This window comes from Geobacillus sp. FSL K6-3411 (assembly GCF_037965715.1).
In the GTDB taxonomy this organism is placed as follows: Bacteria; Bacillota; Bacilli; order Bacillales; family Anoxybacillaceae; genus Geobacillus; species Geobacillus thermodenitrificans.
On the sequence record NZ_CP150187.1, the window covers coordinates 3,141,650 to 3,256,992 of the forward strand.

Annotated in this window: 111 protein-coding genes, 1 tRNA gene, 1 other RNA gene and 3 pseudogenes (1 of these 116 cut by a window edge); 19 read left to right on the top strand and 97 right to left on the bottom strand. The window is 49.7% G+C overall.

Annotated elements, in window-relative coordinates; translation table 11 throughout:
• The 9 genes from NSQ22_RS16155 to hpaB all read right to left on the bottom strand — a co-directional run.
• Positions 1-177: the start of an ABC transporter substrate-binding protein gene (locus tag NSQ22_RS16155; RefSeq protein ID WP_008880267.1), read on the bottom strand. It extends 993 nt beyond the left edge of the window; the window shows 177 of its 1,170 coding nt (coding positions 1-177); it begins with the start codon at positions 175-177; its stop codon lies beyond the left edge, outside the window.
• An 86-nt stretch (positions 178-263) separates the two neighbouring features.
• Entirely contained in the window at positions 264-911 is a 648-nt protein-coding gene (locus NSQ22_RS16160; protein WP_035499355.1) for a GntR family transcriptional regulator, read from the bottom strand.
• Between the two features lie 39 nt (positions 912-950).
• Positions 951-2,462 carry a 5-carboxymethyl-2-hydroxymuconate semialdehyde dehydrogenase gene (gene hpaE, locus NSQ22_RS16165; RefSeq protein ID WP_081157323.1) on the bottom strand — a complete coding sequence of 504 codons (1,512 nt, stop codon included), beginning with the start codon at positions 2,460-2,462 and terminating at the stop codon, positions 951-953.
• A gap of 15 nt (positions 2,463-2,477) precedes the next feature.
• On the bottom strand, positions 2,478-2,870 hold the full coding sequence (locus NSQ22_RS16170; RefSeq protein ID WP_060476234.1) for a 5-carboxymethyl-2-hydroxymuconate Delta-isomerase: 393 nt from the start codon (positions 2,868-2,870) through the stop codon (positions 2,478-2,480).
• 74 nt (positions 2,871-2,944) lie between these two features.
• The gene (locus NSQ22_RS16175; RefSeq protein ID WP_339263844.1) at positions 2,945-3,682 is read right to left on the bottom strand and encodes a fumarylacetoacetate hydrolase family protein; all 738 of its coding nucleotides are present in this window, start codon (positions 3,680-3,682) and stop codon (positions 2,945-2,947) included.
• Positions 3,679-4,479 carry a fumarylacetoacetate hydrolase family protein gene (locus NSQ22_RS16180; RefSeq protein ID WP_035498469.1) on the bottom strand — a complete coding sequence of 267 codons (801 nt, stop codon included), beginning with the start codon at positions 4,477-4,479 and terminating at the stop codon, positions 3,679-3,681. The genes NSQ22_RS16175 and NSQ22_RS16180 overlap by 4 nt, the downstream gene beginning before the upstream one ends.
• An 85-nt stretch (positions 4,480-4,564) precedes the next feature.
• On the bottom strand, positions 4,565-5,494 hold the full coding sequence (hpaI, locus tag NSQ22_RS16185; protein ID WP_008880273.1) for a 2,4-dihydroxyhept-2-ene-1,7-dioic acid aldolase: 930 nt from the start codon (positions 5,492-5,494) through the stop codon (positions 4,565-4,567).
• Between the two features lie 97 nt (positions 5,495-5,591).
• Positions 5,592-6,575: a 3,4-dihydroxyphenylacetate 2,3-dioxygenase gene (hpaD, locus tag NSQ22_RS16190; protein WP_008880274.1), complete on the bottom strand. Its 984-nt coding sequence runs from the start codon at positions 6,573-6,575 to the stop codon at positions 5,592-5,594.
• Positions 6,576-6,594: 19 nt separating this feature from the next.
• Positions 6,595-8,073 (bottom strand): 4-hydroxyphenylacetate 3-monooxygenase, oxygenase component, encoded by a 1,479-nt coding sequence (hpaB, locus tag NSQ22_RS16195; RefSeq protein WP_008880275.1) that lies wholly within the window; start codon positions 8,071-8,073, stop codon positions 6,595-6,597.
• 161 nt (positions 8,074-8,234) lie between these two features.
• On the opposite strand from hpaB, the gene NSQ22_RS16200 reads away from it, so the two are divergent.
• Positions 8,235-9,152 carry a LysR family transcriptional regulator gene (locus tag NSQ22_RS16200; protein ID WP_008880276.1) on the top strand — a complete coding sequence of 306 codons (918 nt, stop codon included), beginning with the start codon at positions 8,235-8,237 and terminating at the stop codon, positions 9,150-9,152.
• 187 nt (positions 9,153-9,339) lie between these two features.
• On the opposite strand, the gene NSQ22_RS16205 is transcribed toward NSQ22_RS16200, so the two are convergent.
• A complete protein-coding gene (locus NSQ22_RS16205) occupies positions 9,340-10,236 on the bottom strand; it encodes a manganese catalase family protein (RefSeq protein WP_011888165.1) in 897 nt (298 codons plus the stop codon).
• Entirely contained in the window at positions 10,220-10,483 is a 264-nt protein-coding gene (locus tag NSQ22_RS16210; RefSeq protein ID WP_008880278.1) for a YuzF family protein, read from the bottom strand. The genes NSQ22_RS16205 and NSQ22_RS16210 overlap by 17 nt, the downstream gene beginning before the upstream one ends.
• A gap of 351 nt (positions 10,484-10,834) precedes the next feature.
• Between NSQ22_RS16210 and NSQ22_RS16215 the strand changes: the two genes are divergently transcribed.
• Positions 10,835-11,398 (top strand): glutathione peroxidase, encoded by a 564-nt coding sequence (locus NSQ22_RS16215; protein ID WP_008880279.1) that lies wholly within the window; start codon positions 10,835-10,837, stop codon positions 11,396-11,398.
• Positions 11,399-11,591: 193 nt separating this feature from the next.
• Here the strand turns inward: NSQ22_RS16215 and ssrA are convergent.
• The 5 genes from ssrA to secG form a co-directional block, all read right to left on the bottom strand.
• Positions 11,592-11,943: a transfer-messenger RNA gene (ssrA, locus tag NSQ22_RS16220) on the bottom strand.
• Between the two features lie 95 nt (positions 11,944-12,038).
• Positions 12,039-12,506 (bottom strand): SsrA-binding protein SmpB, encoded by a 468-nt coding sequence (smpB, locus tag NSQ22_RS16225; RefSeq protein ID WP_008880280.1) that lies wholly within the window; start codon positions 12,504-12,506, stop codon positions 12,039-12,041.
• 80 nt (positions 12,507-12,586) lie between these two features.
• Positions 12,587-14,854 carry a ribonuclease R gene (gene rnr, locus NSQ22_RS16230; protein ID WP_060476238.1) on the bottom strand — a complete coding sequence of 756 codons (2,268 nt, stop codon included), beginning with the start codon at positions 14,852-14,854 and terminating at the stop codon, positions 12,587-12,589.
• A gap of 23 nt (positions 14,855-14,877) precedes the next feature.
• Entirely contained in the window at positions 14,878-15,618 is a 741-nt protein-coding gene (estA, locus tag NSQ22_RS16235) for a carboxylesterase (RefSeq protein WP_008880282.1), read from the bottom strand.
• A gap of 74 nt (positions 15,619-15,692) precedes the next feature.
• Complete coding sequence (secG, locus tag NSQ22_RS16240) at positions 15,693-15,929, bottom strand: preprotein translocase subunit SecG (RefSeq protein WP_008880283.1); 237 nt, start codon at positions 15,927-15,929, stop codon at positions 15,693-15,695.
• Between the two features lie 373 nt (positions 15,930-16,302).
• On the opposite strand from secG, the gene NSQ22_RS16245 reads away from it, so the two are divergent.
• Entirely contained in the window at positions 16,303-16,518 is a 216-nt protein-coding gene (locus NSQ22_RS16245) for a hypothetical protein (protein WP_008880284.1), read from the top strand.
• Between the two features lie 211 nt (positions 16,519-16,729).
• Here the strand turns inward: NSQ22_RS16245 and NSQ22_RS16250 are convergent, their stop codons facing one another.
• The 3 genes and pseudogenes from NSQ22_RS16250 to NSQ22_RS16260 form a co-directional block, all read right to left on the bottom strand.
• Entirely contained in the window at positions 16,730-18,229 is a 1,500-nt protein-coding gene (locus NSQ22_RS16250; protein ID WP_327054589.1) for a carboxylesterase/lipase family protein, read from the bottom strand.
• 240 nt (positions 18,230-18,469) lie between these two features.
• Positions 18,470-18,649, bottom strand: a complete 180-nt coding sequence (locus NSQ22_RS16255; protein WP_122983948.1) for an RHS domain-containing protein — start codon at positions 18,647-18,649, stop codon at positions 18,470-18,472.
• A 201-nt stretch (positions 18,650-18,850) separates the two neighbouring features.
• Positions 18,851-19,243 (bottom strand): annotated as a pseudogene (locus NSQ22_RS16260) (transposase); the annotation flags it as partial.
• Here NSQ22_RS16260 and NSQ22_RS16265 point away from each other — a divergent pair.
• Together NSQ22_RS16265 and NSQ22_RS16270 are read left to right on the top strand one after the other, a co-directional pair.
• Positions 19,226-20,215, top strand: a pseudogene (locus tag NSQ22_RS16265) (transposase); the annotation flags it as partial. The pseudogenes NSQ22_RS16260 and NSQ22_RS16265 sit on opposite strands and share 18 nt — an antisense overlap.
• A 153-nt stretch (positions 20,216-20,368) precedes the next feature.
• Positions 20,369-20,641, top strand: a complete 273-nt coding sequence (locus tag NSQ22_RS16270; RefSeq protein ID WP_029761341.1) for a hypothetical protein — start codon at positions 20,369-20,371, stop codon at positions 20,639-20,641.
• 1,061 nt (positions 20,642-21,702) lie between these two features.
• Here NSQ22_RS16270 and eno read toward each other — a convergent pair.
• From eno to NSQ22_RS16315, 9 genes are all read right to left on the bottom strand, one after another.
• Complete coding sequence (gene eno, locus NSQ22_RS16275) at positions 21,703-22,995, bottom strand: phosphopyruvate hydratase (RefSeq protein ID WP_008880286.1); 1,293 nt, start codon at positions 22,993-22,995, stop codon at positions 21,703-21,705.
• Between the two features lie 26 nt (positions 22,996-23,021).
• The gene (gpmI, locus tag NSQ22_RS16280; protein WP_008880287.1) at positions 23,022-24,557 is read right to left on the bottom strand and encodes a 2,3-bisphosphoglycerate-independent phosphoglycerate mutase; all 1,536 of its coding nucleotides are present in this window, start codon (positions 24,555-24,557) and stop codon (positions 23,022-23,024) included.
• Positions 24,550-25,311: a triose-phosphate isomerase gene (gene tpiA / locus NSQ22_RS16285; RefSeq protein ID WP_008880288.1), complete on the bottom strand. Its 762-nt coding sequence runs from the start codon at positions 25,309-25,311 to the stop codon at positions 24,550-24,552. Before tpiA ends, gpmI begins: the two co-directional genes overlap by 8 nt.
• Positions 25,312-25,374: 63 nt before the next feature.
• Positions 25,375-26,559 (bottom strand): phosphoglycerate kinase, encoded by a 1,185-nt coding sequence (locus tag NSQ22_RS16290; RefSeq protein ID WP_339263851.1) that lies wholly within the window; start codon positions 26,557-26,559, stop codon positions 25,375-25,377.
• 121 nt (positions 26,560-26,680) lie between these two features.
• Entirely contained in the window at positions 26,681-27,688 is a 1,008-nt protein-coding gene (gene gap, locus NSQ22_RS16295; protein ID WP_008880290.1) for a type I glyceraldehyde-3-phosphate dehydrogenase, read from the bottom strand.
• 47 nt (positions 27,689-27,735) lie between these two features.
• Positions 27,736-28,755, bottom strand: a complete 1,020-nt coding sequence (locus tag NSQ22_RS16300; protein WP_008880291.1) for a sugar-binding domain-containing protein — start codon at positions 28,753-28,755, stop codon at positions 27,736-27,738.
• A gap of 123 nt (positions 28,756-28,878) precedes the next feature.
• Complete coding sequence (locus NSQ22_RS16305; RefSeq protein ID WP_008880292.1) at positions 28,879-29,124, bottom strand: glutaredoxin family protein; 246 nt, start codon at positions 29,122-29,124, stop codon at positions 28,879-28,881.
• 55 nt (positions 29,125-29,179) lie between these two features.
• Complete coding sequence (gene rpoN / locus NSQ22_RS16310; RefSeq protein WP_060476241.1) at positions 29,180-30,487, bottom strand: RNA polymerase factor sigma-54; 1,308 nt, start codon at positions 30,485-30,487, stop codon at positions 29,180-29,182.
• A gap of 527 nt (positions 30,488-31,014) precedes the next feature.
• Positions 31,015-31,086: transfer RNA gene (locus NSQ22_RS16315), tRNA-Arg, on the bottom strand.
• 37 nt (positions 31,087-31,123) lie between these two features.
• Here NSQ22_RS16315 and NSQ22_RS16320 point away from each other — a divergent pair.
• The gene (locus tag NSQ22_RS16320) at positions 31,124-31,333 is read left to right on the top strand and encodes a hypothetical protein (RefSeq protein WP_339263853.1); all 210 of its coding nucleotides are present in this window, start codon (positions 31,124-31,126) and stop codon (positions 31,331-31,333) included.
• 98 nt (positions 31,334-31,431) lie between these two features.
• Positions 31,432-32,022 carry an ATP-dependent Clp endopeptidase proteolytic subunit ClpP gene (gene clpP / locus NSQ22_RS16325; RefSeq protein ID WP_008880295.1) on the top strand — a complete coding sequence of 197 codons (591 nt, stop codon included), beginning with the start codon at positions 31,432-31,434 and terminating at the stop codon, positions 32,020-32,022.
• A 96-nt stretch (positions 32,023-32,118) separates the two neighbouring features.
• Here the strand turns inward: clpP and NSQ22_RS16330 are convergent, their stop codons facing one another.
• The 26 genes from NSQ22_RS16330 to NSQ22_RS16455 all read right to left on the bottom strand — a co-directional run bounded on the left by NSQ22_RS16330 (position 32,119) and on the right by NSQ22_RS16455 (position 57,979).
• A complete protein-coding gene (locus tag NSQ22_RS16330; RefSeq protein ID WP_008880296.1) occupies positions 32,119-32,376 on the bottom strand; it encodes an HPr family phosphocarrier protein in 258 nt (85 codons plus the stop codon).
• A gap of 14 nt (positions 32,377-32,390) precedes the next feature.
• Positions 32,391-33,353, bottom strand: a complete 963-nt coding sequence (gene whiA / locus NSQ22_RS16335; protein ID WP_008880297.1) for a DNA-binding protein WhiA — start codon at positions 33,351-33,353, stop codon at positions 32,391-32,393.
• A 129-nt stretch (positions 33,354-33,482) separates the two neighbouring features.
• Entirely contained in the window at positions 33,483-34,436 is a 954-nt protein-coding gene (locus NSQ22_RS16340) for a YvcK family protein (RefSeq protein WP_327054590.1), read from the bottom strand.
• Positions 34,433-35,329 carry an RNase adapter RapZ gene (gene rapZ / locus NSQ22_RS16345; protein WP_011888173.1) on the bottom strand — a complete coding sequence of 299 codons (897 nt, stop codon included), beginning with the start codon at positions 35,327-35,329 and terminating at the stop codon, positions 34,433-34,435. The genes NSQ22_RS16340 and rapZ overlap by 4 nt, the downstream gene beginning before the upstream one ends.
• Before the next feature lie 18 nt (positions 35,330-35,347).
• Positions 35,348-35,824: an 8-oxo-dGTP diphosphatase gene (locus NSQ22_RS16350; RefSeq protein ID WP_008880300.1), complete on the bottom strand. Its 477-nt coding sequence runs from the start codon at positions 35,822-35,824 to the stop codon at positions 35,348-35,350.
• A 262-nt stretch (positions 35,825-36,086) separates the two neighbouring features.
• Complete coding sequence (gene trxB, locus NSQ22_RS16355; RefSeq protein WP_008880301.1) at positions 36,087-37,043, bottom strand: thioredoxin-disulfide reductase; 957 nt, start codon at positions 37,041-37,043, stop codon at positions 36,087-36,089.
• 102 nt (positions 37,044-37,145) lie between these two features.
• Positions 37,146-38,618, bottom strand: coding sequence for a tetratricopeptide repeat protein (locus NSQ22_RS16360; RefSeq protein WP_008880302.1), 1,473 nt, complete (start codon positions 38,616-38,618; stop codon positions 37,146-37,148).
• A 333-nt stretch (positions 38,619-38,951) separates the two neighbouring features.
• Positions 38,952-39,599, bottom strand: a complete 648-nt coding sequence (hisIE, locus tag NSQ22_RS16365; protein WP_008880304.1) for a bifunctional phosphoribosyl-AMP cyclohydrolase/phosphoribosyl-ATP diphosphatase HisIE — start codon at positions 39,597-39,599, stop codon at positions 38,952-38,954.
• Positions 39,596-40,354 carry an imidazole glycerol phosphate synthase subunit HisF gene (gene hisF / locus NSQ22_RS16370; protein WP_008880305.1) on the bottom strand — a complete coding sequence of 253 codons (759 nt, stop codon included), beginning with the start codon at positions 40,352-40,354 and terminating at the stop codon, positions 39,596-39,598. The genes hisIE and hisF overlap by 4 nt, the downstream gene beginning before the upstream one ends.
• On the bottom strand, positions 40,351-41,088 hold the full coding sequence (gene hisA / locus NSQ22_RS16375) for a 1-(5-phosphoribosyl)-5-[(5-phosphoribosylamino)methylideneamino]imidazole-4-carboxamide isomerase (RefSeq protein WP_008880306.1): 738 nt from the start codon (positions 41,086-41,088) through the stop codon (positions 40,351-40,353). Before hisA ends, hisF begins: the two co-directional genes overlap by 4 nt.
• Complete coding sequence (gene hisH / locus NSQ22_RS16380; protein WP_008880307.1) at positions 41,088-41,729, bottom strand: imidazole glycerol phosphate synthase subunit HisH; 642 nt, start codon at positions 41,727-41,729, stop codon at positions 41,088-41,090. Before hisH ends, hisA begins: the two co-directional genes overlap by 1 nt.
• 36 nt (positions 41,730-41,765) lie before the next feature.
• The gene (hisB, locus tag NSQ22_RS16385) at positions 41,766-42,353 is read right to left on the bottom strand and encodes an imidazoleglycerol-phosphate dehydratase HisB (RefSeq protein ID WP_008880308.1); all 588 of its coding nucleotides are present in this window, start codon (positions 42,351-42,353) and stop codon (positions 41,766-41,768) included.
• Positions 42,353-43,636 carry a histidinol dehydrogenase gene (hisD, locus tag NSQ22_RS16390; protein WP_339263856.1) on the bottom strand — a complete coding sequence of 428 codons (1,284 nt, stop codon included), beginning with the start codon at positions 43,634-43,636 and terminating at the stop codon, positions 42,353-42,355. The genes hisB and hisD overlap by 1 nt, the downstream gene beginning before the upstream one ends.
• 144 nt (positions 43,637-43,780) lie before the next feature.
• Positions 43,781-44,404, bottom strand: a complete 624-nt coding sequence (gene hisG, locus NSQ22_RS16395) for an ATP phosphoribosyltransferase (RefSeq protein WP_008880310.1) — start codon at positions 44,402-44,404, stop codon at positions 43,781-43,783.
• Between the two features lie 161 nt (positions 44,405-44,565).
• Complete coding sequence (locus tag NSQ22_RS16400) at positions 44,566-45,750, bottom strand: ATP phosphoribosyltransferase regulatory subunit (protein ID WP_011888178.1); 1,185 nt, start codon at positions 45,748-45,750, stop codon at positions 44,566-44,568.
• A gap of 490 nt (positions 45,751-46,240) precedes the next feature.
• Positions 46,241-46,738, bottom strand: a complete 498-nt coding sequence (locus NSQ22_RS16405; RefSeq protein ID WP_339263859.1) for a DapH/DapD/GlmU-related protein — start codon at positions 46,736-46,738, stop codon at positions 46,241-46,243.
• A 20-nt stretch (positions 46,739-46,758) separates the two neighbouring features.
• Positions 46,759-47,403 (bottom strand): pyrophosphatase PpaX, encoded by a 645-nt coding sequence (gene ppaX, locus NSQ22_RS16410; RefSeq protein ID WP_008880313.1) that lies wholly within the window; start codon positions 47,401-47,403, stop codon positions 46,759-46,761.
• The gene (locus NSQ22_RS16415; protein ID WP_008880314.1) at positions 47,400-48,338 is read right to left on the bottom strand and encodes a nucleoside recognition domain-containing protein; all 939 of its coding nucleotides are present in this window, start codon (positions 48,336-48,338) and stop codon (positions 47,400-47,402) included. The genes ppaX and NSQ22_RS16415 overlap by 4 nt, the downstream gene beginning before the upstream one ends.
• A 55-nt stretch (positions 48,339-48,393) precedes the next feature.
• The gene (gene lgt / locus NSQ22_RS16420) at positions 48,394-49,206 is read right to left on the bottom strand and encodes a prolipoprotein diacylglyceryl transferase (protein ID WP_008880315.1); all 813 of its coding nucleotides are present in this window, start codon (positions 49,204-49,206) and stop codon (positions 48,394-48,396) included.
• Between the two features lie 309 nt (positions 49,207-49,515).
• Complete coding sequence (hprK, locus tag NSQ22_RS16425; RefSeq protein ID WP_008880316.1) at positions 49,516-50,445, bottom strand: HPr(Ser) kinase/phosphatase; 930 nt, start codon at positions 50,443-50,445, stop codon at positions 49,516-49,518.
• Positions 50,446-50,555: 110 nt separating this feature from the next.
• A complete protein-coding gene (locus NSQ22_RS16430; protein ID WP_008880317.1) occupies positions 50,556-50,918 on the bottom strand; it encodes a phage holin family protein in 363 nt (120 codons plus the stop codon).
• Between the two features lie 169 nt (positions 50,919-51,087).
• Positions 51,088-51,414, bottom strand: coding sequence for a DUF4870 domain-containing protein (locus NSQ22_RS16435; protein WP_029761346.1), 327 nt, complete (start codon positions 51,412-51,414; stop codon positions 51,088-51,090).
• A 125-nt stretch (positions 51,415-51,539) separates the two neighbouring features.
• Complete coding sequence (gene uvrA, locus NSQ22_RS16440) at positions 51,540-54,407, bottom strand: excinuclease ABC subunit UvrA (protein ID WP_008880319.1); 2,868 nt, start codon at positions 54,405-54,407, stop codon at positions 51,540-51,542.
• Between the two features lie 7 nt (positions 54,408-54,414).
• The gene (gene uvrB / locus NSQ22_RS16445) at positions 54,415-56,394 is read right to left on the bottom strand and encodes an excinuclease ABC subunit UvrB (RefSeq protein ID WP_011888183.1); all 1,980 of its coding nucleotides are present in this window, start codon (positions 56,392-56,394) and stop codon (positions 54,415-54,417) included.
• A gap of 176 nt (positions 56,395-56,570) precedes the next feature.
• The gene (locus NSQ22_RS16450; protein WP_008880321.1) at positions 56,571-56,792 is read right to left on the bottom strand and encodes a CsbA family protein; all 222 of its coding nucleotides are present in this window, start codon (positions 56,790-56,792) and stop codon (positions 56,571-56,573) included.
• Between the two features lie 14 nt (positions 56,793-56,806).
• Positions 56,807-57,979, bottom strand: coding sequence for a PDZ domain-containing protein (locus NSQ22_RS16455; protein ID WP_339263862.1), 1,173 nt, complete (start codon positions 57,977-57,979; stop codon positions 56,807-56,809).
• A gap of 219 nt (positions 57,980-58,198) precedes the next feature.
• Here NSQ22_RS16455 and NSQ22_RS16460 point away from each other — a divergent pair, with 219 nt between their 5' ends.
• Positions 58,199-58,717 carry a MerR family transcriptional regulator gene (locus NSQ22_RS16460; protein WP_008880323.1) on the top strand — a complete coding sequence of 173 codons (519 nt, stop codon included), beginning with the start codon at positions 58,199-58,201 and terminating at the stop codon, positions 58,715-58,717.
• Between the two features lie 138 nt (positions 58,718-58,855).
• Here the strand turns inward: NSQ22_RS16460 and NSQ22_RS16465 are convergent, their stop codons facing one another.
• From NSQ22_RS16465 to raiA, 11 genes are all read right to left on the bottom strand, one after another.
• Positions 58,856-60,301: a S41 family peptidase gene (locus NSQ22_RS16465; RefSeq protein ID WP_008880324.1), complete on the bottom strand. Its 1,446-nt coding sequence runs from the start codon at positions 60,299-60,301 to the stop codon at positions 58,856-58,858.
• Positions 60,302-60,531: 230 nt separating this feature from the next.
• A complete protein-coding gene (locus NSQ22_RS16470) occupies positions 60,532-61,239 on the bottom strand; it encodes a pirin family protein (protein WP_029761347.1) in 708 nt (235 codons plus the stop codon).
• A gap of 359 nt (positions 61,240-61,598) precedes the next feature.
• Positions 61,599-62,930 carry a M23 family metallopeptidase gene (locus tag NSQ22_RS16475; protein WP_029761348.1) on the bottom strand — a complete coding sequence of 444 codons (1,332 nt, stop codon included), beginning with the start codon at positions 62,928-62,930 and terminating at the stop codon, positions 61,599-61,601.
• Positions 62,931-62,961: 31 nt separating this feature from the next.
• Positions 62,962-63,855: a permease-like cell division protein FtsX gene (gene ftsX / locus NSQ22_RS16480; protein WP_339263865.1), complete on the bottom strand. Its 894-nt coding sequence runs from the start codon at positions 63,853-63,855 to the stop codon at positions 62,962-62,964.
• On the bottom strand, positions 63,845-64,531 hold the full coding sequence (gene ftsE / locus NSQ22_RS16485) for a cell division ATP-binding protein FtsE (protein WP_029761350.1): 687 nt from the start codon (positions 64,529-64,531) through the stop codon (positions 63,845-63,847). The genes ftsX and ftsE overlap by 11 nt, the downstream gene beginning before the upstream one ends.
• Positions 64,532-64,884: 353 nt before the next feature.
• Positions 64,885-65,220: a cytochrome c551 gene (cccB, locus tag NSQ22_RS16490; RefSeq protein WP_339263867.1), complete on the bottom strand. Its 336-nt coding sequence runs from the start codon at positions 65,218-65,220 to the stop codon at positions 64,885-64,887.
• A 62-nt stretch (positions 65,221-65,282) separates the two neighbouring features.
• Entirely contained in the window at positions 65,283-66,146 is an 864-nt protein-coding gene (locus NSQ22_RS16495) for a YitT family protein (RefSeq protein WP_029761351.1), read from the bottom strand.
• Between the two features lie 118 nt (positions 66,147-66,264).
• A protein-coding gene (gene prfB, locus NSQ22_RS16500; RefSeq protein WP_144038740.1) for a peptide chain release factor 2 occupies positions 66,265-67,369 on the bottom strand; the annotation gives its coding sequence in 2 pieces (ribosomal slippage) (positions 66,265-67,293 and positions 67,295-67,369; 1,104 coding nt in all).
• A gap of 92 nt (positions 67,370-67,461) precedes the next feature.
• On the bottom strand, positions 67,462-69,975 hold the full coding sequence (gene secA, locus NSQ22_RS16505) for a preprotein translocase subunit SecA (RefSeq protein WP_339263870.1): 2,514 nt from the start codon (positions 69,973-69,975) through the stop codon (positions 67,462-67,464).
• A gap of 40 nt (positions 69,976-70,015) precedes the next feature.
• The gene (locus tag NSQ22_RS16510) at positions 70,016-70,288 is read right to left on the bottom strand and encodes a hypothetical protein (protein WP_081157400.1); all 273 of its coding nucleotides are present in this window, start codon (positions 70,286-70,288) and stop codon (positions 70,016-70,018) included.
• 231 nt (positions 70,289-70,519) lie between these two features.
• Positions 70,520-71,068, bottom strand: coding sequence for a ribosome-associated translation inhibitor RaiA (gene raiA, locus NSQ22_RS16515; protein WP_008880334.1), 549 nt, complete (start codon positions 71,066-71,068; stop codon positions 70,520-70,522).
• 274 nt (positions 71,069-71,342) lie between these two features.
• Here raiA and NSQ22_RS16520 point away from each other — a divergent pair, with 274 nt between their 5' ends.
• Positions 71,343-71,489 (top strand): hypothetical protein, encoded by a 147-nt coding sequence (locus NSQ22_RS16520; RefSeq protein ID WP_328191363.1) that lies wholly within the window; start codon positions 71,343-71,345, stop codon positions 71,487-71,489.
• 332 nt (positions 71,490-71,821) lie between these two features.
• Here the strand turns inward: NSQ22_RS16520 and NSQ22_RS16525 are convergent, their stop codons facing one another.
• The 5 genes from NSQ22_RS16525 to flaG all read right to left on the bottom strand — a co-directional run bounded on the left by NSQ22_RS16525 (position 71,822) and on the right by flaG (position 75,130).
• Positions 71,822-72,208 carry a hypothetical protein gene (locus NSQ22_RS16525; RefSeq protein WP_008880336.1) on the bottom strand — a complete coding sequence of 129 codons (387 nt, stop codon included), beginning with the start codon at positions 72,206-72,208 and terminating at the stop codon, positions 71,822-71,824.
• 12 nt (positions 72,209-72,220) lie between these two features.
• Positions 72,221-72,574 carry a flagellar protein FliT gene (locus NSQ22_RS16530; protein WP_008880337.1) on the bottom strand — a complete coding sequence of 118 codons (354 nt, stop codon included), beginning with the start codon at positions 72,572-72,574 and terminating at the stop codon, positions 72,221-72,223.
• Positions 72,574-72,975 carry a flagellar export chaperone FliS gene (fliS, locus tag NSQ22_RS16535; protein ID WP_008880338.1) on the bottom strand — a complete coding sequence of 134 codons (402 nt, stop codon included), beginning with the start codon at positions 72,973-72,975 and terminating at the stop codon, positions 72,574-72,576. Before fliS (NSQ22_RS16535) ends, NSQ22_RS16530 begins: the two co-directional genes overlap by 1 nt.
• Positions 72,976-73,258: 283 nt before the next feature.
• Positions 73,259-74,758, bottom strand: a complete 1,500-nt coding sequence (locus NSQ22_RS16540) for a flagellar hook-associated protein 2 (protein ID WP_339263873.1) — start codon at positions 74,756-74,758, stop codon at positions 73,259-73,261.
• A gap of 15 nt (positions 74,759-74,773) precedes the next feature.
• Positions 74,774-75,130: a flagellar protein FlaG gene (gene flaG / locus NSQ22_RS16545; protein WP_339263874.1), complete on the bottom strand. Its 357-nt coding sequence runs from the start codon at positions 75,128-75,130 to the stop codon at positions 74,774-74,776.
• A 569-nt stretch (positions 75,131-75,699) separates the two neighbouring features.
• On the opposite strand from flaG, the pseudogene NSQ22_RS16550 reads away from it, so the two are divergent.
• A pseudogene (locus NSQ22_RS16550) lies at positions 75,700-75,825 on the top strand (ISNCY family transposase); the annotation flags it as partial.
• A 231-nt stretch (positions 75,826-76,056) separates the two neighbouring features.
• On the opposite strand, the gene NSQ22_RS16555 reads toward NSQ22_RS16550, so the two are convergent.
• From NSQ22_RS16555 to hag, 5 genes are all read right to left on the bottom strand, one after another.
• The gene (locus tag NSQ22_RS16555) at positions 76,057-77,247 is read right to left on the bottom strand and encodes an ISL3 family transposase (protein WP_008878914.1); all 1,191 of its coding nucleotides are present in this window, start codon (positions 77,245-77,247) and stop codon (positions 76,057-76,059) included.
• A gap of 77 nt (positions 77,248-77,324) precedes the next feature.
• The gene (locus NSQ22_RS16560; RefSeq protein WP_339263876.1) at positions 77,325-79,052 is read right to left on the bottom strand and encodes a tetratricopeptide repeat protein; all 1,728 of its coding nucleotides are present in this window, start codon (positions 79,050-79,052) and stop codon (positions 77,325-77,327) included.
• Positions 79,053-79,107: 55 nt separating this feature from the next.
• On the bottom strand, positions 79,108-81,030 hold the full coding sequence (locus NSQ22_RS16565; RefSeq protein WP_339263877.1) for a glycosyltransferase: 1,923 nt from the start codon (positions 81,028-81,030) through the stop codon (positions 79,108-79,110).
• 1,062 nt (positions 81,031-82,092) lie between these two features.
• On the bottom strand, positions 82,093-82,404 hold the full coding sequence (locus NSQ22_RS16570) for a transposase (protein ID WP_339264650.1): 312 nt from the start codon (positions 82,402-82,404) through the stop codon (positions 82,093-82,095).
• A 124-nt stretch (positions 82,405-82,528) separates the two neighbouring features.
• Positions 82,529-83,374, bottom strand: a complete 846-nt coding sequence (gene hag / locus NSQ22_RS16575) for a flagellin Hag (protein WP_339263878.1) — start codon at positions 83,372-83,374, stop codon at positions 82,529-82,531.
• A gap of 55 nt (positions 83,375-83,429) precedes the next feature.
• Between hag and NSQ22_RS16580 the strand changes: the two genes are divergently transcribed.
• The gene (locus NSQ22_RS16580; protein ID WP_339263879.1) at positions 83,430-83,552 is read left to right on the top strand and encodes a hypothetical protein; all 123 of its coding nucleotides are present in this window, start codon (positions 83,430-83,432) and stop codon (positions 83,550-83,552) included.
• 11 nt (positions 83,553-83,563) lie between these two features.
• On the opposite strand, the gene csrA is transcribed toward NSQ22_RS16580, so the two are convergent.
• From csrA to NSQ22_RS16670, 18 genes are all read right to left on the bottom strand, one after another.
• Positions 83,564-83,803, bottom strand: coding sequence for a carbon storage regulator CsrA (csrA, locus tag NSQ22_RS16585; protein ID WP_339263880.1), 240 nt, complete (start codon positions 83,801-83,803; stop codon positions 83,564-83,566).
• Between the two features lie 12 nt (positions 83,804-83,815).
• On the bottom strand, positions 83,816-84,250 hold the full coding sequence (gene fliW, locus NSQ22_RS16590; RefSeq protein WP_339263881.1) for a flagellar assembly protein FliW: 435 nt from the start codon (positions 84,248-84,250) through the stop codon (positions 83,816-83,818).
• A 20-nt stretch (positions 84,251-84,270) separates the two neighbouring features.
• The gene (locus NSQ22_RS16595; RefSeq protein WP_339263882.1) at positions 84,271-84,825 is read right to left on the bottom strand and encodes a DUF6470 family protein; all 555 of its coding nucleotides are present in this window, start codon (positions 84,823-84,825) and stop codon (positions 84,271-84,273) included.
• Positions 84,826-84,931: 106 nt separating this feature from the next.
• The gene (gene flgL / locus NSQ22_RS16600) at positions 84,932-85,825 is read right to left on the bottom strand and encodes a flagellar hook-associated protein FlgL (protein ID WP_339263883.1); all 894 of its coding nucleotides are present in this window, start codon (positions 85,823-85,825) and stop codon (positions 84,932-84,934) included.
• Positions 85,826-85,834: 9 nt separating this feature from the next.
• On the bottom strand, positions 85,835-87,421 hold the full coding sequence (gene flgK, locus NSQ22_RS16605; protein ID WP_339263885.1) for a flagellar hook-associated protein FlgK: 1,587 nt from the start codon (positions 87,419-87,421) through the stop codon (positions 85,835-85,837).
• Between the two features lie 11 nt (positions 87,422-87,432).
• The gene (locus tag NSQ22_RS16610) at positions 87,433-87,900 is read right to left on the bottom strand and encodes a flagellar protein FlgN (RefSeq protein WP_008880348.1); all 468 of its coding nucleotides are present in this window, start codon (positions 87,898-87,900) and stop codon (positions 87,433-87,435) included.
• A 15-nt stretch (positions 87,901-87,915) separates the two neighbouring features.
• Positions 87,916-88,182 carry a flagellar biosynthesis anti-sigma factor FlgM gene (gene flgM, locus NSQ22_RS16615; RefSeq protein ID WP_099233164.1) on the bottom strand — a complete coding sequence of 89 codons (267 nt, stop codon included), beginning with the start codon at positions 88,180-88,182 and terminating at the stop codon, positions 87,916-87,918.
• Positions 88,183-88,253: 71 nt separating this feature from the next.
• Positions 88,254-88,676 (bottom strand): TIGR03826 family flagellar region protein, encoded by a 423-nt coding sequence (locus tag NSQ22_RS16620; RefSeq protein WP_011888210.1) that lies wholly within the window; start codon positions 88,674-88,676, stop codon positions 88,254-88,256.
• Between the two features lie 32 nt (positions 88,677-88,708).
• Positions 88,709-89,146, bottom strand: a complete 438-nt coding sequence (locus tag NSQ22_RS16625; protein WP_008880351.1) for a YaaR family protein — start codon at positions 89,144-89,146, stop codon at positions 88,709-88,711.
• 84 nt (positions 89,147-89,230) lie between these two features.
• Entirely contained in the window at positions 89,231-91,624 is a 2,394-nt protein-coding gene (locus NSQ22_RS16630; protein WP_339263887.1) for a flagellin, read from the bottom strand.
• Between the two features lie 21 nt (positions 91,625-91,645).
• Positions 91,646-92,068, bottom strand: a complete 423-nt coding sequence (fliS, locus tag NSQ22_RS16635; RefSeq protein WP_035499376.1) for a flagellar export chaperone FliS — start codon at positions 92,066-92,068, stop codon at positions 91,646-91,648.
• Positions 92,069-92,124: 56 nt separating this feature from the next.
• On the bottom strand, positions 92,125-92,421 hold the full coding sequence (locus NSQ22_RS16640) for an EscU/YscU/HrcU family type III secretion system export apparatus switch protein (protein ID WP_008880354.1): 297 nt from the start codon (positions 92,419-92,421) through the stop codon (positions 92,125-92,127).
• Positions 92,418-95,303 carry a hypothetical protein gene (locus tag NSQ22_RS16645; protein ID WP_339263889.1) on the bottom strand — a complete coding sequence of 962 codons (2,886 nt, stop codon included), beginning with the start codon at positions 95,301-95,303 and terminating at the stop codon, positions 92,418-92,420. Before NSQ22_RS16645 ends, NSQ22_RS16640 begins: the two co-directional genes overlap by 4 nt.
• Positions 95,304-95,374: 71 nt before the next feature.
• A complete protein-coding gene (locus NSQ22_RS16650; RefSeq protein WP_008880356.1) occupies positions 95,375-96,067 on the bottom strand; it encodes a ComF family protein in 693 nt (230 codons plus the stop codon).
• Positions 96,064-97,440 (bottom strand): DEAD/DEAH box helicase, encoded by a 1,377-nt coding sequence (locus NSQ22_RS16655; RefSeq protein ID WP_035499366.1) that lies wholly within the window; start codon positions 97,438-97,440, stop codon positions 96,064-96,066. Before NSQ22_RS16655 ends, NSQ22_RS16650 begins: the two co-directional genes overlap by 4 nt.
• Before the next feature lie 771 nt (positions 97,441-98,211).
• Positions 98,212-99,057 carry a DegV family protein gene (locus NSQ22_RS16660; protein WP_008880358.1) on the bottom strand — a complete coding sequence of 282 codons (846 nt, stop codon included), beginning with the start codon at positions 99,055-99,057 and terminating at the stop codon, positions 98,212-98,214.
• A gap of 485 nt (positions 99,058-99,542) precedes the next feature.
• Complete coding sequence (locus NSQ22_RS16665; protein WP_008880359.1) at positions 99,543-100,220, bottom strand: response regulator transcription factor; 678 nt, start codon at positions 100,218-100,220, stop codon at positions 99,543-99,545.
• Positions 100,217-101,401 (bottom strand): sensor histidine kinase, encoded by a 1,185-nt coding sequence (locus NSQ22_RS16670; protein WP_008880360.1) that lies wholly within the window; start codon positions 101,399-101,401, stop codon positions 100,217-100,219. Before NSQ22_RS16670 ends, NSQ22_RS16665 begins: the two co-directional genes overlap by 4 nt.
• Positions 101,402-101,620: 219 nt before the next feature.
• On the opposite strand from NSQ22_RS16670, the gene NSQ22_RS16675 reads away from it, so the two are divergent.
• Both NSQ22_RS16675 and NSQ22_RS16680 read left to right on the top strand, forming a co-directional pair.
• Positions 101,621-102,265 (top strand): YigZ family protein, encoded by a 645-nt coding sequence (locus tag NSQ22_RS16675; protein ID WP_011888220.1) that lies wholly within the window; start codon positions 101,621-101,623, stop codon positions 102,263-102,265.
• Positions 102,266-102,295: 30 nt separating this feature from the next.
• A complete protein-coding gene (locus tag NSQ22_RS16680; protein WP_171355362.1) occupies positions 102,296-103,303 on the top strand; it encodes an LCP family protein in 1,008 nt (335 codons plus the stop codon).
• A gap of 421 nt (positions 103,304-103,724) precedes the next feature.
• Here the strand turns inward: NSQ22_RS16680 and NSQ22_RS16685 are convergent, their stop codons facing one another.
• The 3 genes from NSQ22_RS16685 to secA2 form a co-directional block, all read right to left on the bottom strand.
• The gene (locus tag NSQ22_RS16685) at positions 103,725-104,789 is read right to left on the bottom strand and encodes an MraY family glycosyltransferase (RefSeq protein ID WP_011888222.1); all 1,065 of its coding nucleotides are present in this window, start codon (positions 104,787-104,789) and stop codon (positions 103,725-103,727) included.
• A gap of 547 nt (positions 104,790-105,336) precedes the next feature.
• Entirely contained in the window at positions 105,337-106,212 is an 876-nt protein-coding gene (locus tag NSQ22_RS16690) for an accessory Sec system S-layer assembly protein (RefSeq protein WP_011888223.1), read from the bottom strand.
• A gap of 13 nt (positions 106,213-106,225) precedes the next feature.
• Positions 106,226-108,592, bottom strand: a complete 2,367-nt coding sequence (secA2, locus tag NSQ22_RS16695; RefSeq protein ID WP_011888224.1) for an accessory Sec system translocase SecA2 — start codon at positions 108,590-108,592, stop codon at positions 106,226-106,228.
• A gap of 608 nt (positions 108,593-109,200) precedes the next feature.
• On the opposite strand from secA2, the gene NSQ22_RS16700 reads away from it, so the two are divergent.
• The 4 genes from NSQ22_RS16700 to NSQ22_RS16715 are packed head-to-tail and all read left to right on the top strand — an operon-like array spanning position 109,201 to position 111,907.
• Positions 109,201-109,887 (top strand): glycosyltransferase family 2 protein, encoded by a 687-nt coding sequence (locus NSQ22_RS16700; protein ID WP_011888225.1) that lies wholly within the window; start codon positions 109,201-109,203, stop codon positions 109,885-109,887.
• A gap of 15 nt (positions 109,888-109,902) precedes the next feature.
• Positions 109,903-110,271 carry a DUF2304 domain-containing protein gene (locus NSQ22_RS16705; protein WP_029761369.1) on the top strand — a complete coding sequence of 123 codons (369 nt, stop codon included), beginning with the start codon at positions 109,903-109,905 and terminating at the stop codon, positions 110,269-110,271.
• Positions 110,258-110,626 (top strand): EamA family transporter, encoded by a 369-nt coding sequence (locus tag NSQ22_RS16710; protein ID WP_011888227.1) that lies wholly within the window; start codon positions 110,258-110,260, stop codon positions 110,624-110,626. Before NSQ22_RS16705 ends, NSQ22_RS16710 begins: the two co-directional genes overlap by 14 nt.
• 24 nt (positions 110,627-110,650) lie before the next feature.
• On the top strand, positions 110,651-111,907 hold the full coding sequence (locus tag NSQ22_RS16715; protein WP_011888228.1) for a glycosyltransferase family 39 protein: 1,257 nt from the start codon (positions 110,651-110,653) through the stop codon (positions 111,905-111,907).
• Between the two features lie 22 nt (positions 111,908-111,929).
• Here the strand turns inward: NSQ22_RS16715 and NSQ22_RS16720 are convergent, their stop codons facing one another.
• Positions 111,930-113,117: a polysaccharide deacetylase family protein gene (locus NSQ22_RS16720; RefSeq protein WP_223812915.1), complete on the bottom strand. Its 1,188-nt coding sequence runs from the start codon at positions 113,115-113,117 to the stop codon at positions 111,930-111,932.
• A gap of 178 nt (positions 113,118-113,295) precedes the next feature.
• Here NSQ22_RS16720 and NSQ22_RS16725 point away from each other — a divergent pair, with 178 nt between their 5' ends.
• Both NSQ22_RS16725 and NSQ22_RS16730 read left to right on the top strand, forming a co-directional pair.
• A complete protein-coding gene (locus NSQ22_RS16725; protein ID WP_029761370.1) occupies positions 113,296-113,964 on the top strand; it encodes a hypothetical protein in 669 nt (222 codons plus the stop codon).
• A 14-nt stretch (positions 113,965-113,978) separates the two neighbouring features.
• Positions 113,979-115,181: an efflux RND transporter periplasmic adaptor subunit gene (locus NSQ22_RS16730; protein ID WP_011888231.1), complete on the top strand. Its 1,203-nt coding sequence runs from the start codon at positions 113,979-113,981 to the stop codon at positions 115,179-115,181.
• Positions 115,182-115,343: the final 162 nt, after the last annotated feature.

Below are 115,343 nucleotides of genomic sequence, written 5' to 3' on the forward strand. Positions count from 1 at the left end.
CACCAACATTTTGACAGTCTCCATTTCCGGTTTGCCGAGCGGGGCCGCTCCTCCGGAAGCAGAGAAAATGGCGCCAATTTTGATTTCATCCTCAGTTCCGGATGTCGCCGTCTTTCCGCAGGCGGCAACCAAAAGAACGAGCAATGCCGCCAAACAAGCATACACCCTTTTTCTCATCGTCTTTATCCCCCCTTTTTAATTGAAATCGCTTCCAATCAAATCAACCTTCCTTCCGCCAAGCGCTCCTGCTTGGCGGAAGGAAGTTAACGCCGCCGCAAAAATGCTTCGATGGTGTTCATTTTATGTTGGCGCGCATACTGCTCCACCTCGTGCGGCGGTGCTTGTTCGCGTAACAGGCGAATCATTTCCCGATGTTCTCCAATCGAAGCTTTCGCCCGCTGCGGGACGAGGGTGAACCCGTAAGCGCGAATGCGCTTCATGCGCTGCCAAATTTGCTTGATTTGCTCTTCTAAATACGCATTGCCACAGTGCGAATAAATCAAAGAATGGAACGCATAGTTCAGCTCGCTGAACCGTTCCAGCTCCAGCTCTTCCAGCGCTCGCTCCATCTGCTCGTTCAACTGTTCCAGCTGCTTGATCGCCTCCTTCGTTAGTTTAGCGGAGCCGAGCGCCGTCGCATAGCCCTCTAAAACCGCCAACACAGACAAGGTTTCCACGTATTCTTTCTCGTTAATCGTGCTGACAACGGCGCCAGCATACGGCTTAAACTCGACCAATCCTTCCGCCTCAAGCTGGCGGATCGCCTCGCGCACCGGGATGCTGCTTAACCCCAACTCGCGAGCAATTTGATCGATGACGACACGATATCCTGGCCCGTAGGCGCCGCTTTCGATGTGGGACAAAATATACTCATACGCCAACTGTGTCTTGTTTTTCGCTTTTGCTTCCATACGTTTATCATATACCATGCCATATATGTTCGCTAGCAGTTATTTCTGTTCGACCGATAAGGCGGATGAAGGCTTCGTTTTGCCGAATGAAGGAATCGGCGGGTCGCCGACGGCGACATGGACAACTTGCACTTCCGTGTAAAAGTCAAAGCTGTAATGCCCGCCTTCTCGGCCGATGCCGCTATATTTTGTCCCACCAAATGGAATGCGCAAATCGCGGACGTTTGGCGAGTTGACCCACGCCATCCCGCTTTCGATCGCTTGGGCGACGCGGTGTCCACGCTTCATATCGTTCGTCCAGACGTATGCTGCTAGCCCGTATTTCACATCATTTGCCAACCGGATCGCCTCTTGTTCATCAGCAAACGCCATGACCGCCATCACGGGGCCAAAGATTTCTTCTTGCGCCACCTTCATGCGATTATGACAGCCAAGCAGCAGCGTCGGCGGCACGAAATTGCCTTTTTCCAATCCTTCCGGCACGCGTGCGGCGTAAACGTCCGCTCCTTCTTGCTTGGCGATCTCAATGTAGCGGTTCACCCGCTCCCAGTGGGCGCGATGAATGAGCGGACCCAGCTCGGTCGCCGGATTCATCGGATCGCCGATGACGATTTGATCGACGCGCTGTTTCAGCCGTTCCACAAACTCATCATATATCGATTGTTCCAACAACAATCGCGAATTGGCGGTGCACCGTTCGCCATTGAGCGAAAACACGCCCCACACTGCCGCATCGAGCGCCCGTTCCATGTCCGCGTCGGCAAAGACGATGAGCGGTGACTTGCCGCCAAGTTCCATCGACGTTTTCTTCAACGTCGCGGCACTGTTGCGGATGATTTCCATGCCGGTTGTCGTCTCCCCGGTGAAGGATATGAGGCGCACGTCCGGATGGGCAACAAGCGCAGCACCCGCTGTCTCACCAAATCCATGCACAACGTTGAACACTCCGGCAGGCAATCCGGCTTCATCGATGATTTCTGCCAGTTTATTAGCCGTCAACGGCGACCACTCAGCCGGTTTCAAGACGACCGTATTGCCGGTTGCGAGCGCCGGGGCAACTTTCCACGTCTCAAGCATAAACGGCGTATTCCATGGTGTGATCAGCCCCGCGACTCCGACCGGTTTATAGACCGTATAGTTTAAAAACTGTCCATTGACGTGATACGCCTCACCGACAAGGCGCGTTTTTACCATTTCGGCGTAAAAACGGAAGTTTTCCGCCGCACGGGCAGCCTGTTTTTTCGCTTGGCTGATCGGAATGCCGGTGTCGAGCGCCTCTAAGTAGGCGATCTCTTCTTTATACCGTTCAATCAACTCAGCGATGCGAAGCACGTAACGAAGCCGCTCCTCGACCGGCATCGTCCGCCACGGGCCGCCATCAAACGCGTCCTTCGCAGCCCGGACCGCCGCATCGATATCTTCTTTGTTCCCTTCCGCCACTTGGTTAATCGGTTCATTCGTAAAAGGGTTTATGTTGTCAAAAAACGCGCCGTTCGCACTTTCGACAAACTGCCCATTAATATAATGAAGCACGTTCGGTTGCGTTGCCATTCGTCTCCCCCTCTGCTACGGCGTTGTTCGATAACGCGCATGAATGTTGTTATGCTTGTACGTCCCCGCCTCGCTGAATTCATATAACTCGAGCGACAACGCCAAATACCGCTTGGCAAACAGCGGGGCGAAATGGTCTTTCATAATCGCAAACAGTTCATCGCCGACTGCTTTTTTCACTGCCTCTGGGCGACCGGCACCGATTTTCAGCGTCCCATGCACAAAAGCATCATCATGGGAGCCATCCGCCACACAATACTCATGAAGCCGGATGGCTCGTGAACGGATGCCGCCGATCGGAAACCAATCGCTCCGGCGTATCAATGCTTGATTGATTTTCGTCAGCAAGCCGCGAATGTCGGCCTCTTCGCCAAGATTGTCCGTATATTCCAAAACAAAGTGCGGCATCGCGCTTCCTCCCTTTCGTTCTGAAAAGGCCCCGTGCTCTTTAACTGAATGGTTCGCGCATCGTTGGATGCTGGTTATTCAATGTAATTGATGAGCCGGCCGATACGCTCAATTTCCGCGACGACTTCATCGCCGGGCTGAACGTTCACCGCCCCTTTCGGTGTGCCGGTCAAAATCAGATCGCCTGGCGCGAGCGTCATAAAACTCGTAATATATTCAAGCAAATATGGAATGGAAAAAATCATATCGCCTGTATATCCTTCCTGCACGAGCGCTCCATTGACATACGTCCGCAACGCCAGCGCCATCGGATCGCCAACTTCCTCATGGCTGACAATCCACGGGCCGAGCGGCGTTGTTCGGTCACGGTTTTTAACGCGAAAATTCGGTCGGTAGTAATTTTCCAAGTAATCGCGAACAGCGTAATCGTTGGCAATCGTGTACCCCCAAATGTAATCATACGCCTGTTCTGCCTTCACTCGACGAGCCGGGCGGCCGATGACCACGGCGAGTTCGCATTCGTAATGCATCATGTCAACCCCTGCCGGCCGGACGGTGCGGCCGCGGTGGCCGATTAGCGTGTTTTTCCCTTTGAAAAAGAAAAGCGGCTCTTTCGGAACGGCAAACGACAACTCCCCGGCATGATCCGCGTAATTCAACCCAAGCGCCACGATCGTGCGCGGCTCGACCGGGGGAAGCCACATCACCTCATGCTCATCGACGATCGTTCCATCCGGCAGAAGAAGGCGGCCGCTGTCAAGCGGCTCGGCTTCGGTCACCGTTCCGTTCCACGCGACGCGCGCCTGCTTCATTCCCCTTCTCCCCCTTCTTCGGCAACGATCGGATTTTCCAACGCGCCGATCCCGTCCATTTCGATGCGCACCACATCCCCTGCCGAAACGAGCGGGGCGTCGGCCGGCCAGCTGAAAAACAGCACATCGCCCTGCTCAAGCGTCATAAACTCGGTCACGTCCGCGAGCCATTGTTCAGGCGGGCGCCGAAAACGACGGAGATCGACGCATTGAACAAGACGGCCGTTTACATATACGCGTGCCGCCAACGACGACAGCGGCACGGTTTCCTCTTTTGGCACCACCCATGGACCGATCGGAGTGAACCCGTCGCGCGCCTGCTCCTTCACCGCCGGGCGGTACAGCTGCTCATGCGGGATGGACAAATCGTTTACAATCGTATAGCCGAATACGACATCGAGCGCCCCCTCAGGACGGACGCGCGCGGCCGTCCGCCCGATGACAAGGCCGATCGCTGGAGCGGTGCGAAGCCGGTTGACGCCGGACGGGAGAACGACCGGCCTCCGATGGGCGTTGATCGTATTGGCCGGCTTCATATACAGCACCGGACCTTCCGGTGGCTTCCGATACGGCGGGGCGGTCATCGCCTCGGCCATCGCCTCCCATTCCCGTCGATCATTGAGCGCCACCCCATACACGGCACCGACTTCCGGCGCATCCCACTCCCATTCATCGATGCGCGATGTTCGTCTGTCCAACGTCACCGTCCCGCCGCGCCAGTCCACTTCCGCCTCAATCGAATGCCGCCGTCCGGCCAGGCGCAGCCGCACATTCACGATCGCCTCTCTCCCTTCCATCGCGGTAATCAACGTCACAGCCTCTCCATGTCAAGACCGGTGGGCGCGCCGCCCGCCTTCCTTCAGGCGGAACAGCCGGCAACGCTTATTTCGCCGGCTGCTGTGCCGCCTCAGTCAACAACCCATATTTGACGAGCGTGCGGCGGATTTGTTCCTGGTGCTCTTCACTCGGCAAATCAAGCGGCAGACGAAGCTTCGGGGTGATTTTTCCCAACATGCCAAGCGCTGCCTTTACCGGTCCTGGGTTCGTTTCAATAAACAGCACATCATTGAGCTCCATCAGTTCAAAGTGAAGGTCTTGCGCCCGCTTGACGTCGCCGTCAAACCAAGCATCATGCAGCTCGGCTACCTTCTGCGGCACCACGTTGGCCGTTGCGCTGATCGAACCGGCGCCGCCGATCGCCAACATCGGATAGCACAACAGCTCGATGCCGGAGAACAGTAGAAAATCGCGCCCGCAATGCCATAGCACCCGATTGACATGTTCGAAATCTTTGTTGGACTCCTTCACCCCGATAATGTTCGGGCAGTCCTCGACGAGCCGCGCCAACGTTTTAACTTCCAAATTGACCGCCGTACGCCCTGGGATATTGTAGACGATGATGGGAATGTCAACCGACTCAGCCACCGCCTTAAAATGCTTATACAGCGCCTGCTGGGACGGGCGGTTGTAATACGGGACGATGACCATGGCGGCATCGGCCCCAATCTCTTGCGCAAATTTGGTCAACTCGATCGTTTCTGCATGGTTCGTCGAGCCTGTCCCCGGCACGAACGGCACGCGCCCGGCGACCGCCTTTTTCGCTGTTTCCATCACTTGTTTTCGCTCGTCAAGCGTCAGCGAGCTCGGTTCGCCGGATGTTCCCGTCACCGAAATGCCGTGTGTGCCGCTTTTTATATGCCAATCAATGAGCGACGTCAACGTGGTCAAATCAACGTTTCCTTCTTCATCAAACGGCGTGACGACCGGCGCAATCGAGCCGCGCAGCCGCTCTTTCACCTCGCGGTATGCCATCCCCCTTGCCTCCTAATGGACTGATTTTTCAGAATCTTAATCACATTATACAGAATAATATATATCAAATCAACTATAAAATCATATATGATTTTTGTTAGATCAAAAAGGTCGGTTTCACTTTCTGCAACGTCGGTTCGTTCGGTTCAATCGGTTCGCCGCTATGGACGTCCAACATGTCCGACGCCTCTTCAAACCAACTATCCGGCGCCGCATGCCCCCAAAACGTCTGACGCCGCGGATCGTCCAAATCCCAGCGAATCGGCGGAAAATCCGGATCGCTCGTCAAATAATCACCGTTATACAACTCGATTCGATGGCCGTCCGGGTCACGCAAATAGACAAAGAACGCATTGGATAACCCATGCCGCCCCGGCCCCCGTTCAATGCTGGAGCTATATCCCGATGCCGCCAGCACATCGCACGCATGAATCAGGCTGAGCGGATCCGGCAGCCAAAAACCGATATGATGAAGGCGCGGACCTTTCCCGTTCATGAGCGCCAAATCATGGACATTTTGCTTCCGATGCAGCCAAGCCGCCCACAGCTTGCCATCCTTTGTTTCCGTATATTCTGAGCAGGCAAAACCTAAACCGCGGACGTAAAAATCGTATCCTTTCTGGACATCCGTTATTGCGCAGTTGAAATGGTCAATGCGTTGGACGCGGGCACCGCGATACAAGTCATAGCGCTGCAACAACCGCTCGGTTTTCTCCATATGCGCGAAAAACTCAAGCGGCAGCCCTAATGGGTCTTGGACGCGAAACGCCCGTCCGATGGCACGCTGCGAGCCGTCCTCAAGCCATCTCGGGTTCAGCTGTTGCGCCGCAAACCATTCGTACAGCGCTTCGAGTTCTTGCTCGGAACCGACTTTGTAGCTAAGTGCTTCAACCGCCGGACGCGACGCTTTTTTCAGCACTAAGCTATGGTGGTGATATTCTTCCAACCCGCGCAAATAGATATGCTCACGATCCGCTTCCGTCACGACAAATCCAAGCACCCGTTCGTAAAAGTCACGCGACGCGGCCAAATCAGTCACATGCAGCACCGCGCGAGCACAACGAATGATGGAAAACGTCATTGTTCCTCTCCCCCTCTAATCAATGATCGCTGTTCAACGGAATCGAAACACTTTTTTTCGTACGCAAAAATTCTTGCACAAACTGTTTATACGACTCTTTTTCATAGCCGTCGAAATAGGCCATCCCCATCCGCACGGGGTCACCGAAAAAGTAATATTCATAGTGCGTCTGCCGCGCACCGAACGCGCTCATCGTCAAATCCCAAGCCAGCCGGAACAGTTGGACACGTTCATAACCGTCCACCGTCGCCCCTTGCATTGCCCGGCGGACGATGTCCCCAATTTCTTCATGTTCAAAATCTGCTTCCGTCGGAATCGCCATCAAGCCGGACGCCCCTAAAATGCGGATGATTTCCACCAAACGCGGATACACGCGCGGATACCAGTTGCGCGCAGCATCCAAAGCGGCAAAATCCGGTGTCATCGTTCCCCAACGATCTGGCTTTGCGTTATGCTCAGCCCGGTACAAGTGGCTTTTCATCGTTTCGAGAGCAAGCATGATTTCCGCCCCTTTGTCCTTCACATGTTGAAACTCACCAATGCCGATTGCTTCAATGAGACAAAGGGTAACCCCAAGCAAAAACTCCGTTTTGACGATGTTTTTCGCCACAACTTGATGGGACATATGAACGACCGCATTCGTTTCACGGAACGTCCGGTTACAAATCGACGAATTGCCGCAAACAAAGACGCGCTCCCATGGCACAAACACGTTTTCAAACGAAACGATCGCATCGCCTTCTTCAAATCGAGACGCGAGCGGATGATCCCACGTGCTGCGCCCGTAATCGAACGCCTCGCGGCAAATGAACTTCACCCCCGGCGTATTGTTCGGGATGGCAAAGGCGAGCGCATACGGATCTTCACCGGCTGTCGATTTTTTCACCGTAGACGGGAACACTAAAATTTCATCTGTGATTCCACCTTGCGTCGCCAACAGACGGATACCGCTGACGATGATGCCGTCTTTTCGCCGTTCCACCAAATGGAGCGGCACATCGGCGTCTTTTTGCTCGTGAAGCGCCTTGGCGCGGTTCATTTGCGGATGGATGAGCGTATGGGTCAAGCTGATGTCATTTTCCCGCGCATATTCATAATAGTTTCTCGCATTCTCGGCAAACATCGGGTCGTCTTCGGCAAACAAATCATTGGCGATGCCCATCGCCATCACTTCGGCGTTTAAGTAATCCGGCGAGCGCCCCATCATTCCGGCCGACATCCGCGCCCACTCTTGCGTTGCTTCGCGGCGGGCGATGAGCTCATCGATCGTGGTCGGCTGGATAAACGTCATCCCGACCAACTGTCCGGTTGTCGGCGACCGATACAACATCTTGTCCGGCTTTTCATATTGCCGGTCGTACAGCGCCGCCATGGAGCGAACGACATTGCGAAACGCCGGGTGGACGGTGACATCTTCGACTTTTTCCCCATGAATGTACACGCTGCTTTTCGCCTGCTTCAGCCTCTCCATATACTGATTTCCTGTTTTGGCTGGCATTTTCATTCCTCCCATTTTCAAGTATAATAGATGAAGTAAGCGCTATCATTCAGAATGTTCAAAATTAATATAACATATGATTTCATATATGAAAAATACAAAAAGAATCAACTATTCTATATGAAAAATATATAGAAGCGGTAGAGAAAGGAGACACGGACATGATCGATGTGAAACAGCTAAAATACTTCGTTACCATCGCCGAAGAGGGACAAATCACGAAGGCGGCACAAAAACTTCATATCGCTCAGCCGCCGCTCAGCCAACAGTTGAAGCAACTCGAAGAAAAGCTCGGCGTCCCATTGTTTGACCGGAAAGCGAAAAAAATGGAACTCACCGCACCGGGCAAATTGTTTTACGAAAAGGCGAAACAACTGTTGCACCAGCTAGATGACGCCATCGCGGAAGTGAAAGAAATCGAAACAGGGGCAACGGGAACATTGGCTGTCGGCTGCGTCAAATCGTGCTTTTCCTATTTGGCTCAAACGATCCGCCAATTCCACGAACAGTTTCCGAACGTCACGTTTCATCTTCGCGAAGGAGATACGTTTTCCATTTGCCAGCTTCTTCAAGAGCGGCACATTGACATCGGCATTGTCCGCCTACCGATCGATTCGTCTCATTACGACATCATTCCGCTGCCAAGCGACCGTTATGTCGCCGTCTTGCCTGAGCATTGGGCATTGAGCCGCTCTTCCTTATCGATGCGCGATTTTGCAGAGTGGCCGCTCCTCCTTCTTCACCGTGTACACGGTGCCGGACAGTACGAACGGGTCGTCGAGGAATGCCGCCGTCATGGGTTTGAGCCAAACGTTCTATGCGAATGCCCGGATGCAACCATTTTGCTTTCCCTTGTCGCCCAAGGCATGGGCGCTACCATTGTGCCACAGTCAACCGTTTCCTTGTTTCGTCTTCCTGGCATTCGCGTCCTCCCAATTGTTGACTCATCAATGAAAGCAGAAGCCGCCGTCATCATCGATCGACAGCGCTATGTGCCCAAAAGCGTCCATCATTTTCTCAACCTGTTGCAACAAACCGTCGCCATGCCCATCATGAACGAAAAAAAGCAACATGTGTGAAACGAAATGAGGCAGAGAGGAGCAATCGAGATCCGATGCCAAGTGGGAGAAAGCCAACTGCCGAGGGAATGCGCATGGTCATACCGTGGGATCGATGCGCATAGAAAAAAAGAGGGGCTCGTGTATATAGGGGCCCCTCGATCCGTCCATGCCTAAAGATGGTGATGGATGAGCGCAAACAGCTTTTCTACAACCCAGCCGAACGCATCAGCCGCTTGCCAATGTCCAAAAAGTCTTCCATGGAAATGCCAGGGGCAAATTCTTCCGGCACGGCATCCAAATCTGGAATCGTTCCTCCTTGCGGGGCGCCTTCCACCACTTCTAGCGGCTGTCCGTCACTCGGATGCGTCCCATGCCAAATGCGGGCGATCTCCTTGTAATATCGATCGCTGAACGTATACAAACGGCGATGGAGGCCTTGGTCTTCATATTTGCGCGCTTCATCGAACGCCCGGTTATCTAACTTCGGGATCGGCAACATCTTCTTCACATCAACGCCAGTCGCCACTTCCAATGCTTTCGCATACGCTAAAATATGAACACCGCCCCGCACCAACAAGTAGCCGATCATCTCACGGGCAGTCGGATGGTTCGTCATTTCATACACGCGCATTTTATGCGTGCGCGCGCCGCATTCCAAGAAAAAGTTATGAAGCAAATCCAAAATCAAGTTGCCACTGTTGAACACATACTCTCCCTTCCACGGATTGCCCATGGAATCACCAGGAAAGGCGGTTTGCGCAGTGGCGATGAAATGATACGAATTGCGTTTGTCTTTTGCCTCTCTCATCGGTGTACAATCGGGATCGCCGGGATGGGTGGTCCCAGTCAAACAAAGGTTGATCGTATTGGCGACAAGCTCGACATGGCCGAATTCTTCCGCCGTAATGCTCGCCACCAGCTCGTAAAACGGGCGCAGTTTTGATTTTTGCCGAAAGTTGAATGACTGAAACAAATAATTGTTCAACGTGGACATTTCCCCAAAGCGGCCGCCTAGCAGCTCTTGAACAGCGGCCGCCGCATTCGCGTCTGCGTACTTCGGTGGCGGCAATTCGATGGCCAACCGATCAATCCTCTGAAACACCACGGTATGCTCCTCCTTTCCCCACGTCGCCAAGGTGAACGGAAACGACTTGCGCCAAGCGAATATAATACACCTTTTGATGAGCCGTAAGCACGAGATGATCCGGCTTGACGTCTCTCAACGTGCCAAGCAGCGAATTCCGAGTCGTTTCCACTACCACCTGTTGACCGAGCAGTGATTGAAGAGCATGATATACATAAGGATCAATGAGCGAAACGAGCTGAGGGGACGCATACGGTTGGTTCATGCGCTGTTCCTCCTTATAAACTAAAGTAAAAAATCGTTCCTCTTTATACGTATGAAGCCCCACCGAAAACATGACAACAACCAAGCCCGGTCAAGCAGCGCGTTACGGGGCGTTTCGCATCAATGACACGACAAAACAGTAAATATAAAAAAGCCTCTTCATCCGCAAAGGAAAAAGAGGCTTTCTTTGATGCGTTTTTTCGTGTGTATGCCTTAATGAACCTTTCTCATTTGTAGAAGCGGGAGCGGCTCATCATTCCTATCTTTAAGTCGTTGCATATTAGTTGAAGGAACATAGAGGAAAGATATACTAATCATTAGATAAAAATCATTCTTCAGAAGGGGATGGCTGATGACAACGATTTATGATTATCTAGTAAAAAAGCCTAATGGTGAAATCTTATCCATGGAAACATACCGAAATAAAACGATGTTAATTGTGAACACAGCAAACCACTGCCGTTTTACATATCAATTTGAAGATTTACAAAGATTGTATAAAAAGTTTGCCCATCAAGGATTCGTGATTTTAGGTTTTCCAAGCAATCAGTTTGCAGAGCAAAATCCTGAAAACGGCCAAGAGACGGCAACGATGTGTAAAGTCAAATTCGGTGTAACGTTCCCTATTTTTGAAGTGATTGATGTCAACGGAGAACACGCCCATCCGCTTTTCCAATACTTAAAAGAACAAGCAGATTGTCGCGAGTTCGGTGTTAATTTGGAAGAGAAAATGCTGAAAACGAAAATTCAAGAAATCAACCCATTCTTCCTTGACGGCAAGAACATTCGTTGGAACTTTACCAAATTTTTAGTGGATGCCAACGGACAAGTCCTGAAACGATTTGAACCTACAGATTCCATCATCGATCTCGAACATGCGATTGAAGAGGCTTTAAAAGCAGCTGCGAATGCCTAACGCATCATAAACCGGAATGTCCAAAAAAGAGCGAATGAAGAAAACGACGGATGTTCTCCATTCGCTCTTTCTTTTTTCTACAGTGAGAGATCCGTTTTCTACAGTGAGAGATCCGTCGCTTTCGAGAAATAGCTTCAAAATCAAAAAGTGCCAAAACCCTTAATCAAGGATTTTGGCACTTACGACATCAAATGAATGGAGACGGTGGGAGTCGAACCCACGTCCAGAGGCATCGCCACTTAAGCATCTACGAGCGTAGTCGGTATATTTTGCTTCGCCGTTCGTTCCGCCTACCGACAGGCCTCCCGACGGCTAGCCTGGTTCGTCTCTTCCCTCGTCCTCAGGCGGCGGATTTGGGCGTAGCCCGCTTCATATGAACCCCTCGGACGCCACACGGGCGATGGCGGGAGGAGCTAGCTGCAGCAATTAGGCAGCTAAAGCGTAGTTTTCTTTGCCAGTTATCTTTAGGTGACGTTTTTACGAGGACGTCCCCCTCGGCTCGCCGCTTAAGCTCGACCTACCCCTGTCGAATCCGGATCGTCCCCGCGGTTGCGAAGAAAGATCGGAGCTTAAGCATGAATCACTGGCTTTCGTACTCTTATTATATCATGGCTGAGCGCATTTTCAATGGAAATATGCGCTAAATTTTTTGCCGCTCACGGAACGCCCGCTCGATTTCTCGCTGCGCTTCTTTCCGCTTCATGTCTTCGCGCTTGTCGTATTTTTTCTTCCCTTTGGCGACGCCAAGTTCCACTTTGGCAAAGCCGTTTTTGATATACAATTTCAGCGGTACGAGCGTATACCCTTGCTCTTTCGTGTAGCCGATCAGTTTGTTGATTTCGCGGCGGTGCAGGAGGAGCTTGCGCGTCCGCAGCGGATCATGGTTGTAGCGGTTGCCTTGTTCATACGGACTAATATGCATATTATGGAGAAATACTTCCCCTTTTTCCACTTTGGCGAACGAATCTTTTAAGTTCACCCGTCCGTTGCGGATCGATTTAATTTCCGTCCCTTGCAAAACAAGCCCCGCTTCATACGTTTCTTCAATAAAATAATCATGGCGCGCTTTTTTGTTTTGCGCGATGACTTTTCCTTCCCCTTTTGGCATGAACGTCCTCCTCCTCATTTGTAGCGCTTTTATTGTACCAAAAACGAAAAAGAAGGAAAAGCCGCCTGCTCGGCTTTTCCTCACCGTTTTTTCTTTTTCTTCTTTTTCGCTTTGGCATTGCGGCCAGCGTTGTTCTTTTTCGCTTGTGCCTTTGCTTTCTTTTGCTTTTTCCCTTCAATGACAACCGGTGCCGCTTTCGCTTTCGGCGGGCGGCGCCCTTTCATGCCGACGATTTCAAAATCAACGATTCGTTCGTCTTTGTTGACGTTAATGACGCGGACGGTAATTTCATCACCGATGCGGTACATTTTCCCCGTCCGCTCGCCGACCATGGCATAGTTGCGCTCGTCGTAACGGTAATAATCGTCCGTTAAATAGCTGACGTGCACCAACCCTTCGATCGTATTCGGGAGCTCGACAAACAAACCGAAGTTCGTGACGGAACTAATGATGCCGTCAAATTCCATCCCGATTTTATCTTCCATAAACTCTGTTTTCTTTAAGTCATCGGTTTCACGCTCAGCCTCGACGGCGCGCCGTTCCATGTTGGACGCATGTTCGGCGATGTCAGGCAGCTTTTCCGCCCATTTTTGCTGGGTGTCAGGATCCATCTGTCCGTTAATGAGATACGTCCGAATCAACCGGTGGACGATTAAGTCCGGATAGCGGCGGATCGGGGACGTAAAATGGGTGTAAAACTCGGTGGACAAGCCATAATGGCCAAGGCTTTCCGCGTCATAACGGGCTTGCTTCATCGACCGGAGCATGACGGTGGAAATGACCATTTCTTCCGGTTCGCCGCGCACCGCTTCGAGAATTTGCTGCAAGGCGCGCGGATGGATTTGGTTGCCCGTCCCTTTGACGACATAGCCGAAGTTCGTAATGAATTCCAAAAAGCGCTGCAGTTTCTCCGGCTTCGGATCCTCATGGACGCGGTACATAAACGGCACGTTGAGCCAATGGAAATGCTCGGCGACCGTTTCGTTCGCCACCAACATAAACTCTTCAATGAGCCGCTCGGCAACGGATCGCTCGCGCAAAACGACGTCATATGGCTTGCCGTTTTCATCAACGAGCACTTTCGCTTCTTTAAAATCGAAATCGATCGCCCCGCGCTTCATCCGCTTCGTTCGCAAAATGTCGGCGAGCTCAGCCATGAGTTCAAACATCGGCACAAGCGGCGCGTATTTTTCACGCAACGCCTCATCTTTATCGACCAAAATTTTATTGACGTCAGAATATGTCATCCGTTCCGTCGTGCGGATGACGCTCTGGAAAATGTCATGACTGACGACTTCGCCTTGCGGGGTGATTTCCATTTCACACGATAGCGTCAACCGGTCGACTTTCGGGTTGAGCGAGCAAATGCCGTTCGACAACCGGTGCGGAATCATCGGAATGACACGATCGACCAAATAGACGCTCGTTCCGCGTTCGTACGCTTCGCGGTCAATCGGCGAGCCTTCTTCGACATAATGGCTCACATCGGCAATATGGACGCCCAGTTTATAGTTTCCGTTCTCAAGTTTTGTCACGGTCACCGCATCGTCCAAGTCTTTCGCATCTTCGCCGTCGATGGTGACGATCATCTCACCGCGCAAGTCGCGGCGCCCCTCGAGATCCTTTTCCGTAATCACATCAGGAACACGATTGGCATGATCGATGACATCATCCGGAAACTGAAGCGGTAAGCCGTGCTTATAGATGACCGATAAAATATCGACGCCCGGGTCGTTTTTATGGCCAAGAATTTGGACGACTTCCCCTTCGGCGCTCATTCGTCCTTCCGGGTATGATGTGAGCCGGACGACGACTTTATGCCCTTCGACCGCCCCGTTCGCCGCATTTTTCGGGATGAAAATATCGTTGACGATCCGCTTATCATCGGGGATGACAAAGCCGAAATATTTGCTTTCCGTATATGTACCGACGACTTCTTTCACCCCGCGCTCCAAAATGCGGACGATCGTCCCTTCGCGGCGCGCTCCGCCGGACTCGGATTGGACGCGTACGAGCACCGTGTCGCCGTGCATGGCATTTTTCAGCTCCGACGGCGGGATGAAAATGTCGTCCATTCCCGGTTCTTCCGGCGTGACGAAGGCAAATCCTTTCGCATGGCCAGTCACTTTACCGCGCACGAGATTCATCCGTTCAGGCACACCGTAGCGGTTGCTGCGTGTCCGAACGACAAGCCCTTCCTCTTCCATGGCGACAAGCGTTTTAACGAACGTTTTAAATTCGTCCGCCTCCGTGATCCCAAACGCTTCTTCGAGCTCTTGAACTGTCAGCGGCTTGTACGCCTCGTCGCGCATAAACGTTAAAATTCGTTCGGCCAATGCGTGATCCATCGGCCCTCTCCTCCTTTCCGTCGTTACCAATCTAACGACTCAAGAAACGCATAAATATCTTCATGCAACTGCTCTTTTTCTTGATCAAGCGTAATAACATGACCGGATTGTTCGTACCATTTGATTTGCTTGACCGGCGATTCAATTTCGTTATAAATGATGTTGGCGCTGTCCGGGTTGATCATGTGGTCATGGCGCGCTTGAACGACAAACGTCGGCGCGTAAATCAAATCCAGTTGCTCGCGCACATCGGCGATCAACGCTTGCAGCGCTTTTAATGTTTTCATCGGCGTTTGTTTGAACCGTTCCATTTCCTGTTCGATTTGTTCTGCCGATTTTCCTTCCCGTTTTTTATATTCGCGCGCATACTCAAGCACACCTTCATACATCGTTTCTTCGCTTTTGATGTACATCGGTGCGCACATGGTCACAATTCCTTCTATAGGTACAGTGTAACCTAATTTTAAGGAAAATACGCCTCCAAGCGACAACCCAGCAACCGCGATTTTTTCATATCCTTTGTTTTTCAAAAACTGATAACCGTTCATCACATCTTGCCACCAATCGTCCGGACCGGTATGGACGAGCTCTTCCGGCGGCACGCCATGCCCTTTGTAAATCGGCGCATGGCACGTGTAGCCTTTTGATTCGAGAAAGCGTCCGAGCATCCGAACATCAGCGGAGTTTCCGGTAAATCCATGCAAAAGCAAAACGGCACGCTCACCGGCTTCAAAGAAAAACGGTTTTGGCGGAACAATTTTCATCATCGTTCTCCTTCCTCTCTAGATGAAATAGAAAAGGCAGCCCGTTTTTGTAAGGACCGCCCCCCGCTTTTCGCTTATGATGGTTGGACATATGCGACGAGAATCGTCAGCACAAAAAACAAAATGGCCAACACGACCGTCACGCGCTGAAACACTGCATCAAGCCCGCGCGCTTTCTGTTTGCCAAACAGCTGCTCGGCACCGCCGGTAATCGCCCCCGACAGCCCAGCACTTCGGCCTGACTGCAACAACACAATCGCAATCAGCGCAATCGATACAATGACAAGCAACGTCACAAGCAAGGCATGCATGCCTGACACCTCCAACGACCTACGTTGCAATATTTTTACTATACCATACATTATCGTTTGCAGCAACTGCCTCACCTGTCTCCGCCTTGAATGGCACCAATTCATTTGTTGTGAAACAAAGAGACCATTTCGTTGCTCTTCACTTTCATCTGCTAGTGGATCATGATCCCCGCCTAACAATCGCCTTTTCCGATCATTCCAAACATCAAGGCGTCTATAATGAAAAAATGTCGTTTTGTGCCACGTTCTTGATGAAATTCACCGCCCTCTAACGCTCTCCCATCCGTTATCCTTAAGAGCATGGCATGAACGTTGGTGTTCATCCTCAAAATCAAGTACAATGAAAGAAAAAACAGCGATGGAGGGATTCCTAATGGCAAGGCCAGACGAACGAGTCGTCATTGCGATTGACGGCTATCAATTTAAACGAGCACGCGAGGCGAAAGAAGGGAAAATTTTCGTCACCTCGCCAATCGGTTCGAATTTTACGTTTGATGTGAACGTCATGCGGAAACTGATTGAGGCGATCGATCGTGATCCGGCACTCGCCGAGCGATTCGGGCTTCCTGCCACAGAAGCAAATGATTGAGCGATACATAGAAGAAGGTGTCCCAAAAAACGGGACACCTTTTCCTATTCTGAAAACCAACCGTTTCGTCCTCTTTCCTGTGAAGTGCAGACACGTTGAGTCATTCCTTTTAGAGGTAAAGGCGAACGTTTGCCCACGGTCTTTTCCGCGAAAATGCGCGTACCTTGATCGTGTTCAGACGAAGGACACATGTTGCTTATGGATTTTTTCGTCAAAGGCGTCCTTGCCACGCTTCCCGTTCGCGACCGAACGGATCGTCTTCCACATGGCTCGCAGCCGAAAAGACAAACACCGGTTTGTGCTCTTTTGTGTATACGGGCCACTTCTCTGGTAAATGAGCGCCGTTCGGGTTGCCGGTGCGGGCGAACGAAAGCCAGGCACCATGCATTTCGCTGGCAATCGCCTCACGCTCTGGTCGGTTGCCGACGAAATTCTCGACACCGGGCTGATGGAGGTTATGAAACACAAACGGCAACTCGAGCGTATGGCACGCTTTCAGTTGTCCACCGAACGCCGGCGTTTCATAATCAAACCGATACATGTACACATTCGCCCCTTGCGCTGCTTGGGCATCCGCCGTTCGCAACATTCCGTCGACAAAAACAAGGTACGTCATGATGCGCAGCCATGTTTGCCACGCGGGTGCCGACCGATCCGCTGTTTCCGCGTAATAGCGTACCGCCTCCTCCGGAATAGGCCCGACCTCACGGTTCATCCGGTCAAGCAGTTCTTTTTCTTCGAGTCTTGTCAATGACGGATCAGTCAATGAAAACAAATTGTATTCGTCTTTCGTCACGCCAATTAGGATTGGAATATCACTTGCTGCCCCGTCGTGGAGCGCTTCGATCGGATGGCGTCGCAACACATGTCCGTCAACCACCGGACCGTACGTGATTCCTGGGCCGAGCGACATCGCCGCCTGCAATAGCTCTGCTGCTGGAATCGACAGCAGCCGATCGCGGTCACCCGGACGGATGCCGGCACGTTCTAAAATGCGTTCAGTCAGAGCCATCGCCGTCTCCGGAGAACGAAGAAGAAGCGAACCCGATCCGCTTTGCAATATAGCGCGTCGAAACAGCCCGCTTGCTTCCGGAAGCGACAACAGCACGCCAACGCTTGCCGCTCCGGCTGATTCGCCAAAAATCGTAATGTTGTCCGGATCACCGCCGAACGCCTCAATGTTCTCTTTCACCCAGCGCAGCGCCGCCACTTGATCCAATATGCCAAGATTTCCCGCCTGGGCATACGTTTCGCCAAACGCATCTCCCAAATACAAAAAGCCAAACACGCTCATCCGGTAGTTGATCGTCACGACAACGACATCGCCGTGTTTGGCAAACGCCGTTCCATCATACCATGGAAATGAACCGGAGCCGAATAAAAAAGCGCCGCCATGAATCCAAAACAATACCGGGCGCTTCTTCCCATCCGCCGCCGGTGACCAAATGTTCAGATACAACCCATCCTCGCTCATTGGTTCATTCATCCGTCCGAGCAGCTGGCTGAACATCGAATCGGACGGCTGCATGACGACCGGTCCAAACGATGTCGCCTCACGCACTCCGTCCCATGCATCGGGCGGTTCCGGCGGCAAAAAACGGCGTTCACCGACCGGCGCTTTCGCGTACGGAATCCCTTTCCAATAGAAAACCCCTTCATTTGTTCCCCCGCGCAACCGACCGTACTTTGTTTCAACAACGGTTTGTTCCATCCTTATCACTCCTGAATATTCAAATGATTCAAAAATAGTATAAACCACCACCTCACCCACGTCTATCGTTTTGCGCCCGCATGAGAGGTGTTCATGCCGCTTCGAAAAGAGAGATGCCTCGCCCATGTACAAAAGTAAAGATAGCCGCAGCCGAAGCAGTGAACACCATGAAGGAGATGATTCGAGACGCGATCACGCCAAAGACATTTTGTTTAAGTCACTCCATGCATGGTATCAAACTCAAGCCCCCAATGTATACGGATTTCCCGGACTGCCGCCAACGCCAGCGCGCCGGTTCACAATGTTGCCCCATGCGTCATACTCGTATTGGACAACGACATTTCCGCTTGCGTCCGTCAATGCCACGACATCTCCATGACCGTTCAAATGATAGTAGTAAGTGGCTCCGCCTTTCGTCATCGTGACCGGGTGGCCCAATGCGTCCCATGTATATTCCGCTGTGATGATGTTGTTGGCGTCTGTTTCAGCCGATAAACTAAGAAATACGTATCATTCCCTAAAAACAGATCCATGATGCCAATCCTAGCATCATGGATACTCATTAGTTAAAGAAATGGACGAGCCATTCCATATCTTCCAACTATAACACATAATAATCACATCGCTTTCGTTACACCATTCTCCTATGATTTGACGTTCTTCCTCCGTCAACTTCTCTAGGCATTGGCTCAATAACCGGCAAACGTAACGAACATTTCCGTGTTTCTTGCCCCCCTTTGTCCACATATTTGCGACAACGTTCTAACACATCGGTAAACAGCTGAATGACATGAAAATAATCCACCACATGTGTCGTCTCTGGGCAAACCCCTTGAATCGCTTTTTTCATCGCTTGGGACCCAATCGCTCACGACACACATGAGTCCATGCACGTCCAATGGCTTCCTGTTCTTTCCTGCTTCACTGGCATACACTTCTCCCGGCATCCATGATCGCCACTCCGTAGTCATGCCCTTTTCGAAAAGCAAACTCATTTTCACGAAAAGCCCTTGGAACGAGGAAAGGCTGTTTGAGAAGCTTCAAGAACGGGTTCTTCCCCAGATCGAACGCCTGGCCAAACGGACCCCAATCAGCCCCTTTTCCTTTCGATGGATGATACGATTTGCCAAAAAACGAAGCCTTCGTCACGGGCAACGCACGTCATTCAAGGATGTGATTGTCATGACTCCCATAAAGATCATCAAATGGTCTGGGGGCATTCGCTCGTTTGGCTGATGGTGCACACCTTCACGCAAGCGTTTCCGTTCGCGTTCCACTTGTATGACAAAAAGGTGGAAACCAGCAAAATGGACCTGGCAATCGAGATGCTTTCCTTGCTCAAAGGGAAACGGGCTCGTCCGATGTATGTGCTTATGGATTCATGGTATCCGTCCAAGGAACTCATCGAAGCCTGCCTGAAACAGGGATTCCATGTCATCGCCATGCTCAAGACGAACCGGATTCTTGATCCGAAAGGCATCGCCATCCAAGCCAAGTCGTTGGCCCGCTATATCAAGCCTCAAGCCCCCGCCTCGTCACGGTGGGTCAGGAGCGTTACCGCGTGTATCGCTATGAGGGGTCGATCCATGGCCTCGATGACGCGGTGGTGCTGCTGGCTTAGAAGGCGGATCAGCCGATGACTCCGGACCATCTCCGTGTCTTCTTGAGCACCGATCGGGAGCTTAGCGACGAAGACATCTCGCGTTACGATGCCCAGCGTTGAACGAGCGAATGCGCTTTCCGGCAGGCGAAAGAGCAACTGAAGCTAGATGGATACCGCGTTCGCCATGTTCGGGCGGTGAAACGGTATGGGGCAGTGGTGCTTTAGCCTGCGTGTACAGCATTGCCGAATCCCAACAAACCCTTTCCGCTGGGCTGGAGTTGCTTCGATCGCGGAAAGGCCACAGCATCGTCGAGTTCATTGATAACGCTGCGAAGCAAGATATTCCCATTGATGCGATCAAAAAACAGCTCCATGTCGCCTAAGGAGTACCCTGTTTACCTCTTATGACATGGAAATTATTATAATGAAAAATACTCATCTACAGATAAAAAAACTATTTAAAACCTTTCTATTTTTGTTAAAATTATATAAAAGATTTTGTTCAATCCATTTTCCAGTAAAAGGTGAAAGTGTAAATGAAGAAAATAATTCTTCCTGTAATTTTATTTATCAATCTTGTTTTTATAGTGGGTTACCTCATAGATACCGGGTTCCCCTTCGGTTCTTTATGGCTGGTATGGCTACCCTTTTTCGTTGCTGGTATCATCCTGTCCATTATGTTTCTAGTTCGTTATAGAAAGGAATCCAATGCCAACCTATTTTTATCGCTTGCTGTCTTGTTAAGTAGCCTTAGTTCTTTAGGTCTTTGGAGTTTTTATTATTATTTAGCCCGTGTTATGGGAGGATAAGAGCACGAAAAGAGAAGGTTGGAATAGACCTTCTCTTTTCATAAAAACATTTAGAAAATGCTACCTAATTTTCCTTGCGAGCACAATAATCCAAACTCGGCAACCATCCACCAGCCCGGATCATAAGTAGCGTATGCACAGAGATATCATTCGTAATCGCAACCATCGTCTCCTTTCCCAAAATTAGCCCAACAACGATCGTAAGCTTGGCAGCATCGGTCTAATGCGTTAATTGGTGTTCCACTTCTACACTTGGCTCCAAAGTAATTTTGGTAACAATATTTCCCATTACCAGAACCATAGGAAACTAAGCATCCCTCATACCAGGCTTCGGGTGCGATTTCACCTTCCATTATTTTATCAGTCCCCATTGGTTTTTTAAGCTCTTCTACAAACAAGAAGTAAGAAGCTTCAAAAGGAATTTCAACTTATCTCTAGGAGCCCGGTGATTTACTTAGCAACGAGGTAAAACCTATATTTTCTCAAATTCAGAAACCTTGATAAAACGTGCTTTTGTTTCTCATTCAGCTTCGTCGATTTCTCAAGTATCCTCGTTTTTCACCGGCCTTCTAGAGACAAAGATGTGATTGTTTAAGTATGAGAGTGAAATCATGGGAAATATTTGCAAGAAAATTAAAAAATATAATCAAATCAAAATTGATCTTCTCAAAATAGTTAAGTGTATTAATTGTTGTACGGAAGATGAAAAAGAACTTTACCAGAACAAAGAAGTGACAAGCTTGTTGCCCAAATGATTCGCCGATTTGTTTGAAATCCCCAAGACCCAATATTCAATCACTGTGTATGTAATGGGTGTAATATGGGAAAACGATTGCCTTCTTTTTGTCTCCACCGCCCTTGACGATTCTTTCCCACCTTTGTCGGGTGTTGGTCAAGGGCGACTCCATCCTTGAACATCCCTCCGATACTCAAGGGGATGGTCTATGTGGAGTCTTCATAACGCGCTTTTGATGCGACCCTTTGCTATCCTCGCCCGCCGCAAAAAAAGGCACCTTTCTTGGCAAACAGCCGAAAGGTGCCTGTAATGATTCTGTTATCGGTTATTTTTTCAAATTGTAAAACGAACGAATGCCTTGGTAAATAGCCGTGTGGCCAAGTTCGTCTTCAATGCGGAGCAGCTGGTTGTATTTTGCGACGCGGTCCGTACGCGACGGTGCTCCCGTTTTGATTTGGCCAGCGTTTGTTGCGACAGCGATATCGGCAATCGTGCTGTCTTCCGTTTCACCGGAACGGTGCGACACAACCGCCGTGTAGCCGGCGCGTTTGGCCATCTCAATGGCATCGAACGTTTCCGTCAGTGTACCGATTTGGTTCACTTTAATTAAAATCGAGTTGCCGACGCCTTTTTCAATGCCTTCGGCCAGTTTTTTCGTGTTCGTTACAAACAAGTCGTCACCGACGAGCTGCACTTTGTGGCCAAGGCGCTCAGTAAGCAGTTTATGGCCTTCCCAGTCATTTTCGTCAAGTCCGTCTTCGATCGAGATGATCGGATATTTCGACACAAGCTCTTCATACCAAGCAACCATTTCTTCTGATGTTTTGACGACGCCTTCGCCTTCCAAATGATATTTGCCATCTTCTTTGTTGTACAGCTCCGACGAAGCAACGTCCATAGCGAGCATCACTTGTTCGCCTGGTTTGTAGCCGGCTTTTTCGATCGCTTCAATGATCGTTTGCAGCGCTTCTTCGTTCGATTTTAAGTTCGGAGCAAATCCGCCTTCGTCACCGACAGCCGTGTTGTAGCCTTTCGCTTTTAACACAGCTTTTAAGCTATGGAAAATTTCTGCACCCATGCGCAGCGCTTCACGGAAGCTTTCCGCACCGACCGGCATGATCATGAATTCTTGAATGTCAACGTTGTTGTCCGCATGCGCGCCGCCGTTTAAAATGTTCATCATCGGTACAGGCAGCGTTTTAGCGTTAAAGCCGCCCAAGTATTGGTACAACGGCAAGCCAAGCTCATCAGCCGCAGCGCGAGCGACCGCGAGCGACACGCCTAAAATAGCATTCGCCCCAAGCTTTCCTTTGTTTTCCGTGCCGTCAAGTTCAATCAACGCGCGGTCGATCGCCACTTGATCAGTCACTTCTAAGCCGATGATTTCCGGAGCAATCACTTCGTTGACGTTCTCAACCGCTTTGAGCACCCCTTTGCCGAGGTAGCGGTTTTTGTCGCCGTCACGCAATTCAACCGCTTCATATTCGCCCGTCGAAGCGCCGCTTGGCACTAACGCACGGCCGAAGCCGCCTTCTTCCGTGTATACTTCCACTTCTACGGTTGGATTGCCGCGCGAATCGAGCACTTCACGCGCATACACATCAATAATCGCAGACATATCGACACTCTCCTTTTCCGTGTTTGTTATTTAACGATTAACGTTTTTCCGGTCATTTCTTTCGGTTGCGGCAAGCCGAGCAAATCAAGCATCGTCGGCGCCAAATCGCCTAAAATGCCGTCTTTGCGCAACTCGATGCCGTGTTTGGTGACAATGACCGGCACCGGATTCGTCGTATGAGCCGTTTGCGGCTTGCCCTCTGGCGTCAGCACTTCATCAGCATTACCGTGGTCGGCAGTGATGATGGCAATTCCACCTTTTTCTAAAATGGCATCGACGACTTTGCCAAGGCACTCATCGACCGCTTCGACCGCCTTAATCGTCGGTTCGAGCATGCCGGAGTGGCCGACCATATCCGGATTGGCGTAGTTCAAAATGATCGCGTCGTACTTGTCCGCTGCAATCTCTTTTAACAACGCCTCCGTCACTTCATAGGCGCTCATTTCCGGTTTTAAGTCATACGTCGCCACTTTCGGCGAGTTGATCAAAATCCGGTCTTCGCCTGGAAATTTCTCCTCACGGCCGCCGCTCATGAAAAACGTCACATGCGGATATTTTTCGGTTTCCGCGATGCGCAATTGGCGCAAGCCGTGCTGCGACAACACTTCGCCGATCGTGTTGTCGAGGTTCGTCGGCTTGAACGCGACATAGCCTTTCACCGTTTCGCTGAAATGCGTCAAGCAGACGAAAAACAAGTTTTTCGGATGTTTCGGGCCGCGATCAAACTCGCGGAAATCTTCATTCGTAAATGTGTTCGAAATTTGGATCGCCCGGTCTGGACGGAAGTTATAGAAAATAATCGCGTCATTGTCTTGAATCGTCGCCACCGGTGAACCGTCTTCGCGGACGATGACCGATGGAAGCACGAACTCATCGTAAATGCCGTTTTTGTATGAGTCTTCGATACACTCGAGCGGATCGCGGTAGGTCGGGCCTTCGCCGTACACCATCGCCCGATATGCCTTTTCAACACGCTCCCACCGTTTATCGCGGTCCATCGAGTAGTAGCGTCCTGATAAGGTGGCGATTTCGCCGACGCCGTATTCCTTGATTTTTTCCTGTAGTTCTTTAATGTATTGCGGCGCTGTCTGCGGGCCAACGTCACGGCCGTCCAAAAAGCCATGGATGTACACGCGTTTTACGCCTTCTTTCGCCGCTAGGCGCAAAAGAGCGTACAAGTGATGGATGTGGCTATGGACTCCGCCGTCGGAAAGCAAGCCGAACAAATGCAAGCTTGTCCCATGTTGTTTCACATGGTTCATCGCCGCTAAAAACGTTTCGTTCCGGTCAAATTCGCCTTCGCGAATAGCGATATTCACTCGCGTCAAGCTTTGGTACACAATGCGGCCGGCGCCGATGTTCAAGTGTCCGACTTCCGAGTTGCCCATTTGCCCTTCCGGCAACCCGACCGCCTCGCCGCACGCTTTCAATGTCGCATGCGGATACTCGTTCCAATAACGGTCAAAATTCGGCTTGTTCGCTTGGGCAACCGCATTGCCATACGTTTCCTCGCGCAGCGCAAATCCGTCTAAAATGATGAGAGCAACCGGACGTTTACTCATGGCGCCCCGCCTCCACAAGCTTCAAGAACGAAGCCGGTTCAAGGCTCGCGCCACCAACTAACGCTCCATCGATGTGTTCTTGTGCTAAAAAGTCGCTGATATTTTCCGGTTTGACGCTGCCACCGTATTGGATGCGGATGGCCTCCGCCGCTTCCGCGCCAAACAGACGTGCGACGACAGAACGGATATGGCCGCAGACGTTGTTGGCATCTTCAGCGGTCGACGATTTGCCAGTGCCGATCGCCCAAATCGGCTCGTAAGCGATAACCGCTTGCTTCACTTGATCTGGCGTCAATCCAGCGAGCGCTTTTTCCACTTGTGAAGCGACAACCGCATTCGTCTGCCCTGCTTCCCGTTCTTCGAGCGTCTCGCCGCAACAAATGATCGGCACGAGACCACGGGTGAAGGCGGCCAACACTTTCTTATTGACCGTTTCATCCGTTTCGGCAAACATTTGTCGACGCTCGGAATGGCCGAGAATGACATACGTCACACCAAGGTCTTTGAGCATCACCGGGCTCACTTCACCGGTATATGCTCCTTGGTCGGCAAAATGCATCGTTTGCGCCCCGATTTGTAAATCGGTGCCGTTTGTATTTTGCACCAACCGATCTAAAAACAAAAATGGTGCACAAATGACAGAATCAACTTCCGCTTTCGGAGGTACAAGCCCTTTGACTTCCTCGACAAACTGAACAGCTTCCGTCAATGTTTTATGCATTTTCCAGTTGCCTGCAATGATCGGCTTTCTCATCGTTCACCTTTCCTTTCGCTAGGCGGCGACTGCCGCCAGGGGCGTCCCATCGGACGCGCTAGATCATTTGTCGTTTAACGCTACGACCCCTGGCAGCTGCTTGCCTTCCATAAACTCAAGGGAAGCGCCGCCACCCGTAGAAATGTGGTCCATTTTGTCCGCCAAGTCAAATTTTTCAACCGCCGCAGCCGAGTCTCCGCCGCCGATGACCGAGTATGTATCCGCAGCTTCAGCGAGCGCTTCGGCGACTGCTCTCGTCCCATGAGAGAACGTCTCCATTTCAAAGACGCCCATCGGGCCGTTCCAGACGACAAGTTTGGATTGGCGAATGACATCGCGGTACAATTCACGCGTTTGCGGACCGATGTCAAGCGCCTCCCAATCGCTTGGAATGGCGTCAATCGGCACCACTTTTGTATTGGCGTCATTGGCAAACCGGTCTGCCACAATCACATCGACCGGCATGTAAAAACGGACGCCTTTTTCTTTCGCTTTTTCCATAAACGATTTCGCCAGCTCGATTTTATCTTCCTCAAGCAACGACTTGCCGACGTCATGGCCGAGCGCTTTTACGAACGTATACGCCAGCCCGCCGCCGATAATCAAGTTGTCGACTTTATCGAGCAAGTTTTCGATGACTCCGATTTTATCTTTCACTTTTGCGCCGCCGATAATCGCCGTAAACGGGCGATCAGGGTTCGAAAGCGCCTTGCCAAGCACTTCGATTTCTTTTTCCATCAAAAACCCAGCAACGGCTGGTAAGTAATGAGCGATCCCTTCGGTTGACGCATGGGCACGGTGCGCCGCTCCGAATGCATCGTTCACGTACAGATCAGCCAGTTCGGCAAACGCCCGAGCGAGTTCGGGATCGTTTTTCTCTTCACCAGGATAAAAACGGACGTTCTCAAGCAAGAGGACGTCGCCTTCATTTAAGTTGGCGACCGCCGCTTTTACTTCATCGCCGATTGCTTCGTTCGTTTTCACGACCGGCCGCTCAAGCAATTCACCGAGACGCTTGGCGACGGCATCTAAGCGCAGTTCTTCGACGACTTTTCCTTTCGGACGGCCGAGGTGGCTGGCCAAAATGACTTTCGCTCCGTGTTCGATCAAATACTGGATCGTCGGCAGTGCCGCACGAATGCGTGTATCATCGGTGATGGCGCCATCTTCCATCGGCACGTTAAAATCGACACGGCAAAAGACGCGCTTTCCCCTCACCTCAACGTCGCGGATCGTCTTCTTGTTCATCGTTCTGGCCCCCTTTGGTCACAGTTTTGGCAAAGGAAAAGGAGTGGGGATCATTTCCCCGCTCCCCTCCATTTCCCTATTATAGACTTGAATCAATGGAAAACTCAATGCCAAGCTGGTCTTACAGTCCTTTTGACGCAATGTAGGCGGCCAAATCAACAACACGGTTCGAATAACCCGTTTCGTTGTCATACCACGAAACCACTTTGACCATTTTGCCTTCGATGACCATCGTCGAAAGCGCATCGATCGTGGACGACGCCGGGTTGCCGTTGTAATCGCGCGAAACGAGCGGCTCTTCGCTATAGGCCAAAATACCTTTTAACTCGCCTTCCGCAGCAGCTTTCAACGCAGCGTTCACTTCTTCAACTGTTACTTCTTTTTCGAGTTCAGCAACCAAGTCAACAACCGATACGTTCGGCGTCGGCACGCGCATTGCCATTCCGTTTAATTTTCCTTTCAATTCCGGTAAAACAAGGGCAACAGCTTTTGCTGCACCAGTCGTCGTCGGAATGATCGATTCCGCAGCAGCGCGAGCCCGGCGCAAGTCTTTATGCGGCAAGTCCAAAATTTGTTGGTCGTTCGTATACGAGTGAACGGTCGTCATCATACCACGAACGATACCGAATTTTTCATGCAGCACTTTCGCAAACGGCGCCAAGCAGTTTGTCGTGCACGAAGCGTTCGAGATGACATGATGGTTTTGCGGATCGTATTTGTCTTGGTTGACACCCATCACGATCGTAATATCTTCGTTTTTCGCCGGAGCGGAAATGATGACTTTTTTCGCGCCTGCTTCTAAATGTTTGGCTGCATCTTCACGTTTCGTGAAGCGGCCCGTCGATTCGACAACGATCTCAACGCCAATATCGCCCCATGCGAGTTGTGCTGGATCGCGTTCTGCTTTTACGATAATTTCTTTGCCGTTGACGACTAAGTTATTGCCGTTCACCGACACTTCGGCATCAAGCGGACCATGAACCGAGTCATATTTCAACAAATGAGCCAGCGTGTTCGCATCTGTTAAATCGTTGACTGCCACTACTTCAATGTCCGGGTTTTTCAATGCCGCACGGAACACGTTACGCCCGATACGGCCAAATCCGTTAATCCCAATTTTTACTGCCATCGTATTTTCCTCCTTACATTATGGATGATTTGTATCGGCAAGGGACGTTAATCCCCTACTAACGCTTTGGCGGCGCCTTCGTCCGTCACCAAGAGGGAATGCGGTGCCCGCTTTATGTACGCCTGAATGGCCTTCGCCTTCGAGGCGCCTCCAGCGACGGCGATGACATGTTCAACATGCGGGAGGTTTTCGAGCTGAATGCCGACGGTTTTTACTTTGTGGACGACATCACCGTGTTCATTGAAATAATAACCAAACGCCTCGGCGACCGCATGGCGGGCGATGATTTTTTCCATCTCCACAGGCGGCGTCTTCCGCCGTTTCGCCATCGTCACTGCTTCGCCGATGCCATGGACGACCATACGGCACGATTGAATCAGCTCAAGTACTTCTTTCACTGCCGGTTCTTCAATGAGCGATGCATACGCCTCACCGCTCAGCTGGTCAGGTACATGCAACAGCCGGTAACGGCCGGTCGCTTTTTCCGCCATTTTGGCGCAAATCGTATTCGCTTGGTTTTCAACATCTTCACCAAGCCCTCCGCGCGCCGGGACGAACAACACATCAGCAAGCTTCGGATCCGGCGTCATCATTTCAGCCACCGCTGCCATGGTCGTTCCGCCAGCCACAGCGACAATATCGCCGGGCCGGAGCTGTTCTTTCATGCAGGCGACACACGCTCTTCCCAATTCTTTTTTTACCCAAGGAGAACGGTCACTATCCCCAGCGACCACAACAACGCGCGCAACGTTCAACCGCTGTTTCAGCGCTGTTTCCAATTCCTTGAGCCCAAGCGCTTCCCTCATCAAGTCATTAAGCGTGTGAAGCAACGCCTGGCCTTCTTCCGTTAACCGCATGCCTGACACATCGGTAGAAAGCAAGTTTTGCCCTTTTAAAAATTCGGTTTCCGATCGAAGCACTCGCTCGCTCATGCCAAGGCTGGCGGCTAGCGCCCGTCTCCCGATCGGTGCCATGAGCGAAATAGAGTGCAAAATTTGATACCGTTTTTGCATAACCTCAAGCAAGTCAGGCAATAATTTTTTTTGTGCCTCTAATAACGATTGCATCAGACCTTTCTCCCTAACCAATCATAGGGACATTATACGTCCCGGTATGACATATTATGTCCCACTAGTCCATAAAAAATTCCTCCCGCTTCATCTTCATTATAGCAGGAGGAATAAAGGTGTTCAACCTTTTTGCGCCTGCCGCAACCGCTTTCTCACCATTTCTTTTTCAATCATCCCGTATCCGATTTCTTCACCGTCGAGTTCGATGACTGGGATCATTAACTGGTATTTCTCAAGTAACGCGTCATCTTGATAAATATCGATCTCTTCGATCGTGAATGAATAGTCCGCTTGCAGCTCGGTTAAAACGGCTTTGGCCTTTTCACAAAGCGGACAGTTCGTTTTTGTATACAGACGGATGTGCATGCGTTTCTTCCTTTCTTTCTTATAGCGTTTGCCACTTGTTTTCTGTTCATTGCCTTTACGGCAGGCTCGTATATTGTTTTCGTTTGGCTGATGACGGAATGCGCAGCTGTTCGCGATATTTGGCGACCGTGCGTCGTGAGATGGCAATGCCATGCTGATCGCGAAGCAAATCGGCAAGCTGTTGGTCGGAAAGTGGCGCCCGCCGGTCTTCGGCGGAAATGAGCGTTTGAATGATCGCTTTCACTTGAACAGAGGAAGCCGTCTCCCCCGCTCCAGCCGTGGCAGCACTGGAAAAAAAGCGACGCAGCTCGATCGTGCCAAACGGCGTTTGCACATATTTATGCCGGACCGCACGGCTCACAGTTGATTCATGGACGCCGAGTTCTTCGGCCACTTCGCGCATCGTCATCGGCTTCAGCGCCGACAGGCCGCTTTCAAAACAAGAGCGCTGGCGGTCAATAATGATGCCCATGAGGTGAACTAGCGTCTGCTTCCGTTGTTCTAAACTTTTGGCGAGCCATGTAAACTGCCGATACTTTTCTTTCATAAATCGCTCAGCGTGCCGATCGCCAACGGCAACAATATGCCGCTCGTATTCCTTATTCCACCCGAGCTCCGGATGGATGTCATCGTTATAGGTAACAATCCAACCGCCGTCCGCTTGGCGGGTGACGATCAAATCGGGCACGATAAAATGCGGCGTTTCGTTCGCATAATGGATACCGGGCCGCGGCTCAAGCGTGCGGATGAGCTCGAAGACACGCTGCAGCTCACCGAGGCTGACGCCGAGTTGTTTCGCAAGCGTCTTCCACGCTTTTTCGGCAAAGGCGACAAAATGATGGCGAACGATCGTCTCCGCCAACTCATCACGCTCCGGCCGGCGCTCAAGCTGCAGAAGGAGACACTCGGCCAAATCACGCGCACCGACTCCCGGTGGGTCAAGCGATTGCACAAAACGCAGCGCACGTTCGACCTCTTGCTCCGATACGGAGAATCGCGCTGCCAACTCGGCAAGCGGTACGCGCAAATAGCCATCTTCATCTAGCGCAGCGATCAGATGACGAACCATGCGCTCTTCCTTCGCCGGCAGCATCAATCCCGGAAGTTGGGCAAGCAAGTGGCCAGCAAGCGTCTCCGTCCGACCGCTGATATTTTCGAGCCATTGCTTCCGATCTTTGTCCGTTCGGCTTGTTCTCCGCCGCATCCGACCGCGGCGAATTTCTAAAAATGGGTTTTCAAGCGACTGCTCGTATAAAAACGCTTCCAAATCAAGTGCCGAATATTGCAGCAGTTCAATCGCCTGCACAAGCTCCTTCGTCAGCGACAACTGCAGCCGCTGCTCTTGCCATAACTCCGCCCTCATCGTCACGCCCCCTTTCTTTATATTGTACACGACAGTGACGATGGGGGGTAGGAGAAATTTTTGACGGCCGCCCGCAGGCAAAACAAAAGCTCCCGATGACTCGGATGCTTTCATTCCTCTTTTCGTTGAACACGGATATGCCTAAAAGGCCACCTTTCATACTTGAGCAGAGAGCAAAACGCGCTCTCCTTAGGTCTCATGCCTAGGTGAAACGCTCATGGGTCTTTTCTATGAACATGTACGTACGTTGGATGCCACGTTCATGCTCGGGCCGAAGACAACATCTTTTCTGTGCCCCCACCACTTAATCCACCTTATGGTTTGATTGAAGTGGGAGCTTCTCAGATAATCCCGTCTATGAAAAATGTATGACACAGGGATTTGGGGGCAGATCTTTTGTTACAATATCATTCAAACGTGCAAAACCGAAAAAGACACTTCGTTTACCGCTCCACAACCATTCCGCGGCATCACGGCAACAGCTTGGCAAATGAAAAACGGTTGCTGACGCAACCGTTTTGTTGAGACGCCCTCGGCAGGATTCGAACCCACGCTAAGAGAACCGGAATCTCTCGTGCTATCCACTACACTACGAGGGCATGTTATGTTGTTGTTTTTTCTGCTTCGTTCCGTCGCATGTTCTATTATAGCAGGATCAAAAAAAAATGCAAGAGGAAAAATACAATAAAAAAAGAGGAAAAATTGGATGGCTATTCCCTGCTGTTGGCGTTCCTATCTTTTATCGCGATCGCCAACAAAGGAAGCGAGGGAAACCTTGGTTTAAAAACTGAAAAAGCGGTTATGATGAAAAGAGGGATGTTCGCTGTTGTTCGCGAATATATATAGGTGAATGGGAGAAGGCGTTTTGTTTGACCTTCATTGACCATTCATGTATGATTAAGGCGTACATAGGGACCCTTATAGTGGAAAAGGAGGCGTTTTGCATGTATTTAATCCCGACTGTCATTGAACAGACCAACCGCGGGGAGCGGGCGTATGACATTTATTCACGGTTGTTGAAAGACCGGATTATTTTCCTCGGCAGCCCAATCGATGATCAAGTGGCGAACTCGATCGTGTCACAGCTGTTGTTCTTGGCCGCTGAAGATCCGGAAAAAGACATTTCTCTCTACATTAACAGCCCGGGCGGCTCGATCACAGCGGGCTTAGCGATTTACGACACGATGCAATTCATTAAACCGGACGTGTCGACGATTTGCATCGGCATGGCCGCGTCGATGGGAGCGTTTTTGTTAGCAGCGGGAGCGAAAGGAAAACGGTTTGCGCTTCCGAACAGCGAAGTGATGATTCACCAACCGCTCGGCGGTGCCCAAGGGCAAGCGACAGAAATCGAAATCGCAGCGAAACGCATCTTGTTCTTGCGTGACAAATTAAACCGCATTTTGGCGGAAAATACTGGTCAGCCGATCGAAGTAATCGAGCGCGATACGGATCGCGACAACTTTATGACGGCGCAAAAAGCGCAAGAATACGGCATTATTGACCGCGTGCTGACACGCTTGGAAGATAAGTAAACGCAAAAGGCTGCTTCCGTTACGAACGGAGCAGCCTTTTTTCTTGTTTGCCTTCCTCCGGTGAAACTTTCCACATCACCCGTACAAGCGCGCCTCTCATTTTTCTTTTTGTACATAGGCGGCAAGCTTTTCGACCGCTTCCTGTGCATCCGGACCGTCGGCGATCAACGTGATGACAGCCCCATGGCCGATCGCTAGGCTCATCAAGCCCATAATGCTTTTCGCGTTCACCCGCTTGCCGTCTTTCTCTAAAAAGACGTCCGCCGAAAAACGGTTCGCCTCTTGGACGAACAACGCCGCCGGGCGCGCTTGCAGTCCGGTTTTTAGTTTCACTTCAACTTGTTTTTCGACCATTCTCCATCTCCCCCTTACAGCGATTTATGGAAATCGACCGGCTTTCCGGCTCTCAGCCGTTCAGCAATTTCGTCAATTTTGCGCAGGCGGTGGTTGATGCCGGATTTGCTGATTTTTCCACCCGCGACCATCTCACCAAGTTCCTTTAAGGTGACATCTTGATGCTCGATGCGGAGTTTGGCAATTTCCCGCAGTTTCGCCGGCAGTGAATCAAGGCCGATCGTTTCATCGATGTAGCGGATGTTTTCCACTTGGCGGAGCGCGGCGCCGATCGTTTTGTTCAAATTGGCCGTTTCACAGTTGACGAGCCGATTGACCGAGTTGCGCATATCGCGGACGATGCGAATATCTTCAAAGCGAAGCAGCGCTTGGTGGGCGCCGATAATGTTTAAAAACTCCGCGATTTTTTCCGCCTCTTTTAAATACGTAATAAACCCCTTTTTCCGTTCCAACGTTTTGGCATTTAAAAAAAAGTGACTGTTCATTAATTCACATAACGACCGATTATGTTCCTCATACAAAGAAAAAATCTCTAAATGGTACGAGGACGTCTCCGGGTTGTTGACCGAACCGCCCGCCAAAAATGCGCCTCGCAAATACGAACGCTTACAGCACTTTTTCTTGATGAGCTCCGGAGAAATATCGTGAACGAACGAAAAATCACCGTTCCAAATATAAAGCTCCCGAAGCAATGAGGCCGCACCGTCAGTAATGCGGACGATATAAACGTTATTTTTCTTTAAACGCATCTTTTTGCGGACAAACAGCTCAACGGCGACATCATATCCTTTTCGGAGCAACATATAAATACGCCGGGCAATCGCCGCGTTTTCTGTCTGAACATCGACTGTCATCCGCCCGCCGGAAAACGACAGCGAACCGTTCATGCGCAACAGCGCCGACAGTTCCGCCCGCAGACAACAGTGCTTCACTTCTAGATTGGTGAGTTCTTTTTTCGTTTCTGACGCAAAAGACACGATCGCTTCACCTCCATTCGTTCCCCGCATCGGCCGGTTGGAGGTGTCTGAACCTCGGCGCGGCCATCTGTCGCCTCCTCACTCCGGTGCTTCATCACAATATCTTGCCCCGAGCCGCCCGGCGTCTGCCTAGCGGCGGAGAAGCAGCCTAAGAAGAAGGGAGGCGACTTTCGTTGTATTATGACGAATGACCCCATCATCATACGTAACGATGTTGTCATGAATCACTTGGACGCCAAGTCCGCTGCTATCGTCACGCACCGGCTCGGCCCGCTCCTCCTCGTAGCGGCGGCGGATCGCTTCCGGAATCGCCCCGTTGTTGACGATCACTGCATCTAAAAACGGGCAGCCAAGGTGGCTGTGAAGCGCCTTCACATGATCACTCACCGTATAGTGGGGCGTCTCGCCAGCCTGGGTCATAATGTTGCATATATATACTTTTTTCGCTTTCGCCTTGCATACTTCCTGCCCGATTTTTGGCACGAGCAAATTTGGCAAAATGCTCGTATATAGACTTCCTGGTGCGATGACGATCAAATCGGCGCAGCGGATGGCGTCAATCGTTTCCGGCAGCGGTTCAATATCTTCCGGAGTTAAAAATACCCTCTGAATCTTTTTTCCCGTATTCGGAATTTTGGACTCGCCGGAAACAATCGAACCATCTTCCATTTCAGCATGAAGCACGACACTTTTGTTCGCCGCTGGCAGCACTTGACCGTGCACGTTCAGCACTTTGCTCATTTCGCGAATCGCCGTCATAAAATCACCGGTGATCGATGTGAGCGCCGCTAAAATTAAATTGCCGAGCGAATGGCCGGATAAGCCATTGCCATTTTGAAAGCGATGTTGAAACAACTCGACAATGAGCGGTTCGACGTCAGACAGCGCTGCCAACACGTTGCGAACATCCCCAGGCGGGGGGACGCGCAACTCATCGCGCAGCCGCCCGGAGCTTCCCCCGTCATCGGCGACGGTGACAATGGCAGTTAAGTCAAGATCATATTGCTTCAGCCCCCGCAACAAGACAGGAAGCCCGGTGCCACCGCCGATGACAACAACTTTTGCTGTTTGTTCATCTCTCATCGATGCGCTTCCTTTCTCCTCTCCATGTCCCGGTGCGAGACAACCGTTTTATAATCGGCAGAAAAATGGCGAGCGATATATTCCGCCAACGCCACCGAGCGGTGTTGCCCTCCCGTGCAACCGATGGCAATGACCAACTGGCTTTTCCCCTCGCGCTGGTAATAAGGCAACATAAACGCCAATAAGTCAAGCAACTTTTCTAAAAATTTTTGTGTTTCTCCCCATTTTAGCACATACGATGACACTTCGTCATCGAGCCCGGTTTTCGGGCGCATATGCTCAATATAATATGGATTCGGCAAAAAGCGGACATCAAACACTAAATCGGCGTCAATCGGGATGCCGTATTTAAATCCGAACGACATGACGTTGACCGTAAACCCCGACTGGGCGTGCACGGAAAACTGACGGACAATTTTTTCGCGCAGCTCGCGCGGCTTGAGCCCGGTTGTATCGTAAATGATTTGCGCCCGCCCTTTAATTTCCTCAAGTAGCTGCCGCTCCAGGCGGATCCCTTCAAGCGGCGGCTCGTTCGGCGCAAGCGGGTGCGTCCGCCGCGTTTCCTTGTAGCGCGCGACAAGGGTTGAGTCTTGGGCGTCTAAAAACAAAATTTGCGGCACAATCCACTCCTGTTCGGCCAATTCATCCAACGCAACGAACAAATGGTCAAAAAAGTCGCGGCTGCGCAAGTCCATGACGAGCGCGACTTTATTCATTTTATTCCCGGACTCTTTCACAAGCTCCAAAAACTTCGGCAACAACGTTGGCGGCAAATTGTCGACACAAAAAAAGCCAAGGTCTTCAAAACTTTGAATCGCCACCGTTTTCCCCGCTCCGGACATGCCGGTAATAATCACGAGCTGGGTCGGTTGCACCGTCCCGTTTTGCCCCATTTCCTTCTCTCCTCTCCGTCAACTCGGATCAAGGCGATACGAAAGCAGCTCAAACTCCTCCGTATACACAAAGGCGCCGTACATGACCCCTTCGCCTTTTAAGGCGTAGTCTAAAATATGGTAGTCGCCTGGAGCCATTGGCAGTTCCGAAAGCGTCTCAACATCGTGCCAAGCAAGCGTGCCTTCTTCCGAAGACGCTACATTTTCACCAACGAAGTCCTCAGCGAAAAAGGTAAACATCATCCATTCGGACACCGTTTGCTCACCGTCTTTGATCATGACGGTAAACACGCCTTTGAGCCGCGGGTTTTTTAAATAAATCCCCGTCTCTTCCCGGTATTCGCGAATGCATGCTTCGCGCACCGTCTCACCAGGCTCCATTTTGCCGCCCGGGGCGACCCACCAGCCCCGCTTCGGCTTTTGCAAAAGCAGCACTCGGCCGTCTTTATATAATACGCAATTCGTTACCCGTTGCAATTCATTCACCCCAAACATGGAACAAACACATCCATCATCATTTCCATTTTACCATAAATACATAAATAGTTAAGCCAATCCCATCGACAAACCGTTGGAAATGAAAATAGCCGGCAAACAGCCCCAAAAAAAGAGGCGCGGACAAACGTCCACGCCGATCCATAAAGATCTATATAAAAGGGGGTCAATTACTTACTTATAGCATACGACATATGTGTTGCATTCGTGTTACATCTGGATTAAATAACCATTACGGTTTCGTTGCGGTTTCGTTACCGGCTCAGTTGGCCCCTTGCGCATTCAATTTTTCTTTCAGTTCCTCGACGTAATGTTGGGCGCTTTGCGCGGCAATGCTGCCATCACCGGTTGCCGTGACGATTTGCCGGAGCATTTTTTCCCGCACATCACCGGCAGCGAAAATGCCAGGTACTTTTGTTTCCATTTTCTCGTTCGTCACAATATAGCCGTTTTCGTTCGTGATGCCGAGGTTCGCAAATGGCTTGGAGAGCGGCACCATCCCGATGTAAATAAAGACACCATCACACGGGAATTCACGCTCTTCCCCAGTCTGCGTATGAACGAGCGTCACGCTGCCGACTTTTCCATCTTTTTCATTGATTTGTTTCACTGTATGATTCCAAATAAAATCCACTTTTTCATTCGCAAACGCCCGGTCTTGCAAAATTTTTTGCGCCCGCAGTTGGTCGCGGCGGTGGACAATCGTCACTTTATTGGCAAAGCGGGTTAAATACACCCCTTCTTCAACCGCTGAGTCGCCGCCGCCGACGACAACCAAGTCTTTTCCTTTAAAAAATGCCCCATCACAAACGGCACAGTACGAGACGCCGCGGCCGCCAAGCTCTGCTTCACCTGGCACGCCGAGCTTTTTATATTCGGCCCCGGTGGCGATAATGACCGCGCGCGCTTTATATTCTTTGTCGCCGACAACGACTGTTTTGTACGCCTCACCGTCAATGATTTCTTTCACATCACCGTAGGCGTATTCCGCACCAAATTTTTTCGCATGTTCAAACATTTTTGTGGCCAATTCCGGTCCTAAAATCGTCTCAAATCCAGGATAGTTCTCGACTTCTTCCGTATTGACCATTTGCCCGCCCGGGACGCCGCGTTCGATCATCAGCGTTGACAAATTGGCACGTGATGTATACACAGCCGCCGTTAGCCCTGCCGGCCCGGCTCCAGCAATAATGACGTCATAAATTTTTTCGTCTGCCACAACGTCCACTCCTTCGCTCAAAAATCACTCCATCTTCATCGTATAAAAGTCACAGCATGACGTCTATTGATTTGCTCACACATTCGCCGTCCCCATGGTGGCTCATGAATCCAACTGGCGCGCTTTTTGTACATACTTTTTTACAGTCGTCGTAGAAACGCCGTATTTCGCCGCCATCGTTTTTTGCGTCACACGTTCCCCTTGTTGCTGGCGCCAAACATATTCGATCGCTGCCGCCCATGCAGCTCCGTTCACAAACGGTTCGCCCTGGGCTGACGGGTGGGCAGCCATTGTGAAGGCGAAGCGGCAGAGCGCCTCCTTTTCCTCATTATTTGCCAAAAGCACATCGACCATGCGGCCGATATTCGCTGCCCAAGCGGACCGCCCATCATCCAATCCGAACAAAAAAGAATCAATAAACGGGCGCAGGCGCGGGTCGGCCGGCAAAAGACGGCAGACAGCCAGCGACAATGCGGTCTCTTCCGCTTGCGGCGAACGGCTGAACAAATACAACCCGCACAGCCGGTCAGCGAGCTCTTCTCCCTCAAACAAGTGAACAATGCGGAGGAGTGTTTCATCGAACAGCGCCGGAACAGCCCAAGGCTCCTCGCCGCGCTTTTCCGGGTGAAGGGTAGTGAGCGTTTCCCACACTTGTCGGGCTAGCGATTCGTGTCCAATATGATACGCGGAATAAGCAAGCCAGTAGTAAAACGGCCCGTCGCCGTCAAAACCGTTCTTATAGAGGCGGTACAACCAGCGAAACGCCGAGTCGAACCGCCCGACAAGGGCAAAGGTGGCGCCAAGCTTATATTGGTGTTCGCGGAAAAACGGGTAGACCGAAGCGAGCGTCTCGCAAAGAGCAGCCACCTCTTCTTGATCATGCAAATAATAGGCGAAAACGAGCGCATTGCAAAGTGCATGCAAATTACCGGGATCACGCTTCAACACCTCAAGCAGCTTTTGTTTCGCCCTTTCCACGTCACCGTTGTAAAAATAAGCAAGCGCCAAATTGTTGTGCGCCGACCAAAATTCCGGATACCGGGAAACAATCGCTTCTAACGCCTCAATCGCTTCCGCAAACCGCTCTTGCTCAAGCAAATGCCGGGCCCGCTCCTGCATGGTGATCAGCTGCTCTTGCTCTTCGCTTACATCGTGGCGGTCGAGTTTAAGCAGCTCCAACAAATCGGCGGCATCATCAGCGAACTCCCCGTCTGATTCGCATGTCAAATACTGTTCCGCATATTGCGTCGCTTCACGAAACAAGCCAAGACAAGCGTAATTGTTCGCCAAAAAATATAGACAATCGTACATCGTTTCGTCTAAATCGTGAATAATTTTGAGTAACCATTGATTGGACACTTGGTATTCGCCAAGCTCGGACAATACAAGGGCAAGCTGCAAGGCGAACGATGCATCGCGCTCATCAAGCCGGACAGCGCGCTCAAAATATTTCCTTGCTTTATATAAATCGCCCCGCTCGTACGCTCTCATCCCTTTTTTAAAAAAATAGTCCGCGCTTTGGATAAATGGCACAATCGTTGCTTTTCGTGGTGGTCGCTTCAGTTGTTTCCCCATTCTGTCCTCCGTCGTCCGTAAAATTCGTCGAACAACAGTATATCATACTGCCGCCGGAAACAAACAAAAAACTTTGTCACCGCTGACTGGCGCACCAACTGCCATCCCTCCCCACCTAAAAAGGAAGAGGGCAAAAACTCAGTCTATCTCCTCCTGCTAAACACCATCGGCAAACACTTGGTAACGGAGCATGCGCTCGCATAAAAAAGATGCCCTTGCCTGTTCACCTGCTTCCCATCGTTCGTCAAGATGAACAATGGACCGTGCAGGCGGGCATCAACGGGCATCCTGTTTTCCCCTCGGAAACAAGCGTCGTTCCCGATTAGTTCTTAATTATTTATTTTCGACTGCTCCTGTTTTTTGCGCATGCCGCTCGACAAGCGTTGCCAGCACCGCGTCAAGCGGCAGTTTTTGTTCACGCAACAGCACAAGCAAATGATACAGCAAGTCGGCCGCTTCCCATTTTAACTCATCATGGCTCCGATTTTTCGCGGCGATAATCACCTCTGCCGCCTCTTCACCGACCTTTTTCAAAATTTTATCGACGCCTTTTTCAAACAAATACGTCGTATACGCGCCTTCCGGCCGTTCAGCGTCGCGCTGGGCAATAATTTGTTCAAGCTCATTCAAAATCGCGAACCGATCGGCGGTTGGCGTGCGCGCCTCGCCATTTAGCGAGCGGGAAAAGCAGGAATACGACCCGGTATGGCAAGCCGGGCCGGCCGGCTCAACAAGCACAAGGAGCGTATCGGCGTCACAGTCGTAACGAATGTCCACGACACGCTGCACGTTTCCTGACGTCGCTCCTTTATGCCAAAGTTCTTGACGAGAGCGGCTGTAAAACCACGTTTCCCCTGTCTCGAGCGTTTTTTCGAGCGATTCTTTGTTCATATACGCAAGCATGAGCACTTCTTTGCTTTGCGCATCTTGAACGATGGCAGGCACAAGCCCCTTCTCGTCAAACCGAATGTCCGCTATCATCGCACGTTGACCCCCCTCTCTCTTAAGTACGCCTTCACTTGCCCGACGGACGTTTCTTTATAATGGAAAATAGACGCTGCCAACGCCGCATCGGCTTTCCCCCGCTCAAAGACGTCCAAAAAATGCTCCGCCTTACCGGCGCCGCCAGACGCGATAACCGGAACGGAGACCGCTTCGCTCACTCGCCGTGTCAACTCAACGTCAAAGCCGTTTTTCCCGCCGTCGGCATCCATGCTCGTTAACAAAATTTCTCCAGCACCAAGGCGCACCGCTTCTTTCGCCCAGGCGACGACTTCCCATTCTGTCGCATTGCGGCCGCCGTGCGTATAGACGCGCCATGACCCGATCGTGTCATCATATTTCGCATCAATCGCAACGACGATGCATTGCGAGCCGAAAAAGTCCGCTCCTTCGGTTACTAACGATGGATGAAGCACCGCCGCCGTATTGAGCGACACTTTGTCCGCGCCCGCGCGTAAAATGCGTTTCATATCGTCAAGTGAATGAATGCCGCCGCCAACTGTAAACGGAATAGCCAGCTGGGCAGCGACGCGCTCGACGACATCAACCATCGTTTTCCGTCCTTCGTGCGAGGCGGAAATATCTAAAAAGACGAGCTCGTCCGCCCCTTGTTCATCGTATGCTTTCGCGAGTTCGACTGGATCACCAGCATCGCGCAACTGAACGAACTGCACCCCTTTGACAACGCGGCCGTCTTTCACATCCAAGCACGGAATGATGCGCTTCGTGATCACCGCTCGTTCACCGCCTTTAACGCTTCCGCGAGCGTAAATTGGTTTGTGTACAGCGCCTTGCCAACGATCGCCCCACCGATGCCTTGTTCGGCGTATTCGCGGAGCGCGCGCAAATCATCCAGAGAACGGACGCCACCGGAGGCGATGACTTCTTTTCCAGTCGCCTCCGCCAACCGGACCGCAGCGGTGATGTTCGGCCCCGACAGCGTGCCATCAGTGGCAATATCGGTGAAAATAAACGTCTCCGCCCCCGCTTCAGCAAGCATTTGGCCGAGCTCTTCCGCTTTCACGTTCGACGTCTCAAGCCAGCCTTCTGTCGCCACGAAGCCGTCGCGAGCGTCGATGCCGATGACGATGCGGCGGCCGTACGTTTGCAACATCTTTTTCACAAACGTCGGATTGGAAATGGCGGCACTCCCTAAGATGACACGGGCGACGCCGCGTTCCAAATAGTAAGCGACATCTTCCTCCGTACGAATGCCGCCGCCGACTTGGACATTCACCGAAAGCCGATTGGCCGCTTCAATCACAAACCGATCGTTCACCCGGCGTCCTTCTTTGGCCCCATCCAAATCCACCATATGAATCCACTCTGCCCCTTGGGCGGCGAATTGCTCAGCCATCGCGACTGGTGAATCACCGTACACCGTTTCTTTGTTGTAATCACCTTGCAGCAGGCGAACACATTTGCCGCCGCGCATATCGATGGCCGGGTAAATCGTAAACGATGCCATCAGCCATTCTCCCTTCCTGTGACGATGCCGACATAACGGTTCAAAATGCTCATGCCGACCGCGCCGCTTTTTTCCGGATGAAACTGTGTGCCAAACACATTGTCGCGCCCAACGACCGCTGGAACATCAACGTCGTATTCACTGCTTGCGAGCACGACTTCTTCTTCGCCTGGGACGACGTAATACGAATGGACAAAATACACATGCCCTTCCTCGACGCCGTCAAGAAGCGGCGACGAGCGATGGAAACGAAGCCGATTCCACCCCATATGCGGCACTTTGTACGGCTCGCCGTCATTCGTCACACCTGGAAAACGGACAACGCGACCGCGAAGCAAACCGAGCCCTTCGGTCGGTCCGTTTTCCTCACTTTCGTCAAACAGCAACTGCATCCCTAAACAAATGCCTAACAACGGCGTGCCATCCTGGACCGCCGAACGAATAAAATCAGCCAACCCGGTTTCACGTAAAATGTGCATCGCATCGCGGAACGAACCAACCCCAGGCAAAATGAGCCCGCGCACCCGCGCCAACTCCTCTTTGTCGCCGCTCACGATATACGGGCAGCCGAGCCGCTCGAGCGCTTTGCTGACGCTATATAAGTTGCCCATGCCATAATCGATTACCCCGATCATCGTCATTCCATTCCTTTCATCAATGGTACGTCAAGCGCAGCGTCAAAGCATGCCTTTTGTCGACGGGACGCCTTTGACGCGCGGGTCGACCATCGTCGCTTCATCGAGCGCCCGCCCAAGCGCTTTAAACACGGCTTCGATCATATGGTGCGTATTGCGTCCATAATGGACGATGACATGCAAGTTCATCCGCGCCTCAAGCGCCAGCTTCCATAAAAACTCATAAACCAGCTCGACGTCGAACGTGCCGACTTTGGCCGCCGGAAATTCGCCGCGAAACTCAAAATGCGGGCGGTTGCTTAAGTCGATGACGACTTGCGCCAACGCGTCATCCATCGGCACAAACGCGTTGCCGTATCGCTTGATTCCTTTTTTGTCGCCAAGCGCTTCTTTAATCGCTTGTCCGAGGCAAATGCCGATATCTTCAGTCGTATGGTGATCGTCAATATGCGTATCACCTTTCGCATCGACTCGCAAATCAAACTGTCCATGTTTGGCAAACAAATCGAGCATATGAGTCAAAAACGGCACCCCCGTCTCGAGCTCGGCCTTCCCTTCACCATCCAACGAAAACGACAACTGAATGCTTGTCTCGTTCGTCGTTCTTGCGATCGTCGCTTCTCTCGCCATTATCGTTCCCCTCTTTCTTTTTTCAACCGCACCTCGATGGCGCGCGCATGCGCCTCCAGTCCCTCTAAGCGGGCAAACGCAGCGATGCCCTCACCGTGCTCACGAAGCGCGGCCTCACTGTAAACGATCACACTCGATTTTTTCACAAACTCATCGACGCTCAAGCCGCTTGAGAATCTCGCCGTCCCGTTCGTCGGCAGCACATGGTTTGGCCCGGCAAAATAGTCACCAACCGGCTCGGAGCTGAAACGGCCAAAAAACATTGCCCCGGCATGACGAAGCTTCCCTAATAGCGCCATCGGCTCTGCCGTCATCACTTCCAAATGCTCGGGCGCCAGCTCATTGACCACATCAACCGCCTCATCAAGCGTCTCGGTCACATAAATGGTGCCGTAGGTTTCTAACGCCGCTTGGGCAATCTCACGACGCGGCAGCGTCTCCAACTGCCGTTCCACCTCACTTGCCACCGCCAAGGCGAGTTTCATCGAGGGCGTCACTAAAATGGCCGACGCCCGTACATCATGCTCGGCCTGTGACAACAAGTCAGCAGCAATTTCATCCGCATAGGCTGTCTCATCAGCCAATACGACAATTTCGCTCGGCCCGGCGATCATGTCGATCGCCACATGTCCAAACACTTCCCGTTTCGCCAACGCCACATAAATGTTGCCCGGCCCGAAAATTTTATCGACCGGCCGAATCGTTTCCGTTCCATAAGCAAGAGCGGCGATCGCCTGCGCACCGCCCACTTTGTAAACTTCCGTCACTCCCAGCTCATACGCCGCGGCCAGCACCCCGTCAGGAAGCGAGCCATCCGCATTCGGAGGAGAGGCAATGACAATCCGCTTCACGCCCGCCACTTGCGCAGGGATGACGTTCATGAGCACGGACGACGGATAGGCGGCTGTCCCTCCTGGAACATACAGCCCGACCGCGTCAAGCGGCGTCACCTTTTGCCCGAGAATCGTGCCATCTTCTTTCGTCATCCACCATGATTGGCGCTTTTGCCGCTCATGATAGTCGCGAATGTTCGTCGCCGCTTCACGGATGACTGCCAGCATCTCCGGGCTCAGCGCCGCATGAGCCCGCTTCATTTCTTCCTCCGTCACCTGAAGCGTCTCCAACTTGACGCCGTCAAACTGTTCTGTATACTCCTTCAACGCCGCGTCACCGCGGGCGCGCACTGCGGCGATAATGTCGAGCACTGCTCGTCGCTGCTCGTCCGTCCCGCTTTCAATCGTGCGCCTTAGCGAGACGCCTCCTTGCACCCGTTCGATTTTCATCGTTCGCTCCCCTTTCTGTGACGTCCATCGGTTTTCGTCCATTGGCAACCTTTTCAGCGCTGTCAACGCCGCTCCACCATTCGGCAACACCAGTCCCGAATCTCTACCAATCCATTCATGGGAAACCGTCCGGTTCCCCTTTTCCTACGGTTGTGGGATGACCGCCGCTAATCGGTCGACCAACCGCTCAATCACCTCGCCATTCAACCGGTAGCTTGCCGGATTGACAATAAGACGCGACGTCACGTCAGCGATCCGTTCGAGTTCAACAAGCCCGTTTTCTTTCAACGTCCTTCCTGTCGAAACAATATCCACAATCCGGTCGGCCAAACCGATAAGCGGAGCGAGTTCAATCGATCCGTTCAAGCGGATGATTTCAACTTGCTCGCCTTGTTCGCGGAAATACGTTGACGCGACATTCGGATATTTTGTCGCCACCCGGGGCGCGATCCCATTCATTTTGACGCCGGGCAGCCCCGCCACCGCCAAATGGCAGCGGCTGATTTGCAAATCCAGCAGCTCATAGACGTTCCGTTCTTCCTCCATCAAGACATCTTTGCCCGCTATGCCTAAATCCGCCACCCCATGCTCCACATACGTCACGACATCCATCGGTTTCGCCAAAATAAAGCGCATATTTTCCTCTGCGACGTCAATGACGAGTTTTCGCGATTCTTCAAATTCCGGCGGCAGCATATAGTCCGCCCGGCGCAGCAGCTCGACCGCCTCTTCAAAAATGCGCCCTTTCGGCATCGCAATCGTCAGCATCGCTCTTCCTCCCTGCTCCTTGTCATGTCAGCTCCATAAACCGCGCAGCCATCCCTGCGGCAATGGGTTGGATTCCATTCACGCTGCGTGCACGTTTTCTTTGTCAGCGCGCCCCGCTCTCGCCGTTTCGGCCACTCGGCCGGCTTCCTTCGACGCCCTGTTTACTGCCCGTCGTGCCCGCTCCGGCCAAGCAAATAGACAATCGACCGATAGCGCTGACTGTAGGCGTCAATGTCGCGAATACCAGTGATATGCTGTAAAACGACGCGCTGACCTTCCGCTCGCTTCGCCTCCGCCAGCTCAACCGCTTCCGCAAGCCGCTCTTGGCTGAAGACGATGCACTCAATTTCTCCCCGGACGTCCGTCTCGCCAATCGCCTCGATCAGCCGATCAACACGCAACCCAAACCCCGTCGCCGGCGCCGGACGGGAGAATTTGGCCAATAAATCATCATACCGACCGCCGTTGCCAATCGGAAAACCGACTTGCTCGGCGTATACTTCAAACAAAATGCCAGTATAATAGCTCATATGGCTCACGAGTGCCATATCGAGTTTCACCGCCTCGGACACCCCATACGTCTTAAGCGCTGCCAACAGCGCCGCCAGCTCATCCGCTGCTCGCTGTCCTTCCTCGCTTGTCACCAGCGCTTTTGCCGCCTCGATCGCTTCACTGCCGCCGCGCAAGGAAAGAAGATCGAGAAGACGTTTTTGATCAATGGACGAAAGCGGCAACGACTTCACATGTTCGCGGTAGCCAACGTAATTTTTTTCATATAAGAAACGGCGCAGCACGCTCGCCCGCTCTTCATTCCCTAAAATCTCCAAAAACAACGCGTTCACATAGCCGATATGGCCGACCGCCACCGAAAAGTGACTAAGCCCCACGCGCTTCAACAACGCGGCCATTAAGCTAATCACCTCGGCATCAGCCATCACCGTGCCATCGCCGATCAACTCGACACCGATTTGTTCAAACTCCGCCGGCCGGCCGCCTTCACGCTGCTGAGCGCGGAACACGTTGGCATTGTACGCCAATCGAAGCGGGTTGCTGTCCTCATACAGCCGCGATGCCGCCACCCGAGCGATCGGCGCCGTCATATCCGGCCGCAACACGAGCGTATGCCCTTGCTGATCCAACAGCTTAAACAACCGATGATCAGCAATTGCCGACGCCGTCCCAACCGTTTCATAATATTCCAACGTCGGCGTCTCGATAAACTCATAGCCCCACCGTTCGATTTCCTCCGCCATCGTGCGACGCACTTGCTTTTTCATTTCATATAAAAACGGCAGCGTATCGCGCATGCCTAACGGTTTTTCAAACATGAACAGCCTTTTTGCCATGTCCCCACGCCCTTTATCTAAATACTTTAGTTTGCTAATATGGTAGAGAAGTGAAGTTATTAGTAGTTTACTCCTTGCTGTCTCCTACGTCAAGAGAAAACGCGCCATCGACAACAAAATGGACAAAGACTCTTCCAAACGAAGAAACGCCTGTCCATTTCGCTCCACCTTGTGCATGTGGCTACTTAACCAAATGATCCAAGGCGCGAAAGAACTTCGAATCATCGGATATGTAGGTGACGCTCAGCGAGACAAACGGTCACTTTCGTCGTAGAACCGACAAGCTCCTGCTTCAAGCAAGACGAAATGGAAGTAGTTCACCACTTTAAGCTACTTGTCGTTCGTTATCGCCATGACCGAATTACGAATGAACGTTCTTCTTTTCAAAACCTTTTTCGTCAATCTCCTCCAACACAATAAAAATAGTTTTTTCATTCATTTTACCATTTTTTCAGAATCTTTTCTTTATATAAATCAAAAACCGCCCCCGTTACTCGGAAGGCGGTTCATTCATCCGAACGATGCGCATCGGGCAGCCGGCAACCATCGCCTCGGGTGGGACGTCTTTATGGACGACAGTGCCCGCGGCGACGACGGCGCGGTCGCCGATGACGACACCAGGCAAAATGGTGGAGTTGGCGCCAATCATCACCTCATCGCCGATCACGACATCGCCAAGGCGGTATTCGTCCACCAAATATTCGTGGGCGAGAATCGTCGTGTTGTAGCCGATGACACAATTGCGGCCGATACGGATGTTTTCCGGAAACAAAATATCTGGCATAACCATAAAGGCAAGCGCCGTTTGTTCGCCAATCTTCATGCCAAGAAACGTGCGGTACAGCCAGTTTTTCAGCGGCAAAAACGGCGTGTAGCGCCCAATTTGGATAATGATGACGTTTTTCAGCACTTTCCAAAACGATACGGTGCGGTACAATTGCCAGAGTGAGTTCGCCCCTTGCACGGGGTATTTCGTCGTTCGTCTCACTGGGAGGACGGTTCCTCCTTTCATTCGTTCATGCCGACAATGGCCAACAAATCGCTCATTTTTTCCAGCATAAAGTCCGGTTCATATTGTTCCAAATACTCGCGCCCTTTAATCGACCACGCCACGCCGGCCGTTTTTACACCGGCGTTTTTGCCGGCTAAGATGTCGTGGTAGTTGTCGCCGACCATGAGCGCTTCGTCCGGTGTCGACCGAAGCACATCAAGCGCTTTATAAATTGGTTCCGGATCCGGTTTTGGACGACTAACGTCATCGAGACCGATGACGCACGAGAAAAACGGCTCTAAACGCGTTTTCCGCAAGCCCATGAGCGCTGTGTCATGAATTTTCGTCGTCACCACGCCAAGGCGGAAGCCATGGCGGTGAAGCGTTTCGATCGTCTCATACACCGTGTCAAACTCGCGAATCAGCTCATCATGACGGGCATGGTTAAACGTGCGGTAAGTCTTGACCATTTCTTCCATCCGTTCTGGATCGAGTGATCCGAACGTCTCATACAGCGACGGGCCGATGAAAGGCAGGACGTCCTCACGCCCATAGCGGCCCGGATAGTACTTCTCGAGCGTATGCAAAAACGACTGGATGATCAGCTCATTTGTATCAATCAACGTTCCGTCAAGGTCAAATAAAATGGTACGAATCGTCATGAAGCGGCTTCCTTTCTTTTCGGTTGTTCCAGGCGGCGCCAAATGAACGCCACCGCCATCGTCAGCAATACGGCCGTCACTAGGCGGATCACAAGCAGCGGCCATACCGGAATGCCAAGCGGAACGAAAATGAGTGTGTCCTCCACAACCGCATGGCACGAGACGAGAAAAATGAACGCCAACGTTAAGTCACGCTTGGAGACGCCGTCTTCTTTCGCCGCTTGAATCATGACGCCGGCGCCATAAGCAAGGCCGAACACAAACCCGGCCGCCAGCGTCAGCGACGTGTTCGGGCTCATGCCGAGCGCCTTCGTCGCCGGTGACATCCATCGCGAAAATGTCTCAATCCAATGGCGTTCTTTCAACACTTGAATGACCGTCATCAGCGGAATGACGATCACGACCAACTGCACGATGCCAGTGGCCGCTTTCTTCAACGCCACCAAAGCGATCGCTCCCCAGCCGACAGGCGGCGCGTCTTCCTGCGGCATAAAGCCGTATTGGGCGATTTCCTGGCCTCCATCCCATAAATGGGCGATCAGCAATGCGGACACAATGGCGAGTCCGACGCGCACGATGACCATGAGCGTCACGCTCATTCCCGTACGCGAGGCAACCGATGATTCGACGATCAAGTTATGGCAAAAAGAAAGCATGATCGCCAAAATCAACACTTCCTTCACCGTAAACTCGATCGTCAACATCGCCCCGATCGCCGCGTATAGCCCAAGCAAATTGCCGAGCACAAGCGGCACGGCCGCATCGCCGGATAAACCGAGCCATTTCATGAACGGAGCAACAAAGTCAATGAGCCATGAAAAAAGCGGCGTCGGCTGCAATAATGCCAAAAGAAGCGTCACCGGAAAAATGATTTTCCCGAGCGCCCACGACGTCTTCAGCCCGGCGAGCACACCACGCTGCAACGTTCCGATCATGTTCTCCTCTCTCCTTTGCTTGTCTTCCATATGTAAGAGGCGACCTATGGCGCCACTAGTCCATATACCGTTCTCTTGCCCATCCTTTTGCCCGACGCACCATCCACAAGACGAGCGCAATAATAATAAGGGTAATCGACATCACTTGCGCCATGCGCAAATGTTCAGCGAGCATTAAGCTATCGGTGCGCATCCCTTCAATCCAAAAGCGCCCGAGCGAATACCAAATCACATACGACAAAAACAGCTCGCCGCGCCGCAAATTGACGCGCCGCAGCCAAAGAAGCAAGCAAAAGCCGACAAGATTCCAAAGCGATTCGTACAAAAAGGTCGGGTGCCAATATTGGCCATTAATATACATTTGGTTGATGATCCAATCCGGCAAATACAAATTTTCCAGAAATTCGCGTGACACCGGCCCGCCGTGCGCCTCTTGGTTCATAAAATTGCCCCAGCGTCCAATCGCCTGTCCTAAAATGATGCTTGGGGCAGCAATATCAGCCAACTTCCAAAACGGCAGCCCACGCACCCGGGCAAACACCGCTCCTGTCGCCACCGCGCCGATTAATCCCCCGTGAATCGCAAGGCCACCTTGCCAAATTTTCGGGATCTCGGCCAAATGCTTGGAATAATAGTCCCATTCAAACAGTACGTAGTACGCCCGGGCACAGACAATGGCAATCGGCACAGCAAACAGCACCAAATCGACAAATGTTTCTTTCGGCAAGCCGCGCCGCACCGATTCACGCGTCGCCAGCCATAAACCAATCAACACGCCCGTGCCGATAATGACGCCATACCAGTAAATTGTAATCGGACCGAGCTGCAAAAACACGCGGTCCAGCGGCTCGATTGCCGGTTCCATCATGAACACCTCCTTTGCGATGACAGATGGCCGCTCCCCCCTGTCCATTTGCTCATCATCGTCATATCTCCGTGGCCATCCTTATCCGAATTTCCTTGTTCATCCTAGAGAGGAATAAGGCATAAAGAAGCATAGTTTTCATTGAGAAACTTTGATTTTTTGAATTCTCAAAAATCACTGGTGACAGAAAGCAGTGATTTTCTCCAGCTTCCTAGATGATGATTTCATGCAGAATCCCCCTGCATGAACCCCCTATTTCTTTCTTCCCTAAAAACGAGCGATAGAAGAAACATCACTGTTTTTTACCGGTTTTCAGTCACGTTCCCCTTCTTCAATGGCATCGCTCAGTCGCGCCGAAAATTCCTCAGCCGCGTTAACGCCCATCCGCTTCAACCGGAAGTTCATCGCTGCCACTTCAACAATGACGGCCAAGTTGCGCCCTGGGCGTACCGGAATCGTTAATCTCGGCAATTCGATATCTAAAATTTTCATCTTTTCTTCTTCCAAACCAAGACGATCGTATTGCTTCTCCGGATCCCATAGCTCTAAATCGATGACTAAGGAAATGCGCTTATGCGGCAGCACCGCCCCAGCACCGAACAAGGTCATCATATTAATAATGCCAAGTCCGCGAATCTCGAGCAAATGCTCAATCAGCTCCGGTGCGCTGCCGATCAATGTATCTTCATCCTCCTGGCGGATTTCGACACAGTCATCGGCGACCAACCGATGGCCGCGCTTCACAAGCTCAAGCGCCGTTTCACTTTTACCGACCCCGCTTTTGCCTGTAATCAATACGCCAACGCCGTACACATCGACGAGTACGCCGTGCACCGCTGTTGTTGGGGCCAGCTTGCTTTCCAAATAGTTGGTCAATCGGCTAGAAAGCCGGGTCGTTTTCATAGTCGAACGCATCACCGGCACCGACTGGCGCTCGGACGCTTCGATCAGCTCCGGCGGCACGTCTAAGCCACGCGAGACGATAATTCCGGGCGTAATATCGGTACAAAGCCGCTGCATCCGCGCCCGCTTTTCTTCCGGGGTCAACGTTTCGTAAAACGACAGCTCCGTTCGGCCAAGCAGCTGCAGACGCTCTGCCGGATAGTAGGCAAAATAACCCGCCATCTCGATCCCTGGCCGCGACAGGTCGCTTGTCGTAATCGGGCGGTAAATGCCTTCGGCGCCGCTGACAAGCTCAAGCTGGAACTGTTCAATGATGTCTTTTGTCCGCACTTTTGGCATAATCAGCCTTTCTCCCCTTTCTTCATCTTTTTCCATTGTAGCACGTTTTGTTTCGCCGTTGAATGGAAAACATCGGGGAAACAAAATGGAGACGGTTCATCCCGTCTCCGTTACGACCGTTTGCGAAGCGGCTCAACAATCGCTTTTTGCACAAGCAGATGGAAAAACGACAAGACGATCGAGGCGAGCAGCGCCGTGCCGAACCCTCCAATTTGAAACGCATCGCCCATCAGCGCTGCCGTCATCATCAGCGTGATAGCGTTGATGACAAACAAAAACAACCCGAGCGTCAACACCGTCACGGGCAGCGTCAATAAAATGAGCACCGGGCGGACAACGACATTTAACACCGCTAAAATCAAACTCGCCAAAAACGCGGCGCCAATGCCGCTGAAATGAATGTCGGCAAAATAGCCATCAATCGCCATGAGCAAAACGGTATTAATAAAAACTCCAATCAACCAATTCAGCATCACATCACCATCTTTGCTCTAAAATCGGTTGCCGAACGTTCTCCCTGCATGAGCAGATGCCTTTTTCTATTATAGTGCCATAAAACAAGGCAAACATTGCACATGCCGGCCGAAACAATGCACTCCGTCGACCCGCTTACGCAAAATGTAGGTCAGTTCTATCTCACTTTTATTTTAACACCTGAATCCCTTTAATGATATTCCAAATCAACACAACAAGGTTCAAAGCTCCAGCGACGAGGAAACCGAGCCAAATAAGGCCGCCGCCAAACAAGAACGCTTCCTCTCCCTGTTGACCGAACAAAAAAGGAACAAAGGCGAACGCAATAAACACAACAATGGTAATCGCCGGAATTAAGTGAGAAAAAAGCGACCGTTTCGCATGGTGTTTCACACCTGGATCTTCCACAACAAAATACACAACGATCGGCAAAATGAATGGCGCAAAAAAGATGCTGAAATAACAAAGGGAAGATATAACTTTATTGGTGGACAATTCGATAACTCCTTTCTCCATTTCTTCACCTTTTATATACGACGATCATCGTCAAAAGTTTCCCTCTGACCGTAAAAAGATAGCGCCCATCACTTTCCCCAAACGATAGAAAAAGCGGCAAAGCACTACGCCTTTGCCGCTTCATATCGCGCTTGCATGCGCGCCCGGTCACGTTCCAAAATGGGTTTTAAGTAGCGGCCAGTGTGCGATGCCTCGACCTCCGCCACTTGTTCCGGCGTGCCGGCGGCAACAATTTGCCCACCGCGGCTGCCGCCTTCTGGACCTAAGTCAATAATATAGTCAGCCGTTTTTATGACGTCTAAGTTATGCTCGATGACAAGCACCGTATCGCCGTTCTCCACCAACCGATGAAGTACATTCAGCAATCGGGCGATGTCATCGACGTGCAGACCGGTCGTCGGCTCATCTAAAATGTAGAGCGTCCGGCCGTTCGAGCGACGATGCAACTCCGCAGCGAGCTTGACGCGCTGCGCCTCGCCGCCCGAAAGCGTTGTTGCTGGCTGGCCGAGCTTCATATAGCCAAGGCCGACATCGTACAGCGTCTCAAGCTTGCGTTTAATTTTCGGGATCGGAGCAAAAAAGTCAAGCGCATCTTCGACTGTCATGTCAAGCACTTCTGCGATGTTTTTCCCTTTATACGTCACCTCAAGCGTCTCACGGCTGTACCGTTTACCGTGGCACACTTCACACGGGACATACACGTCCGGCAAAAAGTGCATTTCGATTTTAATGATCCCATCACCATGGCACGCCTCGCAGCGCCCGCCTTTGACGTTAAAGCTGAAACGTCCTTTTTTATAGCCGCGCACCTTCGCCTCGTTCGTCGAAGCAAACACCTCGCGAATGTCATCAAACACACCGGTGTATGTCGCCGGGTTGGATCGCGGCGTGCGGCCGATCGGCGACTGGTCGATGTCAATCACTTTATCGAGGTGCTCGAGCCCACGAATGTCGCGGTGTTCCCCCGGTTTTGCTTTCGCTCGGTGCAGTTTTTGCGCTAGCGCCTTATAGAGCACCTCGTTTACGAGCGTGCTTTTTCCTGAACCCGATACCCCGGTGACGGCAATAAACGTGCCGAGCGGGATTTTTACAGTGACGTTTTTCAAGTTATGCTCGCGTGCGCCGACCACCTCCAGCCAGCGGCCGTCCGGCTGGCGCCGCTGGGCTGGAATCGGGATGAATTTTTTCCCGGATAAATATTGGCCAGTGAGCGAGTTCGGATCGTTCATCACTTCCTCTGGCGTGCCGGCAGCGACGACTTCACCGCCATGAATGCCCGCTCCGGGGCCGATGTCAATCAAATAATCAGCCGCGAGCATCGTATCTTCATCATGTTCCACGACAATGAGGGTGTTGCCAAGATCGCGCATGCTTTTTAACGTCGCGATTAGCCGATCGTTGTCGCGTTGGTGAAGCCCGATGGACGGCTCATCAAGCACATACAAAACGCCCGTCAACCGCGAGCCGATTTGTGTCGCCAATCGAATGCGCTGCGCTTCACCGCCCGAGAGCGTTCCGGCTGAGCGGCTGAGCGTTAAATAGTCGAGACCGACGTTTTTCAAGAAGCCGAGCCGTTCGCGAATTTCACGCAAAATGAGACGGGCGATTTGCGCTTCTTTTTCCGTCAGCTCAAGCCCTTCAAAAAAGGCAAGCGCCTCCGTCACCGACATGGCGGTCACTTCACCGATATGTTTACCACCGACCAGAACGGCCAAGCTCTCTTTTTTCAGCCGGTAGCCTTTACATGTCGGGCACGGCTGTTCGGTCATGTATTTTTCCATTTGTTCGCGAACATAATCGGAGCTCGTCTCCCGATAGCGACGTTCAATATTCGAAATGACGCCTTCAAACTGGATGTACTGTTCTCGCACCTTGCCAAAATCAGTTGTATAGCGGAAATAAATCGGCTCCTCGCCGCTGCCGTATAAAATTTTGTCAAGCTGCTCTTTCGGCAAATCTTTCACTGGCACATCCATCGGAATGCCGTAATGGCGGCACACCGCCTCGAGCAGCTGCGGGTAATATTGCGAGCTTTGCGGCTCCCATGGCGCAATAGCATGCTCTTTTAGCGTCAATTTGTCGTTCGGAATGACGAGATCGAGATCCACTTCGAGCTTTGCCCCGAGCCCGTCGCAGTCCGGACAAGCGCCGTACGGGCTGTTGAACGAAAAGAGGCGCGGCTCAAGCTCCCCAATGGAAAAGCCGCAATACGGGCAGGCGTGCTTTTCGCTAAACAACAGCTCCTCCTCGCCGATCACATCAACGACTACTTTGCCATCCGCCAGTTTTAATGCCGTCTCAAGCGAATCGGCGAGCCTTGCGGCAACACCGTCTTTGATCACGATCCGGTCGACGATGACATCAATCGAATGTTTTTTATTTTTTTCAAGCTCAATGTCTTCCGTCAACTCGCGCATCTCACCGTCAATGCGGACGCGTACATACCCTTGCTTGCGGATGTCATCAAGCACTTTCGCATGCGTCCCTTTTCTTCCCGAGACGATCGGGGCAAAAATTTGCATTTTCGTCCGTTCCGGGTAAGAGAGCAGGCGGTCGACCATTTGCTCGATCGTCTGTGAGGCAATTTCAATGCCGTGCGTCGGGCAGACCGGACGGCCGATGCGGGCAAACAGCAGCCGCAAATAATCGTAAATTTCCGTCACCGTACCGACCGTTGAGCGCGGGTTGCGGCTCGTCGTCTTTTGGTCGATCGAAATGGCCGGCGACAACCCTTCAATCGCATCGACATCCGGCTTGTCCATCTGCCCTAAAAATTGGCGGGCATACGCCGATAGCGACTCGACGTAGCGCCGCTGCCCTTCAGCATAAATCGTATCAAACGCCAACGACGACTTTCCCGACCCGGACAGCCCGGTCAACACAACAAGCTGTCCGCGCGGAATTTCAACGTCAATGTTTTTTAAATTATGGGCGCGAGCCCCTTTCACGATAATTTTATCGGTTCCGTTCACCGAGTCATCATCCTTCCGCTTTCAACTCGAAAATGACATCACGCAGCTGGGCGGCTCGCTCGAAGTCGAGCGCTTTTGCCGCTTCTTTCATCTCCGCTTCCAGCTGGCGGATGAGCTCTTCCCGTTCTTGTTTTGTCATGTTGGCAGCCGTCGGCTTGGCCTCGTACGTTTCCGTCTCCTCCGCCGCATAGGTCGCGCGGATGACGTCGCGAATATCCTTTTGGATCGTGCGCGGCACGATGCCGTGTTTCTTGTTGTATTCTTCCTGAATCGTCCGACGCCGCTTCGTCTCTTGAATGGCGATTTCCATTGATTTGGTGATCGTATCGGCGTACATGATCACGTGGCCGTTCGCGTTGCGCGCCGCCCGGCCGATCGTCTGAATGAGCGAGCGCTCCGAGCGCAAAAATCCTTCTTTGTCGGCGTCCAAAATGGCAACGAGCGACACTTCCGGAATATCGAGCCCTTCCCGAAGCAAGTTGATGCCGACTAGCACATCATATTTGCCAAGCCGCAAATCGCGAATAATTTCAATGCGCTCAAGCGTTTTAATTTCCGAATGCAAATAGGCGACTTTAAAGCCCGCTTCTTTCAAGTAATCCGTTAAATCTTCCGCCATTTTTTTCGTCAGCGTCGTCACCAATGTCCGTTCGTTCCGTTCAACGCGCTCGTGAATTTCGCTGATCAAATCATCAATTTGCCCGGCGATCGGGCGAACGTCAATCGTCGGATCAAGAAGACCCGTCGGGCGAATGATTTGTTCGACGACCCCCGGGCTATGTTCGAGCTCATACGGTCCTGGCGTCGCCGAGACGTAAATAATTTGGTTAATTTTTTGTTCGAACTCGTCAAACGTGAGCGGACGGTTGTCTAGCGCCGACGGCAAGCGAAAGCCGTGATCAACCAGCACTTGCTTGCGCGCCCGGTCGCCGTTGTACATGCCGCGCAGCTGCGGCAACGTGACGTGCGACTCATCGATGATAATCAAAAAATCATCCGGAAAATAATCGAGCAGCGTGTACGGCGTTGAGCCCGGCGGCCGAAGCGCCAAATGGCGCGAGTAGTTTTCGATTCCAGAACAAAATCCCATTTCGCGCATCATCTCAAGGTCATAGCGCGTCCGCTGCTCCAGCCGCTGCGCTTCTAACAGCTTCCCTTGTTCGCGCAGCTCAGCAAGCCGCTCCTCGAGTTCTTTTTCAATGTTGGCAATCGCGAGCTTCATTTTCTCCTCACGCGTGACAAAGTGCGACGCCGGGAAAATAGCCACATGCTCGCGCTCACCGAGCACTTCGCCAGTCAAGGCGTCGACTTCACGAATGCGGTCGATTTCGTCGCCAAAAAACTCGACACGGATGCAATGTTCATCGCGCGATGCCGGGAAAATCTCAACGACATCCCCGCGGACGCGAAACGTGCCGCGCTGAAAGTCAATATCATTGCGGTCATACTGGATATCAACCAACCGCCGCAACAACGTGTTGCGTTCAATCTCCATGCCGACGCGCAGCGAAACCACAAGCTCGCGGTATTCTTCCGGCGACCCTAAGCCATAAATGCACGACACGCTGGCGACGATGATGACATCCCGCCGCTCAAACAAAGCCGATGTCGCCGAGTGCCGCAATTTATCGATTTCATCATTAATTTTCGCGTCTTTTTCAATATACGTATCCGTCTGCGGCACGTACGCTTCTGGTTGGTAATAGTCGTAATAGCTGACAAAATATTCGACAGCGTTGTTCGGGAAAAACTCTTTCAACTCGCTGTACAACTGCCCGGCGAGCGTTTTGTTATGGGCGATGACAAGCGTTGGCTTGTTCACTTTGGCAATGACGTTGGAAATCGTGAACGTTTTGCCTGTTCCCGTCGCCCCGAGCAGCGTTTGATGCTTCACTCCACGCTTTAAACCGTCAACCAACTTTTCAATCGCCTGCGGCTGATCGCCTTGTGGTTGATATGATGACACTAATTGAAAACGGTTGTCCACCGTTTCTCCTCCTTCTCCGATCCGTCTCTCCTCATTGTATCACATCCTCTTAAAGGATGCACAAAAAATGCGAACTGATATTCGTACCAAACGACGTAACGATTTCCATTGCCCGCTCCTCATTTGTCTGCTTATAGAATAGGAAAAAGCGGGCCTCTTTAAGGCCCGCCTGTCTGTCACTTTTTCAAATTGTTCAACATACGGCCGGCCAATAAGAAACCGGCGATCGTCGACGCAATATCGGCGACGATTTCATGCAGTTCATCCGTATACCCTTTGGCATACGAAGCGACAAGCAACGCGATCGTCAACAACACCGCGATGTATCGATTGTAAGTCACCCGTGTAAACAACAAGACAAGAAAGCACGGAATGATGAGTGCGGCGAGAAACCACATATGCTCAGTCTCCTTTACGAAACAGCTTCGGACGCCGACGCGCCCCGATTGTGGACAAATAACAAGCCAAGCTCATGATGTTCATCTTCATACAACGCCCCTTGGACAAAGCGGACTTCACCGTTATGCCCGATGACGTCAAGCTTACAAAACGCCCGATTGCGCTGCAGCTCTTCATAAAACTCCGCCTCCGTCCGCACGTGGACACCGTTCGCTTTCATAATGATTTCCCCGATTTGTAGCCCCATTTTCTCCGCTTTCGAGCCAGGGAGCACGCCGACAATCACTACCCCTTGCGAATAACGGGCGAAGCGGGGCGGTCGGGCTCGGTCAGCGCGGTGCCCAGAAAAAGCGATCCACTCGCGGCCGATAATCGCCACAGCCCCCGCAACAAACGCCAACGGCAAGTACCATATACCAACAACGGCTAGCAGAGCGACAAGGAGCGCAAGCCGAAGCACACGCCGCCCTTCCTCATGAGCCGCTTCCGGCGGCATGACGTGTTGCCGGCGTTGCGAAAATCCAAGAAGAAACGGCACCAACCAAAACGAATAACCGTCCCCAGCCGGAAGAAGCGGCCACCATGAGACCGGTGACAACGCACCGCCAGATACCGGGAGCACGATCGGCACAAACCAAAAACGTTGCGTCCATTGCATGCCAATCGTCATCCCCCGCTTGCTTTTCACGAGCTGCGGCGACGCCGTCCCGTTTTGGGAACGGAGGATGAGCCACCCTTCAGCCGCCAACAACAACGTAAGAAACAAAGCCAAGGCCGCCCCTGCCGTTGGGCCATCAGGGAATAAGTCGCTCACCATCCCGCTTTGCCCGATCAAACCGAGCAGCACGATCGCACCGCCAACGGTGTACGCTGGCGATAAGAGGCGCGCTTCCATCGTGAAGCCAATGACAACGGTCAGCGCTGTCACCATCCACACCGCCTCGCGCGGCAACGCGACTCCAGCGCTGATCGCCACCACAGACAACACCGTACCGGCTGCCCATCCCCATGTCCAGAGCCCGCGCCATTCTTGCCATGGATGATGGACGCGCACATGAAAGTCACGGCGTTCCCGCTTTACCCGCCGCCAGCCGGCGACAATAGCTAAAAGGACGCCATAATAAAGGAGCGGCTGCCGCCATACGGCCGCGATCCCTTCAAGCAATTCCAGCCCCCATGTTGCCATCCGCTTCCCCCCTTGCTTCGTTCACCAGTCTTTATCTTCTATTCTACCAAATGGCCACGGCAAATCCCATGCCTGCGGCCATCTTTTTTGCCGCTCATGACGAATTTGTGCCGTTTTCCACTTTCTTTGCCGAATAGGCACTAGTTTTGTCGGCTAGGCAGGATTTTCAATGAAGATAGAAAAAGGATATAACAGAAGATGAAAAGGAGGAGTGGAACGATGGAGTTAAAAACGACCGATGTCGCCGCCCGTCTTGGCGTTTCGCCGAAAACCGTTCAACGTTGGGTACGGAAATATGACATTCCGCTGCGGAGAAACGAAGCCGGCCACTTCTTGTTTGACGAAAAAACAGTTGCCTTGCTCGAACGGGTCAAATTTGAACAAGGTGCGGCACTCGAAGCGCCTCCGGCTCCTGACCGTCCCTCGACACCGCCGCGGAACAGCTCCATTCATGCCTTATTCCAAGAGTATGTTGAACCGGAAATCGAACGCGTCACCTCACGCCTTAATCAACTCGAACAACAACTGGAGCAAAAAGCCGATGATGTTGTTTCGGTCCAACTGCTTCATCATCGAAAGGAAATGGAAGAAATCGCTGCCCGCCTCACTGCCCTCGAGCAGCTTGTCGCCCGTCTTGAACAGCAGCTGAACAATCGGCCGCCTTCCTCCCACGAAACACCGAAGGAACCAAAGCGGAAACGGCGCGGCCTCGGGCGGGTGATGGGATTGTTTGCTTAAGGCCCATGCGCTCTGTCCCATGCAGGGCGTTTTTTTTTTTGCACAAAAACGTTCATGAATGGATTTGACACTTCATCCCGAGACGAAACGCTCATGTTGATAGAAAAGAGCTCCCTTGCTCGGGAGCCCCATCGCTATTTATGGGAACAATACGTGTAACGCCGCTTTCAGCTGTACATCGTGCTTCGGATCGCGGATCGCTTCCATAATTTTTGTTTGCAGTACGTTAGCCGTCGTTTCATCGATACGACCGGTGGCGGGAAGCTTATTCGCTTTTTGGAATGCTTTCACCGCTGTTTCCGTTTCTTTGCTGAAATAGCCGTCCGTACGGCCCGGGTCAAAACCGAGTCCTTTTAACATTTTTTGTGCATTCGCAATTTGTTCATCATTCATATCATACGTGAACGGTTTTTCTACATGAAGCGGAGCGACGTGGAAAAACTCAGGCTGCTCAACGGCCACATCTGGCTTGATTCCTTTTCCATGGATCCAATGCCCATCCGGCGTCAGCCATTTGTAAAGCGTCAGCTTAATGTTGCTGCCATCGCCCATTGGAATCGCCTGCTGCACCGTTCCTTTACCGAACGTCGTCTCACCGACGAGCTTGTAACCGCCGGCTTCCTTCATCGCTCCCGCTAAAATTTCCGATGCCGACGCACTGCCTTTGTCAATGAGCACAACGATCGGGTATGGCTTTTTCTCTGTTATATCAGAATAAAATTTTTGCTTGTCGCCATTGCGCTCTTCAATTTGCACGTACGGTTTATGTTTCGGGACAAGGTCTTTTAAAATTTCCTCGATGCTTTGCAAATAGCCCCCCGGATTGCCGCGCACGTCGATAATGAGCCCGTCGATTTTCTCAGCCTCAAGCTTCGCTAGTTTCTTTTTAAAATCGGCGGCTGTATTTTCCGAAAACGATGTGATTTGCAAATAGCCGGCCTTTTTGCCATCATACGTTTTCACCGCCTCATACACCGTTTCGATCGGGATTTCGTCACGGACGACTTTGACTTTCATCGCATTTTTGGCGCCCGGGCGGAGAATCTCAAGCTCCACCGTCGTCCCTTTTTTGCCGCGGATTTTCAGCACTGCCTCATACAAATCGAGCCCCTCAAGGCTTTCCCCGTTGACGCGCAAAATTTGATCGTTCGGTTTCAGCCCCGCTTTTTCCGCCGGCGAGTTTTTAATCGGTGCAACGATCGTCACTTTCCCGTCAATCATGCTCACTTCAGCACCGATCCCCTCAAATGATGAATCAAGCGATTCGTTAAACTGTTCGGTCGTTTCCGCATCCATATAGACAGAATACGGATCGTCAAGCGTACCAATCATCCCTTGAATGGCGCCTTCCGCCAATTTTTCCTCATCTACTTTTTCCACGTACCGGCTTTTGATCAGCTCATATGCCTGGCGGATTTTTTTTATCTCTTCTTCGTCGTTTGCCCCCTTGGACGATTCATTCGGAATGACTGCTGACATCGGACTGTCCTCTGCTCCGCCGGCCAGCTGCAAGCCGACATACGTCCCACCGGCCCCGATGAGCATCGATAGGGCCATCAATACGGCCGTCGTTGTTTTTTTCACGTTGTTTCCTCCTCACCCTATACATAAAGGAAAAGCACCGCATCATGCCGTGCCATGCCCTTATCTCCATCATATGTCAGGCTTGTACTGAGTATGCTTCCCCATTGTCGCCATAGGGGAAGCGTCGTCTGCTATTAGTTTACACGCTCCCTTTTGATTTCTCAACTCATACGGGCTCAAAAAAAGAGACACCCCGCCTCATTGGCGAAAGATGTCTCTTCCTTTTGGTGTTAGTTTGGTAAGTCAATGAGCATGAACCGCGCCCCTTCGTTCGTCAACAGGCGAAGCGTCGGCGTCTCCGTTATGCGAGCCGCATCGCGCCGTTGCAAGTCCGCCTCACCGTTCAATGACAAGTCTCCCTCGATGACAAAGACAAAGATGTTTCGCTCCTCTGGCTGGGTAAATGTCAGTTCATGTCCGGCTTCCAAGTCAGAAAGGTAAATGGTCAAATCTTGATGAATGTGAGCAATTCCCGGAGAAGAAGGCTGTTTCGCCACGACAGGCAGCAGCGCGTTTCTCATCTTTTCGACTGGAAATTCAACCCGCTCGTACGAAGGCGTTAATCCATACTCTTCCGGCAAAAACCAAAGTTGCAGAAAGTTGACCTCTTCTGTCGCCGACGGATTTACTTCCGAATGAACGATGCCGGTACCCGCGGACATCCGCTGCACGCCGCCAAACGTCGTCACTGCCTTATGCCCGGTGCTGTCTTCATGTTGCAAATACCCTTTTAACACGATCGACACAATTTCCATCTCCCGGTGCGGGTGAGCACCAAAACCAGCCAGCGGTGCGATGACATCATCATTTAACACCCGCAGCGGCCCGAACTGAATGTTGTTCGGATCGTAATATTCACCAAACGAAAAACTATGGTACGTCTTCAACCAACCGTAATCAGCATGATAACGGGACGAAGCCCGGTCAATACGGATCATCCGTTTTCACTCCTTCATTCCTTTGAAGATGATACGAATCGTAAACTGTCAGCGATATTCACTAAACCTCATTAATTCATAAATCTCGAATTCGAGATTATTATATAAGAGCATACTTCTTTTGTCAACCGCCTGTTTGTGTCTGCTTCTCCTTGCTCCTATGCATTTTATTGCCTTTCTTCGAGCAACAAGTCAACCATTGGGCAGGTTAGAGGCGGTCTTCATGCGGGCAGCGGGCACGCCGGTCGTTTCCCGGATGACGATGGCGTCCCCTCTCCAGAAGCGATGGCCACAAAAAAATACGCAACTCGCCTTCCTCAACGAGGCAGGCAAGTTGCGTATACGAGGTGGTGTAAGCGTTAGAACGCGATATAACTACGCGGGTCGACCGCATTCGTTTTCCCAGGGTTCCAACTGCCGCGATGCAACTCAAAGTGAAGGTGTGGGCCGGTTGAATGTCCAGTGTTGCCCATATAGCCGATGATTTGTCCTTTGCTGACACGTTGTCCTTCTCCGACCAAGCGCGCCTCGAGATGGGCGTAAACGGTCGTATACACTTGACCGTTAATGACGTGGCTGACGAAAATGGCGTTGCCGTAGCTGCTAGAATAGTAGGAACGGAACACGACCCCATCAGCAGCCGCAACGACCGGAACGACCGGGGCACGCTTGCCGATGTCAACCGCCGGGTGAAAATCGGAGCCGCCAAACCGGTAGCCAAAACCGGATGTGATCGGTCCGTTGGCCGGGCGAGTAAACGCTCCGCTTGATACAGGCGGTGTGCTGCCGCCGGATGGCGTTTCTCCGCCGCTTTTCGATGTTGACGATGAAGACGAAGATGTCGACGGCGAAGATTTCGGCGCTGTATATGTACGTGCACGCTGTTTCGCTGCCTCTTCCTCGACCCGTTTCTGCCGCTCAAGTTCGGCGAGCTGCTGCTTCACAGCGGCTTCTTGTTTCGCGATCAGTTCTTTTTCCTCTTCAAGTTCCATTTTATGATGATGCTCTTCTTCCTCTTTCTCTTTCAAATCCGACATTAAGCGGTTTTTCTGTTCAAGCTGGGCATCAAGTTTGGCTTGCAGCTGTTTCAGCTCCTGCAAGTCCGCTTGCAGTTTGTTCCGCTTTTGCGTCAGCTCAGTTTCTTTTTTCTCTTTGAGCGCTTTATCCGCTTCCTGCTCGCGGAGGATTTGTTGGTCAGCTTCCATGATGGCTGTCACCGCGCTCATTCGGTCGATGAAGTCACTAAAGCTTTGAGCGCCAAGCAACACTTCCAAGTAGCTGACCGCTCCACCGCTTTCTTGGAGCGAACGGATGCGCGCTTTTAAGATTTCATTCCGTTTTTCAATCCGCTCCTGAATCTCGGCAATTTCTTGTTGCAGCTTGTCAATCGCCCGTTCGGTTTCATCAATGTCCGTGCTGACTTTGCGAATTTTGCCGCTCGTTTCCTCAATGGCGCTATTGAGTTTTTCAATGTCATTAGCGACTTGTTTTTGCTGCGATTGCAGGGCTTTAATGTTTTTTTGCGACTCGCTAATTTTCTCTTCAACGCCCGACCGTTTCGAGCGCAGCGCATTGATTTCGCTTCGTTTTTGCTCGATATCGCGGTTGCTAACAGCGTTCGCCGCCGGCGGGAGAACGCCCAATCCGAGTGTTGCCACGACAGCGAGCACCATCATCTTTTTCTTTTTCATGGCTTTTCCCCTCTCCCTATCAAACTGATTTTTATACTTTCAAAAACTTACGCACTGACATGACGCTTCCCCAGACACCGATCAAAGCGCCAATGCCCAACAACAAGGCGCTCAGTTGCCAAATGAATGGAGAAAACGGCAAAAGCTCGAACAGCTGCAGGGAAAACTGCTGTTTGTATAGACGGTGCACATTGTAATAAACGAGCGCCAGTACGACGATCGGAACGATCGAACCGAGCATCCCAAGCCATAGCCCTTCAAGGAAAAACGGCCAGCGGATGAACCCATTCGTCGCCCCGACGAGCCGCATAATTTCAATCTCACGGCGACGGGCAAAAATCGTAATTTTAATGGTATTAGAAATTAAAAACATCGCTGTAAACAACAGACCAAAAATCAGCACCAATCCGACGTTGCGCATGACCTTAAGCGCATCAAATAGCTTTTCAACCGTCCCTTGTCCATAATTGACTTTATGAACGGACTGGAACGTTTCAATTTGCTTTGCAATTTTAACGGTATCTTGCGGATTAGCAGCTTTCACAACATACACATCGCTTAATGGGTTGTCTTGCTCAAACAGCTGGAACGATGAGCCTTCCTCACCCATGCTTTCAATCAACCGCTTCAGCTCTTCATCTTTTGATGAGTAGTGAACTTCTTTCACACTTGGAAGGGCTTCGATTCGCTGGCGCAGCACATCCTTCTCTTTATTGTCAGCGGCCAAATCGATATGGACGCGAATTTCGACTTCATTTTCCACTTTTTTCGCAAAATAGTTAATGTTGAACATGACGGTAAAAAAGACACCGACCAGCAGTAGCGTCACCGTGACGGCGCTCGCGGATGCAAACGTCATCCAACCGTTGCGGCCAAGACTTTTCACGCTCTCCCGAACGTGGCGTTTGAACGTGTTAAGCGTCATAGCCGTATTCCCCCTTCGCCTCGTCACGGACGATTGTCCCATTTTCGATCGCAATAACGCGTCGACGGGTAGCATTGACGATCTCTTTATTATGAGTCGCCATTACAATCGTCGTGCCCCGTTCATTAATTTTCTCAAACAGTTCCATAATGCCCCACGATGTTTCAGGATCCAAATTTCCTGTCGGTTCATCAGCAATCACGATTTTCGGGGAATTGACGATCGAGCGGGCGATCGAGACACGTTGCTGTTCGCCGCCAGACAGTTCGTTTGGGTAAGAGCGGATTTTATGTTTGAGGCCGACTAGATCGAGTACTTCCATCACTTTTTTGCGAATCACTTTCGGCGATTCTTCAATCACTTCCAAAGCAAAGGCCACATTTTCATACACGGTGAGCGTCGGAAGCAGCTTAAAATCTTGGAACACAACACCGATGTTGCGGCGCAGCAACGGAACTTTACTGTCTTTGATGTTGGCAAGATTGACACCGTTGACCATAATGGTGCCGCTCGTCGGCTTTTCTTCACGGTACATCATTTTAATAAATGTCGATTTGCCTGCTCCGCTAGGCCCAACGACATAGACGAATTCTCCCTGCTTAATGCGAACGCTAACGCCGTTTAGCGCTACGACTCCGTTTGGGTATGTCTTATATACATCTTGCATTTCAATCATCATAATCACCTATTTTTCGACTCGCTTACTGTCATTTCTCGAGTTGTTTCGAACCAATTGTACAAAATTCCACAAGGCTTATTATAGCACGATTTCTTGCTGTCGAATTTTACATTTATATTTCAAATAGGAAACAATAGCAAAACTAGCATAAAAGACCTATATATGCAATATAAAGAGTGAATCTTCTCTTCACTCTGTACACTGTAAGTACTACCATCCTTCTCTCTAAGATCTTGTGAACGCCCTCTACAACTGATCTATCGTGTGGAACATTCGTGAGAGGCGAAAAAAACAAAAGACCGCCCAGTCCCTGACAGGAAACTGGACGGTGCTTATTTCGTTTTCGTGACTTATTTTTTTGTGGCGAGCCATTCCGCCACTTTGTCAGCGTCTTCGCCTTGGATGATTCCTCCTGGCATAGAGCCGCGGCCTTTGGCGATGACCTCTTTAATTTCGTCTGCCGAGTATTTGCTTCCTACTTTTTGTAAGTTCGGGCCGACCCCTCCCGAAAGGTCTTGGCCGTGACATGATGCACAGCTTTGTTGATAGACTTGCTCAGCAGCAGCAGTGGTATCCCCTCCACCGTTGTTGCCGCCGTTTTGCTCCCCAGCGTTATCATCGCCGCCGCCACATGCTGCAAGCGCCAATGAAGCGCCGAGGAACACGGTTGCTAATTTCCACTTCATGACGAACTCCCCCTAAAAACAAAAATTCGCTTCCTTCGTTATTATAACCGATTTCTTCAATTTTACGTACGTTGAAATCCTTCCCCAAGCACTTCAGAGGCGTTGGCAACGATGACAAACGCCGTCGGATCAATGGTTCGCACGATTTGTTTCAATTTTGTGAACTCCGATTGAGCGACGACACACATGAGCACTGGCCGTTCATGCTCCGTATACCCGCCATACGCCGGCAACCGCGTCACCCCGCGGTCGATTTCATGCAAAATGGCGCGCCGCACTTTTTCCTCTTCATTTGTAATGATGAGGGCGATTTTTGAATAGCCAAGCCCGACTTGGACGAGGTCGATCGTTTTGCTTGTCACATACAACGCGATCAAAGCATAAAGCGCCCGTTCAATATCGAACACGAACGCCGCCGTCAAGACGATCAAGCCGTCAATCAAAATGACGCACACCCCAAGCGACAGTCCGGTATATTTATGAATGATTTGCGCTGCCAAATCCGTACCGCCCGTCGAGGCACGGCCGCGAAACACAATACCGAGACCAAGCCCGACGCCAATGCCGCCAAACAATGCTCCAAGAAGCGGATTGACCGTCGCCGGCTCCATCCCTTTGGTGATGTAGACGACAAGCGGCAAAAACACCGTCCCGACAAACGTCTTGATGCCAAACTGTCGGCCTAAGAGCACGACGCCGGCGATAAACAGCGGGATGTTGAGCGCCCATTGAACATAGGCGGGCTGGATGCCAAACAGCGCATGCACAATCGTGCTAATGCCGCTCACCCCGCCGGAAGCAATCCGGTTCGGCAACAAAAACACGTTAAACGCGACGGCGACAATCGCCGCGCCAACAAGAACGTACACATACTCCAAGGCCGTCTCCACCGTTGGAGACATCGCTTTATCTCTTTTTCTCCGCATGCTTCCCCACCTTCCTCTGTGAGTATAGCATGCCCGTTTTTTTAAGTAAATGACAGTCAGTTAACGCGATAATGGTCTACTATGATAAAGAAAAAAAGAGCGATCAGATGATCGCTCTTTACTTCAATTTCGCGCGCAAATACGCGTCAATGAACACATCGATTTCCCCATCCATCACCGCTTGCACGTTGCCGACCTCCACATTCGTCCGATGGTCTTTGACAAGCGAATACGGATGGAAGACGTAGGAGCGGATTTGGCTGCCCCAGCCGATTTCTTTTTGCTCGCCGCGCAGCTCGGCGAGTTCAGCTTGCTGTTCCTCCATTTTCTTTTGATACAGCTTCGCTTTTAACATATTCATCGCTTTTTCGCGGTTTTTAATTTGTGACCGCTCCGATTGGCACGTAACGACAATGCCGGTCGGCAAGTGGGTGATGCGCACCGCCGAGTCGGTCGTGTTGACGTGCTGCCCGCCCGCACCGCTTGAGCGGTATGTGTCGATTTTCAGCTCTTCCGGACGGATCTCAATCTCAATGTTATCGTCCATCTCCGGCACGACTTCGCATGACACGAACGACGTATGGCGGCGGCCTGAGGCGTCAAACGGGGAGATGCGCACAAGCCGGTGTACCCCTTTTTCCGCCTTTAAGTAGCCGTACGCATTATGTCCCTTGATAAGCAAGGTGACGCTTTTCACCCCGGCTTCCTCGCCTGGGAGATAATCCAGTGTTTCGACTTTAAATCCTTTTTTCTCCGCCCAGCGCGTGTACATGCGCAACAGCATCGACGCCCAGTCTTGCGATTCCGTGCCGCCCGCGCCCGGATGAAGCTCCAAAATCGCGTTATTTTGGTCGTACGGCTCGTTGAGCAACAGCTGCAGCTCAAACTGGCTGAAGTCTTTCGTCAATTTTTTCGCTTCTTCCACAAGTTCAGCCTGCAGCTCGTCATCCGGCTCCTCTTTCAACAACTCATACGTCACTTCCAAGTTGTCGAACCGTTCCGCGAGCGATTCAAACTCGCCAACTAATTCCTTGAGCGCATTCGCTTCGGAAATGATCGCCTGCGCCGCTTTCTGGTCATCCCAAAAGCCGGGCGCGGCCATTTGCTCCTCTAATTCTTGAATGCGCGTCTGCTTTGTTTCGAGGTCAAAGAGACCCCCTGATTTCCGCTAATCGCTTAGCCATTTTTTCTAACTCTTGCTTGATTTCCACTAAATCGATCATGTTGTCCTCACCTCATCATGAATATCGTATGCGCATCATTTGCGTTTGCCATTCAAAAGAGAGGCGATGCCTCTCTTATTATTTATAAACGGTTATACCGCTCTTCCGCAACAATGTTTATATTTTTTGCCGCTTCCGCACGGGCACGGATCGTTACGCCCGACGCGCACCGCTTTGCGGATCGGTTTTTTCTTCGGTTCTTCACCGTCTTCTTTCGGGTGAACCGCTTCGCCTTTCGCCACTTCCTGGCGTTCGAGGTTATGATGGATTTCCGCCTTCATGATGTACGTCGCGACTTCCTCTTCAATCGCCGCAATCATGTTTTCAAACATCGCATAGCCTTCCATCTGGTATTCACGGAGCGGGTCAACCTGCCCGTAAGCGCGCAAATGGATGCCTTGGCGGAGCTGCTCCATCGCATCGATATGGTTCATCCATTTCATATCGACGGCGCGCAGCACAACAACCCGTTCAAATTCACGCATTTGTTCCGGCGGAATTTGCGTTTCTTTCTCGTCATAGCGCGCTTTCACTTTCGCCCAAATGAGCTCGATCATTTCTTCCGGCTCTTTGCCGCGCAAGTCGCCTTCCGTCACGTCGCCTTCCGGAAGCAAATGGGCGTTGACGTAATCGACGAGCCCTTTCAAATTCCATTCTTCCGGCAAGTCTTCTTTCGGCGTATGGGCGTTGACGACGCGCTCGATAACTGACTGGATCATTTTTTCAATAATGCCGCGCAAATTGTCGGCGTCAAGCACTTCAAAGCGCTGGCGGTAAATGATTTCCCGCTGTTCGCGCAAGACGTCGTCGTATTGGAGCAGCTGCTTGCGGGCGTCAAAGTTGTTGCCTTCCACCCGTTTTTGCGCCGACTCGACCGCTTTGGTCACCATTTTGCTTTGAATCGGCTGCGAGTCATCCATCCCGAGACGGTCCATCATCGCCATTAAGCTTTCCGAGCCGAAGCGACGCATCAGCTCATCTTCAAGCGACAAGTAAAACTGCGACACCCCTGGGTCGCCTTGGCGCCCTGAGCGGCCGCGCAGCTGGTTGTCAATCCGCCGGCTTTCATGCCGCTCCGTGCCGATGACGGCGAGCCCGCCGAGCTCTTTTACCCCTTCGCCAAGCTTAATATCCGTCCCGCGCCCGGCCATGTTCGTCGCGATCGTCACTGCGCCTTTTTGCCCGGCCTGGGCGATAATTTCCGCCTCTTTCGCATGGTTTTTCGCGTTTAAGACGTTATGCGGAATGCCGCGTTTTTTCAACATCTCCGACAGCAGCTCGGACGTCTCGATCGCCACCGTGCCGACAAGCACCGGCTGCCCTTTCGCATGGCGGGCGGCAATATCCTCAACAACCGCGCGGAACTTCCCTTCCATCGTCCGGTAAATCAAGTCCGGGCGGTCTTCGCGGATGACCGGGCGGTTCGTCGGAATGACGACGACGCGCATGTTGTAAATGTTGCGGAACTCTTCTTCTTCCGTTTTCGCCGTCCCAGTCATCCCTGCCAACTTTTCATACATGCGGAAATAGTTTTGGAACGTAATCGTGGCGAGCGTCATCGACTCGTTTTGAATCTCCAAGCCTTCCTTCGCCTCGATCGCCTGATGGAGCCCGTCGCTGTAGCGGCGGCCGTGCATGAGGCGCCCGGTGAACGGGTCGACGATGACCACTTTGCCATCCTGCACGACATAGTCAACATCGCGCTGCATCGTCACATGCGCCCGCAACGCCAGCTGAATATGGTGGTTGAGCGTGACGTGTTTCAAATCGAACAAGTTGTCGATGCCAAACGCCCGCTCGGCTTTATTCATCCCTTCCTCGGTCAGCTGAACGCTTTTCGCTTTTTCATCATACGTATAGTCGACATCTTTGCGGAGCGTACGCACGAACGCGTTCGCCTGCACATACAGCTTCGTCGACTTTTGCGCCGTCCCGGAAATGATGAGCGGTGTCCGCGCCTCATCGATCAAAATCGAGTCGACCTCGTCGACAACGGCAAAATAAAGCGGGCGCTGCACGATATGTTCTTTATACAGCACCATGTTGTCGCGCAAATAGTCAAAGCCGAACTCGTTGTTCGTCCCGTACGTAATGTCGGCGTTGTACGCCGCCTGCTTCTCTTCGCGCGACATGCCGCTTAAGTTCAACCCGACAGTCAACCCTAAAAACTCGTACAGCTGGCCCATTTCTTTCGCGTCGCGCGATGCCAAATATTCGTTGACGGTCACCACATGCACCCCGCGCCCGGTCAACGCGTTTAAGTAGACCGGCATCGTCGCCGTCAACGTTTTCCCTTCCCCGGTTTTCATTTCGGCGATGTCGCCTTCGTGCAGGACAACACCGCCCATAATTTGCACTTTATATGGGTACAAGCCGAGAACACGCTTCGCCCCTTCACGCACAACAGCGAACGCTTCCACAAGCAGATCATCCAGCGATTCACCTTGCTGGTAGCGGGCTTTAAACTCCTCGGTCTTTTGCCGCAACTGTTCATCCGACAACCGCGCCATCTCCGGCCCGAGCGCATCGACTTGATCAGCGATTTTCTCAAGCCGTGCCAACTGGCGCTTGTTCGGGTCAAATACCTTTTTTAAGACTCCAAGCATAGGAAACGCTCCTTATTTTTTCAATGGACTTACTTATTAATCATATCACTTGAGAGGGTACAGTGACAACCATCGCGCAGGCGTAAAAGGATGCGGCTTGTCCACGGAGCAGCCATACCTTGGTCTGCAGTTGTTCGATCGCTGTTGGTATAGTGCCTTTCATGGATTGTATGAAGCCGCATTTGCCCATCTCCCCTAGCTGTATCCCACTCGCTGAAACGACTCCTTCACTTCTGTTTATTTCAGCTTCCCCACGATCCAACCGTTCCTTTACTTCCCCCATTTCCCGCTCAAGGCGGGCCACTCCTTTCATCCGTGCAGCCTGCAAACACCTTGACGCGAGCAGTCAACGAGGCCATGGCCCGTTCCTTTTTGCCAAACGGTCGTCAACCTGCACAAAGCGCTAACGAACGTCGTCTGGAAAAGCGAAATCCATTTTTTCATCTGCCGAACGTTAACCAATATTTCCCTAAACATTCTCCCCGTATCATGAGAAACATCCCCTGCCCAACAAGCAGGGGATGCGTCTTATCAACAACCGATGTCAGTTTGCCTCAATCAATCCGTATCGTCCGTCTTTGCGGCGGTAGACGATGTTTGTCCGATTCGTTTCGGCGTTCGTAAAGATAAAGAAGTTGTGCCCTAACAAATTCATCTGCAAAATCGCTTCTTCGCTGTCCATCGGCTTTAAGCTGAAATGTTTCGTGCGCACGATTTCAAATTCCTCGTCGTTCTCCGCCGCAGCAGCGCCGTTTGGCACAGGAGCCGCCAACTTCACTCCTTTCTCACGGTCGCGCAGCTTCCGATTGACTTTCGTTTTATGCTTGCGGATTTGCCGCTCCAATTTATCGGTTACTAAGTCAATGGCCGCATACATATCGTCGTGGCGCTCCTCCGCGCGCAACAATAGATGCGGAATCGGAATGGTCACCTCGATTTTTCCTTGTCCATCGTTGTAGACTTTCAAGTTAACGTTTACATGAACGTGATCGGTGTCATCAAAGTACCGCTCCAGTTTCCCGATTTTTTTCTCCACATACTCGCGCAAAGCTGGCGTTACTTCGATGTTTTCCCCACGAATGTTATACATCATTGCTGACCACTCCTTATTTTCAAACTATAGATCCCTACACTTTTTAATTACCCACTAACCCCCGACTTCAATCAAAAATATTTGCGAAGATTTTGTGAAAATCATAGAAAAATATAGTCATAGAGATACATTTTCCCTTATGACGTTGGACATATGTAGTTTGTAAACAAATGGGAAAGGTCCATATTTCCCAAAAGCAGCAACGTGCAGCTCTCGCGCGGCGTACGGCTGACCAACGACGACATTCGTTCTCTTTGGCAAAGGGGTTCAATACATGTATATCGATGGCAAGCAAATATATGACATCCGTCCGCTGATTAGCCTGATTTTACGCCAGCAGTTGGTGTGTATACGACATGATGACCACCCTCGTCAGGCAAAAATGCTGCTTCGTCTCGTTTCTTCGCTCGGTGAAGAGTAATGAAAATTGGATAAGGAAAAAGGACAGTCCGTGCTGTCCTTTTCCATACTCCCAACCTGAACACCGGTACACCAAAAGAAACAGCCACGGCAAGTTACCCACCGTTGCCAAACAATCCACATCAGCCCTCTGCCAATCATTCGCTCCCTATCGCGTTGCGCCGTAAGTTCCACCGTTCGTTTGTGATTTCGACATCCAACAAACGACTGACATATGACAGGACTCCTCTCCTGCGTTCGAAGAGGCTGATGGTTGGCTGCATCTTCACCCCAACTTCCAGCCCCATCCTCACCAATGGGATCGCACGCCTCTCCTGTCACACGCTCCGTTTCTCATTGAACAACATACCGACGCAAGCCGCTCTCCACCGCGATCTTCCACGCCTGAAACGCCGGCGACAACCGTCCGCATATAATCCGTTTTTTCGCCGCCGCATCGGCAAACTGCCCATCAAGCGCCGCTGCCGCTTCGAGCACATCTGCAAACCGTTCGATATGACCGACGAAATCACTCTCATCAGCGAACAGCTGGCATAAGTAAACGTTCGTCTCGCCGATTTTCCCAAGCGCCAACAAAATATCCGCCAGCACCATATCCGCATGCATCCGCCGCGGGTCGGAAAAACTCGCCTCCACATAATCAAGTCCTTCTTCGACCGTCTCGAGCAGCGCCGCGTATTGGCGGATGATATTTAGCGCCGTGCTTGTCAATTCCACCATCCTGAATCCCACCTATCGTCGCTTATCATAAAACATCCCGTCAAAGGAAAGCGGCTGCTCGTATGGGTGAACGTAGTGAGCATTCGCCTGCCGCTTCGCCCCTGCCATCCGCAAATCACTACGAATCTCATCGCGCACTTGACGAAGCCGCGCCTCAATCTCCTGATTCCAAGCGACGATCTCGCGGCCAAGCTGTTGCTCTTCCTCACTGTATGGCGGCCGTAGCTTGTGAAGCAGCCCCTCGCGTCGCCGAAGCAGCTCATCGACCTGCGACAGCCGCGTCTCGCGCTCCTCAGCTGGCCACGGCAGCGCCGTCGCTTCAAGCAGCTGTTTCGTCACCACCCAAACATCGTGCACTACGCCCATTACGCCTGTCCGCCTTCCGCGTATTGCCGTTGCCGATTCAACTGAATCACTTGCTTCCACGTATCGCGAAACTCCGTGACATACCCTTCCACTTCGTCCAAAATCGCCGCATCATGTTTCACATTCGCCTCGATCAGGCGGCGGTAGATGTAGTCATACATGGTCATCATCGATTTCGCGACCTCATACTCCATCTTCAATGTCTTCATCAGTTCCAAAATGATGTTTTGCGCTTTAATCAAGTTCTCATTGCGCGCCGCCACATCGCCCGTCTCGATCGCCTGGCGCGCGAGTTTGATAAACTTCAAGCAGCCGTTATACAACATGAGCGTCAACTCACCGGGCGATGCCGTCTGCACGGCATTCGTTTGATATTGTTGATACGGGTTGTTCATTGCCATCACCTTCACTCCTTCTCGATCATCACAAAATGCGAGATTCCCTATAAAATTAAACAAGCAACGATTGTTAACGCGTTCTGTCCCGAAAAAACGGCCTTCACCATATATACTAGACAAGCAATATAGTGTTCTAGAAAAACGATTGTAGGCATTGCAAGGGTCTTCATCACCGTAAGTCATGCACGTTATGAAAAAATCAAAAAACGCTGAAGCCAGCCCCTGCTCATCATTCACCACTCAACTGGGCGCGCCTGATCTAATCAAACGGCCGTCCAATCCACTATCACCCTTGCATGCCGCCGAAGAAGGCGTTCATTAAATACATGCTTTGCTGATTGGCGCGCTGAATCGCCTCTTCCATCGCCATAAATTGTCGGTAGTAGCGGTCTTCGATCAGTTTCAGACGGTCTTCAAACCGGTCCATTTGATTATTGATTTGAATCAACTCACGCCCGATCGCAAACTGCTGGTTCGTCCAAAGCGCCTTCCCGGCCTTTTGCTCAATCTTCCCGATCGTTTCTTTAATCGTATCACGCAAACGGCGGGCAATGCCTTTTTCCGCGTCCGTCGTGCCGTTTTGGTTAAAGAGCTGATACACCGCTTCCGGGTTTTCTTTAATCTTCTCCCGCAGCTTCGTCTCGTCAATGATCAATTTCCCGCCATCGAGATAGTTCGACGACGTTGTAATGCCGAGCTGGGCCAGCTGCGAAAGCCCGCTCGGGATGTTCGCTCCTTCCACTTTCGTATACAAATCCATCCGCATTTGGCTAAGGGCGCTTGATAAAATCGAATCGCCGCGAAGCATCCCGCTTCGCGCTTTTTCTTCCCACAGCTCAATTTGCTTTTCCGTCATCGCTTCTTTTTGCTCGTCAGTGAGCGGTGGATAGCTCCGGTAGCGCTCCTCTTTCAGCTCGGCGTTGATTTTGGCGATCACTTCATTGTATTTATCGACAAACCCTTTAATCACGTTCACCATCGCATCGACATCGGTCTCCACCGACACCGTCGCCGTCCCCGTCCCTTTGACCGTATACGTCACACCATTAATCGTGAACGTGTTCGATGAACGGCTAGACTTTAAGCCGTTAATCGTCACTTGCGCATCCTGTCCTTCGGTTTTTCCAGTGAGCTCCTGCTCTGCCGCTGCTCCTGTAAACCCCAGCTTTTCTGCGAAAAAGTTAGCCGTCTCTTCGTCATCCAGCACCAAACTGGCCTGCGCTCCTGTCTCTTTCTTCATAATCGAAATCCGTCCGGTTTGTTCATCGTAAAACGCGCTGACGCCAAGGTTGGCATTGCTGTTCAGTTGGGCGATCAATCCGTCCAACGTTGTTCCTTGTTTCACCGTCAATTCCACTGTGTTCGTGCTGCCATCGCCGTTCGTCACTTTGATCGTCAGCGTCGTATCAGCATCAACGGAAAAATCGTCCTTGCGCACACTCACATTGGATAACCAAACGGCTGACGTTGCCACCTGATCAACTTGAATCGTCGTCGCCACATTCGCCGCGCTGGCGCTTGCTGTCGCTGTCACGACCGCTTCATTCGAGCTCGAGATGGTTTTTTTGAGCATGCTGCTTTGGAGGGTGATGTTGCTGAACAAGTAGTCATCCAACCCTTGCAACAGCGTGTTCATCGCCCGGTAATCATCGCGCTGCCACTCAAGCAGCTGCTTTTTTTGATACAGCTTATCCAGCGGCATCCGCTCCGCTCTCATCAAATCTTTGACGATTTGGTCAATATCCATTCCGCTCGCCAAACCGCTAATGCGCAAATTCCCTGCCACGTTTCTTCACCACCATTAAATTTTTCGATCCACCAGCAACCCGACAAACTCCATCATCGCTGCATACGTATCCAGCAGCTTCTTCGGCGGAATTTCGCGGATCACCTCATGCGTCTTTTCATCGATCACTTGCACGTAGTACTCATTCAACTCCTTATGCAGCTCGAACCGGATCGATGTATGGCTTGGCTGCAACAACTCATTCAAGCCATTGACGACGTTCTCCAACTCATCGTTCGAAAACAGATGCGAAGGAGAAGAAGCCTCTCCTTCTTGCGGCCGTGCTGCCGAAACCTCAACGTTTGCGTTCACCTGTTCGCCTCGCATCAATGCATACGGAAGAAAAGAAGAAGACACCCGTTCAATCGTCATACGGTTCCGCTCCTTTGCTTTGGACGCTTTCTATCGTTTATATCGGATGAAACATAGGGAGTGTGAAGGGGGAACGTAAATGACAAAAGAAAAAAGATTATGAAGCGAGACAAGTCACTAAAAGCGAAAACTCTTTTCCCTGTGCATGATCGGTGAGAGAACAAATATAGGAAATACGATTATCCAACTGTTTATACCTTTGGTCACTTGATCGACTGCCTAAAAGAAGGGGGGATTTAGTGGGTCATGCAGTTCCGTCGTACATTTTCTCTATTTGAGAAACCTCATGCCCCCAAGATCGGTAGTCACTAGACAAACAAAATGCCTCTCATCCCTTGATACAAAAGGGATCGGAGGCATTTAGACAAAATTCGGGCATGTATCTAGGCGCGAGGAGGGATGCCTAGAATCTCCGAATAAGTCTCCAGACCTAGAACTACGAACAATTGCGTTTGTTTGGCTGTCAGTTCAGCCCATTGATACAGGTCTTTTGAAAAAATACCCAAGCAAAGGATGCTCGCATTCGTCTTTTACCTTTTGGGAAGTGGCTGTTTGGTCTCCACAGCACCATCGAACGAGTATTTAACCAATGAAAGATGAATGGGTTGGAACAACCTCGGTGGTACGGGCTTCATCGCTATCTATTACATGTGCAATTATGCATACTCATCCATAATTTTGAGTTTTTACTCTAGTTTTGCAACACCATCTTTTTTAATGAACAACAAAATTCTTTTGGGTCTTCACCATTTTCTGTGATTTCTACTCAATCCTAGAGACATGTTAGCTGGATGAAATAGGTTCATCAGTCAGGATCCTTCTTCCGCATACAGACCACGAAGTTGGTAGAATGGAAACAGTCAAGTGCTTTCCTTGACGAGTTCCATTCTACCAACTATCATACCGATAGCGGAAGAAGGGAGTGCTTAGGCAGCCTGACTACCTGTAGTGTTCCCTGTACACTCCAGAAATACACGCAAACGAAACCGTTCTAGATTTCGATAGCCATATGCCCGGCGTTTGATGTTTTTGATCTTGTGATTCGTCCCCTCGATTCGGGCGTTCGTATATGGGCACAAAAAGTAGGAAAGAATAGGCTCTTTCCACCTTTCAAGCGTGTTGGCTGCTTCCTGAAAAGAAGCAAAAGGGCTCTGTTTGGCTAACTTAATCCATTCTTCCAAGCGTTCCTTTGCTTCGTTATATCCATCGGTTCGGTAAAAATCCCGAAACAACTCTTTCAGATAATAAGCAATGGAAAGTACCGGATACTCCTCCAAGATATCGTCTAATCGAAGCCGTTGGTCCTTACGAAGCTTTTCACAGCCTTTTAAGAGAAGATATCGAGCCTTTTTCAATGGAGAAAATTCCTTTCTTGCTTGATCCAAGGCTTGTGTCACTTTTTGAACCACATGGTACTTATCGATGACAATCGAAGCAGATGGAAACAGGGCGCGAACCGCCTTATGATAAGGTTCCCACATGTCAAGAATCACCGTTTGGACCATTTCTTTCGACAGGCCATTTTGGCTCAACAAGTTGATGGCGGAGTCACATTGGCGATCGGCATGCATTCCCATGACCGATCCGGCTCTGGCATCCATCAATACGGTTTCATACTGATGTCCCTTTTTTACAGCGATTTCATCTAAACTAAGCACCATTCCTTCTGGAGAAGAGACCTCCGTCGCTGTTTGACGCTCTTTTGCTTTTTTCGATGCGATGGAGTAATAAATGCGTTCCAATGTTGTATATGGAATACGGTGCTTTCGGCTAACCTCTTGAATGGTGGAGCCTTCGCAAAGTTCATACAAGTACTCACAAAATCGATTGGTGTAGTGTTGATTGGGTGGAATCGATTCCAAAGAGGCGGAAAACACTTGGGAACAATTCCAGCACCGATAGCGCTTTACCTTTACGAACAAGTACACCGGTTGATGGAAAATCGCCAAATCCCGTACTTTTCTTGTCCGTCTGTCGTGGACAGAGGAAGTAGCAAACCCACAATGAGGGCAACGTTCCTGTGTCTCTGTTTTCTCTACATGAATCGCATAACCATAGGAAAGAAGTTCGTGTTTAATAACTTTAAATTCTGGCAATCCTAGTGATATAGAAAGCACTTACGAGACCTCCCTAATGTTTATTTCACCGCTAACATTATTGCCAGGATCTCGTCAGTGCTTTCTCTTTTTTGTCACTAAATCACAAAATTTGGTGATGAACCATTCTTTTTTATCTTTTCAATTATCACATTTAACTCTGTAGCAAATTTTTGATCAGTCGTATATTTCAACGCTTCTTCATAATAATATAACGCTTCATTGAATAAACCTTTCCGTTCGTAAATATATCCTAGATTATACAAAACATCTACATTAGTCTTATCTATTCTTCTAGCTCTTTTAAGAGTAATTTCAGCATCTTCTAGTTTATTCTCTGCAATCTCAATAATAGACTTCATGGTGCACATTTCCGCATCAACATTTAATAAATCAGAATTAGAATTGATTATTTGTTTTGCCTGTTCAATGTTACCGAGATCAAGGAGACGGCTTAAAGTATCTTTTACGTCCTTTAAAATTAAATCTTTTTTTATTTTCATTTGATGCATAGATAATACTTTATCAAATATTGAGGCTAGTTGACGTGTTAACTCTCTTCTTTCAAATCGTCGTATATCGCTGGTTATGGGTAAATTGAGTGGTTCATTATTAGCCCATTTTCTATATAACTTGAAAATTGCATTTTCTATTGCTAAGATATCATGAAACTCTACGTTGTACCCTCTATTATTTTTTTTAATGAGTTTATCTACCAATCCATCAGGTGGAGAAAGCGAAATAATAGGTTTTCCCAATCTTAAATATTCAAATACCTTACCAGTATACACTGACTTGCATTTATTGCCCGGCCCAACTATTAATAAGAGTACATCAGCAGTAGCAGCCTTTGTTAAGCTCTCACTATGATTTAAATACTCTTCAAATTTTACTATGTCATCTATTCCTAAATCTTTTACATATTCTTCCCATTGTTTTTTATCTTCTACCGCTCCTATAAATTGTACCTGAATTTTTCCTCTAGGTATTAGATTGGTTTTGATCAAGTTGTATAAGGCTCTCAAAAATGTATCAGGAGTCCTTATAGAATACAGTAAACCATTGTGAATGATAGTAAACCTCTCATTCTTCCTTGCCAATTTGTCTATTTTAATCTCTTGAAAATCTTCCTCGTCATAACCATTGGTCACTGTAAACACTTTTTCTTTTGGTAGATCAAATAATGATACATAATTATCGCTAGCCAAAGGCGTTGTTGTAATAATACTATCCGCAAAGTTAACAATCGATTCTTCCATTTCACGATGAACTTTATAAATCAAAGAATTTTTATCGATATCATTCAAATACGCATTATTAGTCCATTCATCCCTAAAGTCCGCTACCCATGGCTTGTTAAATCTTCTTTTTAAATAATAACCAACAACATGATCCGAATAAGGACCAGATGTTGTATAAACGAGATCAACCTTATTTATATCGATTAAGCTATCTATTTGTTCGATTACATTATTTGCCCAAGCAATACAAGAATCCGGAATTAGTGATGCCTTTTCATTACTCATTAGGTTAAGATAATCATCCAAAATAGTTTTATCTTTAACTAAATCATCATAGAGCTTCGTAATATTTTGAAGCTGATTCAATGTTAGAGAATGCTGTTCATTGATCCTAATAACCCTCACATCTTCAGGAATTTCCTCTATCATCGTATAGTCAATTTGAGGAAAATTAAGTTGTCCCGTTGTTACAACTATTGGTTTCCAATCAAAATTTCTTAAGTATTTTATAAATTTCAGTGTACGTTGAACCCCTGATCCACCAAGAGGTGGAAAAATATAAGAAATAAACAACGCACTTTTCATTTGTTTGCACCCTCACCGCATTTTTTACCATGATATAAAAAATCATTTAAACCATTTATACTATTAAAGATTTTAAGGTATTACTGTCGGGAAATGCTTGAAGTGCGATACGTTCGACGTAATCTTTCAACGAATCGTTGGAGTGTAAGGTAAGTATTTCTAAGCCTTCTTGAAAAATTCTATAATCATTTATTTTCTGCTGGATGGCTAGCAATACAAATTGCAAAGCTTCATCCAGAGCATTCCTATCCCGAAATGCCCTTATCATATTTACAAAACATTCTGCATCGCAGTCCTTAATATTGACTTCCTGATAAAACGCTGTTCCTATTTCTACGAAACCATATTGATAAAATAAATGTCCCAATTTCAGATAGATATCTGAATCAAAACAGAATTTATACTGGTTTAACAAACTTATTAATTTGTCAATTAAATCTAGTTGATTAAATGTTATGCACTTTTCAACTAAATATAAAAACAAAGAAGTATCAACTCTTTCCTCTACATCTTTATTATTCATCATTTCAATCAAATAAGTTAGGTTGAAATGAGAAATAATCATTTCGATAATTCTCTTGCTCAAACAGTTTTCTAACCGATAATATAAAATAATAAAATCGGCAATATCAAAAATTTGCAAATTTAATCCATTAAGCAAGATTACCGAGTCAACTCTACTTTCCTGATAAAATTGTTCATATCCCCCCTTGATTATATCTAATTTTAAACTTACTAGATGTTGAATCAAATCATCGTCTTGAAAATAGCTCCCAACAAATAAGCTAGACAACGTTACAAATCCTTTATTTAATAACATAACTAAAAGGTGTCTCAACAAATTAGTTCCATTTTCCGAAATAATATGATTAGAAAGAAAAGAGAATATTTCTTCTTCAGAGTGAAATTTTTTCAAGATATCAATTATTCCAATAGTCGCCTCAAGACAATACTTATTGTAACTCAGAGCAGTAATATAGTACTTAACCGCCTTTTCATAATCTCCTTTTAAATTGTAGATATATCCTAATCTCTTGAATGGAAAATAATCTGCAAAATCTGGACTCTTTATTACATCACTAAATCTTTCACCGTTTTCAATAATAAATTCGAATACTTCTCTTGCATCATCATAACGATGTTGGTTTAAAAATATATGTCCCTTATAGTATGTAAAATCAACTGCATGATTATATATATTCTCTGCATCATAAATAATAGACAATGCATCGTTGTACCTTTCCATGGAGATCAAACATTCCACCATATTGCAAAGACAAACAGGCACCCAAGCTTGCCAAAAGTCTTTTTTCTTTTTATAAGCATTCACATAAGCATTTAACGCTTCTTCTAGTTTTCCAAGTGATTTATATTGATTTCCCATGTTAAATAAATCAAAAGCCTCGCTTATTTTTTGTTCCAACTCTTGTTGAAGCAGTTTTTGATTTCGACTATGTTTATTTTTATCTTTGATAACCTTAGTCAAATAACCTGAATGATATACAATCAGCGAAGAAAGACCAATTTTAACTTCTTTATTTTCTCTATCCTCTAATTGTTCATGAATGGATCGAAAAAAGTGTATATTCCCATTATTCCTATATAATCTCGCATGTCGGTGCTGAACAATATTCTCACCATATTGCCCAATAAAGTTTATTATATTTACACTATATATATCATACTGACCGTTATTGCTCCTTAACTCTCGGATTGTTTGCTTTAAGTTCTCTTTATCGACATACTCATCAGCATCCAACACAAGAATCCATTCTCCACTCGCAAACGATGCTGCATAATTCCTCGCTTCTGCAAAATTATGATTCCATTTATAATCGTACACTTTATTAGTATATTCTTTTACAATTTGTTTCGTATTATCAGTCGAACCTGTATCTACAACAATAATCTCATCTACAATCCCTGATACAGAATCTAAGCACCTTCTAATTGTTTTCTCTTCGTCTTTTACAATCATACATAACGATATAAAAGGCTTCATTGGTTATCTCACCCCATTTTATACATCCATTGTCATCTTCCTATAAGCAATATCTATAAAATAATCCATGAACAAGTTTTGCTTTTCGTTTGGATATGAAAACAGCAACTCATGGTACTCGTAACATTTTCATAGAAGACTAAATCAATCCTGATCTTGTCTTGTTATACCCTCGATACAGCACATATCTGATCTTATTACATCTTGCAGATTCATATGAATAAAAGAATACTTTCTAAAAAACACCAATATTCATCACACCTAGTGTTACTTCTCCGATGCTTTCCCAACAACCATTGTCAGGGATGCAAAAAATTATTTATTTCTTAAAAGCACCAAAGAACAACTTGTATCAGTTAGCTTATCATTCCAATATTGCTAGACAATACCTGCTATATTTATAAATTTTCTCCCTCTAGCTGTTGATGACAATTAATATTTGTAGTGTTTGGCAATTAAGGTTATGCATAAATTTTTGCATAATTAACGCTTTACATAGAGTGGCGGGCATGATAGGCTACTTTGCCTTGCAAAGTCCTAATAATAAGTGTGGCTTGCCCTCTTTGCAAGAAATCATGCCTGCAGAGAGGCCATGTCAAGCGATCATAGATACGAATAATTATTCAAAACATCAAATGCATTTAATTTCAATTTAATACATTTTTTAGTTTACAAAAACAGCTCATCATACCACAATGACATGCGGCCTTTTTAACAAGTTTCGACGACACCTTAGCGAATATCGTGAATCCACTAGTAAGTAAATAAGCAGTATACATCAAAGAAAACATCTTGATCTCAAATTTTTTATGTTTTTCTCTATTAAAATCAAATACTTTTATATGTAAATACAAAAATTTATTAGCATTCTCGAAAAAGTCTCTGATAAGCGCTTATTTACAGTTATAAATTACTAAAAATGATAATATTGCAAAACTAGAGTAAAAACGCAAAATGATGGATGAGTATGCATAATTGCACATGTAATAGATAGCGATGAAGCCCGTACCACCGAGGTTGTTCCAACCCATTCATCTTTCATTGGTTAAATACTCGTTCGATGGTGCTACGGAGACCAAACAGCCACTTCCCAAATCGAGTGTTCAAGAAGACGGGGATCCCCCAGCCATAGGCATCGTTTCGTTCCTCGCTATTGCGTCGGTTAATCGGGAACACGAAAAAGATGTCCCATTGCTCGGCCGTTTTACGGATCTGTTCACTGTCATAGGCGGCATCCCCAAGTGCAAACTCGATGCCCCATCCTTGCAAAGACGAAAGCAGTTCCGGTGCCACTGCTGCGTCATTTCGATTGGCCCGTCGGAAATAGCCAAACTGGTGGAGGATGTTCACCAACTGCCGTAAAGAATCCATTGCGAAGTAGGTTTTCAAAAAGAAACATGTGAGCTAAGTAAGATTGAAGCAGTAAACATTTTTATAGGGCAAACCCATAACATAGGTTTGCCCGTCAAATAGATTATCGTAATAATTGAAGTATTGCCTGAGGTTGTTGATTTGCTTGAGCCAGCATCGCTTGAGAAGCCTGCATGAGAATATTGTTTTTCGTAAACTCCATCATTTCTTTTGCCATGTCTACATCGCGTATGCGAGATTCCGCAGCGGTTAGGTTTTCAGCAGATGTTCCTAAGTTATTGATTGTATGTTCTAAACGATTTTGATACGCCCCTAATTTTGCCCGTTCATCAGATACTTTTTGAATTGCATTATCAATACTTACAATAACTGCCGAAAAGTCAGCACTTGGAGTGCTAATATCTAAACCCGTTGCTGTTTCATCACCATCAGCAGAAACCCCTAAAGCTTTGGCAGTCATTGCATTGATTTTCAATTCAATGACTTGTCCCTGATTCGCTCCCACTTGGAAACTTAAAGCAGTTGTCGAAAAATCACCTTTTAACAAGTCTTTTGTGTTAAACTGTGTGTTGTTAGCAATACGATTAATTTCTTTTGCCAACTGATCCATTTCATCTTGCAATGCTTTACGGTCCTTATCATTATTCGTATCGTTCGCAGCTTGTACCGCCAACTCTCGCATACGTTGAAGGATCGAGTGTGTTTCGTTTAAAGCTCCTTCCGCTGTTTGGATCAACGAAATCGCATCTTGAGAGTTTTTCGAAGCCATTTCCAGCCCGCGAATTTGCCCCCGCATTTTTTCAGAGATCGCCAAACCCGCCGCATCGTCGCCCGCACGGTTAATGCGCAGACCAGAAGACAGTTTTTCCATGTTTTTCGCTGCCTGCGTATTGTTGAACGTTAGTTGACGATACGTGTTCAACGCTGAAATGTTGTGATTGATTCGCATGACTTCTTCCTCCTTGAACTGATTTTTTCCACGTCCTTGTGGAACGCGCTGGCACATGGCGAAAGTCGGCCGCCTTTCGCTATATGCCACGCTCATTGTTTATATCGGCTCGTTTTTTGAAAGTTTAATAGGAAACGAGAAAAAATTTTTCGGTTGGACGAAAAAAAGCGCCATTTAGGCGCTTGGGGATTATGATCGTTTCCATTGATTCAGCTTGGCGGTCAGTGCGGCGAGCGACGCGTCAGACGCTTCGGAGGCGGCGCTGTTTTCCGCTTGAATGGCGAGGTACACTTCTTTGCGGTGGATGTCGATGTGCTTCGGTGCATTGATGCCGAGCTTCACTTGGTCGCCTTGGATGGCGAGGACGGTGATTTCGATGTCATCGCCGATTTGAATCGCTTCTTTCAGTTTGCGCGTTAGGACAAGCATCGGGCCGCCTCCTTATTTCGCCACTTTTTCTGGGAAGAGGCGATGTTTCGTTCGGTACGTGGTGTTCGTTAAAATGACTTGCTTGCCGAGTCGTTTGCAGACATGGATAACCACAGGCGCCTGCAAGTTGGCGGTCGTATGGTCAAACGGATCGGCGACGGTAAGGATGACATACACCGCGATGTCGCGTTCGCTTTCGATCTCAAGCTGTTCGACGGTTGTCTCGTCGAGTTCAAATTCGTACGACGGAAAGTACGAGAACGGCTCGATCAACACAAACCCGAGCGCGGGCGTGTCGACCGACTGCAAGATGACAAACGGCGCGTCGGCAAGCGGGAGAAGGACGAACCGCTTCTCGTTTGCGAATCCGGGCAGGCCGTGGGGGAAGCAGATGATGTCTTCTTCCTTCACCGCCACGGTTCCATGGTATTTGGTGTCGATGTTCATGAATCGTTCCTCCTGCTTTGTCAAATGACGACGTCAATGTGAAGCGACGGGCGTTGGGCGAGATCGATTCGAACCGCTCCCCGCTGGTAGCGGATGATCGGCTCATGTCGTTTCACATCGATACGCGGCGGTTGGATGCGCCAATCGATGTCAAGCCGCCCAGGTTCGTAGCCAATCTTGACGCTGAACGGCGGCGGAACGAAGGCGATATTGAACTCAAGTGGCGGGGCTTCACTGTTTACGACGGCTTGGTCGACGATCGGGTTACCGCCATTTTCAATGCGCATCAGCTCATCACCTTGGCTGGCGGTGCGGGCGATATAGTTGAGCACGGCTTGCCGACCATCTTCGGCGCCATCCCGAATGAACTCAAACACATGCTTATTGTTCATCGCCGCCCATGCCCGTGACTGGTCGATCGTCAAGCGCGCAGGAACAGAAGCGATGTTCATCTCTGCAGGCGGCTGTTCAATCGTCAGCTCGGCGGGCGGTTGGGTGATGTCAAGCCGCGCGGGTGTCGTCGAAATCGCCAACCTCGCATACGTCGCTTCCATCCTCAGTTGTGGGACACGCATGTCTTTCCTCCTTTCGAAGGTTGGATGGACACCACCGCGCGAAAAGAAACAGTGACCGCTAGGCTTGGGCGTGAAAAACTAGACGACCCATCAACGAAACGCTAGCTTAGCGCAAAAAGTCAACCAGCGTCGGCTGAATGATGCGCGCGCCGACCGCCAACGCGGCGCGGTGGACGCTTTCTTGCGTTTTCAAGTCAATGATGACTTTCTCAAGATCAACGTCTTCGTTGTCCGACAATATTTTTTCCGCGATTACTTGTTGTCCATCGACGCGGTCTTCCATCAGCTCGATCCGGTTCATGCGCGCGCCAAGTTCAGCGCGGACGCCAAGCAAATGGGTCAAATGGTTGTCGAGCTTGTCCAAATAGCCCGTCAATTCATCCCCTGTCGTACTCGCATTTTCCAAAGAAGCAGCCAGCTCCTGCAAGTCGGAAAACAATCCGTTGCCCGCCCCAAACGCCGTGCTAGGCGGAATGTTGACGGGAATGTAAACGCCTTTGGCCAACTCGATGTTCAACTGTTGGTCATTCGTTGACACGGTGATCGTCCCGTCCGCGTTCACCGTGACGGGCGGTTCGGTCGTTTGGGCGCCGTTAAAAATATATTTGTCGCCGACTTTCGTATTGGCGATCGTCACTAAATGTTCAGTCAACTGCTTAATTTCTTGCGAGATCGCTTGGCGCTGTGTTTCTTCATACGTGTCGTTGCTTGCCTGAACGATGAGTTCGCGAATGCGCTGCAACGCCTGCGTCGCTTTATCGAGCGCCGCATCGGAGTTTTCGACCCAGTTATACGCTTCCGAGAAATTACGTTTAAACTGCTCGACTTCGGCCAAATTCGAGCGATAGGCGATCCCTTTCATCGCTACGACTGGATCGTCGGACGGGCGGGTGATTTTTTTGCCCGTCGACAATTGGGTTTGATATTGATCTAACTTTTCGTAGCTGCGGGTGATTTGTTTCAACATATTATTCGCTAACATGCTTTGTGTAATGCGCATCCTCTTCACCTACCTTCCGACCACACCCATACCGTTGATAATTTTATCAAGCATCTCGTCAATCGCGGTAATTTGGCGCGCCGCAGCGTTATAGGCGTGCTGGAATTTGATCATGTTCATCATCTCTTCATCAAGCGACACCGCGCTTACCGATTGTCGCCTTTCTTCCACCGACTGGCGCAACGTTTCGCTATTACTTTTCATCCGATTCGCCTGCTCGCCAGCGACGCCAAGCTGCCCAATCCAGCCTTGGTAGTTCGTTTCAATCGTGCCTGAGGTAAGCGGCAATCCGAGCGAGGCAAGATCCACCGAGATCCCATCTTGCAGCGAAACGGTTGTGTTGGATAAAAGCAAGCTGCGGACGTTGGCGAGATTGATGGCGTTGTTGCCGTTTCCTGACTCCTTGTCTCTCGTCGCCGCGGCGATGTTGTCCAAATCATCGATATCCGAGGCAAGCGCAATTGTTTTCGCCGCACCGTTCACTTGGTCAAGTCCGGAAAAAAACGCAAGCCCCTTGTTTCCGTTCAATCCATAGCCTTGTTCGTGGACAGCGTTAAACAACGTGCCAAACGTATAAGCGAGTTTGTCCAAATTGGCGAGCATCTCCGGATACAGTCCTTTCACGTTCCCGTTGGCCCCGTTTTCGTAGTATCCATATCCTTCGATCAGCCCGCGCAACTTACCGTTCGGAAGAGTGGAAAACGACACGGCCGTTCCGCCAATGTCAAGTGCTCCAACACCTGTATCAGGCGGCATTTCCTTTACACCATCACCATCCACGTCACTGCCATCCGGGAAGGAAATAGACGAAGCTGTACGTCCTTGGACGAGATACACTTTTTCATTGCCGTTGAGGATATATACATCATACATCCCTTCCGCCGCTGGCAAGGCGTTGCCACCAACGGGGTGTTTCTCGACTTGAATATCGATGAACTTCGAGAGCTCGTCAACCAACCGATCGCGCTCGTCATATAAGTCGTTCGGCAAATAGCCGTTCGGCTCGATTTCGGCGATTTGTGCGTTTAATTTGCTGATTTGGTCCAGAATAGAATTGATCTTCGTCACCGTCACCCCGATTTGCGTGCCGATGTCCGTACGGATTTGCGTCAGTGAATTCGATAAATAATGGAACGTCTCGACGACGGCAAGACCGCGCTGGCGGACGACAGAGCGCGCCCCTTCGTTTTCCGGGTGGGTGCTCAAGTCTTGGAGGGCTTGCCAAAACTGGTCCATCGTTTTCGCGAGTCCGCTGTCGGACGGTTCGTTCATAATGTCTTCCATTTTCGCCACCGCGTCGGCGCGTGCTTCCCAGTAGCCGAGCTTACTGTTTTCGCCGCGGTATTGGATGTCCAAAAAGTATTCACGCACCCGTTCGACCGATGCCGCCTCCACCCCTGTCCCCATTTGCCCCGGGATGTTCGGGCGATTGAGCCCAGGCGTTGGGAACGGCGTTGTCGCCTCGAGTTGAACACGCTGGCGTGTGTATCCTTCCGTATTGGCATTGGCAATATTATGTCCTGTCGTATACAACGCCGCTTGCTGGGCCATCATGGCGCGCCGAGCGGCTTCTAGTCCGTGGAATGTCGAGAGCATCGTTCTCCCCCTCACGCTTTCGATTCAAACAGCGGGCGGTCTGGCGATGGCGCGTACTCTTGTGTGCGGCTGTAAGTGGACGGGGTTGGGGCGAATGTCTCGCTCATGGCCGTAACGAACTGGAGCGACTGCTCAATGAGCTGGCGGTTTAACTCATTGGCCTCGGACAACGCGTTGACCGCCGCCCTCAGCCGATCTCCGCACTCGCGCAACTGTTGGCGCTCTTCCCCGTTCGCCATCGCTTGGCATGCGGCGATCGTCACCGTCTCGTCACCAAGCCTCTCCTTCAGCCAGCGCCGCCGCCGTTCTTCGAGTTGACGAATGGCAAAAAGATGCTTTTGTTCATCGGCAAGAAGTGCCGATAGTGCCTCAATGTCGTTTTTCTTCAACACTTCCGTTTTCCGCCGCGCTAGCACTAACAAGCTTTCATGCAGCTCGGCATGTGTCCGCAATAGATGAATGAGTTCGGCAAATGTCATCACGAACCGCTTCCTTTATCGGTGATTTCGGTAATAGTCGATCATCCGTTTCGCGACCACCTTCGGGTCGACCGTATACGTACCGTTTTCGATTTGTTGACGTAGCTCATCAAGTTTCGCCTGCCGCGCCTGTTCCCAGCTTGCCGCTTCTTGCAGCTCCTTCGCTTCTTTCGAAATTTCCACTTGGTCTCCAGACGCCTTCCTTGCCGCTAACCGCTCGGTTTTGGTCAGTTGGCGTTGATACGGATTGACGTTCATCGGACCAATATGGTGGATTTTCATCGCGTTCACCTCGCTTGACCGGCGCTGTTCATATCGTGCTATCGTTTATATCGGAACGTTGGTGAAAATGTTTAGTTCTTTTTATTTTTATCTTCTTGTTCTTGAATGTAATAAGTGATGTAGCGCGAACGGGCATTCTGGTCTTTTCTCTCCTCCATTTGGCGTAAATCTTTCTGCAGCTTGCCTAAACAGTTGGCGCACAGCCGTCCCTCACGAATCATCGTCCCGCACGATTCGCAAGGATAGGTCAGATTCGGGAAGCGAACGAGCTGCAGCCGTCCTTCGCGAATCCATTTCGTAATGAGCTTTTCTGCCACTCCTGTCGCCTCGACGATTTGCGCCATCGTTGCCGTTCGGTTTTCCCGTTTGCGCAAAAACGTGTAGACACGTTCGAACTGTCGTTCTTCCTCTTGATAACATGATTCACAAACGTCACGAGTCGACATTCTAACAAACAACCGCCCGCACTTGGTGCAGTTCGCTAATTCCGCCACCGTTTTCCCCTCCCGATTGCCCAATCAAACGGTTACGTATAAATATTAATAATGAGCCCTTGAATCTCGCCGACAAGCCGTAGAATGTCCAACCCTTTTTGTTCTTTTTTCAACACTTCGTTCGTTAATTCAATCAGCTTTTGGTCAACCTCTTTAACAAGTTTATAGATGCGTGCCCGTCCGCCACGGCTGAATCCGCGCTGTTCTTCCAGCTGGAGGCCGTTTTTCACGGCGTCATCCAAAAAGGATCGAACGAGCTGCTTATATTTGCGCAAATCTTCAACGGTCCGCGATTCAGCAAGCTTTTTCCCTTGTTCTTCGATTTGTCGGACTTGCTCGTTGATCCGCTCCCATAGGCCATCCCGGCGCGTCTTCGCCATCACCTCAGTAAATGACACCGATTCCATCGCCGTGTTGTCCTTGCGGCTGACGTTCGCGATACTGGCGCGCGTTACTTTTTGCACTTCCATTGCCTTTCACCTCTTGTTATGACCATTATCGCACAATCATAGCAAAAGGGCGAGGCGTTATTGCCCCGCCCACTGCGGACTCAATTAGCTTTTTAGCAGCTGCAAAATCCCTTGCGGCAGCTGGTTCGATTGCGCGAGCATCGCCTGCGCCGCTTGCGTCAAAATGTTGTTTTTCGTAAACTCCGCCATCTCCATCGCCATATCCGTATCACGGATGCGGGATTCAGATGAGGTCAAGTTTTCTTCCGCTGTTTTCAAGTTATTGATCGTGTGCTCAAGGCGATTTTGGACGGCACCTAAGCTCGAACGTTGCTCTGATACCCGAGAGATTGCGTAATCGTAGACTTTTACGGCCGATGTCGCTTTTTCATGCGTCGTGACGTCGAGGGCATATTCGGTCACGCCGTCATTGTTGACGCCAGCCGTGTTCGTATAGTAGGCGGTGACGGTCTCCCCTAAATGGTTTGTAAATGAAACCGTTCCACCGGCGCTGTTGCCGGAAAGTTTTAACGCGAGCGCACGCATATCGTCAATACCAACACTGAGCATTTGTCCTTCATTCGCGCCGATTTGAATTTTCAGCGACTGGTCGTTCGTCCCTCCTGTGATCGTAAAGGAAGCTTCACCATTCGTTAGCGCACCGATATTCATCGTCAGATCGCCGTTTTGGAAACGCAATGTCGTATTCGGGGCGATATTGTTCAACGTCTCAACCTCAACGCCGTTCGTGCTTAACGTTGCTTTTGTCGCAATGGTTGCCCCTACTGTAAACGTCCGTGTTCCTGCTGACAATGTGTCAGTCGTAAACGAAACGCCTGTGCCGCTGCCAAACGAATACACGCCGTTATTGTCAACGACGAGCATCGGTACGCCGGACAGTGCGTTTCCCACGTCATCAACCAGCGTGGCTGTATACGATGACGTCGTGCCAACGTCAATCTGCACGGTCGTATCCCCTGTCGTATAATCAGTGATATTGTCGGCTGTATCAACGAAAATGCCGCCATTTAAGGTCAGATTGTCACCTGCATTAAACGTCGTGAACGTCGCTCCATCGGTCGAGTATGAAAGCATACTCTGTATGCCGAACGTTGCTGTTCGATTGATGTTCGTGCTGGCATATCCGTTATGATTGATTGTGTAGCTAATCCCATCCGAACCGTTAATGGTCACATTGCCAGCCGTCCCATCTGTCGGAGTGATGACAGCCGTTCCGATTTGCGTGCCATTTTTCTTTAAAGACAGCGCAATATCAATATCAAATTCATTGTATTTTCCGTTTTCACTTGCTGCCGCTAGTGTTCCGTTGATACCGGAAATCGTCGTAAAGGAAACACCAAGTTTGTTGCCAGATAAATCATAAAACTCGTAGTTTTGTTGGTTATTATCTAAGATGACCGCTTGGGATAAATCATTCCCGTTTTTATCTTGCAAAGTTACCGTGAACTGGCCGGATCCTGGTGACGTTTCTGTATAGACGAGCCGGAAATCTTCACCTTTTAGTGAAAATTTGCTAGAGTCAATATTGACATTCGTAATATATAGACCATTGGCCGTCCCGTTTTGCACACCAGAAGCTTGGGACTTTGTTTCTATCACAAACGTATCATTTGGATCTAGATCTGCAGAGGCCGAAACTTGCACTCCTGTCAGACCCGTGCCACCTGATTGGAAGTTGTTCACAGTATTCGTGCGACGGATCACGAGATTCACTGTTCCATCGCTTAACGGGGAGTTCGGCGCGATCGATACCGTATCAATGGCCGGCGACGATCCCGGATTGTTTGTAATAACTTTCACATCTTGCTGTTCGATTTTCACCCCGTATGTATTACCGACCGTCAAGTTTGATGTTGCATCCAGTGTGATTTGTTGCACCCCGCCGGCAGCTGGTCCTGTGCTTTGTATTGACTTCGTAGCAACATCTTCGATTTTCACTTTATAATTTCCAGCCACCATCGTGCTTTCCGGGTCCAGCTTCAGGCTCGCTCCATCGATTGTTGTGCCGCCTGCTGAAAAGCTACCTTGAGCAATTTGCACACTTCTCGCTTGGCTGGAAACGGACTCATTGAGCAATTTTTTCGTATTGTATTCGGTGGAGTTGGCAATCCGGTTAATTTCAGATGTCAACTGATTGATTTCCTTTTGAATCGCTTCTCGGTCTTCAGACGTATTCGTATCATTCGCCGCCTGCACAGCCAGCTCGCGCATCCGCTGCAGGATGCTGTGGACTTCGTTTAACGCCCCTTCCGCCGTTTGGATGAGCGAAATCGCATCGAGCGCGTTCCGTTCCGCCATTTGCAGGCCGCGAATTTGCGAGCGCATTTTTTCCGAAATGGCAAGCCCCGCTGCGTCGTCAGCCGCACGGTTGATGCGCAAACCAGAGGAGAGGCGCTCCAAGTTTTTCGAAATGCTCGATTGATTGGCCGCCAAGTTGCGGTAGGCGTTGAGTGCTTGAATGTTATGATTGATTCTCATAGACATTCGCTCCTTTGTTTTTTATTTCTCATAGGTGATGAATTGTTCGTAAGCCGCGGCTTTTTGCTTATGCACTGGCTGCACCGATGAAATGCCGCTTTTTAGCGCTTCATTCCACGCTGTAGCAATCGTCGTCGTCAGCTGCAACACTTCTTGGACAGCTGTGACGTCTTTTTTCATATTGGCCTCAATGAGGCGCTCCGCCATATAGTTATAGAGTGCATCCAACTGATGGGCGATGATGCCAGCGTCATAGCGCAATCCCGCACCAAGCCGGCGAAGGATGTCGTTTCCTTTTTGGAGCTGTTTGTTCGCTTTCCAATGGTCTTTTTGTTTCATGGCCGTGATGGCCTCTTCCAAACATTCCATCAATCCTTCATATAACAACGCTGTCAGTTGTTGCGAATTTTTCTGATAAATCCATTCTTCGGTTAAAAAGTCCAACGCCATACACCCCCATTGGCCCTCTGTCATTTATATCGGTTGTCTATCACCAATGTTTAATGGTTTTTTTCAATTTCTTCAATCAAAATCAATATTTCGGCAATGACCGCGTACAGCTGCGGAGGGATGCGATCCCCGAGATCAAGCTGTAACAAATGTTGCACGAGCAGTGGGTCTTCTTGAATATGGACGTGATGTTGCTTAGCGAGCTCAATAATCTTTTGCGCTACATGTCCGCTTCCTTGAGCGACGACGGTCGGCGCCTGGCCGCTCGTTTCGTCATAGCGAATAACCGCCGCCGTCGGACCGTTCATTTGTTTTCGCTTTTTTTGGTTAAAATAGGCCGTCATCATATGGTCCAATCATACCCTCTTTCGGCAAATCGTCTATACGGACGAGCTGTTGGAACTGGTGAAGGTTGTTCGTCTTTCCGCTGAACCTCATTCGTCAGTTTCGTCACGTTTACCGCTGTAACCCGGTAGCCGATCTCTTCCAATCTCTCTTTCGCCATGTCGATGAATGGCTTCGCTTTTTCAGCAAAATCGTCACGATCGTTGCGAAGCGTAATCGATAAATTCCGTTCATTCGCATGAAGCAAAATGCCGAGATCCCCTAGCTTTCTCGTTTCTAGCAGAAAATACAACTGGCAGTTTTCCCAATCGATTTGTTCGCCATGTTGGCGGCCATTGACATAGACGTTGACGTTCTGAACTTCGTTTCGCCATAACAGTGGCAATGTGAAGAAAAAGCTTTGCCACCCCGCCGTGCCATCCCACTTGTTTAACAGCTGCTGTCCGGTCAAATTCGTTAACGCTTGCTCCGCTTGCCGCGCAACGGATTCATTTCCACTTTGCGCCAGCCACAAAAGCACTTCCTTCATATTTTGCGATGCCGATTCTTCTTGGTTCCCCTTAAATACGAGCCATTCAGCGGCTTCATACTCATGCGTCAAGCCTAGACGACGAATCGTATCAAACACGTGCCGCGCCGATGGACCATCCGCTGGCGGTTGCATGACTTGGTTCATTTGTTCCAGAAACACTTTGGATGAATCGGCTGTTGTGTCACCTTGCATCATCACAAAATGTTTCACCTTCGCCTCGGACGGTTTGAACACAAGATTCGCTAACATGTTCTTCACTTCATTCACGATGTTCCGTGCTCCAACTGAATCACCTTGGCGAAGCCGTTTTTTCGCCTCAGCGAGCGCGGAGCTGGCTTTCATCAACTGTTTTTCCGTCGCCATATCGGTAAACAGCATGATGTCGCTTTTTAAAATGGCGTTATCCAATTGTTTGATCGCCATTTCCAACATCGATGTAGCTTGTAAGCGGGTGGCGGGGCTTTTGTTTTCCGTCAACTGCGCTACCGTCTCTAACTGGCGCATTACATCGCGCTTCACGTTTTTGAAATCAAGCGCGGCTTGCGCCATTTTTTTCGTGACCGTTTGCACGAGAAACTGTTTCGATTCAAGCGACAAGGACGCTTGCCATGCCCCGTCAAATAGTCTGTCGACATCCAACGAGCGCTCAGTTGACGTGGATGGGATCGACGTTTCAATCTCATTTAACGTTTTCAATACTGTCTGCCGCGCGGCGAGCTCCCGTCCTTTTTCCATCAGCTTTCGCGCACTGGCAAGCGAATCAGCCCATGCTTGTTCCCAGTGAGGATGAGTGCGGAATGCTTCCGCGATATCCGTTCCAACGGCATCCAACGCTTTTTCCAAATGCGGCTCTTGTTGTAGCGATTTGATCGCTCGACGAATGGCTTCATGCAGTTGTTCGATCGGTTGCTCGATATTCGCCGCATCATCTACCGCTTCATTTGGGCTGTTCGCCAGAGAGGCGGCATGCCGCAATCCGCCTCCGATAGCGTCGATATCACCCGATTGCTCCAACAATGGAGCGGGGAAACGCCGTGAAGTTCCTTCCTGTCCTGCCCCCTCTGTCATCTCCAATGAAACCGATATATGGTCAACCGCTGTCATCTTGAATGGCGCTTTCGTCTCATTAACAGGAGACGGCGGTTGGAAAACCGACGATCGTCCATTAGCTGCTATCGACTCGATTTGATCCAGTTGACGGACAAGATGAGCCCTCGCCGCTGCATGTTGGCCAGATCGTTGCAACCACATTGTTTCTTTTAACACCGTTTCTATTTTTTGACGGATATCCCCTGGCAACTCGCTGTGTTCAGCGAGCAGCTTTTGAACCTGGGACAGCGTATTCGACAAATTTGGTGTACGAACAGCTTCCGTTCGGATGGCCTGAATTTGCTTCATTAACCCTGGCGACGGTCGGAAGACATCATTCACGGCTCGGACGGTCGTTTCCAAAGCGCGAACGGCTTGTTCCGCCTTCACCAATGCCTCATTTAACCGCATCCAAGCTTCGCTTTCCCGCTCTTGCCTCTGCAGTTGAACAACTTCATGCAACGCGCGATCCACTTGTTCCGCCACATTCCGATCTACATTCGGTGCGTGATCGACTTGTTGGCGGACATACTCCACTGCTTTCGATAAGTTCGGCTCACGGGTGACTTGTTCGCGTACTTGTCGGAGGAGGTCGGCTGCTCCGTTGATTGGTGCCTTTTCCGTCCGGCCTCCTTGACGCTCTAATCCAACGGTCAGGTTTTGCGTCGTCTCTTTCGCCGCTCCTTGTTCTTCTCGTTTGGTTAACGTAAAGGAAGGATCGAGGTTGTTAGCAATCTCGGCTAATTGTTCTCCTAACGGTTTTCCATGCAGTGCCTCATGAACAGCGACAAGGTGAGTACTCGTCAGTTCCAGTTTTTTATTGATGACAGCGCGAACAGTTTCTAACTTCTGCTCTACGGTGCCTGGAGCTTCGGTGAAAAACGTTTGTAAGATAGAAACTGTCTCTTTCGTGAGCGATTGTCCGTGTTTTTGCAGCCAAGCTCCGACTTGCCTCAGTTCCGTAGTTAATGGTTCATAGGCAGAAGAACGAGTCACTTGTTCATTTGCCTCTGGTTGCGGGCGGGAAACGATTCGCGCCACAGGCACCCTATCTTGTTCACCGACGATCTGGATCATCACACGCCCTTCGTGCGGCCACTTCCCTTCTGCCCGAACCCGCACATCCGTTCCTTTGAGATGGACGACCGCTTCGCTGCCTTTTTTCTCCTTGATCACCGCATCATACGTTTCACCTTTTTGCAGCACAACTGGCTGGTCAGATGCTATCATCGCTTGTTTCATAACAATGCTACGAATTTCCATATCCGTTCACTCTCCGCTCGATCGGTTGCTACTGTTTATATCGGCATCCAACAAGCGAATGTTTAGCCTGCTCACGCCCTCACTAGCGTCAGTGATCCCACTTCAGTCGCCCCAGCTTCACGTAAAACGCGGGCCGCGTGGCGAACGGTGATGCCGGTTGTGTAAATATCATCGATGAGGACGATTCGTTTCCCTGTGAGCGGTGGGCAGTCGGTGAGGAAAAATGGATTGTCCGTCTCCAGTCGCTCGCGGCGCGATTTTTTCGATTGTTTTTCGGAATGTTTGCGGGCAAGCCAAGGAAAGGACGGAAATGGAAGCAGGCGGGCGAGCGCTTCTGCTTGGTTGAAACCTCGTTCGTACAGACGCTCGGGGCTTAGCGGAATCGGCACGATGTGCCACTCGCGCCCGAACGATTGACGAAACGCGTGGACAAACGGGCGGCGAAACGCATCGACAATGGCGTAATCGCCACGAAATTTCCATAAGGTAACGACTTCTTTCATCCAGTCGTTGTATACGTACACAGAGCGATTTTTGACAAGCACCCCACCCCACTGCTCATCTTCTTGCCAGTGGAGACAGTCAGCACATGGAGAAGGCGACGCCTCGTCGAGCGGACGGCCGCACATCTCGCAAAGACGGCCGTCAATGAGCGCAAACGAACCGCGGCAACGCGGGCAAAGGACATCAACGTCTTCGAGAAAAAGAAGTTGGCGCCAGCTGGCGATCGGGTTGTACGAGGAATGGCAAAGAAGACAATTCATCGATGCAATAGCCCCCTTTTCTGCGCTGTATCGTTCATGCGGACAATGTGGCGGTGCGCCCGTACCATCTCGGTTGTTTTCCCATGGTGGAAAAAGCGGACGTCCCCATCGGGAAATGCGGCGCTTCTCCCGACGCGGCCCGCAATTTGGACGAGGGCGCTTTCCGTAAAAATTCGGTCTTCCGCGCCAAGGACGGCGACATCGATGTTGGGCACGGTCACACCTCGTTCAAGGATCGTCGTTGTGACCAACAGCGGTACGCTCCCATCGCGAAATGCCTGCACATATTCAGCGCGGGCGGGGGCTTCAGCGTGAACACCAACGATGCGAGCGTCCACCCGCTGCAACAGGCGAGTGACCGCTTCCAATTCATCGATGTGTGGGACGAACAAAAACGCTTGCTTTCTTTGTTCCAAACGACGAAGAACCCAAGCGAGGACGTTTTCGGGCAAACGGCCGCGCTCGAGCCGTTTGCGCCAGTTTCCGCACCATTCGAACGATGGGACAGGAAGTGGATGGCCGTGGTAGCGGGCGGGGATGACAGCGGCTTGCCGCTTGCCACGCTGAACGTCAAGTTGCCAAGCTCGGGATGGGGTGGCGGTTAAATAAATGAGGCTCGATTGTTCTTTCCGTGTCTGACTGACAGCATATTCCAGCATCGGTTCAACCGAATACGGAAATGCATCGACTTCATCGATGATCATGACATCAAACACACGATACGCACGCAACAGTTGGTGGGTAGTGGAAAGAACGAGCGGGGCGATCTGCCCGCGCTCCTCGCTTCCTCCGTACCAAACGGCGAGCGGAACGCGAGGAAACGCTTGGCGAAAGCGGGGAGCGAGCTCGCGGACGACATCAATTCTTGGCGTGGCGAGGCAGACACGCCAACCTTCCTTCAATGCGGCGGCGATGGCGGGAAACAAAATCTCCGTTTTTCCCGCCCCGCATACAGCCCAAACAAGCAGCTCCCTCCTGTTGAGAACTGCCTGTTTGACCTCCATAGCCGCCTCCTCCTGAGCGGCGGATAGCGTTCCGTTCCAAGCGAGCGGCGCTGCATATCGTTCTGACGGAAGCGACATCGTCACATGTACCAAGCGGGTGCAAGAACTGATGCGACCCATCATCAAACATTTGCGACAATAACAACAATTCGTCCCACAGCGAGCGCACGGAAATGAAGCGAACCATGACCGTTCATCATTTCCACAGCGCACACAGCGCCAACCACGGGGTGTTTTGATCAAACCTGACTGTTCATGAAGCGAACCAACACGCAAGGCGGTCTCAATATCGGCATGGGAAAATGGGAGTTGTTCTCGCGGAATCCGCTGACCGTATAGCGATGCTATAAGCGGTGAAGAAACAGACAATCATGATCCCCCCTTTTTCATTCGACATATGGGTAGTATTCTTGCAGCAATTAGCTTTTTTCGACAAAATTCCCGGGGAAATATTGACAATGTTTTTAAGGAATGAAAACGGCTCGACAAATTGTGTCATCCAAAGTGAAGAAACATGCGGATCACGATGGAGAGCTTGCTACACACTCCTAGAAAGTCAGTGGCTTCATAAGTCACGGTGTTTGTATAGGAGATGTTTGAAATGAAAAAAACATAACACACGGCTTTCTTCGAGTTTGCGTTCTTGAAACAAACAGGCGGTTTTCGTCAGTATTCTAGAGGAACAGTGATTGATTAGAATCAAGAAATTTCTTGAATGGAAAACGGCCACAAACTTTAACCTTTGCTTCCGTCCAAACCGCTGCTCGATGGGAACATGAAGGTTTTTCACTAGCCCTCGAAAAAGGATTTCATCCGACATGCGGCACAAAAAACATTTTCCAATAAGAACATCTTGATCGCTGGAACGTTCAGCCATCGTCGATGATAGACAGAGCGATTTTCGTCGCTCTTCTAAATGGGGAAACTTCGATCATTAGAAGAAAAGAGAAGCTGGGGTGGTGGGTTTTCAATTTGAGAAGCACTGCTATAACCATTCATCCCTCTCTAAAGTCCGTAAAAACAGCAATGCTTCACTAAAGCACAAGGCGGTGCGAGGTGGAACCATCACTGAACAGCACCGCCTTGCCTTTGACATTGACTAACAAATGCTTGCAGCCGAATTCCGCTAGCCTGTGACCTTTACGGTTGGTACCACGTCAGCCCGAGTGCCCCTTCGCCAACATGGGTGGCGATGACGGGGCCGAAATAGCTGATGAAAAACTCGACGTGCGGATAACGAGCGGACAGTTCATCGCGCCAGCGACCCGCTTCATCCAGCTGATTGGCGTGGATGACGGCGGCTTTCAGCGGTACGCCTTTTTCCGCGTCTTCGGCGAACAGTTCTTCGATGCGTTTCACCGCTTTTTTGCGTGTGCGGATTTTTTCAAACGGCACGATCACTTTGTTTTCAAAGCGAAGGAGTGGCTTGATTTGCAACAGGCCGCCGATGAACGCCTGCGCTCCAGTCAGCCGCCCACCCCGCTGTAAGTGAGCTAAGTCATCGACCATAAAATAGGCGCGCAACGTTTGCTTGATTTCGTCTAAGCGGGCGATGATCTCCTCTGGGGTGCGACCTGCTTGCGCCATTTCCGCTGCTTCCATGGCATAAAACCCTTGCGCCATGCAGCTGATTTCCGAATCGTACGCCAAAACGCGCAAGCCGTCGACCATCGTCCCCGCCGTAACCGCCCCTTGATACGTGCCGCTAATGCCGCTTGATAAGTGAATGCTGATGACAGCATCATATCCTTCCTCGCGAAGGGCAGTGAACAAGTCGACAAACTCGCCGACTGCTGGTTGGGACGTCGTCGGCAAGGTCGGGTGTTGCTTCATTTTCGCGAAAAATTCATCTGCAGTCATGTCAATTTCTTCGCGATACGTTTCCTCCCCAAAGATGACGCTGAGCGGAATTAAGCGAATACCGAGCCTCTCGCGCACCTCTTTTGGGAGATAAGCCGTACTATCCGTGACAATTGCCGTTTTCACTGACGCCATCCTTCCTGATTCAATGTTTGCCTCCATTATACCAAAAACGGTGGGCCGCCCACCACTAACAAGCGAAATGTATAACATCACGACAGAATGGGCATCATAAGGCTGACGTCCGCGAATCACTCAAAGTGTGGTGATTGAAGCAAACACAAAGCGCCAAAAGGCGCTTCTCTAATAGATAAACGTTTCAGCTCTCCAAAACCATTAGAAGAAACCACAATTTTCACGGCGTTCTAGAAGGTTAGCGACAAACAGCGATGTTTTCCGAATTAGGCGCTCTCGTGCAAAGAGAAACTTATAAAATTTCTCCAATGGAGAATTCTCATGATGAATCAGCATTGTCCGCTACATCGTCACCCTTCTAGATGCTTGTCGAGCCCGTGAGCGGATGAAAGATGAACCATCGCCGCAGCGGATGCTAGCCACTATTGACGTCAAAGCAGTTTCGCCTGTCATCCAGTAAGGGGGAAGACCTACGATCAGCGCACTTCGACCCAACCGTTTTTGATCGCCACGACGACCGCTTGTGTTCGGTCATTGACGTTCAATTTTTGTAAGATGCTGCTGACATGGTTTTTCACCGTTTTCTCGCTAATGTAAAGCGTTTCACCAATCGCGCGGTTGCTTTTACCGTCCGCCAACAGCTGAAGTACTTCACATTCACGCCGTGTCAATAAATGAAGCGGACGGCGCACTTCTTGTTGGACCATTACATTGCTATTTGTTTCCGTTGTCAGACGGCGGTATTCACGGATCAAATTGTGCGTCACTTTCGGATGCAAGTATGAGCCGCCTTCAGCGACAATTCTCACTGCTTCAATGAGCGTGTCGGCATCCATTTCTTTAAGCAAATACCCGGTTGCCCCCGTTTGCAAGGCGCGCATGACATAGTTTTCATCATCATGGATCGATAAGACGACAACTTTCGTATCAGGATACGTCTCAATCAGCTGTTTTGTCGCCTCGACCCCGTTCGTGTCTGGCATGTTAATATCCATCAACACCAAATCTGGGCGATGCTCTTCAACGATCGAAAGAGCTTCGCGTCCATCGCTTCCTTCGGCCACGACTTCAAAATCACCATCAAACTCTAAAATACGTTTGATACCTTCACGGAACAGTTGGTGGTCATCAATAATGGCAATGCGTGTTGTCATGATTTCCTCTCCTCCTTGTTTGCTGTTTCTAGGACTGAACGGTCAATCGGGACACGGATGAACACAATGGTACCGCCGCCGATTGTTGAGCGGATCGTCAACGTGCCACCAAGCAGCTCGACCCGCTCCCGCATCCCGATCAAACCGAATGCATTTTCTTTTTTGACAGATGGGTCGAACCCTTTGCCATTGTCTTTCACACTGACAAGCAACTCACGGCATGTCACTTCCATTTTGACATCAATTTGACTCGCTTCAGCGTGTTTTAGGGCGTTTTGCACTGACTCTTGGACAAGCCGAAATACCGCCACCTCCATCCGAGACGGCAATCGAGTCTCCTCACCCATATGTACAAAGGAAATATGGACTCCCTTATTATATTCTTCGGTCGTTTGTAGGTATTTTTTAAGTGTTGGAACTAATCCTAAATCATCAAGCGCCATCGGCCGTAAGTCATAAATAATGCGTCGCACCTCGGATAAGGCGGAGCGTACCATTTTGCGAAAATCGCGAATTTCGGCAATCGCTGCTTCAGTCCCTCGGTCTTTCATCACTTTTTCAACGAGATCCGACCGAAGGAGCACATGGGCAAGGAGCTGCGCTGGACCGTCATGGATTTCCCGCGACAACCGACGCCGTTCTTCTTCTTGTGCTTCAATGATTTTGAGACCGAATTCTTGTTTTTGTTTCGCCCCTTCAATGATCTCGCTTACTTGGCGGAAATCGCTGTTTAAATAGTTGAGCACAACCGTAATTTGACCGACCAAATGATCGGAGCGCTCGATGATTTGTATCAGGCTGGCCAGCCGCCGCTCAAGCTCATCGCGGCGCAGGCGCAGCTGCTTCTCCTGCTCGCGCACCATCGCCAGCTTCATGTGCATCTCATGTGCAACTTCATACGCCTCGCGAATATCTTGTTCCGAGTGGGACGAAAAGTGTTGGCTCACTTCCGACAAGCGGCGGCGCGCCTGACGCGCTTTGACTTCAAGCTGATCGACCTCTTCGATCACCCTTACAGTCAACCACTTCACTTCCTCCAACTCGCGCAACAAACAGTCTTGCTCTTGGCGTGACTGCTCGCCGATACGGAAAATTTCGTCTTTGCTATGTTGAACAGTGTCGATCATTTTTTCGACAATTTTATCTAAATACTTCTCATCCCAACGTTTTTCCCCTGCCATCTGCCAACCTCCAGCAGCGCTGCCAAGCAGTATGCATGGGCGCCAACAAAATTTATTTGAAGGAAAAAAGTTGTCGATTTATAATAGTAAAAGCATGTCCTATCCATCATTTTTTATTTTTAGTTTATCATAGTTAGGGCAAAGTGTTAGCTATTTATGCAAAAAAAATTAAACAAAAGTAAACGATTTCCATGTTTTTTATAATCGAGGTGTGTTGTTTTGTTACAAAAATATTACACCGTCAAAGGATATGGTGAGCAGGAAATTGTGATCGAAAAATCACGGTTTATTTGCTACATCAACCGCGCTGAGACGGAAGAGGAAGCTGTCGCTTTCATTCAACAAATCAAAAAGAAACATTGGGATGCGACGCACAACTGCTCAGCCTATTTGATCGGCGAGCATGATCAAATCCAAAAGGCAAACGATGACGGCGAACCGAGCGGCACCGCGGGCGTGCCGATGCTTGAAGTGCTGAAAAAAAAGGGGTTGAAAGACACCGTCGCGGTCGTCACCCGCTACTTCGGCGGCATTAAACTCGGTGCGGGCGGATTGGTGCGCGCTTATGGACGTGCTGTCACCGAAGGGCTGAATGCTGCAGGCATCGTCGAGCGCCGTCTCATGCGCATCATGCACGTGACAATTGACTACACATGGATTGGAAAAGTCGAAAATGAATTACGCTCTTCCGTATATACTATAAAAGACATCCATTATGCCGACCGGGTCACATTTGACGTTCTCGTCCCTGAGGACGGTCAGCTTCCATTCGCTGAATGGATGACCGAATTGACAAACGGAAGAGCAGAGATTCGAGTTGGGGAAATGGAGTACGTTGAAATGGATCTTCCTTCTGACAAGTAAGAACGAAAACGAGTGAAAAGGAGCTTTTCCATGATGACCGACAAACGAAAACTTCATCGAAAGAAAATGAAGAGAAAAAAGCGGAGACGGCGCCTCATGTTCGGGTGTTTATTGCTGTTTCTAGTATTGGCCGCCAGCGGCCTCGGCTATGCTTCCTTTTTAATGCATAAAATGAAAACAGCCATGAATGAAGCATACGAGGAGATTGGCGCAAAGAAAAATACAGGCGACCATCTTGACCCGAAAAAGGATAGCTTCACCGTTTTGTTTATTGGCATTGATGATAGCAAAACGCGCAACTTCAAGAGCGATACGCGTTCTGACGCTTTAATTTTAGCCGCTTTTAATGCTGACACGCAATTAGTGAAAATGGTGAGCATTCCGCGCGATTCGTACGTATATATTCCTTGTGAAGATAAGTACGATAAAATTACTCACGCTCATGCTTACGGAGGGACAAAATGCACAATTGAATCCATCGAGCGTTTATTTGACATCCCGATTGATTATTACGTCAAGATGAACTTTTACGCCTTTATCGATGTTGTCGATGCGCTAGGCGGCATTGAAGTGGAAGTACCATATAACATTCGGGAAAAAGATGCCGAAGACAATCGGAACGCCATTGTCCTCAAAAAAGGATACCAACATTTAAACGGCGAGGAAGCGTTAGCATTGGCGAGAACCCGCAAAAAAGATAACGATATTGAACGAGGCAAGCGGCAGCAGCAAATTTTGCAGGCCATCTTGAAAAAAGCGAGCCATGCCGGTTCCATTTCGAAATATGATGATGTTATTGAAGCGATCGGAAGCAATATGAAAACAAACTTTACCTTCGATGACATCAAAGCATTAATTTACTATGTATCAACCGGCAACCCACTCCAAACCGAATCACTTGTCTTACAGGGAACCGATGACAATGAAGGGGTTTACTACTATCGACTGGACGAGGAATCAGTACAACAAATATCCGATGCCCTTCGCTCCCAGTTGCATGCATCAGCCGGAACACAACTAGAGAAAGAGAGGAATTAAAAAACACAGAAGGTGTCCCGAAAGTAGCGGGACACCTATTCCATTACCGTCCACCCTTTAGAGGGAACCATCGAACAACATCAGCTTCTCCCCACTTAACGGCTCTCGAATGCGACGAAGGGTAAGATTCATCCCCCTTCAATTTAGCAAATATACCCATATAGTTGGATTTACCATTAAATCACCATTTTTTTGAGAAGCGGTGAAAACACCGAAGACCTTCTCCATCCATCATGGTTAAGTTGAATGCCCCCTCATCTGCACTCACGCCGAGAAATGGGGGATCTTCTCGGTTCAAGATAATAAACAAAGCAGCGGCATTCATTAAGATTCTCTATGTTAGGAAAGGACTATAGCTAAGTCGATTTTCGGCTTCCCCGTGTGCATAAAAATAGCTGTCCCGCCTCTCGGGACAGCTTGTTTATTTCATCTTTCCGTTCACATAACGAATACCTTGGACAATTCGTAAAATCGGTCGATAATTATGACCAACTAAGCCAATTTTTTCTGCCATTACCTCCAGCGCCAGCACCACGACTGTCAAAATAATGAGTGATACCCAAGCGGCAGCTTTGGATAAAATGACAGCGATCAACCCAAATAAGGCACTCACGCCGTAGATAATGAGCACGGTTTGGCGGTGACTGTATCCGAGTCGAAGCAGGCAATGGTGCAAATGCGATTTGTCCGGCGCGGATAGCGGCTGCCGCTTTACCAAGCGACGAATGATCGCGAAAAACGTGTCAGAAATCGGCACTCCTAAAATGATTACCGGGATAATGAAGGAAATGGCCGTTACGTTTTTAAACCCTAACAACGACAGCACGGAGATCATATACCCTAAGAAGAGTGCCCCCGTATCACCCATAAAAATTTTGGCTGGGTGGAAATTATAAACTAAAAACCCTAAGATGCTGCCAATTAGAATGATGCTCATACCAGCGACAAACAAATCACCTTTTAAAAATGCCATCCAAGAAATTGTAATCAATGCGATGGCAGAGACACCAGCTGCTAAGCCATCCAAGCCGTCGATTAAGTTGATGGCGTTCGTAATGCCGACGATCCAAAGGATCGTGAGCGGAATGCTGAACACACCAAAATGCAACTGCGAACCAAACGGCAAGTTAATGTACTCGACTTGAATTCCACCAAACACGACCACGACAAACGCGGCTAACAGCTGGCCGGCCAGCTTGACTTTCGGGGAGAGTTCGATTAAATCGTCAAGCATACCGGTAATAATAATGATAGCACTCCCTAACAAAATGTGCATTTCCACAGCGTTGTCTGGATCCAAAACCAGCACACCGACCATAAAGGCAATATATATGGCTAATCCGCCCAAACGCGGCATAATTTTTTGATGCACTTTCCGTTGATTTGGCCGATCAGTGGCGCCGACAATAAACGCCAATTTTTTGACCAGCGGTGTAATGGTCACGGAGGCTAAGAAGCAAAGCAATAAGGTCAAAAAGTAACCCATAAAAAATCCTCCTTAATCTTTATCATAACCATTCATTTCATTTTCTTGTCCATCGATTTTTTCATTGTTTGCCAATATGTTGGGCTACCGACAACAAATCATTTGCATAAAAACGGCGAACAAAGAAAATACTATAAAAAATAGAGTCGTACCATTGAGGATTATATCATAGACAACAAAACTATTAAATATTTAATTTTCAATAGTTGAACGACTTTGCCTTTATAATCATTCGCAAAAACGTATGAAAAGCGGGGCGTTAATTTACATTTTTTAGTATGAAATGAATGGATATAGAGGATAATTCATGCATTTTGTATAATATTTTTACATTTTAGCTTGTCTGCTACGCCGGTTATGGTACAATAAATAATGAGGACCGTCCTCCGTTTTGCATGAGTATAACCGAAGGAGCGATGGGCGGGTTGAGGCCGGGGAAGGTATCTGCTTGCTGATGCGGGTATCTTCCTTTTTCCAATAAAAAGAACGTTCTGTTGCCTGACAGAACGTTCTTTTTGTTACATCTATATAGCTGATGAGTGGCAAATCACGATTGGATGACGCTGAGTTTCCAACGGCTGAAATCCGGCTCTGCTTTTTGAACAAGCGATGGAGGAAAAATGAATGTCCACGGTTTGCTCGTGTTTGCTTTGATCTCTAGGCGATCCAATTTAAAGCCTCCCCGAGCAACGATGTCTCCTGTTGCATCTTCCACTTGAAGCGGCAGCTGCTCAAGATAAATCGTTTTGTCACTGCCGTTACGAATCAGTACGGTCACACGCAACTCCCCATCGTTCATCGCAGCTTGGAGGCCAAAAACGTTCACTTCGCCACTTTTGGGCGCTCCTAACTCTTCGACAATGCGCCGCAGCTTCTCCTTTTCTTCTTCTGGCAGCGTTTCTTCCCAACTCTTCTCCAACTCAAGCCGATGTTTCGGCTTCAGTTCAAACGCTAACTTCCAACCTTCACTCGGGATCTCATCCGTCCGCAACGTCTCATAGCCGAATATAAAGCGCCACGGACGGCTCGTTTTGGGTGGAAGGTTCCCGAGTTCCTCCAAATCAAACTCTTTTCGAGCCAAAATGCCCCCGTCTTCCCGAAGCAATAATAAAGGAACACGGCCGATTTGAATCGATTTCGGCAAGCTATGGCGCACAAACGCCGATACGACTACTCCATCCACGTCTTTTGACAAACTGATGCCCGACAACGAAATTTGATTGGGCTTTAATGGTGGCAGTTCATTGTTTAAAAAACGAAGCACGTATTGCTCTTCGAGCGGCACGTTCCAAGATGGATGAAGTGACAACTCAGGGTGTACGTCTTCCGTGTTCGTTACTTCCCCTGCTTCTCCCATGATTTCCTGAGCCGCTACGGCTGTATCGCCGCCGCTTTTTTTCTTTTTCTTAAAAAATGGAAACAAAAAACATTCCCCCTTATGATTGGCCTTCTTCCTGTTCTAACGATTGAAGCAATCGCGCCGTATGAACACTGATCTCTTTTTCGATCACTTCATACATTGCTTTAAACATCTCAAATCCTTCTTTTTGATATAAACGAATAGGGTCTTCTTGTTGATAATGGCGCAACCCAATTCCCTCTTTTAACAGTGCCATCTGATCTAAATGGCGCATCCAATAATCATCAATGACGGTCAACATGACACTTTTCAATAACGTTTGCAGCTGGGTGTGTGCTTTTTTCTTCTCGAGCAGCGCTACGTATGACTCGACCGCTTCTGCCACTTTTCGTTTTACATCCTCCAAATCGGCCGGTGGTTGATCAAATGTGATCGGCGTTCGGTATACGATCCGGTTCAACTCTTCCGTCATACGTCTGACATCCCATTCCTCAGGGATTTGTTCCGACAATGCGTATGCATCCACAATACGGTCACAGGCCGAGCGGATCATTGGAACGACAAGCGCCACGCGATCATTTTCCTCAAGCACCCGATCACGGATTTGATAAATGACGTTGCGCTGTTCGTTCATGACATCATCGAGCTTTAAGTTATACTCTCTAACGGAAAAGTTCATCCCTTCCACGATTCGCTGCACTTTATCGACGAACTCATGGATGTCATTGTTTAAAATGCATCCTGTTTCATCGGTTTTCAGCTTCGCCTTTAACTTTTCCGTTTCCTCTGCCGCAAAGCGCCGGAACATGTCATCCTCAAGAGAAATGAAAAACTGGCTTGACCCAGGGTCCCCTTGGCGACCGGCCCGCCCTTTCAACTGATTGTCAATCCGTCGGCTTTCATGGCGCTCCGTGCCAAGGACATGGAGCCCGCCAAGCTCATTGACTCCTTCACCAAGCAAAATATCGGTCCCGCGGCCAGCAATGTTCGTCGCAATCGTCACCCTCCCCCGTTGCCCGGCTCTGGCGATCACTTCCGCTTCTTGTTCGACCGTCTTCGCATTAAGTAATTCGTATGGGACTTGTTCCTGATCTAAATACTTTGCCACTTCTTCCGACTGCAAAATCGACGTTGTCCCGATTAACACCGGTTGCCCGCTCTCATGGCGGCGCTTCACTTCTTTTGCGACAGCAACGTATTTATCGTGGCGCGTCATGTACACCCGGTCAGGCAAATCGACACGGATTTTTGGTCTGTTGGTCGGGATCGGAATGACATCGATCCCATAAATGCGTTGGAATTCTTTTTCTTCTGTTTTCGCTGTTCCTGTCATTCCGGATAAAATCGGGTACATACGGAAATAATTTTGAATGGTAATGGAAGCGTATGTTTTGTTCTCTTCCGTAATTTCAAGTCCCTCTTTTGCCTCAATCGCTTGATGAAGACCGTCGCTTAATGAGCGACCTTCCATTACACGCCCGGTAAATGCGTCAACGAGCAACACTTTTCCGTCGCGGATAATGTAATCCACATCACGTTGAAATAAAACGTGCGCCCGCAACGCTTGAATGACGTAGTGATATAAAACTTGGTGCTCCGCATCGTACAAGTTGTCAATGCCAAACGCCTTTTCTACTTTCTCAATGCCTTCATCTGTCAAGTTAACCGTTTTTGTCTCCCCGTCATATATGTAGTCGACCTCCCGCTCAAACCGCTTGACTAATCTCGCCGCGATATAATGAAGCTCAGTACTTGAACGAGTTTTGCCAGCAATAATGAGCGGTGTTTTTGCCTCATCAATTAACACGCTGTCAATTTCGTCGATGATCGCATAATGGTATGGCCGTTGCACTTTGTCCGAGGCATCGTACACCATATGATCGCGCAAATAGTCAAAACCAAACTCCGTGCCGATGCCGTATGTAATGTCGGCTTGATACGCTTGCTTTTTTTCCTGCGGTGACATTAGCGGCAAGTTGAGCCCGACTGTCAGGCCGAGAAATTCATGAATCTGGCCGATTAAATTCCGGTCGCGCTTAGCCAAATAGTCGTTAGCCGTAATAACGTGTACCCCTTTTCCTTCTAGCGCCCGCAAATAGCTTGGGAGGGAAGCAACAAGCGTTTTCCCTTCACCTGTTGCCATTTCCGCAATGTTTCCTTCGGCCAAAACGAGGCCACCGATCAACTGGACGTCAAAATGGCGCATTCCAAGCACCCGTTTCGCTACCTCACGAACAACCGCGAACGCTTCCACTTGAATATCATTCACTGACTTACCGGAAGCAAGTTGTTCTTTGAACTCATCTGTCTTTCTACGCAATTCGGCATCGGTCAGTTTTTCCATTTGTGGTTCCATACGGTTAATTTGTTCAACCACTCGCATATATTTTTTTAACTGCCGTTCATTTGTATACCCAATCGCTCTTTTCAAGAGTGAAAGCATCCGTATTTCGCTCCTCTATAACGAATTCTTATCTATTATACCAAATTTATAATCTATACGAAATGAACTACCAATATGTTAGTTTTTGGTTATCCATCCAACTTTATGGGCTCTTTGTGAAACCATAAAGAAAAAAGTAGATGTCAAGTTGCACCCACAACACCACTGTTATCCTATAAATGAATAAATTACTTGTAGACATAGTTTGTCGAAAGATATACAATGACATCGATAGGGTTTAGGTTGATAAGCCAGTCTCTCTTAAAGAGGGCTGGCGCTTTTTTTTGCTAAAAAGCCGGGTGCAAAACCCGGCTTTTCATTCGTCTCCTCTGCCTTTCTAAATCTATCCCCCTCAGAGTATAATCCGTCGTTGGCCAAAACCACTCCCATTGTAATCAAAAAATCGGGGAAATCGATAGATACGCTCAGTATAATTACGAGCCATTTCTTTCATCCAGTTTTTTATATACCACGGTAAAAAGCATAGTTTCCCTATGCTTTGATCATACTACCGTATCTCTAGGACACATGACACCCTCCTATGAACATGATATAATAATTAGTTAGTTGAACGGGGTTATCTATATTCAAGAAAAGGAGGTAAAATATTGAAAATATTAGTGATCATCCCGGCATATAACGAGGAAGCCACCATCCAAAATACGGTGCTCAACTTGCAGCGCATATGTCCGTACGATTATATCGTCATTAACGATGGTTCGACGGATCGAACGGGCGATATTCTCGACCAGTCCGGGTTTCATCACCTTGATTTGCCTGTTAATTTAGGCATCGGTGGAGCAATGCAAACTGGGTATCGCTATGCGCTCGAACACGGTTATGACTACGCCATTCAGCTTGATGCCGACGGCCAACACGATCCGAACGATTTAGAAACGCTTGTTAGGGAAATGATCACATCTGGCTATGACATGGTCATTGGTTCACGCTTTGTCGAAAAAACAAATTATAAAGGAAGCCGATGTCGCCGCCTTGGTATTCTTTACTTCTGTTACTTGCTTTACCTCGCGTGCGGCGTGAAAATTACCGATCCGACATCAGGCTATCGCATTGTCAATCGCCGTGTCATTCGTGAGTTTGCCCGCGAGTATCCGATTGATTATCCCGAAGTGGAAGTCATCGCCCGCCTTGCCAAAAAAGGATATAAAATTAAAGAAGTGAAAGTGGAAATGAATGCGCGCCAAGGGGGACGGTCATCGATTACCCCATTTAAATCGCTGTACTATATGACGAAAGTCACTTTCACCTCATTAATTCGTGCGATCTTTTCGTAAAAGAGGTGAAAGATCATGAGTAGCGTTCAATGGATTACAGTAGCATTGGCTTTTTTATTCTTAATTCAAGTCATTTCCTATTCGGTTCGCAACCAATTGCGGGACAGGCAGGCATTTCTTTGGTTTTCTTTATCCATCATCGGGCTGTTGGCCGCTTTTGGCCTAGAGCCGCTCAACCGTTTCGCAGCAGTGCTTGGCATTTCCTACATGCCGGCGCTCGTTTTTGCCATCGCCTTTTTAGTCGTTTTGAACGTCTTGATGTACCAATCGATTGTCCTTTCCCAACATGAGGAAAAAATCAAGACGCTCATTCAAGAAATCGCCTTAATTAAACATGAACAGAAAATGAGCGAACGTGAGGAAGAGAAGGATGAACGTCAGTAATTGGCTATGGATCGGACTCAACACTGTTCTTCTTGTCACCGGTCAGTTTTTATGGAAATACGGCATGACACGGCAGAAGTTCGAGCTAGACGTTATATCCGTCATTAAGCTGTTACTCTCGCCGTGGATTTTGCTTGGATTGGTCGTATACGGGGCGGCAACCATCCTCTGGCTGTTCATTTTGTCGCGTGTCCCGCTTAGTGTCGCCTATCCGCTGCAAAGCTTCGCCTACGTACTGGCGGTATTTGGCGCCTATGCGTTCTTTCACGAGCCGCTTTCTGTCCCGAAAATCATTGGCGTGATCCTTATTATGCTTGGGGTCTCATTTATCGGTTTTTCCGCCAATGGCTCGTAACGCTCAAATGAAGGAGTGACAACCATGTCATTTCGCTTTCAACCGAAAATCGCCATTTGGCTCGTGGTACTTCTTGCTTTCGCTTTGCGCCTTCTCGCTTTATGGACGTACGGGCTGCATTTGACGCTCAACAGCGACGATATGGGATACGTCCGCAGCGCGAAACAGCTGCTTGAGACGGGCATGCTCACCTATCATCGTCCCGATGAGCCGACCGTCCACATTATGCCAGGCATGCCGCTGTTGCTGGCGGCGTTGTTTTCCGTATTCGGTTCAGGAGATGTCGGCCTTTATGCCGCGAAACTCGTCATGATCGCCTTTGGCACCGGAAACGTCTATTTGATTTATTTGCTCGGGAACGACCTCGGCCGTCCGTGGGCGGGCGTGATCGCTGCCCTCGGCACAGCACTGTTTATCCCTTTGATCGAAACCGACAATTTAACACTAACCGAGGCACCGTTTTTGTTCGGTTTCCTGTTGTTCATCCGTTTCGCCATTCGCCTTGGCCGCCATCGGCACATGGCCGATTTTTATAAGCTGATGGCCGCCTATTTGTTTTGCCTGTTTTTCCGGCCGACGATCGCCCTCGTTCCGTTCGCGTTGCTTGGGTATTTTTTACTGATTCGCTACCCGTTTCGGCTGGCAATCAAGCAAGTAGCCATAGCGGTCGTGCTCGTCGTTCTCGCGTTGAGTCCATGGTGGGTGCGAAACTACATGCATTACGGGGAGTTCATCCCGCTGACCGGCAGCTCCGGTGACCCGCTCTTGCTTGGCACGTATCAAGGGTACGGCTACCGTTATGGCCCATCGTATAAAGAGATCGTCAACACGATCGAAACACAACATCCTAACATAAACCATTATGAAAAAGAAAAACTAAAAAAAGCGATCGCCATCGAGCGAATGAAAACATGGTATCGCACCAACCCGAAACAATGGTGGGAGAGCTATACGATCAAAAAAACAAAAACACAATGGGAACAGTCATTCTATTGGATCGAAATTTTCGGCGTTTCGAAGCAAAAAATGACCTCCTGGCATCAGCGCATCGTCTGCTTGGCGTTCGCCTCCGCTTTGCTCGCCATGTTTACCTTGAAACGGCAGCGGCGCGAGCTGTTGTTTTTCCTTTTGCTCATCGCTTACTTTACGGCATTAAACAATGTCTTTTTCGCCTACCCGAGATACAATCTCCCATTAATGCCGATTTTGTTTTTATTGATTGGGCTGTTTCTCTCCTCAATCGCATGGCGTCCAAGCCGCAAAAAAGCCGCTTCTCCGTGAAAACGGAAGAAGCGGCTTTTGATTACGGCCGCAATAACTGTTCAAACTGACGAAGCGAAATCCGTGGATACACCCATTGCCGTTTTAACTCAAACGCTGGATCTCCAGGATAAACGGTCCCTTTTTTCGTCGTAAACGCCATGGTAAACCCAGCTTGTTTTACCATACCAATGACCCGTTGATTATAGGCACCAAACGGATAAGCGATGGCCGTCGCCCCAATTTTTTCTTTACTCGCCAATAAATCAGCCATCACGTCTTCATATGGCTTAAACAGCAAATACGGGCCATATTCCTGATCCGACAAGTGAAAATGGTTCGTATGGCTTTCAAACGTCATAATATCACGCATTTGGGCGATTTCTTGTTTGCTTAAAAACTGTAAGCCTGTCGGGTCGAACGGCTGTGGAGCCGGGCGCATTCTTCCTGTAATCATAAACACGGTTGCCCGAAAGCCGTACCGCTTGAGCAATGGGTACGCGTATATGTATGTTGACTTCAATCCGTCATCAAACGTAATGAGCACCGACTTCGGCGGCAGCAATTGCTCATTTCGTACATAGGCAAGCAACATATCCGGGGTAATCGCCGTATAGCCGTTCTCTTTTAAGTATGTCATTTCTTTGAAAAACTGGCTGAACGGAACTGTTGTTGTTGAACGAAACAGTGGCTCATCGAAATCATCTAATATATGATGGTACAACAACACCGGCACACCGTGATCACTTTCAGTTACATGCTTGTAAATGTATCCGTCTCTTCCGCCGAATTCAATCAAATAAAATAGGGCGGTCTCGGCTTTGATCGGATAACGGACTCCAGACTGAATGGAACCGATCGCCTGCTTATTTCCTTTTTGAAAAATATACACTTGTACCTCTTTCTTCGTAATCACACTTTTGGGCAGCCGATCCGGTTCGCGGGTGAAAGCATACGGGCGCCCAAGCTTCGCTTCGTCCTTTTTGACCATCCCTTTGACAAACCCGTATCGGATGAAAAAATAATGTTTATTTTCATCAACGACTTCAAATACCCTGCCGCTATAAATCGTTCCGACTTTTTGCATATCATTCGCCACATAGGCGTATACTGGCGCCGATGCTCCTTTTGATTGAATAAATAACGGGACCTTAGTCTCTGCTTGCCCACTTTTTTCCCATCCAAAAAACAGAAGAAGGAAAAAAGCGAGCCAAAAGATCCGATACTTCAATGATACACCCCTCCATTTCATTGTTATTTCTACCCAGATATGACTATGACCCTATTATTTTACTACTAAACTTTTCTCTAAAAAACCAATCTATCAAAAAATGTCCAATCGTGACATATGGACTCCTTTTATACTAAAATATGATTATGCCTACACCGATTGATGGAGGAATGAACGAATGATTTACCGAAGCCATCCGTGGAAGGAATTGCTTCACCCAAACACTACTTTTGGGCAGCTAAAAGAAGCGGAACGAGTGAAACGCGTCATCCCGATCCTTTTGCTTTTTCTGTTCTTCTCTGCTGTTCTTTCGTTTGTCCGTGCTTATATCGGCGTCGGAACGGAAGAGTTGGCCAAGTATCTCCCCCGCTACACCGATGAACAACGAACGCTGTTGCACTTGCTGTTTGCCGGGGGGCACATCGTAGGCGGAATGGTCGCTCCGTTGCTCTTTTTTTTCATCAGCTCGTTCGCATTTTATGCCTTGTTTGAGGAAACCAATTTGGCGAAACTGATCGCCGTCCAGCTCTCCGTCTGGTTCATTTTTCTCATAGGAGAGGCTGTATCACTTCTATTGGAATGGGCTTTTGGTCTCGATACACTGGTTTCACCGTTTTCGCTCGGCGTCTGGGGACCTTATCTAACGGACGACCGATTCGTATGGGCGCTGTTGCGCTCTGTTTCGCTCTTTTCCGTTTGGGCCGTATATATACAAGTCGTTGCCTTGCGCACCTTCACAAATCAATCGATCGGCCGCATCGTTGCGACGGTCATCGCCGTTGATCTCGTATTCGCCTTTTTCGCGGCCGTATGTACGGAATTCCCATTTGAATGGTTCCAATCATGAAAGGAGAGGTCACCATGAAACGAGCGTTAACCGCCATCTTGGCTATAGGCCTCATCGGCACCCAATTTTACGCAGCATTCGCTGATGACAGCCGTGTGCCCAAATCGGCTTACGCGAAAGAATGGACGAAACCAAAACAACAAAACGTGAAAGAAACAATCAAAACAACAGGTTTTACCGCCCCGGCAGAGCGGACATTCATCTATTACGACCCGCAGCGCGGCGCCATCGATGAAATTCTCGTGAAAAAAGGGCAACCCGTCCAGCCCGGCACCCCGCTGTTGCGCTATCGCACAGACGCCATCGATCGTGAGCTTGCTCAGCTCACGTCGAAGCAACAACAACTAAGCATGCGGCTTAGCCAACTGTCTGAAGAAATCCAAGGCTACCAGTCCAGAGTCGCTGCCGCGCCAGAAAACAACTTCGAAAAACAGCAATGGGAAGAAAAAGCAAAAGAAGTGGAGCGTGAAAAAACAGAATTAGAGTGGCAGCAACAACAATATGAACAAGAACGGATGGAACTGCTCAAACAAAAAGAGGAACAAACAGTCGAAAGCACAGTGGACGGCATCGTCGAATCCATCGCTCCCAATCCATCAACCTCCCGTCCGCTGATCACAATCGCGTCTCATACGATCGTCATTCAAGGGAAAATCACCGAGTCGCTCGTTGGGAAGCTCGCCATCGACCAAGCCGTCACGATCCACCTCCCGAACGAATCGAAAGGACTAGGCGGCATCGTGAGCGACATCGGCTCATTTCCAATCAACGAGCCAAGCTTCCGACAACGAAGCGAATATCCGTTCACCGTACATCTGGTCGAACAAGCCCAACATGCCAACAAGCCGCAACCAACGATTCCATTCGGCTACCACGTCGACATCACGATCGTGACAAAAGAAAAAAATGGGGCGATCACCGTTCCTGCTAAAGCCGTATGGCACGAAAACAATCGGGCGTATATCTACGTCATCCGCAACGGCCAGCTCGAAAAACGGCGCGTCACCTTAGGAATGAAACAAGGCAACCGCCAAGAGATCGAACAAGGCTTGACAGAAGAAGAATACATCATGGTCCACCCGAGCCGCGACCTAAAACAAGGAATGAACGTATGGATACCTCTCGAAATCAACAAGCCATCAAAAGAAACGATCCAACAAGTACGGAAACGAGACATGGCGAAATATTTCTTAGAAGGGTTTTTCGGGGCGTTTTAAGTGTACAAGGGCAAACCAACCCCGCGAGCGAAGTGGAGCGCTCTCGGGGTTGGTCAATTCCATATTTATACACTTTTTTGAAAAGAAGAAAATTTTAACTGGTGGATAATCAGGTAAACTGATCTTTATTAATTCTTCTCAATGTAGATTTGGTACTTTCAC

Excerpts from the sequence above, each read along its gene's own strand:
- NSQ22_RS16160 (WP_035499355.1), bottom strand. The coding sequence starts at position 911 with ATGGAAGCAAAAGCGAAAAACAAGACACAGTTGGCGTATGAGTATATT.
- hpaE (WP_081157323.1), bottom strand. The coding sequence starts at position 2,462 with ATGGCAACGCAACCGAACGTGCTTCATTATATTAATGGGCAGTTTGTC.
- NSQ22_RS16170 (WP_060476234.1), bottom strand. The coding sequence starts at position 2,870 with ATGCCGCACTTTGTTTTGGAATATACGGACAATCTTGGCGAAGAGGCC.
- NSQ22_RS16175 (WP_339263844.1), bottom strand. The coding sequence starts at position 3,682 with ATGAAGCAGGCGCGCGTCGCGTGGAACGGAACGGTGACCGAAGCCGAG.
- NSQ22_RS16180 (WP_035498469.1), bottom strand. The coding sequence starts at position 4,479 with ATGGAAGGGAGAGAGGCGATCGTGAATGTGCGGCTGCGCCTGGCCGGA.
- hpaI (WP_008880273.1), bottom strand. The coding sequence starts at position 5,494 with ATGGCATACCGCGAGGTGAAAGAGCGGCTGCGCGGCTCGATTGCGCCG.
- hpaD (WP_008880274.1), bottom strand. The coding sequence starts at position 6,575 with ATGACGTTTTCCATCATTCGTTGTGCTCGCGCGGTGCTGCATGTGACT.
- hpaB (WP_008880275.1), bottom strand. The coding sequence starts at position 8,073 with ATGCCAGCCAAAACAGGAAATCAGTATATGGAGAGGCTGAAGCAGGCG.
- NSQ22_RS16200 (WP_008880276.1), top strand. The coding sequence starts at position 8,235 with ATGATCGATGTGAAACAGCTAAAATACTTCGTTACCATCGCCGAAGAG.
- NSQ22_RS16210 (WP_008880278.1), bottom strand. The coding sequence starts at position 10,483 with ATGAACCAACCGTATGCGTCCCCTCAGCTCGTTTCGCTCATTGATCCT.
- NSQ22_RS16215 (WP_008880279.1), top strand. The coding sequence starts at position 10,835 with ATGACAACGATTTATGATTATCTAGTAAAAAAGCCTAATGGTGAAATC.
- smpB (WP_008880280.1), bottom strand. The coding sequence starts at position 12,506 with ATGCCAAAAGGGGAAGGAAAAGTCATCGCGCAAAACAAAAAAGCGCGC.
- rnr (WP_060476238.1), bottom strand. The coding sequence starts at position 14,854 with ATGGATCACGCATTGGCCGAACGAATTTTAACGTTTATGCGCGACGAG.
- estA (WP_008880282.1), bottom strand. The coding sequence starts at position 15,618 with ATGAAAATTGTTCCGCCAAAACCGTTTTTCTTTGAAGCCGGTGAGCGT.
- secG (WP_008880283.1), bottom strand. The coding sequence starts at position 15,929 with ATGCATGCCTTGCTTGTGACGTTGCTTGTCATTGTATCGATTGCGCTG.
- NSQ22_RS16245 (WP_008880284.1), top strand. The coding sequence starts at position 16,303 with ATGGCAAGGCCAGACGAACGAGTCGTCATTGCGATTGACGGCTATCAA.
- NSQ22_RS16250 (WP_327054589.1), bottom strand. The coding sequence starts at position 18,229 with ATGGAACAAACCGTTGTTGAAACAAAGTACGGTCGGTTGCGCGGGGGA.
- NSQ22_RS16255 (WP_122983948.1), bottom strand. The coding sequence starts at position 18,649 with ATGACGAAAGGCGGAGCCACTTACTACTATCATTTGAACGGTCATGGA.
- NSQ22_RS16270 (WP_029761341.1), top strand. The coding sequence starts at position 20,369 with ATGAAGAAAATAATTCTTCCTGTAATTTTATTTATCAATCTTGTTTTT.
- eno (WP_008880286.1), bottom strand. The coding sequence starts at position 22,995 with ATGTCTGCGATTATTGATGTGTATGCGCGTGAAGTGCTCGATTCGCGC.
- gpmI (WP_008880287.1), bottom strand. The coding sequence starts at position 24,557 with ATGAGTAAACGTCCGGTTGCTCTCATCATTTTAGACGGATTTGCGCTG.
- tpiA (WP_008880288.1), bottom strand. The coding sequence starts at position 25,311 with ATGAGAAAGCCGATCATTGCAGGCAACTGGAAAATGCATAAAACATTG.
- NSQ22_RS16290 (WP_339263851.1), bottom strand. The coding sequence starts at position 26,559 with ATGAACAAGAAGACGATCCGCGACGTTGAGGTGAGGGGAAAGCGCGTC.
- gap (WP_008880290.1), bottom strand. The coding sequence starts at position 27,688 with ATGGCAGTAAAAATTGGGATTAACGGATTTGGCCGTATCGGGCGTAAC.
- NSQ22_RS16300 (WP_008880291.1), bottom strand. The coding sequence starts at position 28,755 with ATGCAATCGTTATTAGAGGCACAAAAAAAATTATTGCCTGACTTGCTT.
- NSQ22_RS16305 (WP_008880292.1), bottom strand. The coding sequence starts at position 29,124 with ATGCACATCCGTCTGTATACAAAAACGAACTGTCCGCTTTGTGAAAAG.
- rpoN (WP_060476241.1), bottom strand. The coding sequence starts at position 30,487 with ATGAGGGCGGAGTTATGGCAAGAGCAGCGGCTGCAGTTGTCGCTGACG.
- NSQ22_RS16320 (WP_339263853.1), top strand. The coding sequence starts at position 31,124 with ATGTTCTATTATAGCAGGATCAAAAAAAAATGCAAGAGGAAAAATACA.
- clpP (WP_008880295.1), top strand. The coding sequence starts at position 31,432 with ATGTATTTAATCCCGACTGTCATTGAACAGACCAACCGCGGGGAGCGG.
- NSQ22_RS16330 (WP_008880296.1), bottom strand. The coding sequence starts at position 32,376 with ATGGTCGAAAAACAAGTTGAAGTGAAACTAAAAACCGGACTGCAAGCG.
- NSQ22_RS16340 (WP_327054590.1), bottom strand. The coding sequence starts at position 34,436 with ATGAGAGATGAACAAACAGCAAAAGTTGTTGTCATCGGCGGTGGCACC.
- rapZ (WP_011888173.1), bottom strand. The coding sequence starts at position 35,329 with ATGGGGCAAAACGGGACGGTGCAACCGACCCAGCTCGTGATTATTACC.
- NSQ22_RS16350 (WP_008880300.1), bottom strand. The coding sequence starts at position 35,824 with ATGTTTGGGGTGAATGAATTGCAACGGGTAACGAATTGCGTATTATAT.
- NSQ22_RS16360 (WP_008880302.1), bottom strand. The coding sequence starts at position 38,618 with ATGGGGAAACAACTGAAGCGACCACCACGAAAAGCAACGATTGTGCCA.
- hisIE (WP_008880304.1), bottom strand. The coding sequence starts at position 39,599 with ATGATAGCGGACATTCGGTTTGACGAGAAGGGGCTTGTGCCTGCCATC.
- hisA (WP_008880306.1), bottom strand. The coding sequence starts at position 41,088 with ATGGCATCGTTTACGATTTACCCGGCCATCGATATGCGCGGCGGCAAA.
- hisH (WP_008880307.1), bottom strand. The coding sequence starts at position 41,729 with ATGACGATGATCGGGGTAATCGATTATGGCATGGGCAACTTATATAGC.
- hisB (WP_008880308.1), bottom strand. The coding sequence starts at position 42,353 with ATGGCGAGAGAAGCGACGATCGCAAGAACGACGAACGAGACAAGCATT.
- hisD (WP_339263856.1), bottom strand. The coding sequence starts at position 43,636 with ATGAAAATCGAACGGGTGCAAGGAGGCGTCTCGCTAAGGCGCACGATT.
- hisG (WP_008880310.1), bottom strand. The coding sequence starts at position 44,404 with ATGCTGACGATTGCGATGCCGAAAGGGCGCATTTTTGAAGAGGCGGTC.
- NSQ22_RS16400 (WP_011888178.1), bottom strand. The coding sequence starts at position 45,750 with ATGGCAAAAAGGCTGTTCATGTTTGAAAAACCGTTAGGCATGCGCGAT.
- ppaX (WP_008880313.1), bottom strand. The coding sequence starts at position 47,403 with ATGACGATTCGTACCATTTTATTTGACCTTGACGGAACGTTGATTGAT.
- NSQ22_RS16415 (WP_008880314.1), bottom strand. The coding sequence starts at position 48,338 with ATGATCGGAACGTTGCAGCGTGGTGTGCTCGCCGGGCTGAAGACGTCG.
- lgt (WP_008880315.1), bottom strand. The coding sequence starts at position 49,206 with ATGATGGAACCGGCAATCGAGCCGCTGGACCGCGTGTTTTTGCAGCTC.
- hprK (WP_008880316.1), bottom strand. The coding sequence starts at position 50,445 with ATGCCAAAAGTGCGGACAAAAGACATCATTGAACAGTTCCAGCTTGAG.
- NSQ22_RS16430 (WP_008880317.1), bottom strand. The coding sequence starts at position 50,918 with ATGCTGAATTGGTTGATTGGAGTTTTTATTAATACCGTTTTGCTCATG.
- NSQ22_RS16450 (WP_008880321.1), bottom strand. The coding sequence starts at position 56,792 with ATGTGGTTTCTCGCCGCACTCATCATTCCGTGCTTTCTTGTCTTGTTG.
- NSQ22_RS16455 (WP_339263862.1), bottom strand. The coding sequence starts at position 57,979 with ATGGCAACATGGGGGCTGGAATTGCTTGAAGGGATCGCGGCCGTATGG.
- NSQ22_RS16460 (WP_008880323.1), top strand. The coding sequence starts at position 58,199 with ATGGAGTTAAAAACGACCGATGTCGCCGCCCGTCTTGGCGTTTCGCCG.
- NSQ22_RS16470 (WP_029761347.1), bottom strand. The coding sequence starts at position 61,239 with ATGATCCGTATTGACCGGGCTTCGTCCCGTTATCATGCTGATTACGGT.
- NSQ22_RS16475 (WP_029761348.1), bottom strand. The coding sequence starts at position 62,930 with ATGAAAAAGAAAAAGATGATGGTGCTCGCTGTCGTGGCAACACTCGGA.
- ftsX (WP_339263865.1), bottom strand. The coding sequence starts at position 63,855 with ATGACGCTTAACACGTTCAAACGCCACGTTCGGGAGAGCGTGAAAAGT.
- ftsE (WP_029761350.1), bottom strand. The coding sequence starts at position 64,531 with ATGATTGAAATGCAAGATGTATATAAGACATACCCAAACGGAGTCGTA.
- cccB (WP_339263867.1), bottom strand. The coding sequence starts at position 65,220 with ATGAAGTGGAAATTAGCAACCGTGTTCCTCGGCGCTTCATTGGCGCTT.
- NSQ22_RS16495 (WP_029761351.1), bottom strand. The coding sequence starts at position 66,146 with ATGCGGAGAAAAAGAGATAAAGCGATGTCTCCAACGGTGGAGACGGCC.
- secA (WP_339263870.1), bottom strand. The coding sequence starts at position 69,975 with ATGCTTGGAGTCTTAAAAAAGGTATTTGACCCGAACAAGCGCCAGTTG.
- NSQ22_RS16510 (WP_081157400.1), bottom strand. The coding sequence starts at position 70,288 with ATGAAAGGAGTGGCCCGCCTTGAGCGGGAAATGGGGGAAGTAAAGGAA.
- raiA (WP_008880334.1), bottom strand. The coding sequence starts at position 71,068 with ATGATGTATAACATTCGTGGGGAAAACATCGAAGTAACGCCAGCTTTG.
- NSQ22_RS16520 (WP_328191363.1), top strand. The coding sequence starts at position 71,343 with ATGTATATCGATGGCAAGCAAATATATGACATCCGTCCGCTGATTAGC.
- NSQ22_RS16525 (WP_008880336.1), bottom strand. The coding sequence starts at position 72,208 with ATGGTGGAATTGACAAGCACGGCGCTAAATATCATCCGCCAATACGCG.
- NSQ22_RS16530 (WP_008880337.1), bottom strand. The coding sequence starts at position 72,574 with ATGGGCGTAGTGCACGATGTTTGGGTGGTGACGAAACAGCTGCTTGAA.
- fliS (WP_008880338.1), bottom strand. The coding sequence starts at position 72,975 with ATGGCAATGAACAACCCGTATCAACAATATCAAACGAATGCCGTGCAG.
- flaG (WP_339263874.1), bottom strand. The coding sequence starts at position 75,130 with ATGACGATTGAACGGGTGTCTTCTTCTTTTCTTCCGTATGCATTGATG.
- NSQ22_RS16560 (WP_339263876.1), bottom strand. The coding sequence starts at position 79,052 with ATGAAAAGTGCGTTGTTTATTTCTTATATTTTTCCACCTCTTGGTGGA.
- NSQ22_RS16565 (WP_339263877.1), bottom strand. The coding sequence starts at position 81,030 with ATGATTGTAAAAGACGAAGAGAAAACAATTAGAAGGTGCTTAGATTCT.
- hag (WP_339263878.1), bottom strand. The coding sequence starts at position 83,374 with ATGCGAATCAATCACAACATTTCAGCGTTGAACACGTATCGTCAACTA.
- NSQ22_RS16580 (WP_339263879.1), top strand. The coding sequence starts at position 83,430 with ATGGCGAAAGTCGGCCGCCTTTCGCTATATGCCACGCTCATTGTTTAT.
- csrA (WP_339263880.1), bottom strand. The coding sequence starts at position 83,803 with ATGCTTGTCCTAACGCGCAAACTGAAAGAAGCGATTCAAATCGGCGAT.
- fliW (WP_339263881.1), bottom strand. The coding sequence starts at position 84,250 with ATGAACATCGACACCAAATACCATGGAACCGTGGCGGTGAAGGAAGAA.
- NSQ22_RS16595 (WP_339263882.1), bottom strand. The coding sequence starts at position 84,825 with ATGCGTGTCCCACAACTGAGGATGGAAGCGACGTATGCGAGGTTGGCG.
- flgL (WP_339263883.1), bottom strand. The coding sequence starts at position 85,825 with ATGCGCATTACACAAAGCATGTTAGCGAATAATATGTTGAAACAAATC.
- flgK (WP_339263885.1), bottom strand. The coding sequence starts at position 87,421 with ATGCTCTCGACATTCCACGGACTAGAAGCCGCTCGGCGCGCCATGATG.
- NSQ22_RS16610 (WP_008880348.1), bottom strand. The coding sequence starts at position 87,900 with ATGACATTTGCCGAACTCATTCATCTATTGCGGACACATGCCGAGCTG.
- flgM (WP_099233164.1), bottom strand. The coding sequence starts at position 88,182 with ATGAAAATCCACCATATTGGTCCGATGAACGTCAATCCGTATCAACGC.
- NSQ22_RS16625 (WP_008880351.1), bottom strand. The coding sequence starts at position 89,146 with ATGGAAGTGCAAAAAGTAACGCGCGCCAGTATCGCGAACGTCAGCCGC.
- NSQ22_RS16630 (WP_339263887.1), bottom strand. The coding sequence starts at position 91,624 with ATGAGAATCAATCATAACATTCAAGCACTCAACGCCTACCGCAACTTG.
- NSQ22_RS16640 (WP_008880354.1), bottom strand. The coding sequence starts at position 92,421 with ATGATGACGGCCTATTTTAACCAAAAAAAGCGAAAACAAATGAACGGT.
- NSQ22_RS16645 (WP_339263889.1), bottom strand. The coding sequence starts at position 95,303 with ATGGAAATTCGTAGCATTGTTATGAAACAAGCGATGATAGCATCTGAC.
- NSQ22_RS16650 (WP_008880356.1), bottom strand. The coding sequence starts at position 96,067 with ATGAATTGTCTTCTTTGCCATTCCTCGTACAACCCGATCGCCAGCTGG.
- NSQ22_RS16665 (WP_008880359.1), bottom strand. The coding sequence starts at position 100,220 with ATGACAACACGCATTGCCATTATTGATGACCACCAACTGTTCCGTGAA.
- NSQ22_RS16670 (WP_008880360.1), bottom strand. The coding sequence starts at position 101,401 with ATGGCAGGGGAAAAACGTTGGGATGAGAAGTATTTAGATAAAATTGTC.
- NSQ22_RS16680 (WP_171355362.1), top strand. The coding sequence starts at position 102,296 with ATGATGACCGACAAACGAAAACTTCATCGAAAGAAAATGAAGAGAAAA.
- NSQ22_RS16685 (WP_011888222.1), bottom strand. The coding sequence starts at position 104,789 with ATGGGTTACTTTTTGACCTTATTGCTTTGCTTCTTAGCCTCCGTGACC.
- secA2 (WP_011888224.1), bottom strand. The coding sequence starts at position 108,592 with ATGCTTTCACTCTTGAAAAGAGCGATTGGGTATACAAATGAACGGCAG.
- NSQ22_RS16705 (WP_029761369.1), top strand. The coding sequence starts at position 109,903 with ATGAGTAGCGTTCAATGGATTACAGTAGCATTGGCTTTTTTATTCTTA.
- NSQ22_RS16710 (WP_011888227.1), top strand. The coding sequence starts at position 110,258 with ATGAACGTCAGTAATTGGCTATGGATCGGACTCAACACTGTTCTTCTT.
- NSQ22_RS16715 (WP_011888228.1), top strand. The coding sequence starts at position 110,651 with ATGTCATTTCGCTTTCAACCGAAAATCGCCATTTGGCTCGTGGTACTT.
- NSQ22_RS16725 (WP_029761370.1), top strand. The coding sequence starts at position 113,296 with ATGATTTACCGAAGCCATCCGTGGAAGGAATTGCTTCACCCAAACACT.
- NSQ22_RS16730 (WP_011888231.1), top strand. The coding sequence starts at position 113,979 with ATGAAACGAGCGTTAACCGCCATCTTGGCTATAGGCCTCATCGGCACC.